This window comes from Kocuria kalidii, assembly GCF_044462225.1.
Taxonomy (GTDB): Bacteria; Actinomycetota; Actinomycetes; order Actinomycetales; family Micrococcaceae; genus Kocuria; species Kocuria kalidii.
Genome location: NZ_JBISWJ010000113.1, coordinates 1 through 87,582 on the forward strand (window position 1 = coordinate 1; position 87,582 = coordinate 87,582).

An 87,582-nucleotide genomic window follows, 5' to 3' on the forward strand; every position below is an offset into this window, starting at 1 on the left:
GCGGCCGTACTGGCAGCAGTGTTGGCCTGGGTTGGTCAGTATGCCGGCTCCGAATCTCGGCATGTCCTGCAACCGTTGGTGGCGAGGACGGATCTCGGCAAGAAGGACACCGCAGCCGTACTGGCAGCCGCTCACGCTTGGCTGGACCAGCACCGAGAGCCGGAGGCCAACTACCTCTTGCAGGCGTTGGTGGCGAGGACAGATCTGGGAGAGGAAGACACCGCGGCCGTACTGGCGGCCGCTCACGCTTGGCTGGACCAGCACCGCGGGCCGGAGGCCGGTTATGTCCTGGAAGCGTTGGTGGCGAGAACGGATCTGGGCAAGAAGGACACCGCAGCCGTACTGGCAGCAGTGTTGGCCTGGGTTGGTCAGTATGCCGGCTCCGAATCTCGGCATGTCCTGCAACCGTTGGTGGCGAGGACGGACCTGGGAGAGGAAGACACTGCGGCCGTGCTGGCGGCCGCTCACGCTTGGCTGGACCAGCACCGCGGGCCGGAGGCCGGCTATGTCCTGGAAGCGTTGGTGGCGAGATCGGATCTCGGAGAGAAGGACACCGCGGCCGTACTGGCAGCGGCTCAATCCTGGCAAGATCATCACCGTGCCCCCTAGCCTCCTTCAAACTACGAAGGCGTAGTCAGAAGGCGTAGTCAGCTTCTATTAACCGCACATTTTTCACCGGGGGAAGTATTTCGGAGCCTCGCAGCAGATCGGAGGCGTTAGATAGCACTCGGTTTCCGCTGTCGGGCAGGTCGGGAACGCTGCCACGAGCCGGCGACCAGTTTCGGGCCTGACGTGGTAGACGGCCCGCAGCTGCCGATAGCAGTGTCAAACGAGGGTGACCTCGTGGTGAAGGTTCCCGGCCGCCGGCTTCGTGTTCAGCTGGCGGAGCTGCTTCTCGGCGAGGTGCTCGGCCCCGATTTGCAGAGCGGGGGGATCCCGCAGAACGGGTCCCGGCACGTCCGCGGTGGCCCTGGGTTTCCTGCTGCACCCGGCGACGCACCGCGTCCACCATCTGACCATCAAGCTTGACCACATGGAAGGCGTCCAGGACCGATATCACCTCCGGGAGCTCGTCACGGATGGCGTTGACGTAGCCGTGGAACGGGTCCAGCCTTGCCGTACGAATGCCGCCGGTGAACGCCTCGCCCCCTCAGCCGGTCCGTCGGCGTAGGCAGCACCGGATCAACTCGAGACCAGCTTCAGCCGCCGGGCCCGCACCCGCCCGTGCTCGTCCAGGCTATGGTCTACGATCCCGGTGACCACCCCGATTCCTGATGGGCTTATGTGGCGCCAGATGTGCTCATCGACTCCCAGGGCGTCCACCTCAACCAGGCGCTCGGCACTGCTCATGGGGGCTCGAGCTGGATCGCTCGCCACGCGGTGCACCAGGAGACCCTGAGCTGGTGGGCCAAGGTCGAAACCGAGGTGTCGTGGTGGGCCAAGACGTCGTCGGTGGCCCCGCTACCGCCCGGCGGGTCAGCATAGTTCCTGGGGCGGCCAGCTCGCGAACCTCGCTGAAGGTCACCGCCGCACAGGCCGTCTTGTGGCAGCGCCAAAGACGCTTACGCCACCCCCGTCGCACCGGGCGGCGTGCCGAAGGCCGGCACGTCGTGCAGGCGGTATTCCCGGCGCCCCAGGGCGACCGCGACCACCTCGTAGCCAAGACAGCCCGCAGGCCCGAAAGTCGTTTCGATCGCCAGCGCCATCGCTGTCGGATTGTCCTCGATGGTGAGCACATGGACGTCGGGCAGGTTGAACAGCGCACACGCGGGCGCACTTCTAGCATGGGATATGTCGAGGCCTTACGGAGGAACGGCTGATTCAGCACCTCCCATCCTGGAGGCCCCGACGCCTCGCCACCGGCAGTGGCACGCTCACCTCGAAAGTGCTACACCAACGTGAAAGTACAAAGAGCTAATCTTCTAAACACTCTCGAATATGAAATCCATCATTGTGGGCGTCGGAGGGGCCCTTTATGAATTTTCTCGTCCTTCCGTGAAACTTGTGCTAATTGATCCGGCGGTTCCTCCAATTTGATTTACCCCGCCTCGGTCGGCGCGCTGTTCAATGTTCCCTTTAATTTGAACTGTACTTATATTGTCTTCTGTGGAATTTTTGGCCAATTCGAGTAAGTTTTCTGCAGCGAGCAGGATTTCTGGATTCGATGTGATTTCGTGGTCAACCAAATGAGGCCTTAGATAACCAGCAATAGTCTCATCGGGATTGCTTTCAAACATGGCCAATGTGGTTTCGGCTTGAGCATCTCCGCCAAATCGCCGCGAAATCATATTCTTGAGTCCTTGGTATGCATCATTAGTGGCATTTTTAGCTGCATCAGTCATGCCGACTCCAGCTCCTGTGGCCAATGCTGTTAGTATGAGTGATACTGGTTCCATTGATATTTCTCCTGTTCACATCTTTTTCATCTAAAGAATTTTAGTTAGTGAATTTTTTGAATGAGTTGATTTATTGGTTGGCTAGCCCTGATGTGGAAAAAGTAGGTCTGTGAGCTAGATTCTGTTTAAGCTGCTACTCTACGCAGGACACCTGCTTGTAGCATAGTAGCAAATTACACTATTACTACAGGTCCTTCGCCTATTGGTCAATAGCGCCACCGACAGCCAAACCTCGATTTGCAACTTGAATCCATCAGCCATCGCTGGCCCCAAATCTGCTAAATTGTCCAGCTGTCCCTTGAGGAGGGGGCTCGTTGGTGCATTTGTGGATGTTGCGATCTAAACGGATTCTCTAATGCCGGGGGTCATCCCGGGTGCGGGCCTCGTTTTTCTCGATGACTTCGAGGATGGCTTGGAGCCCTTCGGGGTCGATCTGGCCGAGGGCTCGGGCGGCGAAGTTGCGGACCTCGGCTCGCCGGAGGGCGCGCACCGTGTGGAGTTCTTGCTCGACCTGCTGAGGGAGGGGACCGTCTTCTTGCACGAGGTATCTCGAGTCCACTCCGAACACGTCCCCCAGCGCCCGGAGCAGTTTCTCGTCGGGGCGCACCCGGGTGTCTGCGGTCTTGAGGTAGTGCCATTTCGTGCGCGAAATGGCCACGCCGCGGTCTTTGAGGCCTTGCTGGATCGTGGTGAAGTCGTAGGGCTGGCCGGCTTCGGTGCGCAGGGTGTCCAACAGCAGGTTGATCTTGTCGGCCAAGATCTGGGCTGACCGTTCCCGGTTGGTGTCCCCCACGTCTTTTCCCCTCATGTCACGATCCAGGCATAAATGCTGCCCAGGAAGGCCAGCCCGTAGATGAAGCCTGAGATCACCTGCGGCCCGGTGTGGTCCTGGAGCCGGATGCGGCTCCAGCACACCGCAATCCCGACCGGGACGAATAGCAGACCGACGGCACCCCATGATGTTGTCAGGGCAACAATAGTTCCGCCCATCATCATGCCGTGACCGGAGATCTTCCACCACGGACTCACTACAGCGATCACCAGTCCGGCCAGGAATGTGGCCACGAGCAGCGCCACGATTTCGATTGGTCCCTGCAACAGGATTGCCGCCGCCAGGTAGCTGAGCACGAGCACCAGCACCCCGGCCATTACCGGGCGGCGGTGCTCCTTCACGCTCACGTGGTGGTCGGTGAGGACCCCGCGGCGCACCAGCATGAGGACCACGGCCAGCGGAACCCCGCACACGATCAGGGCCGCGCTGATTCCCCACCACAGCGAGGCCGCAGTTGGGTTCGCCCCCCAGGGTAGTGCGATGAGCAGTGCTGCCAGCAGCACCGGTGGCTGGAAGGCTTCGGTGGCGGTTCTCTCCCAGCGGGGGACGACGATCGAGGTGCTCATGATGTGAGTTCAAATCTCCTCTCGGCGGCGTGCAGGGCACACCGTTGCTGCTCCGACAGGCTCACGTTCTCTGTCCGCAGGGCGTCTTCGACGGCAATGACGGCACTGTAGAGAACTTTCTGAGGGTCGGCCGACAGGGCGCTGCGCCAGCCGGGAGGGCGTCCGCCAGGACTCCACCGGTCCGCGCCGAGTTGGACCCACACCGGGGCGATTCTCAGGATGTCCATGCGCAGACCCATTTTCAGGCGCCGGCCTTGGGCGTAGAGACCCAGCCACGCCACGGCTAAGCACACCAGCACGGCCCCGGGCAGGAAGACGGGGCCGAACGAGGCCCGCAAGGCCACAGCTACAGCATCCCACGTGCTCGAATACCCGAGGAGCGCGTAGCCGGCCTCGAGCGTGCAGCCGAGCACGAGCAGAGAACTTCCCACGCCCAGGCCGAGTAGGGCAGGCCGCAACAGGCGGTCGTGCCCACCCTGGCGCAGGGTGAGTTCCCGGAAGGCGACACGGGCGACATCGGCGGCGTTCCAGCCTCCCATCGCCATGATGAGCAGCGTGTAGACCAGTGTGCCGCCCTGGGAAAGGTGGTCCGGGATGAACGCACCCGAGGTCGGGCCCCGGTCGATCGAGAAGAAAGCAGCTGTCAGCCCGAGCAGCAAGGCACCGCCAAGGGCGGCCTCCCGTAATGTCCGAGAACGGCTCCAGTCCCTGCGCTGCAGGGACTGGACGAGGGCCGCCCGCAGACACCACACGGCGCTGAGCGCGAGCAGATTGCGCACCAGATGGAAGATGTTCTCCCCGCCCAGCCACGCATCCACGGTCCGTTCGGGAACCATGACCCCGTTGGCCGAGAAGGCCAGCGCTGCCAACGCCGTGCCCACCCAGACGAAGTCCACTCGGCGTCGCCGCGCCACTCGTGGCAGACGAACGAGCACTGCCACGGCGGCGAAGAGGCACGCCACAGCTTTGAGCAGACTCAACACCGCTCCGAGGCTCATCAGAAGGCCTCGAGCAGAGGATCCACCTGCTGGGTCAGCCTGGCGGCCAGCCGCGTAGCGGCGTTCTCTGCCGCGATCTCCTGGGCCGTCCAGGTCGAAGAACGCCCGAGAAGGGTCTTGATCCGCCGGGAGCCCCCGATGTGGGCGAAGGCATTCCCCAGCGTCAGCTCGCACCCACCGTGCATGAGGAGGATGTGTCCGTACTCGTGCAGGATCACGTGCCGGCGCAGCAGCTCGCTCTCGCCGGCAGCATGGAAAATCCAGGACCGCTCAGCCTTCTCCAACCACAGCCCCGTGACGTCCTGACCCAACCCCGCTGGCGCAGGCTTGATGTGGATGGGCTTGCCGTGCCGACGCTGTACCTCTAGATGAAGACCCTCCCAGGTGAGATGGTCCGGCAGTTCAGCCAGCACATCGGAGTCGGAACGGGAAACAGTTCCCCCTAGCCAAGACATGCCCTTCAGGCTACCTGGAACTTGAACATGTTTATGTTGAACATGTTCAAAAGACTGTATGGTTGATGCGATACACACAGGCGGGAGCCTTCAGCGCATCTTCACCACCTCAGATTTCAGAATCAAGGGGGCCAAGAAATCGTGGAGACACACCCCACACCGCTACCGGTTGCGGTTGCGGTGTGCAACGATGACTTCATGACCGAGTACCAGCAACCGAAGCTGCAAGGACACAAAGTGGCTTTGTCCACGCGTGTGTCTCCTGAGCAGCATCGCGCGGCCGTCGAAGCGTCTCATCGAACGGGACTCAGCATGGCCGAGTACATCGGTGCCTTGATCGACCGCGATGCGGGACGACCCAACAAGCTCGACAACAGGGAGGAGCCGCGCCTACCGCTGGCTAACTCTGCTTAAACGACTGACGGCCCGCCTTGGCAGGGCGGGCCGTCGAAGTCATCCGGCTGTCGCAAGTTTGGCGACCTAGACAGCCGTTTCAACAGCTAACTGAATCGGAACCTGTCATGAACCCAATACCAGGGGACTGTTGTGTCCCCTAGTGTACCTGAGGCGCGTCCGCAAATGGACCCCTCGTCACTCAACCGCGCCGATTTTCGGTCACACTCCTCCCCCGAGGCTGCCCTCGAGGCCCCCGCGGAGCTGCCGTCGCACCGTCGACGGGTGCGGGTGGCCTACGAACGCGCCAAGGCCGTGGTGCTGCGCGCCGTCCCCAAGGGCTGCCGGTTGGCCCGGCACGTGGTGGCGTGGAAGCGTGCCGTGCTGGAGCACCCGGCCCTGGAGTTGATGCGTGCCGATGGCCGGTCCAATATGGCCGCTCTGGTCGAGGTGATTGCCCTGCAGCAGGACCCGGCCTCACGGACCTGGCGCACCACTTGGGGATGGGTGGCTGAGCGCCTGGGTGTGCACGAGGACTCGGTGGGGCGGATGATCCGCCGGCTTAAGGACTGGGGGCTGCTGGCGGTGGTGGCCACCGGCCGCTCCGCGGCCTACACCCCGCGGGCCACGGGCAAGAAGCAGGGCGAGGCGCCCGTCTACGCCCTCACTGTCCCAGCACCTCCGGCTCCGGCGCCCACGCCGGCCGAGAACACCTCAGAGGAGGCAGCAACGGTTGTGGATATAAATGTCGGCCCGGTCCCCCCGAAGGGGGTATGTTCTCCCCCGCACGCGCGCGAAAGCCTTTCCCCAAAGGACGCGGCTGCGCCGCGGCCCTCTGCCAAGGCCGCCGCGCAGCGGCGGGAGGTTCAAGCCGCCCTTGCGAAGCGAACAGCTCCGCTGTGGCCAACTCATGCGACGGTTCAGCCTTCGAAGGTGGGGGCGGCCCGGTCGGATTGGAAGCAGGCTTATCGTTGGGCGGGGTTGGAACTCCAGCACCATGCGCTGGTGCTGCGGCGGATCACCACCGCCTACGCGGTGGCGGTCGCGAAGCCCTATTTCGAGGCCGGCTGGACGGTCGCTGATGTGCTCCACGCACTGGACTGGACTCCGGCCGGGGTGCGCTACACCCATGACGCTCTCACCGGCATCGAGCACCCTGGGGCCTGGTTCGCCGCCCGACTGCGGGCCTGGACCCACGCCGACGGGACCCCGCACCGCTCCCCCGACCAACGCGCCGCGGCGGAGGCCGAGCAGCGCCGGGCCGAAGCGGTGGCGGCCGCAGCCCGCTATGCGGCCCGGCAGGCAGCGGCCGAGGCCGCCGTCGAGGGTGGCGAGGTGGAGAGTGTGGCGGTTAGGTCGGCTGATGAGGTGTCGGTGGCGCGGCGTCCGCTCAGGGAGCGATTCGCGGCGGCCTACGCGGCCGGCCTGGCCGAGGCTACTCGGCGGACCGGGGCCGCCGGCGCGGAGTGATCTGGAGTGTCGTGGCCTGCTGGGGCTCGCGGTGAGCTCGGGGCCAGCTGTGGGTGGGACGGGTCCGTGGTGCGTCCGGGGCGCTGGAACCTACGGGAGAACGTGCGGGGGTGGGGGGAGGTCGGTGTGGCCGACTTCGTACTCGGTGACCTCGAGGATGCGCGAGCCGGAGGTCGCTGCGGCCCGCTCCCGGATCGCCTCCACGGTGGACCGGCTGGCGGCCAGGGCGTGTTCGTCGGCCCAGTAGGTGATCGACAGGCTCCGGCCGGTGGCCCGATCGACCAGACTCACCGCACCCCGGTATCCGGCCAGCCCGTGGAGTTCAGGAACGACCTCCGTGCGCAGGGCCTGCAGGCCGGCGTCGTAGTCCTGCGGATACCCACCCTCATAAGCACTCACCCGTGCGAACATGCCACGCTCCCCTCCCCCGTGCTACCGGTCCGGGCTAGGCATCCGCACCAAACACCACACCGTCCCCCGGGATCGGTCCTGCGCGATGGCCTGTCTGGCGGACGAGTCACGACACTGCAGGCACTCGACGGGGCGGCGGTCGGCGGGGGCTGCCGAGCGGGACACCGCCCTGTCCGGGATGACCAGAATCTGTCGGTGGTGGTGTCCGGGTGCGGGGGATGTGGGTGGAGGCGGTACCGGGCCCCCCGGCCCGGTACCGCCTCCACCATCGACCTTGAAGCGCACGCGCTGGTCGCATCCACCGGCAGGACTCCGTTGTCTCTTGCCGGCAGGGCGCACCTGGAGGTCTGAGGTAGAACCTGGGACTCGCCCCCCGGCGGGTCCCGCTCATCCTCTCCCCCACTGTGGACGATGCCGCTGACCAGGAGCAATACCCCGGGGAAATATTGCGCCGATCACACCGAATTAACCGCTACCGGGCTCGTGGCGGGGTGTCGTTCTTGGGGTGTCCGGGCCGAGGACCAGACTCCGGAGCACCAGCACCGGGCAGTACGTATATATATACCCATTCTCCGTGTTCTGTTGTTCATGTATCGAATATGTGTTCTATTGTGGCGGTATGAGACCCCCCGTGCCGCTGGCCATCGACGATCCCGTGCTGGTGAACGCGGTCCTGGTCCGGGTGCCGGCCGGGTTCCCCTCCCCGGCCCAGGACAGCTTCGAGGACGGGCGGATCGACCTCAACGAGGTCCTCATCCGGGACGTGACCTCCACCTACCTCTTCCGCGTCACCGGGGACTCGATGGAAGGCATCGGGATCTATTCTGGGGACGAAGTCTTGGTGGATCGCTCCCTGACCCCACGGCACGGCAGTGTGGTGATCGCGGTGCTGGATGGGGACTTCACCATCAAGACCCTGCACGTGTATCCGGATCGGGTGGTGCTGCACCCGGAGAACCCGGCTTATCCGGACGTGGAGGTCCCCTCCCTGTCGGAGCTGGTGGTCTGGGGTGTGGTGGTCTACGGGATCCGCCACGTCCACTGACCAAGACGGTGGTGGTGTGTGGTGATCGCCCTGGTGGACGTGAACAACTTCTACGCCTCGGCCGAGGCGCTCTTCGAGCCCTCCCTGGCGGGCAAGCCGCTGGTGGTGCTGTCCAACAACGACGGGTGCGTGGTCGCCCGCTCCCCCGAAGCCAAGGCCCTGGGCATCCGGATGGGTGACCCCTGGTTCCAGCTGCGCGCCGACGCCGCCCGGTGGGGGCTGATCAAGCGCTCCTCCAACTACCAGCTCTATGCGGATCTGTCGGAGCGGGTGATGCTGCTGCTGGCCCGCCACGCGCTGGGCCAGGAGGTGTACTCCATCGACGAGTGCTTCCTCCTCCCACCCGAGGGCACCCCGGGCGAGCAGGTGCGGTGGGCGCGCCGGCTCAAAGCCACCGTGGTCCGCAACGTCGGACTGCCGGTGAGCATTGGGATCGCCAGCACGAAAACGCGGGCCAAGATCGCCACCGAGGCCGCGAAGAAGATGCCCACCACCGGTGGGGTCGTCCACTGGGACCAGGCCCCGGAGGGGTACTGGGACCGGCTGATGGAGGCCCTGCCGGTCACCGAGGTCTGGGGGATCGCGGGGCGGCTGGCCAAGCGCCTGGAAGCAATGGGGATCCAGACCATCGCCCAGCTGCGCGATGCGGACCCGGTGGTCGTCCGGGACAAGTTCTCCGTGGTGCAGATGCGCACTGTGCTGGAGCTCAATGGCTTCCCTGCCATCCCCATCGAGGACGAGGTGGCCACCAAGCAGCAGATCCTCGTCTCCCGATCGTTCCCGGACCCGATCTGGGATCCAGAGATCGTCGGGGCCGCGGTCGCCGAGTTCGCCCAACGCGCCTCCCGCCGGCTCCGGAAGGAAGGCGAGGTCACCGGGCGCCTCACCGTCTTCGCCACCACCTCCCCGCACCGGCCCGGACCCACCCACAACGTCTCCACCCAGGTGCGCCTGGCCGTGCCCACCAACGAGCCCACTCCCCTGGTGGCCGCGGCCCGGGCAGCCCTGGTACCCAAGCTGATGCACGGCATGTCCTACATGCGCGCCGGCATTCTCTGCGTGGACCTCGCCCCTGAGGGGTCGGTGCCCGTCCTGCCCGGGGTGCTCGAGCAGCCCGCCCCGATCGGGGAGCTCATCGACGCGGTCAACCGCCGCTTTGGCACCGGCACCCTTGGCCTGGGCCACACCGGCGCCCACTCCCCTGCCCCCTGGGCCAACCACCAAGCAGACCTCTCCCCCAGGTACACCACCGACTGGAACGAACTACGCACCGTCAGCTGAGCGCAGTGCATTCCATAGTTCCTGTGCAGTCAAATAAGTCTATTCATTCCATTGAATCTAGTGGTGGCGTTACCAAAACCTTTGGGACGACTCGATCTGTGCTCCCGCTTCCAAGGTGCGCACCCTGTCCCGGGCGGTAGTCCGCTCGGTCCGTAGTTCCTGGGTTCCGTGTACGGCTTCCTCGCGCCAGCCCCGCAACCACTGGACATCATGCAATGTCTGATCCGGGGCCGACCCGGCCGCGGCGATCACAGCGGCCAGCTCGCCGACCACGACCTTAACTTGCCTCCCAGCCGTGCTACGCAGGGCGGACCTCAGCGCGAGGCGCCTACAAGTGTCATGGTCTATCTCGGCGGCCTCGGGTGCATGGAGAGGGACGCGCAGGGGGGTTCAGGCGAGAGACGAAGGCTGCCGCTCATTTCCTCGGCCCTGGCGGGCCTCCGAAATGATTGCCCACGAGGAGCAAGGGCGCCTCCGCACATGGGTTGATCAGCACGGCAAATGGAGTGCTGCACCGATCTCCCCACGCTTCCTTGGAGTCGGGAGGGGATCATTCAAGTACTACATTGTGTTTCCTATATTCAATATATTTGACGGTGCACTATTGGTGATTGGGGATGGCTTTGCCTTCCATGGTCCTGGTGCTCGCCTCGCAGGAGGTCCCTCTGAAAACGCCGTACCGGGGAGGCGGGTGATGGAGGGAGGGTCTGTCGCCTAGGGGCAGCCACTCCCCTCGGATGAGAGGCCGTATGGGATGCGTTAAACACAGAGCAATGCATGCATTGAATATAGACATGGCGTGGCATGGGCGACATCTTTTGCCTACACCACCGGGACATCGCTCTTCGGTCTGCGAGGGTTTAGGGCAGGGTGCTCCATTTTGGTTGCTTGAGTCAGTCCTTCCGGGACGAGTACTACTCTGAAGCGTATGGGTATTCTATTTACGTTAGAGACTTTATTCAATCTATTTTTATACATGGTTAGATTGAATAGACGCAGCAAAGGCTATGTAAACTGGCCGGTCGGAGCGTGAAGCCGCGACGGATGGCCTCTGAGGTTGGACCGTCGTCTTCGATGTGCGCGAACGCCTCGCGGCACATATAGTCAGACGGTCGCCGCGGGGTGGAGCAGTTCGGTAGCTCGCTGGGCTCATAACCCAGAGGTCGCAAGTTCAAATCTTGCCCCCGCAACCAGGTAAGGCCCCCAGAATAATCTGGGGGCCTTTGTTCTGTGCGGGCTAGGGTCTGGGCCACGCTTCCAGCGAGACTTTCGCTACCTTGCCTGCATCGGCGGTCGATGGGGAGGCCGGCAGGCCTATGTCGATAGAATCACTGCAATCACCAAAATCACTGGAGTGAATATACGCACTGCATCTCGTAGCAACAGTAACTCCATAGGTCGTCGTTCTCGAGGGGCGACGTCTGCCTACCTTGTGTGCAGCCCTCTCGCCCACTGCGGGCAGGCCCGGGGCGAGAGGGCTGCACACTCCGAGGCAACGAGATTGGACTCAGCTGGGATACGTGCATCGTCTTTTGTCTTCAATGCGTACCGGCATGCCTGTCGGGGGGGGGGAGGGACAGGGATTGGCGAGAATGCATCCACGACTCATACGCTCCCGACGCGAGGGTTAGGATTGACGACTCATAGTGGTCAGTTGCGCTAGATTGAATACACGCAACAGGTTGGACACTTCCAAACTGCCGGTACTACCGAAAGGGGCACCCACGCATGACCGTCTATACCGTCGCCTTGTCCAAGGGCGGCTCCACCAAGACCACCACAGCTGCAGAAATCGCAGCTGCTCTGGCTTCGGCTGGACGCCGGGTGTTGGCCATCGACCTGGACCAACAGGGAAACCTCACCACGCGACTCGGGCTCACCGATGACAGCGAAGTCACCGCGGTTGCTGCCGAGGTGCTGACCGGGGCAGCCACTGCCGCCGATGCCGCAGCACCGAGCCCGACTGTTCCGGGGGTGCATGTGCTGGCCGGCACCCATGATCTAGCTGACATGGACACCCACCAGGTCCCGGACCTGGTGACTGCCCTGCGCGATCACCTGCCCACCGTGGCGGACCGTTTCGATGACATCGTCATCGACACCCCGCCGGCACTGTCCGGGCTGACCCTCGCGGGGTTGGCTGCTGCTGACGTGGTGGTAGCGGCGGTGGCCTGTGAGGTCGAGGCACTGGATCAGCTCACCCGACTCACTGACGTCATTGAGGCCCGCCTGGCCCGCCGGATCCGCCCTGGGTTGGCCGTGTCCTGGGTGGTGCCCACCCGCTATGACGGGCGCCGGACCCTGGACAAGGAGGTGGTGGAGATGCTCGAGGAGATGCATCCGGGCAAGGTCACCGCACCGGTGCGTGAGGCAGTGTCCGTGCGTGACGCCTACACCGCCGGGATGCCGGTGTCCGTCTATGACCCATCCTCCAAGGTCACCGCCGACTACAAATCCGCCGTGGCCCCCATCATCGCCGTCAGCACGGGAGCTCGAGTCTGATGCCCGCGCGCAAGTCCCTCAAAGACCGCAACAAGGCCGCCATTACCGGGCCCCTCGAAGAGCCCACCATGGAATCCGTTTCTGAGGTGTCTTCCGAGCCTGCTGTTGCCCCTGTGGTGGAAACGCCGACACAGCCGGTGGGGGAGCGGCCCGTCTCAGAACCTGTCGTCGCGGAGTCGACCGGGGAGTCGATCGGGACCGTCAGGAATGGTGGCGCTGCGCGTCGGTCCCAGACGCTGCCGGCCGGTACCGCCCGCCTGGGTCTGTATCTGCGCCAAGGCACCTTGGAAGGGGCCAAGTCCGCCTACGTGGCTGATCTGGACATCCTCACCGACCCGCCCAGCAGCTTCGCCCGCTGGATTGCAGGAGCCTTGGATGCCCATATCGGACGGACCCCCGCCGACCGTGCCCAACTGGCTGAAGCTCATCCGGACCCGGAGGAAGGCAACCGCGGCGTCAATCGCGCCTTCATCTTGCCTGTGGACACTATCGCTGGGATGGAGGAGACCACCGGCATCGACCGACGGGCCGGGCGGATGCAGTCCGTGAGCCAACTGGCCGCCGAGGCCCTGCGCATCGCCATTTACGAAGCGAGAGAGCGCAACGGCGGCACCCTGCCGGTGGCCCCCAAGCGGTTGCCCAACAAGCCCACCCGTTAAGGAGGGAAACGGGCTTCATTAGCGCGTGTATTTTGTCGAGTCGATGTCTTACATCCAGCCTCTATATTCAATAAGTGGTTCCTTGTGAAATCCGAATTGGATTGCTTGCTAGGGCCGCGTCAGGCAATGTTTGCGACGTTCGTCGTTGCCCTGAGCCGACGGTAGGTGACGTGGCACCGTGCATCGAAGTCGAGCGTGATGGGCGCCGTCCCGTTGCGAACCTGAACACCTCGAGCGCCGAATCGGTCGCGCGCTCGGTCTGCGGTCTGGTTCGCATCACGACGGCGTTGAGGTAGGTGCGATCGGGGCGCCGGTGAAAAATGGCGCCGGCAGTCGTCTGAGTACGTCCCGGTGAACGCGGGGCGCGCATCAAGGGAGAACAACGAGATGAGACCACTTCGATACTCGATCAACGTCACGCTCGATGGCTGCTGCCATCACGAGGCAGGGCTCTCTCCGGACGAGGAGTCGATGCACTGCTGTTCGGCCGGGTGACCTACGAGATGATGGAGTCGGCGTGGCGGAAGTCGGCCACGGGCACGTGGCCGGACTGGATGGGTGAGTGGGAGATCCCGTTCGCCGAGGCCATCGACGGGGCGAAGAAGTACGTCGTGTCGAGCAGGCTGAGCGGGGTCGATTGGAATGCCGAGCTGGTGCGAGGCGACGTGGGGCAAGCGGTTCAGCGGCTCAAGCAGGAGTCGGGCGATGGCCTGTGGGTGGGGGGTGTGACGCTCCCGACGGCGTTGGCGGATCTGGGACTGATCGATGAGTACGAGTTCGTTGTGCAACCGGTTCTTGCCGGGCACGGGCCGACGTTGCTCGCCGGTCTGCGTGAGCACATCGAGCTCGAGCTCGTGGACCGCCATGAGTTCCGGTCGGGGGCGGTCGCCCTGCGATACCGGCCCTTACGAGTTACGGCTTGACGTGATTTGTCCTGGCACGTTGGCCGCTCCCTCGCGGCGGAACGACGGCTCGGGGTCGCGTTGCCCCGGGCTGGCCGTGCCCCGAACGCGCGGACATATCGACGGGGGACATCGCCCCGAGGTGCCGGTAGCGGACAGGGCAAACGTTGCCTGAGGTGGCACTAGACCGTCAGCGCTGGTCCACTCGCGAAGAGCTGCGGCTGGCGATCGTGACCTGGATCGAGAGGTCCTACCACCGCCGGCGCCGGCAACGCCGCCTCGGTCGCCTCAACCCGGTCGAGTTCGAGACCATCAATCACGGCCTCAAAGCCGCCTGAAACCTATCAACCCCGAGAGGCAACGGAAGTCGGGGCAGTCCCTTGCGTGCGCTGGGGGACTGGCTTCATAAAGCATGAAGATGCACGGATTTCTGTTCATGGGCCGGTTCGCCCCGGCACAGTGGTGCCATGACGTGGGGGGTGGCCTGTGAGGTGAGTGGGTGCGGTCAGGAGGCCGTGATCCTGCTTCCGGTGGTGGCCTGGACGGCGGCCACCGTCCCGGAGCTGACGGCAGCGCCCCTGCACCACTACTGCCCCGATCACGAGCCGGTGATCAGTGACCGCTATGCGGCCGCGGTGGACTGGACGGTGTGCCGGGACAGCGCCGAGGGTCACCGCCTGGACCCGCGGGCAGTCCAGCAGATTTGTGTCCACCTGCAGGCGATGAGGACGCCGAAGGCCCAGGCGGTGCACGCCGCCCTCCTCCAACTCACCGGCACACCTTGAGCCGGACAGCCCTCCCGGGGTAGCGCTGCACGCGGCGGACACCCTGGGCTACGCCGCCACCGCCACCAGCGATGGCATCGACGGGGTGGACGGGGCCCGGCGCACGGTGGCCCAGTTCCGCCGGCACCGCCAGCAGCTGGGTGCTCCGGACACCTTGACCGAGGCCGGCATCGTGGTCGGTGGGGTGAAAGGGACCATCATGAGTCGGGCGGCGGTGGCCAGCCTCGAGGAGCTGCGGGCCACGGGGTTGTTCCTGGAGCCGTTGATCCCGGACCGGGCCATCGTCCAGGAGATACGGATCTGAAGGGGAGTGGTACGGCCAATACCGCAAAGGCGCCCGCGTGCTGGACGCGTACACCGCGATCGCGAAGAAGGTGCTGCGATGACCGACAAGCCCGAGCGCCCCGCCTCACTCCAGCGTCGTCGGCCCCGCCCGGCACCGGATGAGCACATCGACCCGGTCGACTACACACCCCCACGCGCTACTTCACCCCAGCCCGCGACACCAGTGGTGTCGTCCCCGCCGGTGCAGGCGGCACCGGTGGCGGAACCAACGGCCGCTGCGCCCAAGCGCGGGCGTGGCCGGCCGCGCCGGGAACTCACGATCCAGCTCGGTGTGCGGGTGGCCCAAGACGTCTCCGATCTGATCGAGGAGCTCACCGAGCACGACGGCACCGCCCGTGCGGTGATCGAGAAGGCGGTGCGCGCCTACGCCCAACAGCTCGACCGATAACACCCCGGCCCCCGATAGGGGAGGGGGGCGGCCGCGGGCGGCTTTCCCATGGTCGGCGAGGAAGGAACCCGGCTCACCGTTGCTGGTGGGCCGGGTTCTCTCATTCTGGGGACAGGCGGCGGGGTGGGGTGGGTGGTTCCGTGGGTCTTCGATTGAGGCGGGTGCCCGCGCACCTTCCTGTCAGGAGCCAGGGTTGACCCCCAGCAGGAGTCATTATCGGGGGCCGAAGGGACGACCAGCGCTGTCCAGGCTGGACGCGGGGCGTCCCGGGGGCACCGTGGCCGGCAACGGGCCGTCAGCCCGTCACCGGCTGCTTACCGTCCGGAGGGACCACGGTGACGGATCCCCGTGCTCGAGCCCTGCCCCGAAACTTTCCCCGGTGATGCCGCGGACGTGGCCGCCGGCATCAGACCCTACTGTCGCGGAGCACCCGGACAGGCCCAAGGGGGTGTCCGGGTGGGGGAATGAGGGGTCTACTGGGCGGCGTAGTAGGCGTCCTTCACGGACTGGTGAATCCGGCCGCGGTCGGAAACCTCGTACCCGTTCTCCTTCGCCCACGCCCGGATCTTCGCCGTCTCCGGGTTACCACCAGCGGAGAAACGGGGCCCGGTGGCCCGGGCAGTCTTGCCCTGGGCTCGCCGGCCAGCGGCTGCGTAGGGGCGCAGGGCCTCCCGCAGCTTCTCCGCATTCGCGGTCGACAGGTCGATCTCGTACTGCCGGCCGTCCAGACCGAACTGGACGGTCTCATCCGCCGGACCACCCTCGAGGTCGTCCTCCAAAATGATCTGCACGCTCTGGGCCATCACAGCACCTTTCATTTGATCTCGTCATGTCTTACGCCGAAGTGCACCCACGCCTCGGAATGTCCGGGCTGATCTCCTCTCCCATGCTTCGGGGGAAGTAAGGGCGTTGAAAATGGCCGTGAGCGCACTTGCACACCGATTACCCTACCGGGAAATTTCTCGATCCCCATGGTCGCGGGACGGTGGCTTCCCGGCTGCATCGGCGATGATGGGCCAATACCCTGGATTCCGGCCCCTCGCTATGGCGGCGCAAGATCTACGTACTATCAATTGCAGACGAGACAGGGTTTATAGAACTTCAACGGTCTACCGCAGCTCGAGCACGGCGGTGGGGCGCATGGCCACTTGACGTTTCCCGCATTGATCCTTTTTGCAAGTTGGGGTGTGGGCATGGCCACCGCATTGTCTGGCACGATGGGGCAGTACAGGCGGTAGGCCGCGAGCCGCTCTTTGGCCGCAGCGGCTTCAAGCTCCTCTTCGTTGTCAATAGGGCCGCGGTTTTGTAGCTCCAACCAGAAGTTAAACCCGGGGCCAACCCTCCCGGATCCCTTCTGCACGACAAGAGCGGTGACCGCCGGCAGGTTGCGTTCCTTGCACTGTTCAAGCACCCGGTAGAGCGGGTGCCTGATCCACCGCGGAAGCAAACTTGTGGTGTGTACCTTGGTGGTCTCGAACAAATGGTCGCCAAGTTCCTGATAGGTGATGTAGCCGCCATACGTCGAAGCGACGGACTCGAGCTTAAGAAACGCCTGCTCGGCCCACAGTTCCTTCGCCTCCTCGAAAGGCACTTGTTCCTCCCGGTGCGGTTCCCGCCATGTGCCCGGCAGTTGGCTCGTCATGTTCGTGTCCCCTCGACGACGGCGATGTTCGCACTTACGAATCTACTCCGGATATTTGTGGGGGACCTTGTTGAGGGTGAGGACTGCCTCGTCCAGCTTCCGGGGGCCAGTTCATTTTGGATGTGGGAGACCAAGCTGTCGGGACTGCCCCGGGTTTGCTTTACTTCTTGACCTGCCCCACGGTTCGCTTACCCCGCGAGGTCTGAAAATCAGGCAGGGATAGATGGTGCTACGTAGCGTAGTTCGTGGGTGACCGGGGATTCGTAGTTCAGCTGTGAGTGACGGCGTTGACGGTTGTAGAAGATCTCGATGTACTCGAAGATCGCATTGGCCAGATCGATCCGGGTTCGCCATCTCCTCCGGTTGAGCAGCTCGATCTGCATGGACGACCAAAAGGATTCCATCATCGCGTTGTCGTAGCCATCGCCAATGGTCCCGAAGGAGGGCATCAGGCCCGCCTCCCGGATGCGGCGGGTGAAGGCCCAAGAGGTGAACTGCACGCCGTGGTCGGCGTGCACGATCCCGCCCGGTGCCGGCCGACGGTTCTTGATGGCCATGTCGAGGGCATTGACCACCAGGGAGGAGTCCTGATGGTTGTCGATGGACCAGCCGACGATCTGGCGGGAGAAGGCGTCCAGCACCGCGCAGCAGTAGATTTTGCCTTCCCCAGTGGGGTGTTCGGTGATGTCGGTGACCCACAGCTCGTTGGGCGCCAGGCGGTGGAACTTGCGGTGCACGAGGTCATCGGCGGTGGCGATCCCTTTGAGCTTCTTCACCTTGGCCGGGCCTGGGAGCCCGGCGATCCCGGCGAGACTCATCAAGACGGCCACCAGGTTCTCACTGACGACGACGTCCATGCCGCGGGTGAGTTCGGCGTGGACCCGGCGGGAGCCGTAGGTGCCCCGGGAGGCGGTGTGCACCTCCCGGATCAGCCCGGTCAGCCACTGCCGGCGCATCGCTGTGGGCGAGAGAGGCCGGTTCTTGTACTGGTAGTAGCCGGGACTGCTCACCCCGAGCAGCCGGCAGCAGACCTTGACGGGGTGCCCGGCGTCGACGAGCTGGTCGATCACCGGATGGATCCTTTTGGGTCGGGGCGGTCCTCCCCGAGCAGCTTCGCGGCGCGTTTGAGGATCTCGACCTCGGCCTCGAGGGCCCGGATGCGCTTCTTCGCCCTCACCAGCTCCGCCGACTCCTGGGTCGTGAGCCCGGGCCGTTCGCCGCGGTCGATCTGGTCCTGGCGGACCCAGTTGTGCAGCGCACCGGTGCTGATCCCGAGTTCGGCTGCGGTGGCGGTGATGGTCTTGCCGGCTCGCACGAGTGCGACAGCGCGCAGGCGGAACTCGGCGGGAAAGGGTCGTGGCATGGTCGGAGCCTCTCGATGAGATGCGCCGATCTTCACACCCACAGGGGTAAGCGGGCCATGGGGCAGGTCATCTTGATCTGCCCCACGCGCAAGACCGAACTTGGCCACGCGGCCTGTCCTGATCAAATTAAGACAGGCAAGGTGGCGTCTGACACGTTGAGGACTTCCGGGTGGGGGACGTAAAAGCCTACATCGGTAGAACTCGACCCATACTCGGCCAAAGCCGCGCCGCTCAATACACCTAAAACTGCGAAAAGACTACTTAGAGCAGCCTGCATAAAGCAGTTGGAGCATGAGAGTCTACAAATGCAGCATGATCAGATAAATCTTTTTCAACGGTTATGCCGTCACTCGGTGTAAGCCTCAAAGAGCCTGCACAACATAAACCACGCGCAGCACCAGCGGAGTATATTGGGATGTCATTTCTGGACACAACTTCTTCAGGGGCACATCGTCGAGAAAGCTGAGTGCAGGCAATCTGGACCGTCGGAAGTTCCTGTCTAATAGCCCCAACTACTCCTGGCTGAGGATTATCAAACCGGGTACGCCCATTAGAAACAAAAATTTGCTTTGGAGAAACGCTAGTACATAGTGCTTTTACCATTGTATCTGTGACAGAACGTGACCCCAACATACCCCCATGGTGGGGCAAAACTAAATAATCGGCCTGAATATCCACGCCACTATCTGATAAATGAGAAAATCCGACGTAATCTAAGTCGCCAGGCAACAAAAGAAGTGGTTTACCATCAACAAGAACCCTAATCACGACACTAACGGAATTGGTTGATATTGCGAGTCCTGCTTTATCAGTAGATCCCGCCCCCAACCTCGAAAGACGATATCGAGGTGCAATAACCTCGATTTCAACTTGCTCGAAGGGACTTTTAAAATCAGCCCCTTCCACGGCTTCAAAAAGTACGGCGGTAACGCCACGTCGTTGTAAATCATCAAGTGAATAAACGAGTGCCTTCCACATCTTTGAGGATTTTGCAGCATCGCCGTTGCAATATATATTGTGCACAGGAATACCTGAGTCTATGATAGCAATTAATCCACCGATATGGTCCTGATCAGCGTGAGAAATCACGGCTGTCTCAATTTCATAAATATTCTGTTCCCGCATATACTCAAGAATGGGAGAGCCAGGTCCGGCATCAACTAAAATTGTTGATGTACCGTTTGATATTACAACACAACTTCCGTGTCCGACATCAAGAATGTCGATCCAAAAATTTTGATCATTATCGGGTTCCGTTGGCGTTATCACGATTCCCACTCCGAAACGTATATATCATCGACATCTTCCGCTCCTAGATTAGATGTAGCAAAACATCTATACCCAGGGGCAACGTTCTCACGTATTCTTCCGGGAATGTCCTCGAGTCGAAAGCGAATAATCTCCGATCGTTGCCATGCCGGAAGCTCCAGAAAATAGAAACCATGAACGTCCGGGTCAGGTTCTATAAAATGAACTTGTGCCCGCCATGGGCGACGAGCAGGAATAAATTCATTGGATATCTCGCGAATGCACATATTCAACCCTGTTTGAAGAGAGTCAGGATTGAGATCATCCGGCGAAAGTAACGTAGGTATCCATCTACGATGGGGCCTAATGATATCGATCTGAGCTTTTTCAAATCTAGTGCATAATAAACTTGGAAAATTTTGCTTATACCAGCCCGCCACTAATTCCGCTCCATTAAACGGGGCGTATCCTTTAGGGGAAAGATGGAAATCGCTAATTGCCGCATCTGCACGTACGCCGCGCTGTAAATAACTACTAAGGTCTCCTAAATGTGGTCCCAATTCTTCCACTGGCGTCATATCAGCGAACTCCACTTGATATCTTAATCCTTGACGGACGCCCGGATCATCATCAACCAGCATCACGCTATGTACCTCTGCCACTGACTGTATCAAGCTTAATCCCCCAAAATGTCGAACTTTATAATGAAAGTAGCTCCCCCGAGATCGCCGTGGGCTATAGCCTTAATTTCTCCCCCCAGGTCAGATACCGCATCGCGGACGATTGTCAATCCTAGCCCCGTTCCTCCAGGCCTTCGCGTTTCACCAGGCAGCCAAATGTCCTTGAGGGATATATCTTTAATGCCAGGTCCATTGTCCGAAATCGTAAGTTCCCAAACTCCAGAACGCACAGAAGATTGCACATTTATTCGGCGAGACTCTGAGTTATGTCTATCAAAAGCCGATAAGCTGTTATTGATTAAGTTCGTTATAATTGCTTCTAATGCGGCGGCAGTACCTTGGAGATAGGGAGCTTTTTCGGAGAGTGAGGCCGTCAATTCGACGGCACGTCCGTCTAGAAAAGGTTTATAGGTTTCGATCACGTCCTTGACTACCGCGTCTAATTGGATACGTGCCAGCCGGCGTTTGTCATGATCAATAAGACGCAATGTTGCGGCTGCAAGAACATTGAGGGACTCCGTCGCATTAGCGATATCGTCAAGAGGTGGACGATATTTCTTTTTGTACAATTCAGGAAGTTCACGTTGCAGGCCGAAATCAATTGCATTTTTAGCCAGAATTATACGCTTTAAAGGATTTCCGTTTGACTCGTGTGCGAAGGTGGCGCTTGTAATGCCGGCAGTGCTCAGCGTCCGGTAGAGCTGAACTTCACGCTTGAGCGCTTCCGCTTCCTTGTTGCGCTCCGATTCGTAGCGGGCAAAAGCATCCTCGACTTCCTCCTTTTTATCAACATCCTTAATGGTTGATATCTTTTCTTGGACCGATTTCTTGCTTGATTGCGTAGCTGTCTGAGTAACTTTTGCAGCTTTGCGTCTACGAGCTTCGGCCGCTTCCAACCGTCGTCTGGCCATCCATTCCAAAGCGTCTATGGAAAATTCTCGGAGTTCATCAAATTCTGGGCTTTCAATGAATCCAGAGCGGTCTGTTTTTTGAATTAGAATTCCGTTTTGATCATCTATATATAGTCGACCAATTGAGTTGTTAGTTGAAGGGCGTTCCTCAGGACTGCGTACCCTGGCAAGGTTCATATCGAGCCAGTCGTTTCCAGGATTGCCGTATGGAGCAACTCGGAGATCATTCGAATAAACGTGTACCCCTCCGAACTGCTGAAGCCAACCTTTCACTTCCCCAAGTGTGGCTAAGCGAGTGCTAAACGTATTTTTTGATAGGTTAAATGCCCACAGATCAAAGCATGCGTCTGGTCCGCTATATTGTTTATTTGTGTTTTTTTGTCGCAGTTCTTCATGTGTCGCACTGTAAAGTACATTACCTTGCCAGTCTAATATTTGGGCTTTTGCCCAGCCATTGGCATTTGAAGCTACTAAATGGAAGTCCGCTTCACTGAAATACCGCTCACTTACGTATCGGGCTACGTCATCAAATTCTTCAGTGTGCAGAAATGGTTTGAAAGAATTGATTCCCACCGCGAAGGGATCGGCTAGGAGAATCATAGATCGTGCTAGGCGCTTAACTTCCATTCGACTGATGGGTTTCCTAAGATTCCTAATTTCAATCGTTGTACCATTTTGCGCCCCTTTTTCGCGGGGTGAATCAATAATTGAAATATCAATTTCGTCGATTGTATTGGCATGATCAAAATGGTCCCAGTCGAATCTGACCTTATATTCTTGTGAGTCATCGGTTGGGCGAGACGACATCGTCGCCACCCGACCTAGACGTAACGCGGCTAGCCTCCCCAGACCTTTATTCCCGGCTGGGCGCCTACCTCGGGAGGTCGTGATGTTGGTTTGTTTAGAGGATTTTCCCAATACAAGCCAACCGTCAATAATTTCACTTGGAGACATTCCTGCACCGTCATCTTGAATGCGAATTATGGGATGTCCGTGCTCGTCATTTTCCAGCCAGACATGACACTCGCTGGCGTCTGCATCGTAAGCGTTTTTTACTAACTCTATTATTCCTTGGTCTATGTTAGGATTAAGTTCTTCACCGAGGCGGCTTAGTATGCTTGTGGCGAAACGAATACGCCCTTCAGTCATTGTTTTCTCCTATAATGGAAAATTTTTGTGCCGTAGTTTTGTTAACAAACTTTTTTATCAAAGTATTTTTTCAGCTCGAGTTGCCGCTTCTTATTGCCGAGTCGCTTTCGAGTGCCTTATTTTTTCCCATTGAGTGTTTCAGCACTTGGTGGCCTCAAATTAACGTCATTATTAACTCACTGCGTCGATTGTAAAATTATGGCGTTGCCTCTGCAAACTGGTCCTCACGTTTTGCGTTATCCAGTACCACTGGCCATGGTTTCATACGATGCTGATGACCCAGCGCGTGCTGCCATGCTCTGAAATGGAGGCTATACATGATGGAAGGGGTCACTGGCTGGATGCATACCAATGGCCCCATGCTCCAGCTCCGGCTACTTTTGTCTTATGGCTTGGGTGTCTAAGTAGTACCACCTAGCTGGCCTTCATGGCCGTGACATGCGATGTCTGAGTTGGCAGCGGGCTGGGTTGTCAGGCGCCCATGCCGGTCGAGCTTGTGGTCTAGTGTCGTTGCGCGTTCGTAGACTGGCTGAGTGTCCCTTGATCTCACCCTTGTAGACCAGCGCCGGATCTCCATGGCCGGCAACTTTGCCCCGGAAGCGGGGCAGGTGTTCACCCCGAGGGAGGCTGCCTCCCTGGTGGCCTCGATGCTCGACTTGCCCAAGGTGGACCGCATCCGTGTTTTGGATCCCGGGGCCGGTACCGGCAGTCTGTCAGCGGCGCTGGTCAACAAAATCCGCCACCAGGTTCCCTCCACGACCGTGGACCTGGTGGCGGTGGAGCGGGACGGGAGGCTGGTCCCGGCACTGGAAGAGACCCTGCAGGAAATTGAGTCTTTGGGGCAGGTGAACACCTCGGCCATTGAGGCGGACTACCTTCTCGACGGGGTAGGTCTTACTGCGGAACTTGGGGCGTTGGAGGACCCGTTTGACCTCGTCATCATGAACCCGCCCTATGCCAAGCTGGCAGCTAATGCACCCGAGCGTTTGGCCTTGCGACCGCTCGGGGTCGAGGCGCCGAACCTCTACGCGGCGTTCATGGCCTTAGGACTGAGCCAGCTGCGGGCCAGCGGGCAGCTGGTGGCGATCGTTCCCCGCTCATTTATGAATGGAACGTACTTCGAACAATTCCGTGAGTTCCTACTCGCACGCTCCGTGATCCGTCGCATCCACACCTTCGAGTCGCGCAATACCGTCTTCGGTGACTCCGGGGTGCTCCAGGAGTCGGTGATCGTGACCTTTGAGTCAGGCGGAAAGCTGGGGCCTATCGAGATCAGTGTGTCCCGAGCTAACGACCCCGTCCCGCACCACTACACGGCCGACTACGACAAGGTGGTCCTGCCCACCGACCCACACCAGTTCATCCGGATTCCCGATGAGCACGGCGAGGATGTGCCGGCGGACAAGACGCTTGCCGACCTCGGCCTGACCGTGGCAACGGGCCGAGTCGTGGATTTCCGCGCGCGATCCTACTGCCTGAACGACCCCGGGGAGGAGACCGTTCCCCTGGTATACCCGGGTAACTTCGACGGGGGGGTCATTACTTGGCCGCGGATCATGAAGCGGCAAAAGCCTCAGCACTTCGACGCTCGGGACGACTTCGCCCGCAAGCAAATTCACGCTCCGGGACGCTATGTGGTCGTCAAGCGGTTCTCCGCCAAGGAGGAACCGCGCCGGGTCGTCGCTGCCATTTGGGACGCCGAGGGACCAGTCGCCTTCGAGAACAAGACCAACGTGATCGGCCCCATCACCGACCCCGCCGTCGCCGTCGGCCTGTCCCTATGGTTGAACAGCGGGCCGCTGGACCGACTGTTCCGCACCTTCTCCGGCCACACCCAGGTGAACGCCGGCGACCTGCGGACGCTGCCGATCCCGGACGAAGACACGCTGAGAAGTTGGGGTAACAACCGCAAACCCGCGCTACCGGGTCAGAATGCGATCGACCAGATAGTGACGGAGGAAGCATGACCAAGATTGAAGAGGCCCAGAAGATCCTGCGTGCCCTCGGATTTGACCATGAGCGGAGTAACGATCGGTCGGCTCTCACACTGCTCGCTTTGACGGCCGTTGGGCCAGATGGGGTATGGAGCGAGGCGACGAACGAGACCTACGGAACACGCGCACTGATGGACTTCATCCGTGACGAATATGACGTGAACTACGCGCCAAACAGCCGAGAGACATTCCGCCGCTTTACTCTCCATCAGTTCGCCGACGAGCTGCTGGTCGAGCAGAACCGGGACCAGCCGGACCGCCCGGTGAACAGCCCCAAGTGGAACTACGCCGTTCACCCGGCGGCACTGGCGGTCATCAAGACCTACGGAACCCCGCAGTTCGAAGGCATGATCAGGGAGTACCTGGTGGAGCGGCCAGGACAGATCGAGACCTACGCCGCAGCTCGGGAAATGCATCGCATCCCGATTACTCTCCCCGATGGTGAGGCGCTGGCCCTCAGCCCCGGTGGTCAGAACGTGCTGATCAAGCAAATGCTTGACGAGCTCTGCTCCCGCTACACCCCCGGTGGGGAACCGATCTACATCGGGGACGCCGATGCCAAGTGGGCCTACTTCAACAAGGAGTGCCTGCGTGACCTGGGCGTCGACGTGGACTCGCACGGCAAAATGCCCGATCTCGTGGTGTACATGCGGGACAAGAACTGGCTGGTCCTCATGGAGGCAGCATCATCCCACGGTCCCGTCGACGCCAAGCGATACCACGAGCTGGCCCAATTGTTCGCGGGCAGCACCGCCGGTCTGGTGTACATCTCCTGTTTCCCCGACCGGAAAACCATGCGGAAGTACCTCGCCGACATTGCCTGGGAGACCGAGGTCTGGTGCGCCGACGCGCCATCCCACATGGTTCACTTCAACGGCGAACGGTTTCTGGGTCCATACGACTGAACTCTCATTTAGACCTTGCCTTCGGCGCGGCACACAGGAGGGTAAGGGCGGGGCATAGCGACGAGCCTTCCATGAAGGCCTTCAGCTAGCGACGACGAGTGGAAATCAAACCGTAGGCCAGGTCAAACTGTCACCTATCGGTGCGGCAATCCCGGGTTCAGGGATGACGCTGAGTGAGGACGGTCAACAATTCGTCCCCTTTGGTCGTCGCATCTCTCTCGCCAAGGTCCGGCCGGCGCTGACGGGTTTCCAGCACGGCCGGTGCTTCTGCTGCCATGAGCCGCTCAGCACCGTGCCGGGGGGCGGTGCATGTGGATCACGTGTATGCCTTCTCCAACATGCCCCGCACCTCCAGGGCCGGCCCAGATCTCAACGGTGTGTGGAACCTCGTCGCGTCCTGCTCGGCGGGCAACCTTGCCAAGAGCGCCCGCCCACCGACTGGAGATGAGGTGGAACGCCTGCTAGCCCGCAACGATGCCATCGCAGGCTCCCCGCACCCCTTGCGGCCCACCCTGGAGCGCACCATGGTCACACCCTCTGCTCGGCCCGCGAAGACCTCCGCCGACCGCTACGAGTTCGTGCGCCGAGTACACCTTCTGGCAGGGGAGGGGCGGCTCGCGGATCGGCACGCTGCCGGTGGTGGGGTAGCAGCAGCCCCGCGCCCCTAAGGTCGTCTTCGCGGCGAACCGTACCTGGAGGCCACACGGCGGTGCCACGAATGAGCCAGTAATCGGAGCCCTAGCGCTGACCGAGCCCTAGAACGCGGCACCCAAAGAGCAGCGGGCTTAGGTCATCGGTGGCCACCGACGGTCAGCTGCTGCCCTATGTGGAGTGCTGAGATTGCCTGACTTGTAGTCGATGCAACCTGAAATTCCTCCAGGGCGAGGGCTTCTTGAGGAGAGGGAAAAGGCAGTGAGGCCACGCCGGTGGGGTACCACCTTCCCGATGCAGTGGGGGCGGATGTACGGGTCCAGGTGCATCCGGGGTCGCCAACGTGGATGAATAGTGTGGGGGCTTCTCGTTGGGTGGCGTAGGCGTACATCTGGTACTGGTCGGACATGGACATTTTCCCGGGCTCGAGAGCCCGGAGGGTTTTATATTTAGCGTCAATGACGACGAGGGCGCCTGTGGGATCGCGGAGCTCGATGTCTGGGCGCTTAGGCATGGGCGTGTCTTGGAAAATTCGCAGTTGCGGGGCGGCGGTCTCGACGCTGTATCCGGCGGACTGGAAACGACGTCGAAGAATTTCTTCCCACAGGTGGGAGGTGGTGATCTTGATGCTCAGTGCCGCCCCGTTGTGTCCGGAGGTAGTGCCGAATCCAGTGGCTTGAGTGAGTAGAGCTCGAGCGGCTCGGTAGGCCCGCTGAGGAACCCCGGAAGGGAGCTGCTCGTGGGTCAGGGGAGCTTCTTGGAGCACCCCATAGGGAGAGGTGGCCGTGACTGTAGACAGGTGAGCATCTGCCCTCAGAGCGCGTTCTCGGGCGGTGCGGCTGCGCGACGTGGTGTCAGGGAGTTCGGTGAGGCACTGCCGCAGGGCTGCCCGGATGGTTTGCCACAAGAGGGTGTCGGTGGTCAGTTCGGTGTACTCACAACTGATGGCCTGCTGTCTGCGAGCCTTGCGCTCCACTAGATCGTTCACCAGGATCCTGCCGCGCACGGCCATGAGCGGGCCGGCGTTGCGGCGAAATTCGGGCTGTTGGTACCGGATGGATTTTTCTGCCAGTTTGGTGAACTCCTCCAAGAACACCTGTCGCAGTCCCGGTTGCCGCGTGGCGATAGCTGATGCCAGCACGGCGGGGAGATCTGTGGAGTCTTGCAGGGTGAGCTGGTCCATAGCCCCGACCAGCTTCCACATGGCTTGGTCCTGGAGGTCTGTCTCCGGGCCATCCTGGTCAGGGATTCGTGGGGGCGCACCAGGTGACCGGGGAGGGGTCACTTCCGTGAGCAGCGGTGACGTCCCTTCGTCCCTATCGTTGGCAGGTCCCTCGGCCTCCCCCAAGGTGATCTCTTGGTGGGCGGTGAGGGTATCGGCGATGTGATCGGGCACCTCGACGGTGTCGAGCTCGTAGACAGTGACAACAGTCCGGTCATCTGTAGGCATGACTCGTACTACGGCGGGCGGGGAAGCATCTGGTGGCCGCCAGGGCTTGGGGTGGACGCGCAGGATTAACTCTTTGCCCGCGGCCGTTCGGATGACGGCTACGCCGATGCCATTCCCTGTACTGCTCACCTTGAAGTAGCGCACGGGCTCAACCCTGGACCGCCGACGGGGTCATTGTGCGTTCGAAGCTAGCGCTTTTCCCTTCCTCAACGAAGACCTGAGGGCGTCGACCAATGCCGCGGCCGACGTATCGCACGCCCATGACTCCACCAAGTCCCTCGCTGTCCCAGCGCGCCGGCCGGTCGATGGCCTGAATGTGTTCCAGATCTTCCTCCGTGATCATGAACGTTTGAGCGATCTCGCTGAGTTGCTCGAGAATAGCGGTGCAAATTTCGATCGGTTCGGCTTTGGTGAAAAAGTAGGAGTGGCCAATCAGCGCGTCCGGCCCCACCTGCTCCTCGAGATTCTGGTTGAGATTTGCCCACCACCGGATGAGGCTGACCGGTGTGCCGTGCTTTTTGGAATGCAGGCCTGCAGTGGAGAGTTCGCCGATGAGTTCTTCGGGATCCATCGGGTTGATGGTGTTCCACTGGAAGCGACGGCGGAGGGCGAGGTCGATTCGGCCCACGGATCGGTCGGTGCTGTTCATGGTCCCGAGGATGTGCAGGTTGTCCGGGACCACGAGAAAATCACGGTGGTCCTTGGATGGGGTCTGGAGTTGGGCTGAGTAGACGTAATCGACTCCGGCAAGTTCCGGATCCGAGGCCAGCTGGTCGTTCAGCTCACTGATCTCAACCTCGGTCAGTGTGGATGCCTCCCACGTGTGCCCCAATGCATGGAGCCTGCGGACGGGCAGACGCTTGGAGCTTTCCAGGACCATGAGGAGGTCACCGAGCACAGCGGCTGTGTTGGCCCGGTTGATCTCATCAATGACGAGCAGGTAATCGTGGTTGGGATCTTTGATGGCCTGGTTGCACATGTCGATGAAGAGGCCATCTCGAGGTTCGAAGGTGTCTCCGGACGGACGCAGCCCCCTAACGAACTCTTCATAGGACGTCGAGGGGTGGAACACCGTCGTTCTGATGCGACCTTCATAGCGGTCGTTCAACTGACTGACCATATGGGTCTTGCCCACGCCGGCGACACCCACGGTGATGATGTTCTTAGATGCCTTTAGTGCCTGCCGTGTCCGGGCCGCTGCGTCTTGGACCTCGACCGGGTCAACCTGGCCTGTGACCGGCGGGGCTTGGTCCTCGACGTTCTCCATGAGCTCCCAGTAGGTGAGGAGGCATTCGGCCAACTGATCCTGGAGTGAAGTACGCGAGGCGGGGCCAGCCCCGAAAAGCTTCTCTCGAGCGTTGTCGTAGACCTCGACGAGGTAGGAGAACCCATACCTCCTATAGCCAAGCGTGCTGCGGATAGTGCGGTACTTCTCGGTAATTTCAGCGGGCCAAGAAACAGAAGGTTCATTTGTCTCACTGAGGCCATAGGAAAGCACTAGCCGCTTATCCGCCCGATAGTAAAGCAGTACGATATAAATGCCATTCTGCACCTCTTGGTCACCAAGAGTAAATGTCATGTGCGCGCAGTCAGCAGGGGTTCCTTGACCGAAACTTGCCTTGACTCTAACTCCGGCGAGATTATTGACCTTGTAAGAAGCCCAAGCGAGGTTCGGTTTACTAGAATCCGCATTCTGCAAAAAGCCATCAAGCTTTTCACCCACAACGACTTCAGCGATACGCGCAATTTCGGCTGCCGCATCGTCTCTTGATGAACCATTGTCTGTGGAGGTTCCCGCACCCCACCCCTTCGCCGGGTCGTACTGCTGCTCCTCGGGCGACGTCCGGATCTTGTAACGACCACTGGTGACCTGCACGATCGGTGACGCATCCGGGTCTTCATAAATTACTTCGCGCATCACACGATTCACCGTCTGCCAGGGCGTCTTCCCCTGTGACTCAACGTAACCATGTTCTATGGCGTAGTCGGCGATGGCGCGACTTCCCATCGCTTCGGGTGCGTGTTCTTCCAATGTGTTGATTACCGCTTCGCGCCAAGAACTCAAAATGATGCCTTTCTCCATAGGTGCTGTGCAATCTCACTGCAGTCTAGGGATAGGGCGGCCCCAATCCGGGGATTCTGGCGTCTAGGAAAGCGTCGGTGGCCCTTAACATCCCAATTTAGGGCCACCGAGCTGTCGTCGGAGTCGAGACAGTGCTTGCCAGAAGCTGTTCTTCTAGTGAGGGCCTCTGGTCGCCTGCTAGGTGTCCCTGGTCAGACGAGATTAGTGGGCGGCGTAGTAGGTGTCCTTCACGGACTGGTGGATACGGCCGCGATCGGAGACCTGGTGGCCGTTCTCCTTGGCCCACGCCCTGATCCCGGCGGTCTCGCCCGCAGAGCTGGAGGAGCCAGCGCCGGTGGTGCGCTTGCGCCGCCCGTTAGTGCCGACGGGGGCCTTGCGGACGGCGGCCACGAACGGCTGCAACGCCTCTCGCAGCCTCTCGGCGTTGGCGTCGGAGAGGTCGATCTCGTAGTCCTTGCCGTCCAGGGCAAGGGAGACAGTGTTGTCCGCGGGGCCGCCGTCGAGGTCGTCCTCGAGGTGTACTTCGACTTTTTGGGCCATGGGTGAGGATTCCTTCCGGGTGAGCGGATCGTAGGACAGGGCTGTGCTGGCGTATGGGTGGTCAGGAATGGTTGGTGGTGTCATCGCCGGCCGGGTTTTCCTGGAAATCGACGGCGTCGATCTCCTCCGCCGGTTCTGCCGACTCGGTGAGTGTCGTGGGCTTAGTGCGGTTGCCAGTGATGACAGTGCCCGCCTCGGTGAGGTCCACGCAGAGCATGCCGTCCTCCACGAACGGTTTCCATCGCCTAGTAGCAGTGGTGTCGGTCCCGTAGTGCTGAGTGAACGCGGTGGCCGAGACAATGGCCTGACCGGGTCCGCGCTTGGAGCCGTTGCGGACCGCATAGGCGTGCGGGGAAGAGTCATCAGCAACGCGCAGGGCCATGACCTGACGGTCGCGGTCAAAGAGTAGTTCTATCGTTTCCGCGTTGCTCATGAGGTCATGGGCGGCCTTGTTCAGCGAGATCACGCCCCGCTTCTGAATCGTGACACTGGGTGCCTTGGCCAGTGGAGTCATCCTCTTGTCGAAGACCTCGAACGGCATGATTGCTCCCCCTGGTGTTGTGCAGCTATCACGGTATGCATCGCAATCATCGCACGCACAGCTCAGCCAATCGGGATGCTCGGGTGGGGCTGTCTTGGAAGGCAAGGGATGCGAGACGTCTCGTCCGGAAAATTTGCGCCCGCATGTTTCCGCGGATTCGGATGTCTCGCATCCTTGTGCTTTATCCATGCCCTTAGAATTGGATACTCAACGTCAGTTGCGAGACAGGTAGGGGTGGATGTGGGGAAGCTGATCGGGTACGCACGCGTGTCGACACGGCAGCAGGACGCTGACCGTCAAGTGGCTGACCTCTTGGCTGCAGGTCTGCGGCGCGATGACCTCTACGTGGACAGTGGAGTGTCTGGAGGCCGTGCGTCGCGTCCGCAGTTCGACCAGGCGGTGGCCGCACTCGAGGAGGGTGACACCTTGGTCATCACCACCCTGGACCGGTTAGGACGGTCGACGCAGAACATGCTGGCTTTCGCCGAGGCGCTGCGCGGGAGAGGTGCTGGGCTGCGGGTGCTGAACCTCGGTGGGGGAGATGTGGACACGGCCACTCCGATGGGATCGATGGTCTTCACCGTCATGGCCGCCCTCGCCCAGATGGAGCTGGAGATCAAACGAGAGCGGATCACCGACTCGGTGGCCAAACGCCGAGCCGCCGGGAAGGACCTCGGCGGGCGACGCCAGACCTTCACCGACTCCCAGATCCGCAACGCCCTGCGGCTCATCGACGGTGGGGAGCCAGCTACCCAGGTCGCCCGAGACCTCGGGATGTCCAGGGCCACCCTCTACCGGCGGATCCGGGAACTACCGACAACTCTCCCCAGCTGAGCCAGACCTGGGGTTCTCGCACGCTTCGAGGAGCGTCCATGGGTCCTTGATCCGGTCAGGATGAGGTGTGGGTCACCGGTGGGCAGTGCAGCCACGCCGGCCATTGCTGAAGAATCCTGGCGTGGAGCAAGGTGTCCGCCACCTATTGCCGATACTTCTTCATCTGGACGAGCGTTGGGGCGAGGCAGGCTGTTGGGCGTCTGGGCTGTGTCTGTTGCGGCACCAGGTGTCAGTCTTGGTCGTGGGTCACTGGATCTCGCGCAGCGAGCCGTCGGTGACGTCGTAGACGAATCCGCGCACGCTGTCCTGGTGCGCGATGAAGGGGTTGGCGGCGATCCGTGCCATCGACTGGCGGACGTCGTCGTCGGGATCGGCGAAGGACTCCGGTGACCACGGCGGGCGTATCCCGGTGTCGGCCTCGATCTGGGCTTTGAAGGCGTCGTCGGTGAAGGTGAGCATGCCGCAGTCGGTGTGGTGGATCAGGATGATCTCCCGGGTGCCCAGAAGCCGTTGGCTGATCACCAGGGATCGGATCTCGTCGTCGGTGATCACCCCACCGGCGTTGCGGATGACGTGGGCGTCGCCTTCGTTCAATCCGAGCAGTCCGTAGGGGTTGAGCCGGGCGTCCATGCAGGCCACCACCGCCACCGGCAAGGCCGGGGGCATGGGCAGATCCCCCTTGGTGAAGCCGGCGGCATAGGCCTCGGCGTGGTGCAGAAGGTCATCGGTGACGCTCATGGCAGGGGCCTTTCCTCGACGGCTGTGGCGGACTGAATGCCGGCGATGGGATTCGGTTCGAGTGTTCTTCGGCGCTGCGCTCGAACATTCCCGGATCCGCCTGGTCCGTTTTTCACCCTAGGACCGGTCGTCGCCCGTGAACACCCTTCCCGTCGTCCTGCGTCACCCTCCGTGTCTGGGAAGGCGGGAGCAGGTCACTCTGGTGGCACCTACCGATGCAGCACTCCCATCACAGCAGGTGAGGGCCTGGCTGGTCGACTACCCGCGGTCCCGATTCCACATCACACCCACCTAAGCTTCGTCGCTGAACGCCAGGCTCTGCGCCGGACTGATATCGACTCACTGCCCGAGTTAAACAAGCGGATTCGCGCCTTCATCACCGGCTGGAAAGACCGCTGTCACCCCTTCGTGTGAACCAAGCCCAGCAACGAATTCCTCAAAAAGACTAACCGCCCAACCACTTTAAGAACGGACCGCGAAGGAAGTGAAAATTATCGACACCCCACCGCTTAGTGGAAATAATTGCATATTTTTGCAAGATGAAATACTAGATAATGCCGGTGAAATCATTTTGAAAAATGTGTCAAGTTTCCCAGACTGTCTCCTATGGTCAATGTGCTGGTTCCTGCGTAACGACAAACTGCCAAATCACGGATGCTACTTCCTGTGGTTATAATTTGCTCCAGCGTGTCCGTGGTTAGGTCCCATATTCGGGCGGTTCCGTCTGAGCTGGCGGTGACGGCTCGGGTGCTGTCGGGGGTCACGGCGACTGCTACGACTGCATCAGTGTGGCCTTCTAAGCGATGGAGCGGGTGTCCGGTGCTGAGGTCCCATACTCGGGCGGTTCCGTCCGAGCTGGCGGTCACAGCGCGCGTGCCGTCCGGGGTCATCACCACCGCCAGCACCGCTTCGGTGTGGCCTCGCAGAACATGCACTTGCTCTCCGGTGTGCAGGTCCCAGATCCGGGCGGTTCCGTCTGAGCTGGCGGTGACGGCTCGGGTGCTGTCGGGGGTCACGGCGACTGCTACGACTGCATCAGTGTGGCCTTCTAAGCGATGGAGCGGGTGTCCGGTGCTGAGGTCCCATACTCGGGCGGTTCCGTCCGAGCTGGCGGTCACAGCGCGCGTGCCGTCCGAGGTCACCGCCACCGCCTCGACCTTCTTGAAGTGGCCCTTTATGCGGTAGAGCTGCTCTCCGATATTCATATCCCATACCCGGGCCCTCCTGTCCCAACTGGCAGTCATGGCCCAAGTTCCGTCGGAGGTTATTGCCACTGCCGAAATTGCGTCGGTGTGGCCTGCCAGGAGGTGGAGCTGTGTTCCGGTGCTGAGGTCCCATATTCGGGCGGTTCCGTCTGAGCTGGCGGTGACGGCTCGGGTGCTGTCAGGGGTCACTGCCACCGCCTTCAAAGGTTCGGTGTGGCCTTCTAAAAGGTGGAGCGAGTTTCCTGTGTTCAAATCCCATACGCGGGCGGTATGGTCCCTGCTGGCGGTCACGGCCCTGGTGCCATCAGGGGTTATTCCCACCGCCTCTACCGCATCGGTATGGCCTTCTAATGTATGTACCAGTGCTCCTGTGTTCAAATCCCATACGCGGGCGGTGTGGTCCCTGCTGGCGGTCACGGCCTTAGCGCAATTAGGGGTCACCGCCACCGCAATTGTCTCGTTCAAATGCCCAAACAAAATAGAAATCAACGCAGAGTTGGCCCGAGTCGTAGTCCACTGTGGAATAAATTGTTTACCGGGTAGGTGAAATAAGTGCTGTTGAGCTTGGTGAAGCATGTCCTGATGTCCTATGGCGAGGGACTGTAGGGCCAGCTGTTGCGCCGCATAACCGGGAATATTTAGAAAATGGCGACTCTGCAAGTGAGGAGCCTCAAAGGAGAAAAGGCGCATCAAGGAATTGAGGGCATCATTGATCCCGTTTGTTAATTCCTCGCGTGACACTAATGATCGCATCGTCCTCATGAGGTGGTCAATCCCTAGGGTGATGACCACGCGTTCCACGAAGGACATGTTGGAGTAAATTCTGGACAGTGCTTCTGCTATAGCGTCCGCAGCTTGTATGGGAAGCTGGTTCGTCCGGGCTGCGGCGTAGAGATGCTCGGGATAGTGGGACAGTACGTAATCCGGGGTGTCCTCGGGAAAGTTTCTGTCTCGGTAATCGTCGCACCAGCTGAGCAACGTGGCTTCAAACTTCGGCAGGTCCTTGGCCAGCCATTCCCTGGCAATCTGCTCCAGTACGGCATGCGCGAATACGTATACCGGTTGACCCGTCGGAGCGGGAGCGGAAATGAGGGTGCGGTGAAAGGACGTGTCGAGGGTGCTGCTGATCTCGATGTCGAATTTCGAGGAGTCCACTCTGTGGAGCAGTTCGGTGAGCTCGCTGGACGCTAAGCCACCAACGGAGGTCGCAACCAAACCTGCAATGGCATACTCCAAGCGATTCTTAGCAGCCAGTACTTGGTGCAGTTCCTCTTCGGCCAGTTCCCGCAGCTCCACAGCCACTTGCGTCGCGATCAGGGTCCGCACATGCGCCCGGAGCGGGTGGTAGGCCGGCAGTTCTACTTCGACACCGGTTCGGCTGGCGGCCAGCAGCATCGCGTTCTGGGGCAATTCGGTCTCGTCGATCAGCCATTTCTTCAAGGAGTTGCCGTGTGGTTCGTGCTCGTCGAGACCATCGATGATCACCACGAGCCGGCGTCCACGTTCCTGACAGGAGCGTGCAGCATTGGCTAACAGGGTGTGGAGCTGGATCTTCTGCTCCGAGAAGTACAGGGCTTCTTGGTGGTCGACACGGTTCGCCACCGCGGCCAGTTGCTCATTGAGTGTGCTCAGTGCATAACTGGCGGTGTTCTCGCCCGTCGTGCTACGCAAGAAGCAGGACACCACGGTAATTCCGGGTGGGGGATGAGTGGCCACCCAGGCCAAGAGCGCTGTCTTGCCCGCAAAGGTCTCGCCCTGGATCCAGCACCACCGCGCATCGGAAGTCAGCAAGAGATCAAGGGAGGCAAGTTCCTCGTCTCGCTCCAGCAACTGTTCGGGGGAGTAGCGTGCAGCGATCTCTCGGGCCTGCTGCACCTCGGCTTCTCCCGCGGTGGCCCGCCGGACCAGCCACAGATCACCGGGCCGCTTGGGTAGCACGGGGCCCAGGGCCGTACACCACTGATCCACCAATCCCGTTGAAGAAGTGAATAGCGTCTCCAGTGGTTTCACGGTGAGGACGTCGGTGCCCTCGTCTGGGTGGTGCTGGGCCACGACGCCGATGATCCGCTGGTCGGCCCAGACTGCAGCCCCGGACATGCTCTCCCAGGGAGAATGCTCCCCTTGCGGATCCTCGGGCGGCCGGGCATTGACGGCCAGCTCATAAGTGCCGGTTCTCGCGTTCGACGCAGGAGTGATCGTGCCATGGGCCACGTGCAACTCGCGAACAGTCGACTTCCCCGAAACGGCGTCCGCTCGTAGCTTGAAGCGTGGGCACCCGGCCGCGACGGCCGGCACGGGAGCTGCCGAGTCACGGTCCAGACGCCCGAACAACGCCGGCTCCACTTGACCTGCAATCCCTTTGGCGATCGGCAGCAGAGCCAGGTCGGTGTCCTCATCTACACGAGCGTGCTCAAGGTCGACGTCGCGTCGGCCGGCTGGGTCCAGGCGGGTCGGGGCACCTAACCACACTGCGACCTTGGTCGCCCCGGCCACCACGTGTTGGGCGGTCAACACCCACCCGTCGGCGATTAGGTATCCGGACCCACGCCAGGGTTTTCCGGTGGGGCCCTGGGCGACGACGTCGGCGACCTGGGCACGAATTGGATGGGCGCTCATCTCAAGTCCGGAAGGTCCTCATCGCCTGGAGGCACGTTCGGGCTTTCGGTGGATTGGTCCTCGCCCTGAGCGGACGAGGCCCCGTCTAGAGCGGACAGGCCCTCGTCGCCCGGGGGCACATGCGGACTTTTCGTGGACTGGTCCTCGCCCTTAGCGGTTGAGGCCTCGTTTAAAGCAGACAAGTCCTCGTTTGCGACGGCTTCGCCGCTGACGTTTAGAGTGCGCTTCACGACGGTCACCTGGCCGTTCTCATCACGGATGATTTCTTCCATGTACGGCTTCAAAGTCAACGTCAGGTGCTGGGTGGTCAGCCGTTCCGATGCTCGGACGCCCTTGACGCTGCCCTCGGCGGAGGCGAACACCCAGAACTTCGCCGAAGCCTTGGCCGAGGCCTCCCCGGTCGTGGTGACCGTGACCCCGATGTCCAACGACAGAGTCACCTCCTCCAACCCCAAATGCAACGACTTCCCCTTAGCCCGACGCTGCGCCTCGTCCAACTCCACCCGCAAGTCACTGAGGAAGTCCGCCAAGCCCAGCGCCCCCTCGGGCTCGCCAGAATCCGCCATGTCGCTCACCCCTCGATGCACGGCTATGTAGATAGAAATTTTCTCACCTAAAAAGCCAAGAATGATAGACGTACGTTCAAACAGTGGATATTTAACGATGTTTCCAGTCCTGCGTTTAGCGCAATGTTAGGGCGAAGGTTCCACACCTGACCCGGGGTGGACTGCAGATCGTGTTCTGCGATCTGGGCACACCGTCGGAGTCCTCGAACGTCTACGACGAACTGCGCGCCCAGTTGGCTAGGGCATGTCTCCCAATAGGACTTTGAGCCAGATGGTGATGGCGCGCAGCACGGCCCCATCGCGGTAGGTGATGGCGAGCTTGTCGTACCGTGTGGCGAGCCCGCGCCATTGCTTGAAGACGTTGAAGGACCGCTCGACGACGTTGCGGCCCTTGTAGTCCTCGGGATTGAAGGACGGCGGTCGACCACCTTTGGAACCGCGGCGTTTCCGATGACCTTGCTGGTCGGCCGGCTCCGGGATCACCGCGGTGATGCCCCGGGATCGCAGATGCGTGCGGATCGCTCTCGAGGAGTAGGCCTTGTCCGCCCGCAGCCGCCCGGGCCGGGTCCGGGGCCGCCCCGGTCCCTGTCGTGAGACCCGCAGATGGCGCATGAGGTGGGGGAACATCGGGGCGTCCCCGGCCTGGCCGGGCCCCACGAGCACCACCAACGGGCGCCCGGCCCCGTCGACCAGGCAGTGGATCTTCGTCGACAGCCCGCCACGGGAGCGGCCCACCGCGTGGTCAACCGGCTCAGCGGACAGATTCGTGTAGTTCGCTCCTGCCCCCTGTGTCGCGGGCGAAGTTCGTGGCGTGCTGATGGGCTCGGTTGATGGTGGAGTCCACCGACACCGCCCAGTCGATCAGTTCGATCTTCTGCGCGTCGGTCAGCAGCGCGGCCAGGACCCGGTCCCAGGTCCCGTCGGCGCTGTAGCGGCGGTGCCGTTTCCACACGGTCTGCCAGGGCCCGAACTGTTCGGGCATGTCGCGCCAGGCGATCCCGCACCGGTAACGGTAGAGAATGCCCTCCACTACCGGTCGGTCATCGCGGAACGGCCGGCCCCGCTTGCCCTCGGAGGACGGCAAGAGGGGCCGAATCCGCTCCCACTGGTCATCGGTCAGCACAGCTCGGGGCATGTTCCCAGCGTCGCAGAACCACCCACACGATTAAAGAGACATGCCCTAGCGGGGACTGCCGGGCACGTGGGGGACGCGCCGGCGCCGTTGGACGGTCCGAGTCGCGTTCGGCGGACTCACGCGGGATCACGGTTCATTGTATCGACGCGAGCCTGGCCGCCACGTGCACGCGAAGCCGGCCGTGGGGGCCGCGGTCGCTGCCCGTTCGGGCGCGCTTCCCGAAAAGATCAGCGACCACGGGAACGCGCGCACCCATGCGTCGAACCGGCCACCGCCCAGCACGGTCTCGTCCCCGGCCATGACCTCGATCGACACAGACCGCTTGTGCGGGTCGATCCCCGATGACCACGCGTTGTGTCTTTATCACACTGCCCTCCCTTGCTCGCATCAGTGGTTGTGGAGCTGGGAGGGCACCACTACTTTCGAGCTGAGCCGTAAATACTCGCTCTGCCTGGGTTGTTTAGATGGACAGTGCCCGCTCCCCATTGGGGGAGCGGGCACTGTTGCTGCGTGGTGACCACGTGTGCGGGAAGCCGTCCACAGTCGGCGGAAGCGGAAGCGGAAGTGTCACGGTTGCGCGTGAGGTGACCTGCCGGCTGTGGTCGGGTGGTCGGTGGGGGTCCCCGCTGTCCATCATGGGTGCGGGAAAAGCCGCGGAGCGAGGGAGCTTTTGCCGTGCCCATGTGGGCACGGGGCCAGGAATTCAGCCACGGTTGTCCAAGTCGCGTTCCGCGCGCTCCTGGTGTGCTTCGCGCCAGATGACGAGCAAGGACGCCACCAAGAGCAGGCCGGAGATTAGGCTCGATCTTCGAGCCTCGAGCCTCGGGTCACCAGGACGGTGGAGAGGATTAGGAGCACGCCGTAGCTGGCTGCGAGAACCCAGCGACTGGCCGTCAGTCACTGCTCCGGCTCGGTACCGCCACTGTTCCGCGCGGACGAGTCGGGGGTGTCCGGGGTGGGCTGAGTGGCCTTCCGTCGGCGCTGCACCCTTTGCACCTTCTCGGGTGCGGAGAGTCCGATCTTGCGCAGCTCGTCCTCGGTCCAGCCGCCGTTGTTGACGGCGGCCTGGAACGCCTGGACGTCGTTCTTCTCGGCCTCTTTGAGGGCCTCGCGGGCCTCGTCAAGAGCGCCACGAGTAGCAATCGCCCGGCGGACGTAGTCCATCCGGTCGTTGAGCAGCCGCTGGGCGGCTTCTTCTGCTTGCTGGGGGTCAGTGAGCTTCACCATGCCTCCACCTTAACGGATGCACATCGTCCGTTCCAGAGGAAGCACCTGCTGAGCTGGCGTTTTGCACCCGTGGTGCTCCACCGGAGCAAAGCTATGTTTTATGTGCCATAAAACGGGCGCACCGCTGGCCCTGCCGGTTTCGCGGTGGCACACTGATCGTGTGGGGCCCACCGAAGTGGGGGCGCTGCGCTGGGCCGAGAAGAGAGGAGGTGCTGTGGTGGAGCAGGAGAATCCGCGTCATGTGTGGAAGTCGCGACGGAAGCGGATCGAGGGCAAGACCCAGTACGTCCGGGTGTCCATGTCGGAGTCGGAGCGTGCCCAGTTGATGGTGCTGGAGCAGCAGACCGGGCTGTCGCCGTCGGCGCTGATGGTGCAGGCGGTGTTCGGTTCGGCGGATCCGATGGCGGTGCAGCTGCGGAGGAACCAGCTGGCCGAGCTGATCCAGATGCGGCAGCTGATGGCCACGATCGCCAACAACGTTAACCAGATTGCCCGGCATGCCAACAGCACCGGTGAAGTGCTGCCCGAGACGGTCGAGACCTTGCAGGAAGCTCGCCGCTTTGGAACGGACGTGCTGGCCAAGATCGAAGAGTTGATCCCGTGATTCCGAACATCACCAAGGGTGACAAGCCGGTCGGGCTGATGAAGTATCTCGTGGGTCCGGGTCGGGCCAACGAGCACACCGATCCGCACCTGATCAACGGCTCTCCGCTCATCATGGCGTGGCACGACGACGTGCAGCTCAACGAGGAAGCCGCGGTGTCCATCGCCCGCGAGATCGATCTGAACCGACGAGCGTTCGGTGTAGACGCTGACGCCAAGCACATCTGGCACTGTTCGTTGTCGATCCCGTACCAGGACCGGGAGGTCACCGATCAGGAATGGTCGGACATCGCCCAGCGGTTCATGGACGAGATGGACTTCACCGAGGCTGGGGCCAAGGCCCCGTGCCAGTGGGTTGCGGTGCATCACGGGCGCTCCACCAAGGGCAACGACCACATCCACATCATGGCCTCCACGATCCGTGGGGACGGGACGAAGTGGGCCGATGGCAACGACTTCTCCCGCGCGCAGAAGGTCGCCCGGGGCATCGAGAAGGACTTCCGCCTCATCCAGCTCGGCAATCACTCCGAACGGTGGTTGCAGCAGGGCGAGATCGCCCGGGACAGCACCAGGGAGCCGGCCCGGTTCGCGCTGGAGCGCACCGTGCGGGCGTGCGCGGTGGCCGCCGACACCGAGGCGCAGTTCGTGCGGCAGATGCGCCGGGCGAACCTGCTCGTGCACCCCCGCTTCGCCGCTGGCACCGACTCGGTGGTGACCGGGTACTCCGTGGCGGAGCGTCCGCCAAAGGGAATGCGGCCGCTGTGGTTCGGTGGCGGCAAACTCGCCCAGGACCTCACCCTGCCCTCACTGCGCACACGCTGGCCGGACACCCCCGAGGCCGCCCAAGAGGCGTCGGATGAATGGATGGCAGCCAAGCGGCACCGTCGCATCGTCCACCCCGACGACCCCGGTGTGGCCCTGGATGAGGAGACCGCCCGGCGGTTGGCCGGGGAGCTGAAGGAGGTCCGCCGGCGCCTGGTGAACATCGCACCGGATGATCACCAATCGTGGGCGCACGCGGCCCGTGAAGCCTCTGGGGTGTTCGCCGCGTGGTCCCATGCGACCGAGGACGGCCAAGGGCCGCTGGGGCGCACGGCTCGAGTGCTGGCCCGGTCCGCGCATCGGTCCGGGGTGAAGATCACCACCCCGCTGGAGGCGCCGTTGCGTACTAGTGGCACCACGGCCTTCTTGTTGGCGGCCACCCGGGCGCCGTCCCCGATGGCGCAGGCGCTGATCATGAACCAGATGCTGCGGATGACCCAGGCGTTCTACGAGATGCACCAGGCCAACAAGGACCTGCGCGAGACCCAGCTGATCAACGACGCCTTCGAACACCACCTGGCCGACGTGGCCGAACCCTTACCGGAGGTGGAGACCTCCGCGCCGGCGCGCTCGGCTTCCCACGCCGGCCCCACCCGTGACCGCGGGGCGCTGCGGGAAACCCAGGGACTCACCGCCACCGTGCGCCCCTACGTGGAACACACCCGAGACGAGCACGGAATGGAGCTGTAACGACATGAGCACACAACCCGACGGCGTGAACGACCTGCTCTCCCGGGACCTCCAAGCGGCGATGGCCGTGGCCGGGCGCTGGGGCGAGATAATGGCCCGTCAACGCGCCGAGCAACTCCGCCAACGGGTCATGGAACAGCAGCACCGGCGGCGCGAGCTCGAGGAGCGCTTCGAGGCCGAACGCGCCGTGATGCGCACCGAGCTCGCCCCCGTGGACCAGGACCGGTTCTGGGAAACCGCGAAAACTGAGGACATCGCCGGCCACTACGGTCTGGCCTGGCAGTGGGAGCACCACGACGGTGTCGCCAAGGCCGCCCGAGGGCGGATCGAGTTGGAGGTGAAGGAACGCCACGGATTGAGCGTGGAGGACTACCTGACCGACCATGCCCCGCACCAGCAGCGCACCGAATCTGTTGAGCAAGAGATCGTCGCCCGCGAGACTCTCGATGCGCAACGGGACCACGCCGAGGCCGCACGCAACGCTGCGGTGGCCTCACAAGGTGACCTCCAGAACGACACGGACACCCATCACGCGGCCGCCGAAGCCGAAGAGCTCTGGGACTCCGGAGACCGCCGAGCCAGCCTGGCAGACAGTCTCATGGCAGCCCTTGGTGGCACCGAGGCAGGCCGCGACGGCGTCCAAGCCCGCCTGGCCGCCGAACGGGACCAGGGCACGCCGCCCATCGACGTGGTGCGCTCCACCAAACGGGGCCCAAAGGTTCGCAAGAACACCGGGCGCGGGCAGGGACACGAGAGAGGCCTGGAGTTGAACTGAGCGTAACAACGATAGGTGTGCAATCCGTGGCGGGGTGCCGACGGTCCTGTCCTACTCGGCATTCCCGCTTCCCGATTACATCAACGCCGCTCCTTTCGGCGTTCGCCGGTAGGGGCATGATGAGGACCCATCCAGTCTGCAACAAGTCTCATGAAACTCGGTGAGCTCATCTCTCGCCATGTCTCAGAGCCATGGAGAATAACTCACACCGAAGTCTGATCTCTTCGTAGGAACACCACGGAGCGTCGGATCCGTACCGTTGCACTAATTTGTCGCGGGCTAGGTCGATCACCCTTCGAGGAGGATCGGTGCTCGCACGACGGGATAGATTCCGAGCACGGAGACATTCCAGGACTTCTTGACCGCCGGCAATGGCTTCAGAAAGACGTTCAGCCGAGGGGGGTGGACCTATCGTGATTACACGCACGGCGCGCGCCCTGTCGTCGCGCGGATTCCACGGTGGCCATAGGCGCTGTCGAACTATGATCATGCCGCTGGAGATTGCCAGCTCTACCAGTCTGCTGGAGTCCGTGGACGCCTGGCTCCTTGCCGCGTCGCACTGTACCGTTCTAACGAAATCTTTTACCGAAGGCGTTTTGCCAACCCTTTCCCGAAAAAGAAATCCTGCCCTTTCTTCGCGCGGGACCTTCTGGTTGCCGATTATTTTGAGCCCAATCCATATCTTTGCGCCTCCATGTTTTTTGGGACCAGCAGCCCCTGTTCCATGCACTTCGGGGATTAAGTCGACCAGTGTGTAAATTATTGCGGCTTCTCTCCCCATTCCGCGCTGACGCACGACTTCGATCCCTACTGCTAATCCTGTGACGCTCGCGACGACGGCCTTCACAATTAGTCCGTACCGAGCATCGGAGGTGTTAAACCATCCCACGAAATCCTCCGTGCCCGTAAGGACCGTCCACATCCACAGCGCAATCACTGTGCCATAAACGATGGAGAGCGCCCGGTCGTGCCACGCAGTAAAATACCTAAAAAGGCGTACCCCTTCTCCGCGCTCAGCGAACATGCCACGCGGTGACCTGCCGGCATACGACGGCGTGCATCCCAGAAGTCTTTCAAGGTGCTTGATCCGGTGGATGGCACGGTCATGGATTTGGGAGTTGCGTACTTCGTAGACGACGATCGCCAACGACACGAGCAGTCCGCCAACTCCCACGAGCAGCGTGGTCCCGTTCTCGACGGTGTTTCGTTGCTTGTCCGAGGAAAGTATCCCTACAGCGATGGTCGTGACCGTGGGCACGAAGGTGAGCAACTTGAACCGGACATCTACCAGCATCTTGTAGAGGTCCGTTGTCGCCGCATGGTCTCTTAGCATTACTTCGCGGTCACCAAAAACCGGAGGCTCCATGATCCAAAGCACCCCTCTCAGATAACGCGGCAGGAATCGGTTCGGCTGCCGGGGAGTCCCACATCATCCGGAGAGCGGCTTCCTGTCCTACGACATCTTCATGGTGGTCTTTGCCTGTCATGGCTGCAACAGTGGTGGCGCAGGAAAGCCCGCCGTGTCGGATGAGGGGTCTGCTGGACGCTGTCATTGCACGGAAGGGTGAGAGCCCTCGGGTTCGGAGGCGGCGTGGTGTGGGCCGGCTTATTCGAACAATCCGTCTGGTGGGGGATCGAGCGGAAGCGGTATCCCCTTAGACCTGGTCTCAAAACCTGATTTGTCGTTGCCCTCCCGCCCGCCCGCCCGGGAGTGGTCCACAGTGCCTGCATGACGACGAGGACGCAGTCGTGGATGGTCGATGACCGTCTGTGGGAGCTGATCGCCCCGCTGATCCCGCCCCAGCCACCGCCTCGAGGCCCCGGGGGCCATCCCCGGATCGAGGACCGTGCCGCCCTGGAAGGCATCCTATTCGTGCTCCACACCGGGGGCCGGTGGCGGGACCTGCCCCCGGTACTGGGGTGCGGATCCGGGCACACCGCCTGGCGCCGGCTCAGGCACTGGCAAGAGGCCGGGGTTTGGGAGCAGCTGCACCGGGGTCGTGCTCGAGGAGCTCTCCGAGCAGGAGATCCTCGACTGGTCCCGAGCCAGTATCGACGCGGTGTCCGTAAGGGCGAAAAGGGGGGGGTGGGGGGAGCTGGCCGGCCCGAATTCCACCGACCGAGGGAAATTGGGCACGGAGTACCACCTGCTCACCGACCGGAACGGGTTGCCCCTGCACGTGCTGGTCTCGGCGGCGAACACGCATGACAGCATGCTCATCGAGCCGCTGCCGGAGTGTCAACGCCGAGCGAATAATGATCCCTTATCGAATCCGCCCGGAGCCCGAGGGTCAGTATTCAGACGGCAATGACATGGAGACCAGCCCGGCAGTACGCGGCCGACGAGGGCGTCCGGGGCGTCCCCGCCGCCGGCCGGAGAAGTTGCACGCGGACAAGGGTTACGACTACCCGAGGCGCCGCCGCTACCTGCACCGGCGGGGCATCAAAGTCCGGATCGCCCGTCGTGGGATCGAGGCCAAGACGCACCTGGGCCGGCACCGCTGGGTGGTGGAGCGCACCATCTCCTGGGTCCTGCGCCTCAAGCGCCTCAGGCTGTGCTACGACCGCACCGAAGCCACGCTGCTGCCTTTGCTGATGCTCGCCGTCACGCTCATCAACATCCGCCGACTGCGCCAGGCAACGGAGTTATGAGACCAGGTCTAAGAGCCCTATTCATAATGCGGTGCGGTGTCGGTGGCAGATCAGCACGTAAGCCAGTTGCAGCAGTCCGAGGTGGAGGTTGGCGCGGCGATCCTACCGGGTGCGCAGTCGCTTGTAGGCGTGGAGCCAAACGAAGCCGCATTCAATGGCCCCCCGGTGGCTGCCGCGGCCGGAACCGTGGGGAGTCCTGCAGCGGGCGATGCGCGGGGTGATGCCCCCGGGGGCGCAGCTCCCGTCGATACTTGTCATGGTCGTAGCACGATCGGCGAAAGATCCCCAGGCTTCCTCCGAGGCTGGCCTCGGAGCCCTCAAATTTGTGGAGGGGAGTCCACCAGGGGCAGCAGTTGCGTGACGTCGTTGTGGTTGCCGGCGGTGAGGGTGAATTCCCCACGTCGGAGAGTTCGTGGACCGGTCTTCGGTGTGCCCTACGCCAGATTCGAGACTCTCTTCAGTCCGTGCTGAACGAGAGACTGCTGTGACGTGTCCGTGCCTTTCTGCGCGGCGCCCGTGGTTCAGGGAGCGGCGAGCTCCGTCGGGTTTGCCGTTCGGCATTCCGACGCTCACCCAGCGTTAGTCACCACAGTGTCGAACCGCAACCCGCTCGAACCCTCGCCGGCACCGGTGGAGCGGTGCCGGCCGGACCAGAGGTGGTAGCGGCCGTCGCTCCAGCGGGTGAGCTGGAAGGTGCGGACGACGTCGGTTCCGTCCTTGGCGACCTCGTCCTCTTCCAGGCGCAGCGGTGACTGGGCGGTGAGAATGCGGCCCTTGGGTGGGATCGCGACCGAGGTCCCGTCGGGGAGCACCCGCACCAGGGGTCGGCGCTCGAGTTGGATCACGCCAGAGGTCGGCGCGACGCCCGCGGCGTTGACGGGGACGAAGGGGTGCCAGTGGTCAGGCACCTCGCTGTTCAGCCGGTAAAGCAACTGAGCGTCCCCGAAGTCGACGTCGATCTGCTGCCGCGTCGCCAGCCGCTTTTGGTGCTCCTCGTAGCGGTCCACCGGCGTCCCAGCCCCGCCCTGGTAGGTCCGCTCCACCCCCCACACCAGGTTCGCCATCTCGTCGCGGAAGAACGCCACCTCTTCGGTTGGCGGCGACTCGTTCAGCTCCGCGATCGCCGGGGCCAGGAAGAACAGCTGCTTCACCCGTGTTGGCCCAGCGGGGGCGTTCAGCTCGAAGAGACGGAAACCGCGGCCCGTCCCCGACGTCGTCGAGCGTTTTACGTCGGTCACCACGCCGAACGAGTCGGTGACCGCGAAACCGTCCACCCGGCACACCGAGCCCACAGCCAGATCGATTGGTACGACGAACCAGTCGTTGCCGAACGTCAGGGCGAACTCGGCTAGCAGCAGCCGCGCCTGGTCGGTCCGTCCGGTATCCAGCGCGCCGAACCGGACGGTGCCGTCCTCCATCTCCCAGAACCGATCGGCCGGCATCCCGCCGTAGTAGACCGGGGTGGGGAGTACCGTCCGGGTCACCGAATCCGCCGGCCGCGGCGTGGTCGGGTCGCCCAGCGACGGCGTGTCTGTCGCGGTGAAGGAGTGCCAGTCCAACCGGCCGCCGCGGTACTCCTCCGAGCGCAACATCACCCGCCCGTCGGGCAGGTCAGCCTGGACGGCGAACGTGTGCTCCAGCCGGTTCGGCACCCAAGCTTCCGGGTCCCCGGCGGCCGGCTCGCTGAGCTGTGTCGCCCACGCGGCCAGGAAGGCGTTGGCCGCAGCCATCACCTTCGCCTGATTGGCCGAGGCGATCGGTGGTGTCGTCGGCAGCGAGGTCAGGGCCGCGTTCCCGCCGCGGTGGCCCAGCAGATCGGCGGCGAGTTGGCGGGCGTCCAGCACCCGCCCCACTGCCCGACGTCGCAGCCGCGCGGTGTCGCGGTCCTCGCCGGGGAGGTCGGCGGCGGTCAAGGCGTAGGCAGCGAGGTAGTCCGGGATTACCTGCGCCACTCCCTGCGCCCGGAGCAACCGCACGAAGTGCAGGCCAGCGCTGACCACGAGGCCGCCGTCGGCGCCGGTGCCGATGATGCGCTCGCGCTCGACTAGCGACTCTAGCGGCGCCGCGGCGTCGTCGTGATCCAGCGCGTCGGTGGCCGCGCCCGAGCCCGGAGCGCCAAGGTGCAACCGGGAGATCCGCCCACTGCTCGCGGTCAGCGTGGCGTTCACCGGCGACCCGGCGTCCTCACCGCGCAGTTCGCCGAACTGCCGCTGCCGCGCCAGGAACCACAACGGGTCGGCCGTCTCGGCACGCAGCCCGATCCGCAGGTCGTCGGTGCGCGGCAACGGCTCAAGTCGCTGCCAGGTAGTTATCGAGGGCATCAGTCCACCTCCAGGAAGGCCACGTTGTTGATCTCGATCGCCTGGGCGATGATCGCGGTCAGGTTGATCGACGGCACCTTGGACTCCAGATTGAACGGCAGGTAGGTGGCCGGGAGGAAACGCGCGGCCACGTCGACGTCGTCGATGTCCAGCGGCCGGATCCGTGCCAGCGCCATCGTGTCGCGCACGCAGCCGAGCAGGGTCGCGACGTCCCAGCTCGCGGCGTTGCGGTCGGCCGGGGTTGCGATCAGCACGCTCTGCGGCGCCCGGGCCCCCGGAGCGTCGAAATGGAAGGAGACGCCGGTGGTCTCCATCGTGCTTGGCACCGCCTCGGTCCACTGGTCGACCACTATCGCGGCAAGTGGCTGGGCGAAGTCGATCGGGTTCAGCGCGTGCAGCACCAGCGACGTGGTCGGCGGGGGTGGCACGTCGAACGGCAACCCCACCCACTTTTCACCCGGACGCCGCGGCAGCTGCGCGACCATCAGGTCGGCCAGCCCCGCGCGGCCCAGCAGCATCTCCGAGCCCTCCAGCACCGACGTCAGTCGGGCGATCGCCGGCCGTACGGTCGCGTGCATGGTCAGCCAATCGGCCGCGGCCAGGGACGTGCCCGCGAGCAGGGCCGGGTCGCCGACGCTGGCCTCCAGCGAAGCCCGGAAGTCCTCGGCCCCGGCCTCGACCGGCCCGGGGAGGCGGAATCGCGGCAGCACAGTGAACCCCTCGCCGAACACCCCACGGATACGGGCCAGGTCGTGCTGGACAATCTCGGGGTCGAAGGTGCCCGCCCGGACGAAGTCGGCTTCGTCCTGCACTAGCCGGTCCAGCGCCGACCGTCCCGCGGCCGCGATCCGCGCGGCCTGCTCGTGCGGGTCCTCGTCGCCCGGTACAGCGCTGGGGACGCCCGCGTCCGCCGCGGCAAGCAGCCTAGTCACCACGGTGGCAGGGGCAGCGGTGGGGGCGAGGTCCTCAAGGGCGGTGACCGCCGCGTTCAGATTGGCCACGGCCGCATCGGCACGCCCGCGCAGCTCAGCAATCACGAACCCGGCGTTGGGGCGCTCGGTGTCCGGCAGCAGCGACCGGGAGTCGGCCGGTCGCCCGCTGGCCAGCAGGTCGGAGGCCTGGTTAGCCAGGTCGAGCAGGTCCCGTAGCCCCAGCACGTCCATCCCCGCGGTCGGCGGCTTCTCGTCCAGCAGCACCAGCTCGGCGGCACCGGCCGCGGTGACCTTCGCGCCGAACGCGACCGCCAGCCGCTGCTCGAGCTCGCTAGCCGCGTCGGCGCTGCTCGCCGTGCCGGCGGCGACCACGCTCGCGGCGGAGAGCCCCAGCTCCGGGAGCCGTACGACGAGGCGCTGGACGACCGCGCCGTCCGCGTCATGTACCTCGGCGGCGAACTGGAACCGCCCTGGTGCTCCCAGGACTTGGCCGCACCAGGTGTCGATCCGTGGGTCGGCCGCGCGCCGGGCGTCGGTCAGCGCCGTCCAACCTGGGGCCGGGCCCTCGTCGACGAAAACCAGCAGCACCCGGTGCTGGTGACCGATTGCCGTCCGCGGCGTCCGAATCACCGCCGGGTCCGGCAACGTCTGCTGCCGGTCAAGGGCGTCCAGCGCCGCCGCCGAACGCTCGGCGTTGCCGAGCACCGCCTGATGCACGCTCTCGGCTACGAAGATGTCGGAGACCGCGTCCAGCGCGTCGTCGAGCAGGGTGAGCAGCACATCGACCTTGGCTCGGTCAGCGTTCGCCACTGGCACGCTGGCGTAGTACGCCGCCCGGTCGGCCTTCCATGCGTCCAGCATCGCCACCCCGTCGACCACATCGCGGGCCGCGATTGTCTCCACGGTGACGTCGAGGTCGGGTCCTGTGCTGACCTGTGCCAGCGGGGTGCGCTGACGCATCGGCAGGATGTACTTGGCCAGGGTCAGGTCCTTTTGCCGCAGGCTGCGCTCGAACCGGTAGCCCAGGAGCGCGCCGATCGGCTGCCCGCGGCGGACACCGTCAATGAGGTCAATCGCGTGCGAGACCCGACTCGAGCTGAGGTCGACCGCCAGGGTACCTTCGAGCTTCTCTCCACGTGCCAGGTGGGCCGAGCGCAGGATTGCGGCCGTGGTCGCGTGCGGGATCGACGGCGCGTGCAGGTAGCCGCGGCTGACCGGCGAGCCGCTGGGGTGCAGGTTCTCGACGTACCCGAAGCCGCCGATGTGGGTGCCGGTCACGTTCGCGGTGCGGATCTCGTCCAGCCGACGGGTGGCGACCGAGGTGGCCCACGCGTCCAGCCGGTGGGAGACGCAGTCGATGGTGTCCGCGGCCAGCCGGTCGAGCTCCGCGGTGGGCAGCGCGGCGAGACGCCCCAGGCTGGCCCGGAACTCCGAGAAACGCCGGGTCGGGATCCACCGCCGCAGGTCCTTGTTGGGAGTGACCGCGAGGAAGTCGACCAGGCTCCGACCGCCGGAGACGGCCTGGATCCTGGTTTCCGCCAGCTCCACCGGGCTCTGCGCCGAGACGATCTTGGAGACCGGCTCGTCGGGGGTGAGCCGGTCCATGTCGGCCTCCAGTCCGATCACCTCCCGCTCGCGCACCCGCATGTGGTCCGGCGCCTTGGTGATCACCTGCGTGGTCAGCTCGTGGTCGAGTACTAGCAGTGTGGAGCCGATCACGTACTCCGCCGCGGCGGCGTGCCGCAGCAAGGCCTCCAGCAGCGTGTTTGCCTTCGCTGGGTCGTTGAGCAGCCGACGGAATCCGCCGGAGACCGACGTCGAGGACAGCACGTCCTTGATGTAGTCCGGATCGAGCAGGTCGCTCTCGGAGAGGTCGCCGTACTTGACCAGCGGCACCGGGACCGCGCGGTGGTGCGGGTCGACGGTGACCCCGGTGATCCGCGGCCGGCCGGAGATGCCGGCCAGCGCCAGCGTCAGGTTCGCGACCAGCTCCTGGAATACAGAGGCGGAGAAGAATCCCGTCGCGCTCGAGCTGACGCTGCCGTCCAGCACCTCACGGAAGCGGAAGCTGCTGCATCGCGGGGTGCGCCGGAGCAGTTCGACCACGTCGAGGTCCGGCCGGTCGGAGTCGCCGAGCCGCGGCACCTCGCCGGAGGCGTTGTCCCAGAACGGCCGCAGTCCCGCGACCCGAACCGACATCGCGTCTAGGAACGCGTTGCCGGTGTCGGTCCTGCCCGCGGTCACCGGCAGGAGCCCGTAAGGCTGGCGGCCGACCCGTAAGGCGGCGTACGGGCCGCGGCCGCGGACGTAGCGACGGAAGTGGTCGCGGACCTCGTCGGCGGTGCGGCTGGACACGATCGGCTCCATGAATTGGTCGAGATAGCTGCCGAACGTCGCAGCCCACAACGCGTTGTTCATGTCGGCCGAGGCACCGTCGGCTAGCGACCCGACCGCCGGGATGGCGTCGAAGGCGGTTTCCGACCGGATGCCCAGCGCGGTGCCGATCCGGGCGGCCGCGGACGGCGCGGCGGCCACGGTGGCAGGGTCGAGGGCGGCCCGATCCAGGTGGGGGTCGGTGCCTGCCCCGGCACGCTCCTCGTCGGTGTTGTTCGTCGGCACACCGGCGCCGAGCAACGCGAGGCCGTCGGAGTAGGAGTGGCTGGCCAGGTGCGCCTCGATCGAGGTCGCGGCCACCTCGGGGGTGGCACCCCAGTCGACGCCGAGCACCACCAGCTCGTCGACGCCCGCAGCCAGGTTGCCCCGCTGCACGTCGGCGTCGGTGACGGTGATTGCCATCCCGGCTGCCAGCGCGGCCTCGTAGTCGAACAGCCAGGTGATGCTGTCGTCGATCGGCAGAGTGTCCTGGGTGTCCGGGACGTCCGTCGTCGTTTCCGTGGGGGCCGTGGGGTCGGGGGCCAGCGAGACCGCGAGCCCCTCCCGCACCGGGGAGCCCCAGACGCGGAACACCTCGGCACCGCCGCGCAGGCCGACAGCGACCCACTGCTCCGGGAGCAGCTTGGCGGTGGGCTGTCGGGTGAACGGCCCGGCGCGCAGGGCCACCTCACCGAAGACGGGGTTGCCGGTACCAAGCTTCGCCACGTTAGTGGGTTCGCTGACCTTCGCGATCCAGCGTGCGCGGTTGGGACGCAGGCTGCGGGTCAGCTCGGTCCAGGCAGCCGCAGTGTCCTCCGGCGTGGTAGCAACCCAGCGGGCCTTCCAGTAGGTTTGGCCGAGGTCACGCTCGCTCGCGGTTAGCTCGGGCTCATGAGTGTTGATGTGGATTTGCTCGGGGTAGACCCGGATCTTCAACTCGGTGTTGCGGTTGCCGAAGCGGGTCTCCAGTCGCACCGGGAAAAGCGCCACCGGGACATGACCGTCGAGCTGCTGCACCGACCGCTCCGGGGTGCGGAGCCGGACCTGCTTGCGCAGCGCCTCGATCGCCTCGCGCAGCTCTTGCTCGTGTTTGGTGGCGGCCTCTATCTGGGCCGCTACCTTCTTCTGAGCGTCGACGGCGGCCCGGACCTTCGGCGCACCGACCCCCTGGCCCTGGATCAGAGTCACCTTCTCCTGGGCGAGCCGGTGCTCCACCAGGACGGCCTGTGTGGACTCGACCGCCGCGGCGAGGTTCCGGCGCGCCTTGGCCAGCGCGATCAGTGGATCGGTCGGCATCTCAGCCACCTCCGTCGGGGAGCGTGATCGGACGCAGGATGGTGGCGCGGGCAAGGATCGGACGCAGTGCCGCGAGCCCGTGGCCATCCTGGCCGTCGAGCACCTCGCTGCTGTGCACCACCGCCCGGAACGGCCGCTGGAAGGTGATCGCCGCCATGTCAGCGGAGTTGCGTCCGAAGGTCGACCGCACGCTGCCGCCGCTGATCAGCGGCACATTGCGGCCGTTCAGCCCGCTGCCGGTGATGGAAAGGTGGTCACCCGGGTCGGCGCCGACGTGGCCCCAGTGCAGGTCGCTCCAGTTGCCCGGCAGGGCGGAGGCTCCGCTGACGTCGAGCCCGAACCGCGGGGCGGTCGGTTGCTCGGCCAGCACGAAATACCACCCAGGGTCGGGCTCGACCTCCTCACGGTTGAGGTCGAATCCGACGAAGGTGACGTCGGGCGCGATGCGCCCCCAGAAGATCGGATCCTCGATCACCGACGGGGTCGGGTCGAAGCTCTTGTCCGGCCGCGCGGGGGCGGCGTACATCACGGTCTCGGGGTAGCGCCGGAGCAGCTGCCCGCGTACCAACAGGACCAGCGAACCGCGCAGGTCGGCACCGGAGTTGGTACCTAGGAGCGCGTTCGGCCGGAACTCGTTGATCGGGCCGAGGTCCTCCTTGCCGTCCACGCGGTCCCAAAACCGCCGGAAGGGCGTCCCGCGCCGGTCGGTGGGGTAGCCGCGCCAAAGCAGCTCGCGGTTCATCTCGTGGTTTGCGCCGACCATGAACGCCTCGACGAAGCGCGGATTGGTCTCTAGCAGGGTGATCGTGTCGTCGGGGATCTCGCCGATGCCGGGCAGGAACCGGTCGGGGTCGGCCTCTGCGAGCGGGCGGTAGAGCGCTTCGGGCAGCAGCGGGGACGCCATGACGGGGTCCAGTGGTGCGCGCTGGCGCAGCGTGCCGGCTAGGCCGTCGCGCAGCGCCGCAGCATTGACGCGTACGGCAAGCCGAGCCCGCGCTTCGATCACGAGGTGCGGATTGATCGCCTCGCGCAGCAGCACGCCGGTCGAGGCCAGGCTGATCGTCTTCGCGGCCGGGATGATCGAGGTCGCGGAAACCTCCAGCGCCGCCCGCTGGAGGTCGAAGGCGGTCACGTAGGCGCGCACCACCTTCTCGATCTTGATCGGAGGGTCTATCGCCGGACCGGGTGGCTTCTGTGTCTGAGCTAGCTGCCGGAGGGTGGGGGTCGGGGTGGTCAGCAGCTTCATTGGAGGCACGTTGATCGGTGGGCGGGGCCGACCCGGCGTGCCGGGGATGGTGACGACCGATGCGGCCCCCCGTCCGGTTGCCGGGGTGGTGAAGGTGCCGGGGACGCTGGCAGCGACGATGTCGCGCAAGGCCGCGGTGTTCACCACGCCCGCGGTGCCTACCGACTCGAGCCGGGCCACCTCCTCGACACGTGCCGAGCCGCCCGAGGAGGTCAGGGCGCGGGAGGTGACCGTCGCCGTGACCGGCTCCAGCTCAAGCACCCGCACCTCCACCCCGCTGCGGACCACTGACAGGGCGAAGCCGAGCGCCTCGGGGTGGTCGCGGCTGCCGGTGAGGATCGACTCGGAGAGCCCGGCCACGGTGCTTGTGGCGCCACCCGAAGTCGCGGTCCCGGTGACCGAGGGGTGGTGAGTGATCTTGGTGATCGAGGCCAGCTGGCGGGGCAGCAGGACGCCGGTTTTGGCCAGGTCGGGTCGCAGCTTGACCTGGCTGACCACCGGCTTGCCCGCCAAGTCGGCGGCGACCGTCTTGAGCTGGCGAACCAGGGCGGCCGGGGCCGTGCCGATCGCGCCGATCTCGCCGCCTACCTCGCCGGTGGGAGAGCCACCGAACCGGCCGATCAGCCGTGAGGAGACCAGACCGTCGGGGGTGGTGGCAAGCAGATTGAAGCGGCGCTCACCGGCGGCGAGCTCCTCGACCACCTTCACCTGGACGCCGGTGCCGAGGTTAGACGAGCCCTGCCGCAGCGCCCGGGTCAACACCGTCGAGCGGGGCGCAACCATCCGCCGGAACGTCGGGCCGAGCGTGCCCGCCGGCAGCGTGCTAAACGAGATCTCCTTGGCCAGCGAGTGCCCGGCTCGTGGAATCCGCACGTGCACGACGCTGGTCAACGAGAGCAGCGCCGCGTCGGGCAGCGGGACCAAGTGCCGGGCGTGGATCCGATCGGCGATCCGCTGGAGGAAGCGGGCGCGGTCCAGCAGCGCGTTCGCGGCCAGCACGTCACCGACCTGCTGCCAGGCCGCGTCGACGAATCTCTCCTGGTTCAGCCGGACCACTTCGGTGCCGAGCCCACCGGCCGCCCGATGCTGGGGGTCGGTGTTCAGCTCGCGCAGCCATAGGTGCGGGCTGCTGGTGACGGCGTCCTGCTTGACGTGGCGTCCGCCGTAGATCGGTGGGGCGACGCTCTCCGCGTCGGGCGAGGCCCCCTCGAGCACGTGATGGCCAGGCCCGTCCACGATCTGGCTCAGCTTGGCGATGTAGTCGTCGTGTTCAGGCCCGAGGGTCGGTCCGCTGCCCGCCTCCGGCGCCCGCAACGCTCCCTCGAGGTCGATCACCCCACCGGCGTCGGCGGCCAGGGACGGCAGTGCGGGATGGGCAGCCCCGATGTACATCTTGCGCCGTCCCACGGTGTCGGGGACCGGGCGCGAGACCAGCTGGCGAGCCAGCGACTCGAAGTCTCCGGCGGGGCCGGTGTGGAAGTCCCAGTGGTAATAGGTCGGCAGCGTCACCGAGGCTCCGACCGAACCGGAGGCACCCCACGCGGGTCCTGTGGTGGTGCCCGCGGGGACGGTCTGCCCGAGCCCGGCGAGCCGCCCGACCTCGAAGGCCGGCACCAGCGCAGCGACGTAGTCGCGACCCGACTTCAACCGTCGCGGACACAGCAGCCGCGAGACGTTCAGCGCCGCTTTGTCCCGCAGGTGGATGGGCACCGAGGCGGGCGCGCCGTCCTCGACGACGTGGGCGTGCGCCCACGCCCACGACTCGGAGAGGTCGGGCAGCTCGTCACCCGGGACGGCCGGGGCCTCGATCGTCAGCTGCGGCAGCGGCCGGTCACGGCGTACGACGATCGCGACGCCGGGCTGCCGCTCCACGACCACCAGCACCAGCCACGGCCGCAACCGGTCGTTCGAGCCGCCGGCGGCCGGGGTGAACATCCAGGCGAAGTCGGGGGCGTCGAACTCGATCGCCGCGAACTGGTCGGGAGCGACGTTGCGGGCCGATCGCGGCGGGTCGATGCGAACGATCCCGCGGGGGTCGACGCCGATGACGTCACCGGGTCCGTGCAGCCGCAGGTCGACCTGCGCCGCATCGCCGGTGTTCAGGGTGACCCGCACGCCGAACGTCCCGTGCGCCGCGATCGTGGTCCCGAGCGTGTCGACCGTCGGGATCTTGTCCGCAAGCCCGCGACGGACGTAGGGCAGGAAGCGGTAGCTCATAGATGCGTCACCACCTCGGCGAGACCGACCACGAACGTGGTGCCGGTGGTGGCGCTGGACATCTGCTCGGCCTCGCTGAAGGTGAGCAGACCGCTGGCTACAGTCTGGCCCGGCGTGCTCGCGGCTGCGACGCCGAAGCTGTCCGCGAGCACTGAGACCAGACCGGTGATGCCGCTGTTGAGCACACGGTCGACGTGGACGTGAGCGTTGGCGACGGCACCGAGCTGGGCGTGCTTGACCAGCGAGGCGGCCAGGACGAGGTGGCGCTCGGAGGGCCGCTCCTGGCGCAGGTAGAAGGTCTCCCACTCCGGCTCGAAGACGACGGCCGAGGCCGGCACCGCGAAGTCTTCGGTGGAGACCGCGATCCCGGAGGGGAACTTCTCGAACGACGGCTTGGAGAGCTTGTCCTCCTCGGAGAGATCCACGTATTCGACTCGGGCGAAGTTCTCGCTGCGCACCATCGGGTTGCGTACGTCGTTGCCGATCCTGACCTCGGCGATGTCAAAGCGGCGCCCGTCGGAAGGGACCGAGCGGCCCACCCGGTCGAGGTCGAGCCCCAGGGGGGCCACCTTTTGCACGCCCACAACCGAGCCCAGGGGGTGCGCCAGGATCTCGCCGTCAACGGCCACGGTGCGCAGGCTGACCAGAGGGTCGTTGCCAGGCAACTCGGCGTGCCAGCTCTGAGGCGCCGAGAGCGCCTGAGCGATTTGGGGACCCACGGCCACGCTGGGTAACGCCGGGGCCGGGGCCGAGCCCCAGCCGACCTCGAAGTCGATATCGACGTCGAAGAATAGCAACGAGATCGAGGCGTGCCCGTTAACCTCCCAGCGCCCCGGCCCGGTCAGCACGCCGCGCACCTTCAGCGAGGTCAGGCTGATGCTCTTGTACTTGACCGAGGCGCCGACCCGGAACTCGATCTCGAAGTGGAAGCGTGGCTCGAGGAGGAACAGCGCGTCGAACCCGAGGTAGGCCTCGATCCGGAAGCCGCCTCCGGCCGCGACCAGGCTCGCCTCGGCGCCGGTCTGGAAGCTATTGGAGGTGATCGCGACGTAGCCGACAATGCGCAACGTGACGATGTCGTAGGCGAGCTGGATGCCGACCCGGTCCTGCGGCGGGATCCCCGGGGGCAGGTCGGTGAAACGAGGGTGGAAGCCGCCGACGGCCATCAGGAACGTCGCGTTGTCGCCGAACCGGGCGCGCACCACGAGCGAGCCGGTGAGCGGGAGCCCGGCGACGTGGGAGTCGCGCAGAACCGCATCGATCGAGAGCGCCTTCTCGTTGGCGTCGTACGCCCCTACGATGTCGACCTGGAGCAGGATCAGCGCGAGCCCGTCGACCGGAGGGATCTGGAGCTTGAGCTGACCGACTAGCACCACCCGGCTGAACGATGGCTTGCCTGCGCCGTTGCCGAGCACGTCGTCGAACTGCAAGATGATGCCGAGGCTGATCGTGACGATCGCTGGTGTGCTCCAGCCGAGCTTCAGTGCCGGGCCAACCGTCAGCGCTCGAGGCACGATCGGGAAGACTACTCGCAGCTGGGCCAGCAAGGTGTTGGCGTTGGCGACCGGGTCGCGCGGAAAGAGTACCGAGTCGAGCACGCCTGTGCGCAGGCCCGACTGGATCGCGTCGATGGAGACGCCATGCTGGAGACCGATGATGCCGCCGACGCCGTTGAGGGTGAATCCGTAGCCGAGCTGGATCGGGGTGAACTCGCCGAACACCAGCAGCAACAGTGCCCACCCGTCGGCGCCGCTGGGCAGCTTGGTGGTGAGGATGCCGATCGCCTTGATCGAGATCGCGCCGAAGCTGAGCTCGAGGATGCCGGCGTATTCGCCCGCCTCGGGCTCAAAGGCGAGGAACCCTCCGCCCTTGACCACACCGGCGTCGATGACCAGGCCGATCCGGGTGGGCGGCTTGAAGGAGAAGCCCAGGTTCGCCGGTCCGAGGTTGCCGCCGCCGTGGGGGAAATCGAGCAGGGCCCGGGTGCCCATGCGGTCGACCGACATCGCGAACGGTCCCAGGTTGGCAGCGATCCCGCCCGAGGCCTCCAGGACTAGGCCGTCGGCGTTGACGACGAAGCCAAGGTGCATCATCTGGATCTTTACCGGCCCGAGGTCGAAGTCGACTGGGATGTCGATGGAGAGCCCGGCACCGCCCTCGAAGTAGACCCCCGTTGCGCTGGACCACCCGGCGAGGACGTCGAAGGGGAGCCGGATGCCCCCGTCGGGAAGGATCGTGGCGAGAAACCCGTCGGCGCCGGCGAGGTCAATCACCACCTCGCCGTCCTCGATCGCGGCCTCGATCAGGAACGCGCCGTCCGCCCGGCCGGCCGCGATGTCCCATGTCAAGTCGGCGCCGGCGGACGCCCGTAGCCGGGCGGCTAAGATCCCGGAGCCGCCCGTGAGGCCAAGCAGGCTGAGCGGGCCGGAGTCGGGGTTGCTGAACACCACGCCGAGGCGTGCCCGCCCGGAGACCTCGGCAGAGGGGGGGTCGGCACGCAATTGTCCGGGCGGGACCACGTCGATGTTGGCGCCGGTGTCGAGCCGGGCGCTCAGCCCGGTCTCGATGCCGAGACCCGGCCGGATCTCGGTGACCGTGTCCACGCGCTCGGTCAGGTCGGCCCGCACGGTGGCGCGCAGCCCCGGAATTGCATCAGGTGTGCGGCCGATGTCGACCGTGCCGATCCGCAGCACCGGCGGCTCTCCGGCCGCTCCCGGCTGGAGAAAGGCGAAGCCGGAGATCCGGCTGGCGAAGGTTGCCATCCGCCGCAGCAGCACGTCGAACTTAAAGTCGGGGGTACCCCAGCGGTAGGTCTCGTCCAGCGAGGCCAGCGGGTCCTCGAGCAGCGCGGATACCACGTCGAAGCGAAGCAGCCGCTGCACGTGCGCGGGTGCATGCGTGGTCCCCGCGACTGAGGTGACCTCTAGGATGCCGAGCAGCCCGGCGGCGCCACTGATCACCGGGTGCTCGCGCTCGAGGTATGTCGCGACCAGGTAGCCCACCAACCGGCTCGGCAGCTCTTCGGCGAAGGCCTCGATCTCCGAGCGCGCCGCCGCCGCGGCGGCGCCGGCTGCCGCGTCCACCGCGTCGGCGATCGCGTCGATCGCGGTGATCACGGCCTGGACGACCGGGACCAGGTCCCTGATCCCGCTCACGATGCCGGAGACGTCCTCGGCCTCGATGGCGGTACTCAGCGCGGTCACCTTGGGCCCGAGGTTCCCGGCCTGCGTGGCGGCAGCGCTGATCGCCGAGCTCACCTCGGAGACTCCCAGAACCGTGTCGGGGGCCGGCAGTCCCAGTTCGGCGAAGAGTTCGGTCACCTCACCGGCCGCAAGCCGGTCGGTCAGCGGCTCGAGGGCCTGCGCGATCTCCAGCGCCACAGATTCAACGGTCAGCCCCATCACGACTCGCCCCTCTGGCTCGCGTCTACGCGGCGCGCCAACCTGCTCAGCACCCGCTCGCGGAGCAAGGCGCGCAGCCGCGGGAAGCGGGCGACGATCCGTGCGGCCGGTGGTCCGAGCACGGCGTAGCTTGCGCCGAGCGCGTGCATCGCTGCTGCGCGCGCGCCACCCCCTCGCAGCCCCCGGTTGCGCCAAGCCCGGAGCGCGTCGACGTCCGGGTGGTCGGGGTCGCCGTATACCGTGGAGGCGACGAAGCAGTCGGACTTCGTGGTCGCGTTCGCGATCACGGCGTACCCCTGGCCGCCGCCGGGTGCGGTGGTGGCGATCCGGAAGGCGCGGACGTTGATGCGCCAGTCACCGGCCTCCGGGTTGGCCACGAGGACGACCTCGATGTTATTGAGCAGGTCGCCGATCTGGCCCGTGTCCGGCGGCGTGAAGCCGCCGACGAAGTCGTTGCCCGTGTAGGACGCGCCACTGGGTGAGGTAGCGGTGAGATCGAGGTCGTTGATCACCGGGTCGGCCGCCAGAGATGTCCCGGGCGGCTCCGCCCAGACGAGCACTATCCTGAGCTCCTCGGTGTCTTTCTCAACCTTCACCGTGTGCGTGCGGTTGTCGCCCTGGGTCGGCCCAGCGGCGTGCCGCACGTCCCAGACTAGGTTCTTGCGGCGGCCACCGTCGAAGTAGAGCGCCCGGTCGAGCCGGATCAGCCCCCAGCCCTCGGTGCTGTTGGGGAAACCGGGGACGCCGGTCAGGTCGACCGCGGAGTTCACCAGGGTGGCCTTGACGAGGGATCCGGTCGGAGAGAAGGCGTTCGCTGCGGTCTTGATCCCGGTGGGGTACCAGCCCTCCAGGAAGTATTGCCGCACCAGTGTGGCCGCCCCGGCCGCGAGTGGCGTCGCGTAACTCGTCGCGCAGGGCGACCGCGGTCCGACGCCACAGGGGGTGCTGACGGTGGCCGAGCTTATGCCGCACCCCACAGATACGATGTCCGGCTTTCGCCGGCCGTCGAGCGTCGGACCACTGTTGCCGTCACCAATCGCCGTCGGATTAGAGCCGGACTGCGCCGCCGAGACCATCATCACGTTCTTGGCGCTTCCCGGCGGGCCCTGCTCCTCGCCGGCGTTGCCCGAGGAACCGAGGACAATGGCGTCCTCGTTGGTGAAGGTGAAGGTGTCGGCGTCCACGCAGGCCTGGGTGTAGGGGGAGGGGTTGCCGGCACCGTGGGTCCCGTCGTGCCAGGAGTTGGTGAACACCCGGGCCCCGGCCGCGAAGCCAGCGTTCAGCTCGGCCAAGAACGACGGCTCGTTGTAGTTGGTGCAGTAGAGTCTCGCCGCCCAGGCGCTCCCCCGGTTGGCGTGGGCCCCGGAGTTGACGCGCTCATCGCCGGCGGCACAGCCTGCAACGAAGGTGCCGTGGGCACTGAGCGCGGAAGCGGAGGTGTTGGTGATCGCGATGATTTTACGGTGCCCAGGTCCGGGCATGTTGGGCGAGGCATCGGCGAAAAAGCAGTGCGCGATGTCAACCGGGCCGCCGTCCATCACCCAGATGATTTGACCCTCTCCATGAAGGCCCTTGTCCCAGATCGGGTGGGAGGTCTCCGACCCCGACTGGTTCACCGAGGCAGCCGCCAAGGTGTCCAGCTTCGGACGCGGAGTCGGCTCGATTCCGCGGACGTCGTCGAGATCGGCTACGCGCTCAATCACCGCCATGTCCGGGACCACGAACCGCACCCGAGCCAGGCCGCCAAGAGGGCGGTCGTCAACGACTCGCACCTCTTTCGCACCTTCGGCGACGACGAGGTCCTCCACAACCCGGGTCGAACCGCCGTCGAACAGCGACGCGGTGACGTCGAGGAGGCCGTCGCCCGGTCGGCGAGAGCGCACGTCGAGGTCGGGTGAGAGTTTGTAACGCGGGAAGTAGTGGCACACAGCGCGCACCAGCGGGTCGTTGCGCAACCGGCGCACCGAGGTGTCGTCGAGCCGCTCGACGTAGGCCAGCTCGGGGATATACGCCGTCAGCGCGAGACCGTGCTCGACTCGAATCCGCTCCACGTCGCTGGCCGGCAAGATCCGGTGGAACTGCACGATCCGGGTGTCGGCGGGATCCGGCGTGCCGTCGGTGCGCGCCGGCTTCTGCACCCGGCGGGTGCGCCGTTCAGACTCTGTGTCGAGGGGGTCGAACACGTGAGTGCCGAGCGCTACCAGGTAGCGACCGGGGCCCTCGTCGATGCCCGCGCCTGTGGTCATCGCAGGGCCAGATCCGGTCGACGCACAGCCACCCGCCCGTACGCTACTACTCCACGCGGAGTGGACGTCTCGATCGAAGCAGTCATCGGTGCAGAAGTCATCGATCCGCCCTTTCGATCGAGGGTTAGAGCAATCTCAGAAGCCGTCTTCAGCAGTTTCACAAGTAAATTTCCGTTTACGTGTGAATATGGACGCAGCAGGGTGCATGCAAGAAATTGCTACGGAGATGCGGTGATGTCCATCAAAGAATTTCAGCGAGTGTCCTCTGTTTTTCAGGTTCTTGCCTCTCCCGTTGAACTAGATGGTTGACCCCAGCGTCCCTGCTAGTCAACCCACAAGTTATTACTGTTGGGTGTGTTACACCGATTATTCGTCGCTTGTTCGCGACAAATAGGTTGAGCCCTGTTTGTGCACCGCGTGGTTGTCCATCATCGGGTGCAGCTGCTGATCCGGGTAGGTCTGGGAGACCTGCTGGAGGAACTCCAGGGGCTCCTGGCGCCGATGCCTGGGCTTGCACCCGGTCAGGACCTAGCCGTGACCTGGTCGGTGTCGATCTCCAGGGCCACGAACAGGTTCGAGGCCCCGTGGCGGATACAGTTGTGGGTCAAGGTGCGCAGGCTTGCCGGGCGGCATCGGCGACCCCGGTGCTGTACGCATCAGGGCCTGCGGCTGGGACTGCTCGTCCACACGACCCCACGCGTTTTCCGGTCGTGCGATGCAAAGTTCGACAACGTCGACGACCTTGTCCACCAGCTCTGGGTTGATGGAGAGGGAGAAGGCCACCTCACACCAGCGATGCATCCGTACTTCTGCCAGGCCTTCGCCACGGTGGTGTGATCGACGCCCGGGCATGTTGCCCGCAACCTCGAGGACCAATGTGTGACCTCGAGCTTCTTCGGTGGTAGGGCCAGGGTTGCAACCACAGTTACCCGAGTATCGAACCGCCGCAGACGCCTCAACCGGTCGGGTCGGCCAGCCTCTCGCCGCCGACCCCGGCGTGGCCGGCCCGTCAGGCGACCACCGTCGTGCGGGTGGCCCCACCCCCCCCGCTGGAATGTCGCTGTCAGAGGCCCCTACTGCAACGCCGCCAACGTGAGATATGGCCAGTGCCGGTCTCGCGCGAGCGGTAGCATCTCGGCTGATGCGGTGAACCGGTGGGAGCGGATGTTGAGGAGGCGGGCGTTGGCTACGCCGTCGGAGTTCCCGACGCCATCTACCCGTCGAGCATCTTCTGGAGCACCCGCTCGTCGGCGCGAAACAACCCCACGTCGCCGTCGGTCAGGACAGCAGGAACCTGGCCCGGTACAGCGTCCATCCGAATCCCACCTCACCGTGGAATCGTGCATCTGATGCAGGAAATCTACGCTGGCCAGTGTCGCGACAACACCCCGGTGAAATATCCGACCTCCGGCGCAGTCCCGCTGTCCGCGGTACGCCGCGGACAGCGGGCAGAAATCGGCCGAACGGGAGTTGCACCAGATGCGAGAACTCCCGTGGGTCGTAACGCCGATAATCGAGATTATGTAAAGTAATAGAAATAAGCGGCCTCGGGATCCGGCATTCACGGGTCAACCAGCATCGACGCTGCCACCTCTGGAGGGCTAAAGGTGGCAGTGGAACTTCTGCCGCAACGCGCTGGGCCGCTGCCGCTGGGCCACTCGTCAGTAGCTACCAGGACACCGGTGTGAATCGAATGCACCGACCGCCAGCGGCGCCGGTGAGCAGTCCTCGTGAGATCGGCCCCTGTCGAGTGCGAAGCCACGATGACCACACCAGCCCTCCAGATGGCTTGACCCGACCTGTCATCACTTCGCGCACAGACCCATTACTTATTGCGCGTCGTCGACGCTGTGGAGTCTCATCCTGCAAAAAATCGAAAGTGCGAGCTTGTTGGCAGCCCCGGGGTGAACTTTAATTCATGTCTTTCCACTCACGGCCGGACCACTCATACATGGGAAGATCGGAAGTCCCCGCGGTGCGGAAGGGGCTTCCATCATCATCGACGGTAATGCTTTCTGTATCGCCATCCGCAACAATATCAAAAACGATTCTCCATTCTACGTATTCGTCAGCGCTCGTGCGTCCGATCACATAGAACGTTTCTGTTTCACCTTTATCCAAAGTCAAACGTTCCAAGGAAACAACCTGCCCCTTTTCTTTAAACTCCAACCTGGGTGGGGAACCGTTACTGCCAAGATCGGCAACTACCCCTCTGACTTCACCCGTGGCTCCCCCTACGGGGCAGGCGGCAACGACTCCTGCTCCAGTGGGCGTTCGATCAATTATTTCTACTCTCGCATTCTGCACCGAGATCTCTTCGTCGCGGTTCCCAATCATCGTAATCAGTACCCGCGACTCATCTGCATCGGCCCCCCGTTGATCATAGGCCCATTCTCGGCGAGCCCGACAGTCTTCTGGTGGTGCGGTCATATTCTCCGCAAGCACTGGAACAAAGTAATAGAAAGGCGTCCACTTTGGCTCTCCCGCTTCAAAAATGGAGGGATCCGCTTCAACCACAATGTCGACGGGTTGGGACGAAACTCTAGCGAGATAGCCATAAATATCCGAGCCGATGGCTCCAACAAGAGCACCACCGAGTCCTACTGCCACCCATTTCACAGCTTTACTTAGGGAGGAGCGATTTTTGGAATTCGGACTCTCCTCACTTGAACGGGTTTTGTTCTGCGGCATGGCGTGCTCCAAGATGGTAAAAATGAATTACTCGCACCAGACTGGAATCAATATTGAAGCATCCGAGAAGTAGTATGGATTGAACGATATCCAGGCCAATATCAATGACATGTACTACGCCGCCACGAGTTCGTCCTGAGACGCCGGGCTTCACCAGTCCTACACGGGCGGCTCGATGGGACTCAGTGGGGACGCGGGCTTTGCCTGATCCTCTCTCCCTACCGAAACCAACGACGCCGTTTTGGTTCCCAAACCACCGATATGTCTGCAATCCACCGTGACCACAGTGACCGCATGGCCCAGGGCACCGTTCCTTGTTCGCGCTGCCGGTCCTGTCCATCCATGCGGAGGATGCCCCACATCCCCTGACTAGCTGCCCAGCGGAAGGAACCGCTGCGGTAGGCGTGGTCCCCTGGATCCCAGCGTCCGTCGGATTCCATGACGAGGTCTTGGGTGAATCCAGCCGAGATGGCGGTGACCGATCCGGCTTCGGGACTGGTGTCCTTTACCTTCCGCACCCAGGGAGCAACGTCCCAGGCGAAGTTGTGCACGGTGAAGGTGTGGTTGCGTGGCTTGTCGCCAGCGCACACCAACCGCCACCAGATGGGCAGGTCCCTGCTCGCGTACCAGATTGGAGCGGTGAGGTTGGGCAGCGCCATGGGATTCTGGTGTGGAGTCAGCGGTGACCGGTAGCTGATGGCCTTTTGCCCGACATCCACGGGCGGGTCGCTCGGAGAGATGTCAGGAAGCGGCTGATCGATATCGCCGTGCAGGAAATGACGCAGCCCGTCCTGGAGGAAGAAAACAAATTCTTGGGCGATGACTTCGTCACCTTTTTCCAGATGCACATGGGCGCCTGTCCACTTCGGCTTGTCCTCGTTCTGGGGGTCGACCGGGGTGATGTCTCTGGGTTCGATCACGACAGCTCCGATCAAGCCGTGGTGTCGGTGATTGCGGATGTCGCCCATATCGAACAGGTAGCAGGTTTGGCCTCGTTCGCGACCATCCTGATATGTGTCGAAAGCCAGGGCCGGATCTGCGTACCACCAATACTCCCGCCAGTTCGCGTCCCGGTGCCCGATCCCGTGGTCGGTGCGGTGCACCACAGCGTTGACGGCGTCGTGCCCGCCGTGCACGACATGGGCAGCATCGTCCACGTTCAGGGCGGCGGCGGTGCCGTCCTGGTTCAGCCCCACGTACGCGCCGTCGTCGCTGTGCACGTCGTACAGCAGCAGGCTGGGGTGCAGGGAGACTCGGGGGCTGACCGTTCGACGGTCCGGGTAGCCCAGGTGGTCACGGTGCTCTACGGGAAGTCGCGGCGGGCTCACTTCCGGTCCGAAGTCCGGTAGCCGGGGGTCTTTCGTCGCGAAATCCTGGTCGGGGAGGTTCTCCTGCGGTAGGAGGAGCTCATTGATGAGGATGATCTTGATCCATTCCCCGGGATGTGCCCGCAGGACGAGGGGTTGGTCGGAAGTGTCCACGTCCACCGCCCGGAGGTTGCCGGTGTCGCTTCCGTCGGCCCGGGTTTCGGATACAGCCTCTTCGGCTGTGCGGTAGATCAGGCCCCACGGGTCGGTCAGCGCTTGGCCGGCGTACTGGTGCTCGTGGCGCTGGGCGACCACCACGTACTCCCTGACCTTTCCAGTCGACCACGTTCCTCCGGGCATCCGAAGGGGACGTGTGGGTAGGAATCCGTTGGACTGGGAGAGGCGGAACTGGTCCAATGCCTCCTGCAGTTCTTGCTCGGTCGGAGGTGCCCCTCGTCCCCTTTCGTCCTCTGTTTCGGGCACGATCTTGGTGATGGACCGCAACGGCGGGAGCTCACGGAAGTTTTCCGAGCTGGGCTGGAGCGAACGGATCAGTCCCCAGCATCCCAGCCATAGGTCGTCCATGACGGTGAACTGCCACAAGTGGTCACCGACCCCGTACGGGCTCGTCGCCACGGGTTTTCCGTCGGCTCCGATTTCCGGCGGGTTGATGTCCATGGTGAAGGCCTCGGAAATGCCCAGCGTCTGCTGGTTCACCCACGGCGACTGACGGTTCTGCCAGTCCTTGCGCCATCGCATGCCGTTGAGCATGAAACTGTGCTGTTCCTCGTGGGAGCCCTGGAAGATCCGGATGCGCAGTCGTTCCCCCGGGTAGGTATAGATCACCGGTGTGTCAGGGTCGCCCTTGTGCTTCGGCGGCACAGGCAGGGGCGGAGACATATGCGGGGCCTGGACGTCGAGGACCTCCCGCTGTTCCTCGTCCTCGTTCTCCAACGAGGAGCGGCTGGAGCTGAACCACTCGGAGGGGTCCTTGCCGCGGTACCGCATGGGGGTGCATCGGTAGTTGACGCCCATAACACCCGGGTCGTCATCACCGCCCAGCAGGTTCGGCTCATTCAGCGGATCGTCATTTTGCCGAGGTCGAGGAGGGATCGGGAGTGGAGGGCGGTCGTCCTTCGGACGGTTCAGCGGAACGAAGTCTCCAAGGGCCAATCCGGCCTCCCGGAAGGGTTCCTTCAAAGCGACGTCCCCCTCCCCGTTTGAAGTTCGCGGCACGATCACGGCTTGGGAGCCGACCCATGCGGGGGTCTGCTGGTCGGGCAGGTACCAGCGGGTGCCGTTGGGTTCGGCGATCAGTGCTGCGAACAGGCCCCGCTTCTGCCGGAAGTTCGCCAAGAGGTGGTCGTGGAAGAAGCATGGGCCGAACTCCTCGTCCACCACCCATCGGTGCAAAGAAACGTTCGCGGGGGGATCGCCGATCCTGTTGTCCGGAACGGACTCGGGGGAACTGGCGCCCGAGAGGTAGTTCCAGCCACTGGCTGAGCCGTCAGCAGCGAGCACATCGAACTTCACCAGGTGGACGTGCAGACCACATTCCACCGGGTGACCAGGGAAATCGAAGTGGTCGCCCTCGACGGTTCCCACCGTGTTGTACAGGCGCAGTTCCACGATGTCGCCGTGATTGGCTCGCGGAAAGAACGCGTCAACCCCGCCCTCCTCTTCGGTGACCGGGTAATCGAAGGGTATGGGGTCACCGTCGGGAGATCCGTTCTCATGGAGGCGGGTAACCGAGATGCCCTTGAGTTGGTAGTGGTGTCCGTGGGGGTCGTACCAGCCGGCGGAGTTGTAGAGCATCCCCCGTTCCGCCATGGCGATGTCGTAGTGGATGATCCGTCTCTCGGGCACCTCCGCCTTGGTGTTCCAGTCCTGGGCAAGGCCATCGAGATCGACGAAGAGGGCACCGGGCTGATCACCTGACCGGCAGTTGGGTGCAAAGGCCGCCCGTTCCTTCTGAGAGCAGTTGCCCATTTGCAGCAGCTGACGTCGCCCGTCGACCGGGGCCCTCCTCCCCGGGTCTCGCTCCTCAACGTCTTCCTGGTTGGGTGAGGGCGGCGGCGGGGACTTGCGGGGGTAGGTGGCGTCGATGAACCACGGAAACCCAGGTTGTTGGTCGGTCGAGGGGTCGGGGTTGCGGCCGGGCAATGGTTTCAGCGCGGGACAGGGCGTGCCGTCGGGGTAGGCCCGCTTCCCTGTCACCTCGCGGTCGAAGCTGCGCCACAGTCCCCACATGCCGTGATGGAAGTGGGGGTAGAGGTGGCAGTGCCAGATGATGTCGCCCACCGCGTGCTGGCGGCTGCCCGAACCGTAGAGCGGATCGATGGTCATGGCGGTCTGCGGGCCGATCGACACCGAATCCAGCAGCTGGGAACCGTGATGTTCGCCGGTCCGCCACACGGAAGGCTCGGCGGTGTCCTGAGCGACGGCCCGCCACTGGTGGACGTGCAGGTGGTAGACGTGGGTCTCCTTGACCCCAGCGTGCACCAGCCGCACCCGACTGGGGTCCCCCCGGTAGGCGCGATGAACTTCGGTTTCAGGTTCCCCGAAGAGCCATGAGCTGTGGTGCTGCTCCTCGCCGGAGACACGCTCGAGGAACTCGCCGTCCCTGTTTCGGGCCACCCAGAATTCCTCGCCCAGGGTCTCCTCGTCGATCCTGATCTGCACCGCCGAATGGTCGATCCCGTTCGCGTCGAGTTCTGCCTTTGGCACTCCTTTGCGCAGGCGCTGGTGCAATCGGTAGGGAAGGCGGTTGTGCATAGGTTCGGCGCGGTAGGACAGGGGCATCGCCGAGTGGGGCAGGGGGTGCGGGATGCCGCTGTGCGTCTCAGGTTCGTCGTGGAAGAAGACGGTGAACTCCCGGAAGCTGCAGTTGCCAGCAAATCGCTCAGGATCATCCTTGGCGTGGTAGAAATCGACGAAGTTTTCCATCCGCCACTTCTGGCAGCGGTTGCCGACCGGGCAGTCGTGATGGTGTTCGTCGCGGCAGTTTTCAGAGGCCGCGACCTTACCTACTTTGAGTCCGTGTTCCTCCCTGGGCACGATGTCGACTGAGAGACCGTCCGCGTGATCCGTGCCGTCGAGCCGTTGCCCCGTCTCGGGGTCGTACCACCTCGCGCCCTCGGGTTCGACCACTAGAGCGGCGAACAATCCGTGGTTGTTGGTGCCACGGTCGGTTCCGCGGATGTCGCCCAGATCGTTGATCGGCCACACGCCCTCCCGGGCGCACGTCCAGCGGTACGTCATCCTCGATTGATAGGGGACAGTGGTGGGGTCGTTGTCGCCCACGCACGCCCCATCCCCGTACTGGACCCCGGTGCCGGTGCCGCGTCCCGGGACGGTGCCCCCGAGCCCGTCTCCTTGCACGTGCATCCCCACTTCGCGGCCGCGGATGCTGTTCTCGAACCGCACCTTCAGCTGCTCTCCCCGGCACGCCCGCAGCACCAGCGGACGCACCAAGGGGATGGGCTTGAGCGGATTGCACCGGTTGTACGCCGGCGCCCTTTCCCCTTGGCCGAGCAGTCCAGGGCTGTGATCGTTGAACATCAGCCGTTCGATGTCCTTATCCCTCAGCTGGGACCCGGGACGCTGCCTCCGGTACCAAGCCAACAACTCCGGCCACCCTTGGCGGATCTCCTCCAGTTGTCCCTCGACGGCGCCCTCGGCCTCCTCCAGCTGGCCGAGCCACGAAGTGCGACAGTCCCCCAGGATTTGCTTCAGGATCTGCTCATCAACGTCATGCGCTTCCCGGGCCTGTTGCTCCTCTAGGCGCTCCGGATCCTGCAGGGCCTTTGGGTGGAGGCTGGAGATCCGCCCGCCGGTCAGTTCCCGCAGGGCGGAGACCAGCTCGTCGACCGTGGCCCGGTAGTTTTGGCGTATCGCACGGTCCTGCGGTTCCAACCGTGGGCTGTGGGCGTCCCGGTCCTCTCGGTCGAGAACTTCGGACTCGCCGCCGAATTCTTTCAAAAGATAGCGATTCTTCTCCGGTCCTTCGGAGAGGATCCGGCGCATCTCGAGGAACCGGGGCACTGCGTAGACCACTGTCTCCATGAGCTGGGTCTTACGGTGCATCCGGGTCAGGTATTCGCCGTTCTTCTCTCGCTGTTGCCTCACCCACTCCAGGAGGGGCTGGTACACGCGCAAGGTGTAGAGCAGACCATTGGGATCGTGATCGCCCTCGAGCGAGTAGACGATCGGGAAGGACATGGCCACAACGTGGTAGGTGCGGAATCGGGTGGGCGACATGGTGAGCTCCGTGATCGAGCCGCTCAGCGGCAGAGAAGGTCTACAACAGATGTGACTGTGAAATGACGGGAATCAGCGCCGTAGCCGCTCCCAGAGCGATGAGGGCGAACCCTGCCGGCCGTACCAGGCGCCGGCCCCACGAGACGAGGCGTTCTGCGGCCATGACTACGCTTAATGCGACCATCGCAGGTAGGGCCGCGGTGCCGACGGTGAAGCAGATGAGCATCAGCGCCCAACAGCATCCGATGCATGACAGCGCGTAAGCACCGGACAGGGCGAAGGTCTCCGCGCCGGAGGAGCGTCGACCCTGCCAGTGCGCCAGCACGAAGCTGCGTGGGCTCCGGCAGCCACGCAGGCACAGATCCTTCAGTGGCGTGAACTGATAGACGCCGGCGCCGATCAGCACGGCCCCTGTCACCCAGCGGGGATCGAGCGTCAGCCATCCGCTGGACGCCAACTCCCGGACACCCAGATCGCCTGCGACCAAAACCGCCCCGACGACCATCCAAGCCCCCACGAAGGTTGTGGCGCTCAAAATGGTCAGACGCCATGGATCCGGTTGGTGGGAGACCAGCCGTCGCACCGTCTGCAGCAGCGGGAGTGCTGGCGGAAGCATCATGGCGACCACCATGAAACCCCAGGCGCCCAGGGCAACCGCACCACCGACCAGAGCAGGAGGAATCACGAACGCGGCCGTACCACCATGCTGAGCGTGTGCTTCCCCGACCCCGCCCGGGGCGAGCACCTCAGAGGTCACTGTGTGGCCTTCCAGCCCGTGGCCCCCGGGCCCGTGGGTCAACAACAGGACTCCCCAGGCCATCGCCGCCATCACAAGCGTGCCCAGAACAAGGAGGTTCATGTCGAGGCGGTGGCGCGCCACGGACCGGTGAGGCGTCGTCGGGGAGGTGGTAGTCATGCCGGTGCTTCCTAGGCTGCGGGGTGGTGGTAGCGAAAGGTGCCGCGCATGCCCGAGCGGTCCTTGACGTGGATGTTGCCTCCGGGCAGGGCCCCGACGTTGATGATTAACTTCTCCCCCGCCTGGGCAGTCACCGGGTTCTGGGCCTGCAGCTCGTAGGAAAGCGCGGTGTTGGACAGCTCCAGCGGCTGCCTCTTAGCGTCCTCGGCCACGTCGAACCGCTCCGGCTGCCCGGTGGCATGGATCAGCCGGTCTTCAGTGGGTTTCGCTTCCGGTTCCTCCGGGTTCGTTCGGGTGCGGGTGACGGTGGCCGTCCAGGAGCCTTCGTTCTTGTCCGCGTGATCGTTCTTGTCGAGCTCGAAGGAGATCCTGGCTGACTCGGCCCCGACCACAGTTCCACTCATCTCGGCCAGCTCAGCCAGCGGCCCTATGCCCCCTCCTTTCTTAGTGGGGTGCTCGGCGAAAGCACCCCGCAAGGCCTGAATGAGCTGGTCCTCGGTGGCTTCTTGATTGGTGCGCTCCGAGACGTCGATGTAGATCATCGAAGTGGCCGGTGCCGCGCTGTCGCGGCGGTTGCCCGAGTGGATCGCGACACTGACGACCTTGCACCCGGTGACGACGAGGTCATCGATCCTCGACTCGGTGCCCTGGCCGTCCTGGGTGAACTCCCACAGGACGAACCCGGTGCAGTGTCCCTCCACGGGGTCGTCGTCCACCCAGCAGGGACAGATGACGGTGCAGTCGCAGGCCTCGAGAAAGTCGCCTGTCAGCGTGTATTCCATGACGGTCCCCTGATCTCTGAATGATGGGCGGAAAACGACCGGCAGGATCCGGTCAGGCCACGACCCTGACAGTCGCTGTGCTGGTGCCGCCGGCGGCGGAGATGACCGTGACCGTGGCCGGCGGTGCATCGAGGGCAAAGGCCCCAACCGGGCCGGACAGCCCGCCACGCCCGGTGACCGTCAGTGCCGGGGCGCCGCTCTGGTCACTGGAAGTGGCGCTGACGGTGAGCGTCTGGTTGGTGCTGTCGTAGTCGGCCTGGGTGATCTCCACGGCATCGGTGACCACCGCGGTCACAGGCAGAGCAATGGGATCGGTCAAATTGGTCACGGTGACCTGCGTCGGAACCGTGTTGCCCGCGGACATACGGAAGAGGTAGTTGGGGGTGTTCCCGCCCTGCAGCAGCGTCTCGGGCCCACCGTCGAGGGATGCCTCGAGTTGTTGCCCGGGGACGGATCGGGCGAACACCTCCACCGTCACCGTCCCCGCCGCCGCTCGGCGGTAGATCGCACGGGTGATCTCCACCCCGTGGATCGTGGCGATACGGCCCTGCAACACAAACTGGTCCGTGTAGACCTTGTCCGGGTTCCCAGGATCATTCGGATCCGAGGCACCCCCAGCTGTACTCGCGCCGGGGCCATCCACCAGGGCGAAGTTGGTGTTGAACGGGCTACCCGTGATCGTGTGCTCGGTGGCGCCGTCACCGATGTAGCCCTGGGGCAGAGCGGGGTCGGGGGTCCATCGCAGGAAAGGGGCAATCTGTCCGCCCAGAGCTCCGGTGAAATCCAACGGGGTTAGGCCGATGTCTTCCGTGGCAGTCACCCGGCCTCTGTCATCGGTGGTGGCCCGGACCGTGCCGTACGGGTGCGTGAGCGTGTACGTCGTCTCGGGTCGGCCGTCGCGGACCCGGAACCGGATGCGTCCGAAGACGATTTGTTGGCCATCCGCCACGTCCTCGGTGGCGAAGGTCGCCTCCAGGGCCAGGACCACCCTTACTTCCCCGTCCTGCCCCCCTCCACCCAGGGGCAGCTCCGCCTCCGCGGTCATGTAGAACGACTCGCCTGGGAAATTGGGGATGCCCCGCAGCGTCCCGCTCTCATCCAGGCCAGCGATGACCGGGGTATTCGGGTCATCGCGTTGCCACGCCAGATCCAGACGCGTGCCCGTGGCGTCTTCGTACCAGAGTGGATAACCCGTCCGGGGATCCGTAGGTCCTACTTCACTTAAACGCTCCATATTTCCTGGCACCGCACACCCCACGATCGCGCAAGCATTCACAGAAGGTAGATGCAAATCAAAATAGAGGGGAAATAGCCCGTGACCTGCTGTTACGTAGTCACAGTGGTATAAACACCGAGCAGTAATCTCTCTCTTGGAGAGAGCTTTGATTACTTGTCGGTTTATTAATAGCAGATGACAACAAATCAGTTTCAATCTGTATGCATCGGCGCCCTCCAGTCGACCAACGTCCATCTGTGATCGAGCTTCTCACCTACCCCCTTCAGCCCCCGCTCCAGCTCTGTGGACTTCTCCCGTGCAGAAACCCCTGACCGAGTTGGGGGGAGCAGGCACGGGCCGCTTACTCGAAAAGCCCGGCGGGGGGAGGGTCCAGTGGAAGTGGTATCCCCTTCGGGGCGTGTGCTCTGGGGGTGCATCCGTGGAAGGGGCCTTTTTCGTCGAAGAGCACCCGCATGGTGGGGTCGGCGTAGTCTCGCCACCACACTGCCAGCCCGGTGGTGGGGTCGGTGCGTAGGTTTTCCCAGGCCCGCCAGAGGCCGGTGAGGCGGCTGACGGCTTCTTCGTGGCGCCACCATTGGGCGCACCAGGTGAAGGTGGTGGCCCGGCCGGCGAGGTCGATGTCGCGCCGATACTGGTAGGCCAGGTGTTCGGTGACGAACTCGGCGACGTTCGCATAGACGAGTTCCCGCTCCCCCTCCCCCGGTTCGGCTTCCTCGAGGAGTTCCTCGTCGATGTCGTCGTGGCTGTTGGTGCGGCGGGCACCGATGTCCATGGCCTACTCCTTCACCAGCGCCGCCCACCGGTTGCCCATGGGCTCGGTCGGGCTCGGCTCAGCAACCTGGAGCTCGGGCACGGACTGCTCTGTAGCGCGGGTATCGGTGGGTGTGTTGTGCGCGGCTTCGGAGGCCGCGGCCGCGTCGGCGTAGGGGCGGGCGCTGACCGGGACAGTGCGCAGCAGCACGGCCCGTGCCCCGGAGCCAAGCATCACGGCCCTGCCCTTGGGCAGAGCGGCCAGGTCGGCGACAGAGAGGATGTCGTCGGTGGCGTCCTGGCGGGAGGTGGACCCACTGTCCTTCTGCCTCGAGGAGGAGACCGAGGTGTAGGTGTACTTGCCGATCAGCTCCGAGAGCATCTTGAGGAAGCCCTCTTCTTTGACGTTGCCGCCGTAGGTGACGACGTTGGCGGTGGAGAACAGCTTGCGCATCCCGGATTCGCCCCACACGTCCACGCCCTGGGACCAGGACTGCAAGAACGTGGAGACCACGATGCCGCGGGAGCCGTAGTGGCTGTAGAGGTCGGGCAGATTCGCCCACCGGCACACGTTGGCGGCCTCATCGAGCACGCAGACCATGGGGGTGGACAGCCGCCCTCCGCGTTGGGTGACGGCGTGCTCCTCGGCGGCGGTCACGGTGGCCACGGTCAGGGCGGTCACCAGGGGCCCTGCGGTGCCGGCGCCTTCCTTGGACAGGGCGTAGAGGGTGTGCTTGCCGGCCACGAATGCCTGGGGGTCGAACTGCGGGCGGTCATCGTCCGGCCCGGTGGGGTTGACCCAGGCGGCGATCTTCTCGTTCTTCAGGCACGCGGCCATCTGCAGGGCGGTGGAGTAGACACTGCCCCGGTACTTCTCGGGCTGGCGGATGGTGCTGGCCACCGCGTCGGCTTCCTTGGTCCACCCTGCCGCGTCAAGGATTTTGGCGGGGGTGTCGTCGGTGAAGCGGGTCAGCCAGTAGTGCACCCGTTCGATCGGCTCCCCACCACAGGCGGCGGCGAGCAGGAGCCCGGCGAGCAGGTCCTTGCCGGCCGAATCGAAGTGGGCGTCCCCCATCTTCGCCCCGGCCGGGCGGGAGCCGGCGGCGAAGTTGTTCGCCATCTCCGCTGCCCGCTCACTGTCGGTGACGTAGGTCAGCGGGTTCCACCACCAGGTCGGTTTCTCCCCGGCGACTGACTGGGGGTCGAAGACCCACACGTCGCCGCCTTCGGCGCGGAGGTCGCGGGTCAGATCGGAGAGGTCGCGTTTGTTGGAGGTGGCGATCACCGGGCCCGGGGCCTCGATGATCGACGGGGCCGCCTGGGAGGTGGTCTTGCCGGTACGGGTGCCCCAAATGTGCAGGAGGGTGTCCTCCCAGGAGGCGTAGAGGGTGTGACCGCCGCGGACCATTTTGCCGAGCATCACCCCCGGGGTCTCGACGCCGAAGCGATCCGCCTTGGCACGGGCTTGTTTCTCGGTGAAGGGGGCGACGTCGCGGACGGTGGCCATGCGCGGTGCGGCGCGGTCGTGCTTGACGACCTTCTTCGCCTTCTGATGGCGCTTGAAGCCCCACAGCACGAACAGTGCTGCCGCCACCAGCCCGAGGGCGGCCGCCAGGACAATCTCCGTGGTGCGCCACGGGAGGTCTCCGGTGACCACACCCAGGGACCGTTCCCAGTACCCGGTGGGCAGCGGATCGGTGCGCGGGGTCAGGGCATGGCCGGCGCTGGCAACGACGTAGAGGATGGCCGGGATGCCGACCAGCGCAAAGAGCAGGGTCAACAGCAGGGCGACCTCCCCGCCGCCGGTCCTGTACTTGCGGTCCAGGGAGCTCATCGTTCGCCTCTCTCCTGGGCGGCGCGGGACTTGGCCTCGTGCCACTTCTTTTCGGTGTCGTGCACCTGGGACCGGCGCTCGGTGGGGGTGAACTCCATCGAGAACGGAATCCCGGCCCTCGCGCCGACCTTGATGAAGAACTTTCCCTGTCCTGGGGGTGGGGTGGTGGTGCGGTCATCGATGTACCAGGCGGCGTTCTCGTCATCGGCCAGCCACTGAGTGAGCTCCTCATCGGTGAACGCCTGGTCGGTGGGGGCGTAGACGTCGTCGTTGGTGTACTCCAGGGCCTCGTCCCCGCGGCGGTTCCAGGCGGGTGGGTCCTGCCAGTTCGCCAGCTGCTCCTGCTCGCGCATGCTCAAGGGCACGGACTCGGTGAGCAGCGGCATCTCGGATTTGGCGAGGCCGCCGAGGATCTTGATGCCGCAGCGGTCCATGATGCCCTTGGCCTTGGCGCGGTCTTCTTCACCGCGGACGGCCAGAAGATCGGAGGGGGTGTGGGAGGCCATGATCTGCCCCACCCCCCATTCCCGGTTCAGGCGGGTGAGGGCGTTGACCTGGTCCACGATGCCGGGCCCGGCCGCCAGGGTGTTCCACAGCTCATCGAGGATCACCAGGAACCGCTGACGCTCGATCACCCCGTCATCAGCGAGCATGTTCGAGGTGGTCACGGTGCCGAAGCCGGCCGACCAGCAGGCCATCAGGGTCGCCGCGCGCAGGTCGGATTCGGTCTGGGAGATCCGGGAGAGGTCGAAGACCATCGGTCGGGAGGCGTCGATCCGGTTGGTGGAGGGGTGGGCGAACATCTGCCCGAAGGCCCCGGAGCCGCACAGGGAGTTCAGCGAGGACTCCAACCCCTCGGTGATGTCCTGGTACCGGGCGTCGTCGCCGCGATCCAGGGCTACCTCGCGCACCTCGACCGGCTTGTCCTTCAGGACCTGACGCAGATCCGCCATCACCGGCACCGTGCCGCTCTCGGCGTGGCGGGCCTCGAGGACGGCGAGGCACCGGTCCAGGATCGACTCCTCCCGCTCATCCAACGGCTTCTTGCGCAAGATCGCGATCAACGACGCGATCAGCGAGCGGCGCCGCGAATGCAGCTCATCCAGCAACTCCTCCGCCCGCGCGGGAGATAGCAGCTTCGCGGCGGCGACCGCCCCGCAGTCATCTAGCGGGTTGATGTGTCCGACCCCGCGCCCCAGGGGCAGAACGGCCCCGCCCAGGTGCTCGATCATGGCCACGTGCTCACCCTTGATGTCCCCGAGGATCAGCGGCCACACCCCGAAGGCGGCCAACCCGATCGCCATCCGGCGCAACAGCGAAGATTTGCCCAGCCCAGGGTTGGCCATCACGAAGGCCGAGGGGTTGGAAATCACCCGCAGCTTCAAGAACCAGGAGATCGGATCACAGCACACCGGCTCCCCCGAGAGCAGGTTCCGCCCCAACGGCACCCCCTCCAGCGGGGAACCGCCACCCATGGGGAAGGGGAAGAGTCCGCAGACCTGGTAGTTGGTGCCGCGCATTTCCCGGATCGGGTGCAGCAGCTGCGCCTCGCCCAGCCCCCGGCCCTTGTGACCCCGCGGGCCCGGACGGCGCGCGGAGGAGGCAGTGACGGAGGTGCTGCCCGTGCGCTTCGGCTTGGCGAAGACCTTGCCGCCCTTCACTCGGGCGAAGGCGCGGTCCAGGACGGTGGTCGAGGCGTTGCCCCGGGAGGCGGGAAGGATGATCTGATCTCGCTGCTTCTGCTTCATCACAGGGCGTTCCTCACGGTCGAGGGCAGGGCGAGATGGTCCGGGATCACGACACCCAGGGGGAGGCCGGCGGCGAAGGTGGAATCCTGGGCGCCGTAGGTCTCCTCCAAGCGGATCCTCGCCGAGGTGCCGAGGTTCTCGATGATGGCTTCGGCCTCATCCAGCTCACCCCGTGAGCGCACGGTAGCGGTGACGACGAGCCCGAAGTTCAACAGCCCGGCCCCGTCGGCTTCCTCGGCGGCGGTGGCCTGGGCTGCGCGGGTTTCGCGGGTGTCCCGGGCGGTGGCCCGGTTGCGGGAGGAGGCGTTGAAGGTGGCGGTGTTGATGTCGTTCTCCACCATCTGCGCCGCCCTCGCGGGGTCGATGGGGCGGTAGAGCAGCGTGACGCGCTTGCGCACCAGCTCCGGGTTCGGGGCGATCAGCGCCTGGAGCACGTTGGCCTGGACGGTGGAGCGCGGGGGCACCGACATCGCCCAGGACTTCGACCAGGAGTTGTTGTGGTGGTAGCAGTCCCAGAACGTGTCGGCGGCCTGGGGGCCGACCTCGCTCCAGTTCAGTTCCGGGGCCACCCCCTGGGCGTGGGCCCGGTCGAAGAGGATGGCCTCGGCCGGGTCGTAGGCCACCCGGATGACCTCGCACAGCTGCTGCGCGGTCAATGGTGCGGCCACCCCGGCCCCGGTGTCGTTCAGGGACAGAGTGAGGTTGGGCAGGCGCGCCGCCAGATCATCGGCGACCTCGGCAGCGTTGCGGATGCGCCCGCCGGCCCGCACGGAGGCCTTGAAGGTCACCGCGATGTAGGCCCGGGTGACGGTGGCGCCGGTGGGAAGCATCTGCACGGTCTCGTTGATGACGTCGCGGGCGAACTGGGGTGCGTTGTCGGCCATGCGGGCCTCGATCTTCCGAGCCAGCCGGTACCCGGAGTCCGGGGCGGTCTCGATCGTCACCGAAGCGGCGGTCAGGCCGGGCTCGTCGGTGAGCATGCCCAGCCAGTGCGCCCAGCGGTCCACCCACCGGTTGATGTGCTCCTGGTCGACCATGCCCCCGCCGTCGGGCTCGGAGGAGAACACCACGGTGTAGTGGTGCTTCTGCGGGACCTCGACCAAGGCGAAGGTGCGGCCGTAGCCGTCGACGTGCTCAGTGATCGCCGACCGTGCCGAGACCCCGGGCAGCTTCGTGGTGCCCTCCGGCACCCGGCTGATCGGGCCGGCCCGGTAGACGTTGGCGCCGGCGTAGACGGCGTTGGCCCACCCGGCCCGGCGCACGATGCGCTCGATGAGGGTGCGTCCGTGCTTGTTCTTCTGCATCGACAGCGCGATCAAGGTCAAGATCACCGCCTCAAACCCCAGGGCCACCAGCCACATGTTGAGCATCATCAGTAGGATCCCGCCGACCACGCCACCGATCAGCAGCACGGTGCCGGCGGTGGAGAGCCCGGCCAGGCCCTTGGAGGTGGGGATGCGGAAGTTGCCGTACACCCGCGGGCGGTTCTCGGTTTTAGCTTCGGTCTGCGCCATCAGGGCGGGCCTCGTTTCCGGTCTCGTTGGCGATCTGCGCCTTGAACGCACGTACCTGCTGTTGTGCGGCCTTTCCGATCTGTCCGGTGCCGGCGGGGCCGGTCGGCCGCACACCGGTACGTGATCCCGTGGGACCGGTGCCGGCACCACTGCTGGGGATGGGTCGGGCCCCGGTGCCGTTACCCGGGGTGGGCAGTGCTCCTGCGCTGCTGCCCGGAGACGGGTCGGCGCCTGTGCGGGAGGTGGTCGCTCCACGGCCGCTTGAACCAGTCGCAGGTTGGGCACCTGCCCCGGCTGATCCGCCACTCGAGGAGGTTTTGGAGGGGCTGCCTCCGGCGCTGGACTGAGTGGCCTCGGTGACTGCTTCGCCGGTCTTCTGCGCGGCGTTGGCTGCGGCCATGCCCAGGGCCACCGGAGCTGCGGCCGCGCCGGCGGCCGCTGTACTTGCCGTGCCAGCGGTGCTCGCTGTGCTGGCTCCGGTGGTGCCACTGGGGCTAGAGGTCGGTCCAGGGGTCGGGGATCTCGGTCCGCCCTTGGAAGGGGCGGAGGACTGGGACGGTGGTGTGGAGGAGGAGTCGGAGCCGAAGCCACGGCCCGACCGAGCCAGATGAGAGGCGCCCTGCGGGATCGCCGCGCCCATCGCTGCGATGCCCAGCGCCCCGCCGCTGCTGCCGCCGGAGGAGGACATCGAGCCCAGCACGGGGCTGAGGAACCCGATGAGCACGGGCAGGGCGAACACGGAGGCGACGATCATCATCAGCCCGGCGGCGAACTGGATCAGCCCGCTGCCGGAGTCCTCCCACACCCCGGTGGTGGACATCTTGATCGCCAACCCGTAGATCAGCGCCGCGGCCGGCTTGTAGAAGGCGAAGGCCAGGGTCCAGGCAATGACCTTCTGGAAGAAGTTCTTCCCCGTCTCGGTGTTCAGGAAGGCGGCTGAGAGCGGCAGGATCCCGGCCATCAAAAACAGCATCCCGGTGCGCAGCACCATCAGCATCAGCTGGATGATGTTCACGATGATCGCCACCACCCCACCGACGATGATCAGGATGACGTTGCCGCCCAACCACACCGGATCCGCCGCCCCGGCGCTGGTGGCGTTGTCCAGGGCCAACAGCTGGAGCACATCGGTCTGGAAGTCCTCCCCGATGGCGGAGTCGATGATCTGCACGGCCAGGGCGTCGGTGCCGGCCACCAGGACGTTGAGGATCGTCACCCCGGTAGCGGTCACCACGGCCAGGGTGAGCAGATTCTTCAGCAGGTCCCGGGCCGGTTCGGCGCGCTGGGTCCAGGCCATCTGGGCCCCGGCGATCATCACGCTCAGTGCGGCCACCGCGAGGGTGAGGTAGAAGGTCTGGTCCTGGATGAAGCCCACCGACCCGGACAGGTTTCCCGCCCGGGCCGGGACGAGGAAGCCGATCAGGCTGGTGGCCCCACCGATCAGTGCCGCCCCGGAGGCCAGCACGGTGGCGGTGTTGACCAGGCCGGCTCCGTCGCCGCGGCGTGCGTTGGTGGCCAGCACGATGCCCAGGAACAGCACCCCGAACATGCACACCCCCAGCCCGATCCAGCTCGCGTAGCTCAGCAGCAGGTCGATGTAGGCGTTGAACTCCCCACGCGCCGGAGCCTGGGAGGCGGGTGCACTGTTGCTGGTGAGGTTGGCGCTGCCGATTCGAGTCCACATCGACCCGAGGGAGGCGATCGTGTCGACCACGGCAGCGGTTACACCGTCGGCGATCTGATCCAGCGCATCACCGGCCGCTCCGGTGAGTGCGTCGCTGACTCCTTCCTTGACCTTGCAGAAGCCATCGAGTGCGAAGCACTTCTCTTCCTCAGCCATCGTGGGGTCCCCACTCGATGTACCTGTTTAGGTCTGACACCTGGCCGGAGACGGGGCCTGTGTCGCCGTTGTCCTGCAGGGCGAAGCGCCAATCGCCGTCTTGCCACATGAGGTCTGCGCTACTGGTGATGTATGTCTTCTCGGTCCCGTCGTCTCCTGCTAGTACGACCTCGACCGTGGCTCGCTCGCCCGTGTACGAAAGCAGTCGGAAGCCGGCAACCTCGACCGGGACCGTGGAAGCATCCCCTGCGGAGACCCGCTGCTGGACTTGTCCCACGGCGATGTCCTTACCGGGGCCCTCAACGGCAAGCTCCTTGAGGGTGTCCAGCAGAAGCTGGGGATTGTTGCTCGAGGCCAGCATGTTCGCCGTCGTCAGCAACGCCCCTTCAGGAGTGTGGGAGTAGCAGGAGCGCACACCCGTCGACTCGTCCACGGTGCCCGGTCCGTGCTCCTCAGAGGACGGTGCGTAGATCGCCCCGAGAGCGGTCCACTCGACGTCTTCCGGCGCTTTCGTGAGAGTGGTGCCGCTGGTGGCGTCCAAACCACACTCCGACTCTCCGCCCGTCACCGGTTCGGCGGTGGTGGCTGGCGCCGGGGCGGCTTGGGTGGGCTCTTCTCCGTCGGGCCACAGCCACAGGACCACGCCCAGTACGATCAGCATCGCGACGAGAACGGCTGAGATGAGGAAGCGGGGGGTCTTCCACCATGTGCTGTTGTCGTCGGTCTCGATGTGGTCTGTCACGTGTTGCTCCTCGTGTGTGGGGGGCTGCGTCTGGTGGTGGTTATGCCCCGGCGATGAAGGTCAGGATCGAGGCTCCACCGGAGATCAGAGCCACGGCCAGGACGATCTTGATGATCCCGGATACTTCTTCGGTGGTCTCTCCACGGCGGGCGTCGAAGGCCATCTTTCCGCCGACCACCAGCAGGCCCAGCACAGCAATGCCCAGGGCGATCCATTTGCCGACACCGACCATGCGGTTCCAGGTGTCGCCAATGCCAGGAGGGGCCAGGGGGCTGGAGTCGGGCAGGTTGGCCGGCAGCGCCAGCACGGTGTCCTGGGCGGCAAGTACGAGGTCGATCATTGGGGGGTCCTCTCGGAGATGAGTTCATCGACTGCCTCACCGAGAGCGGTGAGGACTTTCCTCGGCTCACGGGCCATGGACTCCCAGTCCGCGGCTCCGGTGAGTCGGAGTTCTTCGATCCACGGCACCACCCAGGTGGAGGGGACACCACCGGAAATTACGCGGGTCGCTGTTGCCAAGGGTTTCGGGGTCTTGCCTGGGGTGTCGGCCACGATCGCCAACCCCGCGAGCACTACCTCCGGGTGTTGCCCGGACGCCCAGTCCTGGGCGGCACGTCGAGCTGTTTCCAACCCCCGATGCGTCTGTCGGGCGAGGAGGACAACGACAGGGGACGGTGCCTCTGGGGTCGGAGAAGGCCAACGGTGATGGCATTCGACACCGCCCAGCAGCTCCCGGAATGTGGTCTCTCCCGCCCCGCCATGGGCGCCTAACCAGTACGGACCAGCAGAGGACGTGGGGAACCATTCGAGCCGTCTGTCGCCGTCCGGTGCGGAAATACCCCGCTGGGGCGCCTGCGCCCCCCGAAGCACCGGGGGCGACTCAGGAGGGAGCTCCTCCAGGAGCGAAACCGTCTGAGCCCCCGTGCCGGGTGCGACGAACCCCGTCCACCGATTGCCCATCTAGGCTCCTAAGTTGAATCCAATGCACGGAGGTGCATCCCCGTGGGTCACCCACGGAAACGAATTGAACATGTTCAACTATAGGCAGTTTCGAGCTATGGTGTGCAACCGTAAGCAACTTTTTCCCACTCTGATCTACCGGAGCCGCCGTGATTGCTGGAGCGCTCTCCATGACTGAGTCGCTGGACAGACTCTTCAACGGGCTGCCCGAGCGACTCACCGTGGCCCAGCTGACCGAGGTTCTGGGGCTGTCCAGCACCACGGTGACCTACCGCTGGCTAAGGGATGGGCGGGTGCCAGCCATACAGCTGGGCTCGCACTGGATCATCCTCCGGGACGACGTGAAAGAGCACCTGCGTGCTCACTACAACGTCTCTCAGCAGCCCAACCTCGGAGTGGGGGATACCGACTGATACGAAAGGCATCCCCATGGCGCAGGCGCTCGACCGTCCGCGATGCACCGCAACGATCACCGACGACGACACCGTTGAAGTCTCCATCGACGGTGTGGTGACCCCCCTGAACTCGATGGACGATGCCATTGCCCAGCTAACCGAGACCGCGCGTATCTTGGGTCGGCCCGTCAAAGTCGTAGCCGTCGACCCGTCTTCGGACAGCGAACTCGAGACCTACCTGGTCGTTGGGCCTGACGGGGAGGTCTCCACCGACGGGACGGCCACCCGCCCCTCTCGGACCGGGCGTCGAGGCAGCCGTGCGGTCAGCCTCGATGAGCTCGTGCCCGCCGAGTCGGCCCCGGAGCCACTGCTGACCGAGCCCGAAAGTTCCTCTTTTGAGGAAGCCGAGCCGATGCCTTCCACCATCGTCACGCCGACTCTCGAGAACGCGTCGCAGCCCCGTCCCATGCAGGCAAAGTCAACGCCCTCCAGCGCCCCGGCGCTGCAACCATCGGACACGACAGTCTGGGACATCGACTCCGCCCCCAGTTTCATCGCCACCGACAGCTCCCTGGCCGACGCGCCAGCCACCCACGGCTGGCGCGGAATGCTCAACCGCATCGGGATGCACCTGACCCCTGGGCCTGGGGAAGTAAGCGAACGAGAAGACCTGGCCGCGGTCTCACGGCACTGGATCGGCTCCCGCACCATCGCGGTCGTCAACCAGAAGGGCGGTGCCAACAAGACCCCCACCGTTGCCCTGCTCGCCGCCCAGTTCGCCCGCCACGGCGGGGCCGGCGTGCTCGCCTGGGATAACAACGAAGCCATGGGCTCCCTAGGCTGGCGCACCGACGGCGCCGGCCACGACTCCACCGCACTGGACCTTCTCCACCACGCCAATCACTTCCTCACCGCCGAAGCCAAAGCGGCCGAGCTGGCCGCCTTCGTCCACCACCAGGCGCATGACGCCTACGACGTCCTGCGCTCCGACGAATCGCCGTCCAACACCCACGAAATCACCGGGGCCGAGGTGGACGCCCTGCACCGGGTCGCCGAGAAGTACTACCGGCTCGTCATCATGGACAGCGGCAACTCCACCCGGGGCGAGAACTGGGCGCACATGATCGCCCACACTGACCAGGTCGTCATCGCCACCACCACCGAGTCCGACAAGGCCCAGGGCGGGGTCAACGCCCTCAAAGCTCTGCACGCCGGAGGCCCCCATGCCGGGGAACTGGCCCGCAATGCCGTGGTGGTCATCTCCGAGCTAATGCCCTCGCACAGCACCAAGGCCCACGCCATTGCCCAGGAGTACGCCCCATTCGTGCGTGAGGTAGCCATCGTTCCCTTCGACCCGCACCTGGTGCAGGGCCGCATCCACCACCGACAACTACGCCCCGCCACCCAACGGGCCTGGCTGCACGCCGCGGCCCTGGTCTCCCAAGGTTTCTGATGACAGGGCCCCGCCCCCGAACCCTCGGTGTGGCGGCGCTGCTCGTCCTCGGACTGCTGGTGGGCCTGATCATGGCCGTGACCATGCTCGTGGCCACCCTGGCCGAGGATGAAGACGCCGCGGGCCTGTCCACCAGCTGCACGGCCACCGCCGTCGGCACCAACGAGAAGGCTAATGTGGTGTCCGTGCCCAACGGCTGGGGGCCGCTTGTGGACGCGGCCGCCAGCCAGGCCGGACTGCCGGCCAGTCTGGTCGCCGCGCAACTGGCGCAGGAATCCGGGTGGAACCCGGACACCACCAGTCCCGTCGGCGCCCAGGGCCTGGCCCAATTCATGCCCGTGACCTGGGCCACCTACGGCCGCGGCGGCAACCCCTTCGACCCCGAAGATGCCATCGCCGCCATGGGCCGCTACATGGCAGCCCTGAAAAGCCAAGTTCAGCCCATCGCCGGGGACAATCCGGACGAGCTCGTGCGCCTGACCCTGGCCGCCTACAACGCCGGACCCGGTGCGGTGCAGGAGCACCACGGCGTCCCGCCCTACCCGGAGACCCAGCAGTACATCGAGAAAATCCTCGACGGCGCCCAGGGCAATTTCTCCGCCGGCTGCAAGGCTCCTACAGGCGCCAGGGCCTGGGACGGGAACCTCGGTGACGGGCACTGGACGACCCCGCTGCCCGGCGGTGTCTTCACCTCCGGTTACGGCGGCCGCGCCCTGGCCGGTGTCCCGTCCTGGGCCAACCAGCACGTAGGCGTGGACATCGCCACTTATGGGGCCAGCAACGGCAGCGGCGGAGTCGTCGTTGCCCCCACCAGCCTGCGAATCACCGGGTTCAACGCCACCGATGGCTGCGTTATCGCCAAAGAGAACGGGTCCGACCCCGACTTCGGCTTCGCGTTCTGCCACCTGCACTCCTGGGACGTGACCAAGGGCCAAAAGCTCAAACGCGGGGACATCATCGGCGTCGAGGGCAACCACGGACGCTTCGGCATGGCCACCCACCTGCACTTCGAGATCTACAAGCCCGGCGCCCCCGACCTCGTCTTCCCCTACCAAGGGCACAACCTCGACCCCGAGCCCATCCTCAAAGAGAAAGGTGCGTGGCCGAGATGATGCGCCATCCACTCAGCCTCGCCGCAACCCTGCTGCTGTGCGCGTTGCCGCTTGCCGCCTGCGACTTGCCCAGTGAGGCCCAGCAAAGTCCCCCAGAAGCCACCGTCTCTACCGCGCCGCCACAGCTGGGCGAGGGAACTTTCGCCACCCCGGACGACGCTGAGCGCACCGACGTGGATTCCACTGCCGAGGTCGCCGCCCTGATGCTCCACTTCTGGGACACCGCCACCGATCGCACCGAAACCGCTGCCGCGGTCCGGGCCAAGCCGCTGATGTCCGCCGACTGGGCCGCGCATCAGGTCGAGCCCGAACGCAACGCAGCAGGCGCCCCGTGGCTCGCGGCCGCTGAGCACCAGGGGTACAGCGCACCCACCATCGTCCCCCTCCACGGCGACGTCAATCAGGACGTCGCTCCGGACAAGGCCATCCGCGCCTACACCGTGGAATGGACCTGGAATACCCGCGACGGGGCCACCGTCCACGAAATGGGTCGTCGGCAGGTCACCCTCTACCTCGAGGAGCACGACGGCCAGTGGGAAGTCGTCGGCCATCAGTCCCGCGACATGAAGACAAGAAAATAGCCATTCGGTGGGTAATTGGGGCTCCTAAAGTAGAGGTTGGCTCCTTGAGCCCTGGGGGAATGAGCGTTCCTGGTGCGCAAATTGGCACCATGTCCAAGTCCCACACCGCCGTTCTGTGCGCGAACCTCAAGACTTTACAAGCTTGTCCCGTAGCATCGATCATAGTAATGCTATGACAGGACCTGGGAGGACGCATGACGGATTCAACTGATGACCCGCGTGAGATTCACAGGGCTTCGACACCTCCTCATCGGGTAAAAAATAAAAACACAGAGTCAAATTCTGAGAAATCTTCCGACTCAAATGAAGTAAAAGCCGGTGTCGATCAAGTGCGATCGCAGGCGCCCAAACCTGGTCCCGCGCTCTGGCGGGTAGCATCCAAATCAAATACCTGGGTGCCACCAAAGCCGAGTGTTTCTGCCGCCTCCAAAAAAAGCGACCTATCAGACGGTGCCTCTAGCTCGGAACTTTCGCAACCAATAGGAATTCCCGCGGAGCTGAATATGTCAGGTGATCGTGGAGCGGTATTGATTGGACCAGGAGGTAGAGTCGAAGGGGGTGTGAAGGTTGATATCAAATACGCTTCTCGAATCCCGGCATGTCTGCAGTCCCATGCAGCGGTGGTAGCAACGTTGCGGGACCACCGCTCAGCTTTGATTGAGTCAGTGCTTCCGTACTACCCGCCGCGTTTGGAGGCGCCCTGGCACCCCGAATCACTGTGGAGCATGCTGACGGATCCCACTGCAGTTGGAAGTATTCTGTTGACTGGTCACGGGGGGATTGGAAAGACGCGCGCTTTGTTCCAGGTCGCCGAATTGGCGATCAGTAGAGACTGGGAAGTACTTCACATGCGCGGCTCAAATGCCGCTGGCGTCATGGATTACTTAATGGAACGGAGTGAGATCAATTCCAAACCTATTCTTCTTGTCGTCGACTATCTAAACCGATACCATGACACTTTCGATCCCGAATTGTTGCAGGACATAGTGGCTGCAGCAAGGGACTCCACCCCACGACTGGCTGTTTTGGCTAGTGCCCGTACTGGATGGTGGAGCAACCACCAAGAAAATGCGGGACTCAAGTGGATGCAGCATGTGCAGTTGACGCCTACTTCAGATGACTTGAGCGCGGTGTGTTCGGCTATAGCATCTACAACTGCTCCTACTGCAGTTGAACGGCGTGGACTGAGGTACGTTTTGGATCGCACCGGCTCAAATCGCCCAGTGTTAGTTCGGTTGATCGCTACAATTGTGGAAAACCATACTGTTGGCGAGGTTACAACCGATACCCTTATTTCTGAAGACCTTAGCGATTATTTGCGTGACCGTTTATTGGAAGATCGCCTATTACCCCAATCTAACCCTGAGACAGTTTTATTGCCCGCAACGGTGGATGAAACTGTCCATGCAACTGCAGTAATTTTAGCCACAACACCTGCTAATTTTACGCAAACAGTAAATGCAGCCACCACCATGTTGACAAATCTGGGACAGCGGGCAGATTCTCGTTGGTGGGCGGAGCATATTGTGACGATGCTGTCTCTAATGGGCTGGCTTACATCTGATGAAAACACGCTGGTCGCCGTCCATGACGTGGTTGTTGATCACGTTGTCGAAAGCGTTATATTTCTGAATGGAACCGTGACGCATTCCGGTAATTTAAATTTACTCCTTGATGCATCAATAGCCAATCCCCGCATGTTGGGTAACGCTTTAGTCACTCTTGAACGCATATATGACGAGCGTGCTGCCCGAGATCATATAAACACATCTTTACGGGATAGTGTGGAATTGTGGCTCAGTGAGCGTTCTACTGTGATCCTAAACATGGTTGCTTCGGATCCCGCCGACGGGGCCGCCACTTTGTCTTCACTTATGACTACGCCTCTATTGTCTGGCCCCGAAATTCCATGGGTTACTCTTGTGAAACCGTTCCTAAGCGAAGTCGATTTGCATCCAGCAGTCGGAGAAATGCTTATAGTTGCCGCGAGGAATCTGCCTGATAATTTTAGTCGCGAAATTGTTCAACCCTCTTTGAGCTGGCTTTCCTGCAATGACACAGATACTGCTGAACGGCTGTTGCGGCATCTGCTCGACCGAGAGGTATTTTCTCCCGAAGAAAAAGCAGAGTTAGTTGAACGTGCTTACTTCTGGACAGTCAATCATCTTGACTACACTGGGGTAGATTTTCTTCTAACTCGTCTTCTTAAATCACCCTATCTTGATGATCTTCAGGCGTTGGATACCGTTAATCGTGCCCTCGCCTGGCTTGAGCGACACGGAACGCGAGCATATGCATCTCATTTGTTAACTGCTCTATTGCGCCGCACCGACCTTGATATTAAACAAGCAATTAGTGCAGTCCGCATAAGTGAAGTTTGGATCAAACGCAATGCTACGCACGCCGCCTGTTCGTATGTTGTTCCTGCTTTTCTGAGAAGACGTGAATTATCGCCTGTCCAGCTTGGTATGGCAGCCGACTTGGCCATTAAAATGTTAGTCGGAAACTCTGGTTCGGAGAGCAATTATCTTCTGGAGGCGTTACTGAGTCGGGAGGATCTGGAAAAAAAGACTACCGCGGCCGCACTAACAGAATCTTTCGTTTGGTTGGACCGCTACAGTGGTTTAGAGGCTATATACCTTTTGCAGGTATTGGTGGGGAGGACGGATCTAGGAGAGAGGGACACTGCGGCCGTGCTGGCGGCCGCTCACGCTTGGCTGGACCAGCACCGCGGGCCGGAGGCCAACTACCTCTTGCAGGCGTTGGTGGCGAGGACGGATCTGGGAGAGAGGGACACTGCGGCCGTGCTGGCGGCTGCTCACGCTTGGCTGGACCAGCACCGCGGGCCGGAGGCCAACTACCTCTTGCGGGCGTTGGTGGCGAGGACAGATCTGGGCAAGAAGGACACTGCGGCCGTGCTGGCGGCTGCTCACGCTTGGCTGGACCAGCACCGCGGGCCGGAGGCCAACTACCTCTTGC

General features: G+C 64.0%; 63 protein-coding genes, 1 tRNA gene and 5 pseudogenes. 26 read left to right on the top strand and 43 right to left on the bottom strand.

What is annotated here, in order from left to right; translation table 11 throughout:
- Positions 1-609, top strand: a 609-nt coding sequence (locus ACH9D3_RS16630; RefSeq protein WP_396411774.1) for a hypothetical protein, incomplete at its 5' end; no start/stop codon positions are given.
- A gap of 25 nt (positions 610-634) precedes the next feature.
- On the opposite strand, the gene ACH9D3_RS16635 is transcribed toward ACH9D3_RS16630, so the two are convergent.
- The 7 genes from ACH9D3_RS16635 to ACH9D3_RS16665 all read right to left on the bottom strand — a co-directional run bounded on the left by ACH9D3_RS16635 (position 635) and on the right by ACH9D3_RS16665 (position 5,205).
- On the bottom strand, positions 635-1,126 hold the full coding sequence (locus tag ACH9D3_RS16635; RefSeq protein ID WP_396411830.1) for a transposase: 492 nt from the start codon (positions 1,124-1,126) through the stop codon (positions 635-637).
- 436 nt (positions 1,127-1,562) lie between these two features.
- A complete protein-coding gene (locus ACH9D3_RS16640) occupies positions 1,563-1,736 on the bottom strand; it encodes a hypothetical protein (RefSeq protein WP_396411775.1) in 174 nt (57 codons plus the stop codon).
- 237 nt (positions 1,737-1,973) lie between these two features.
- Positions 1,974-2,396, bottom strand: coding sequence for a hypothetical protein (locus tag ACH9D3_RS16645; RefSeq protein WP_396411776.1), 423 nt, complete (start codon positions 2,394-2,396; stop codon positions 1,974-1,976).
- 352 nt (positions 2,397-2,748) lie between these two features.
- Complete coding sequence (locus tag ACH9D3_RS16650) at positions 2,749-3,153, bottom strand: hypothetical protein (RefSeq protein WP_396411777.1); 405 nt, start codon at positions 3,151-3,153, stop codon at positions 2,749-2,751.
- 47 nt (positions 3,154-3,200) lie between these two features.
- Positions 3,201-3,794: a hypothetical protein gene (locus ACH9D3_RS16655; RefSeq protein ID WP_396411778.1), complete on the bottom strand. Its 594-nt coding sequence runs from the start codon at positions 3,792-3,794 to the stop codon at positions 3,201-3,203.
- The gene (locus ACH9D3_RS16660) at positions 3,791-4,792 is read right to left on the bottom strand and encodes a hypothetical protein (RefSeq protein WP_396411779.1); all 1,002 of its coding nucleotides are present in this window, start codon (positions 4,790-4,792) and stop codon (positions 3,791-3,793) included. Before ACH9D3_RS16660 ends, ACH9D3_RS16655 begins: the two co-directional genes overlap by 4 nt.
- A complete protein-coding gene (locus ACH9D3_RS16665) occupies positions 4,792-5,205 on the bottom strand; it encodes a hypothetical protein (RefSeq protein ID WP_396411780.1) in 414 nt (137 codons plus the stop codon). Before ACH9D3_RS16665 ends, ACH9D3_RS16660 begins: the two co-directional genes overlap by 1 nt.
- 240 nt (positions 5,206-5,445) lie before the next feature.
- Here ACH9D3_RS16665 and ACH9D3_RS16670 point away from each other — a divergent pair, with 240 nt between their 5' ends.
- Together ACH9D3_RS16670 and ACH9D3_RS16675 are read left to right on the top strand one after the other, a co-directional pair.
- Positions 5,446-5,661 carry a hypothetical protein gene (locus ACH9D3_RS16670; protein WP_075872786.1) on the top strand — a complete coding sequence of 72 codons (216 nt, stop codon included), beginning with the start codon at positions 5,446-5,448 and terminating at the stop codon, positions 5,659-5,661.
- Positions 5,662-5,931: 270 nt separating this feature from the next.
- Positions 5,932-7,110, top strand: coding sequence for a hypothetical protein (locus ACH9D3_RS16675; RefSeq protein ID WP_396411781.1), 1,179 nt, complete (start codon positions 5,932-5,934; stop codon positions 7,108-7,110).
- A gap of 90 nt (positions 7,111-7,200) precedes the next feature.
- Here the strand turns inward: ACH9D3_RS16675 and ACH9D3_RS16680 are convergent, their stop codons facing one another.
- Entirely contained in the window at positions 7,201-7,509 is a 309-nt protein-coding gene (locus ACH9D3_RS16680) for a hypothetical protein (RefSeq protein WP_396411782.1), read from the bottom strand.
- Positions 7,510-8,140: 631 nt separating this feature from the next.
- Here ACH9D3_RS16680 and ACH9D3_RS16685 point away from each other — a divergent pair.
- The 10 genes and pseudogenes from ACH9D3_RS16685 to ACH9D3_RS16730 all read left to right on the top strand — a co-directional run bounded on the left by ACH9D3_RS16685 (position 8,141) and on the right by ACH9D3_RS16730 (position 15,428).
- Complete coding sequence (locus ACH9D3_RS16685; protein WP_396411783.1) at positions 8,141-8,566, top strand: translesion error-prone DNA polymerase V autoproteolytic subunit; 426 nt, start codon at positions 8,141-8,143, stop codon at positions 8,564-8,566.
- A gap of 18 nt (positions 8,567-8,584) precedes the next feature.
- Positions 8,585-9,847, top strand: coding sequence for a Y-family DNA polymerase (locus ACH9D3_RS16690; protein WP_396411784.1), 1,263 nt, complete (start codon positions 8,585-8,587; stop codon positions 9,845-9,847).
- 1,116 nt (positions 9,848-10,963) lie between these two features.
- Positions 10,964-11,040 (top strand) — tRNA-Met (locus tag ACH9D3_RS16695).
- A gap of 535 nt (positions 11,041-11,575) precedes the next feature.
- On the top strand, positions 11,576-12,349 hold the full coding sequence (locus tag ACH9D3_RS16700) for an AAA family ATPase (RefSeq protein WP_396411785.1): 774 nt from the start codon (positions 11,576-11,578) through the stop codon (positions 12,347-12,349).
- Positions 12,349-13,008, top strand: coding sequence for a hypothetical protein (locus ACH9D3_RS16705; RefSeq protein ID WP_396411786.1), 660 nt, complete (start codon positions 12,349-12,351; stop codon positions 13,006-13,008). The genes ACH9D3_RS16700 and ACH9D3_RS16705 overlap by 1 nt, the downstream gene beginning before the upstream one ends.
- 387 nt (positions 13,009-13,395) lie before the next feature.
- Positions 13,396-13,931 (top strand): annotated as a pseudogene (locus tag ACH9D3_RS16710) (dihydrofolate reductase family protein).
- A gap of 161 nt (positions 13,932-14,092) precedes the next feature.
- Positions 14,093-14,248 (top strand): annotated as a pseudogene (locus tag ACH9D3_RS16715) (IS3 family transposase); the annotation flags it as partial.
- 177 nt (positions 14,249-14,425) lie between these two features.
- Positions 14,426-14,695, top strand: a complete 270-nt coding sequence (locus tag ACH9D3_RS16720; protein ID WP_396411787.1) for a hypothetical protein — start codon at positions 14,426-14,428, stop codon at positions 14,693-14,695.
- Between the two features lie 85 nt (positions 14,696-14,780).
- Positions 14,781-14,999 carry a hypothetical protein gene (locus ACH9D3_RS16725; RefSeq protein WP_396411788.1) on the top strand — a complete coding sequence of 73 codons (219 nt, stop codon included), beginning with the start codon at positions 14,781-14,783 and terminating at the stop codon, positions 14,997-14,999.
- Between the two features lie 78 nt (positions 15,000-15,077).
- Positions 15,078-15,428 (top strand): hypothetical protein, encoded by a 351-nt coding sequence (locus ACH9D3_RS16730; protein WP_396411789.1) that lies wholly within the window; start codon positions 15,078-15,080, stop codon positions 15,426-15,428.
- Positions 15,429-15,901: 473 nt separating this feature from the next.
- On the opposite strand, the gene ACH9D3_RS16735 is transcribed toward ACH9D3_RS16730, so the two are convergent.
- The 6 genes and pseudogenes from ACH9D3_RS16735 to ACH9D3_RS16760 all read right to left on the bottom strand — a co-directional run bounded on the left by ACH9D3_RS16735 (position 15,902) and on the right by ACH9D3_RS16760 (position 22,422).
- Positions 15,902-16,231: an Lsr2 dimerization domain-containing protein gene (locus ACH9D3_RS16735; protein ID WP_396411790.1), complete on the bottom strand. Its 330-nt coding sequence runs from the start codon at positions 16,229-16,231 to the stop codon at positions 15,902-15,904.
- A gap of 266 nt (positions 16,232-16,497) precedes the next feature.
- Positions 16,498-17,070 (bottom strand): hypothetical protein, encoded by a 573-nt coding sequence (locus tag ACH9D3_RS16740; protein WP_396411791.1) that lies wholly within the window; start codon positions 17,068-17,070, stop codon positions 16,498-16,500.
- Positions 17,071-17,279: 209 nt separating this feature from the next.
- A pseudogene (locus ACH9D3_RS16745) lies at positions 17,280-18,433 on the bottom strand (IS3 family transposase).
- Positions 18,434-18,695: 262 nt separating this feature from the next.
- Positions 18,696-19,712 carry an MBL fold metallo-hydrolase gene (locus ACH9D3_RS16750; protein ID WP_396411792.1) on the bottom strand — a complete coding sequence of 339 codons (1,017 nt, stop codon included), beginning with the start codon at positions 19,710-19,712 and terminating at the stop codon, positions 18,696-18,698.
- Positions 19,700-20,326, bottom strand: a complete 627-nt coding sequence (locus ACH9D3_RS16755) for a hypothetical protein (protein WP_396411793.1) — start codon at positions 20,324-20,326, stop codon at positions 19,700-19,702. Before ACH9D3_RS16755 ends, ACH9D3_RS16750 begins: the two co-directional genes overlap by 13 nt.
- 32 nt (positions 20,327-20,358) lie before the next feature.
- The gene (locus ACH9D3_RS16760; protein WP_396411794.1) at positions 20,359-22,422 is read right to left on the bottom strand and encodes an ATP-binding protein; all 2,064 of its coding nucleotides are present in this window, start codon (positions 22,420-22,422) and stop codon (positions 20,359-20,361) included.
- A 533-nt stretch (positions 22,423-22,955) separates the two neighbouring features.
- Between ACH9D3_RS16760 and ACH9D3_RS16765 the strand changes: the two genes are divergently transcribed.
- Entirely contained in the window at positions 22,956-24,389 is a 1,434-nt protein-coding gene (locus ACH9D3_RS16765) for an Eco57I restriction-modification methylase domain-containing protein (protein ID WP_396411795.1), read from the top strand.
- Positions 24,386-25,321 carry a BsuBI/PstI family type II restriction endonuclease gene (locus ACH9D3_RS16770; protein ID WP_396411796.1) on the top strand — a complete coding sequence of 312 codons (936 nt, stop codon included), beginning with the start codon at positions 24,386-24,388 and terminating at the stop codon, positions 25,319-25,321. The genes ACH9D3_RS16765 and ACH9D3_RS16770 overlap by 4 nt, the downstream gene beginning before the upstream one ends.
- A 790-nt stretch (positions 25,322-26,111) precedes the next feature.
- Here the strand turns inward: ACH9D3_RS16770 and ACH9D3_RS16775 are convergent.
- From ACH9D3_RS16775 to ACH9D3_RS16790, 4 genes are all read right to left on the bottom strand, one after another.
- Entirely contained in the window at positions 26,112-27,566 is a 1,455-nt protein-coding gene (locus ACH9D3_RS16775) for a 5-methylcytosine restriction system specificity protein McrC (protein ID WP_396411797.1), read from the bottom strand.
- Between the two features lie 4 nt (positions 27,567-27,570).
- Positions 27,571-29,505 carry an McrB family protein gene (locus ACH9D3_RS16780; RefSeq protein ID WP_396411798.1) on the bottom strand — a complete coding sequence of 645 codons (1,935 nt, stop codon included), beginning with the start codon at positions 29,503-29,505 and terminating at the stop codon, positions 27,571-27,573.
- Positions 29,506-29,706: 201 nt separating this feature from the next.
- Positions 29,707-30,045 carry an Lsr2 dimerization domain-containing protein gene (locus ACH9D3_RS16785; protein WP_396411799.1) on the bottom strand — a complete coding sequence of 113 codons (339 nt, stop codon included), beginning with the start codon at positions 30,043-30,045 and terminating at the stop codon, positions 29,707-29,709.
- Positions 30,046-30,106: 61 nt separating this feature from the next.
- Positions 30,107-30,586, bottom strand: coding sequence for a hypothetical protein (locus tag ACH9D3_RS16790; RefSeq protein ID WP_396411800.1), 480 nt, complete (start codon positions 30,584-30,586; stop codon positions 30,107-30,109).
- Between the two features lie 240 nt (positions 30,587-30,826).
- Here ACH9D3_RS16790 and ACH9D3_RS16795 point away from each other — a divergent pair, with 240 nt between their 5' ends.
- A complete protein-coding gene (locus ACH9D3_RS16795) occupies positions 30,827-31,420 on the top strand; it encodes a recombinase family protein (RefSeq protein WP_396411801.1) in 594 nt (197 codons plus the stop codon).
- A gap of 246 nt (positions 31,421-31,666) precedes the next feature.
- Here ACH9D3_RS16795 and ACH9D3_RS16800 read toward each other — a convergent pair whose 3' ends face one another.
- The 5 genes from ACH9D3_RS16800 to ACH9D3_RS16820 form a co-directional block, all read right to left on the bottom strand.
- Entirely contained in the window at positions 31,667-32,158 is a 492-nt protein-coding gene (locus ACH9D3_RS16800; protein ID WP_396411802.1) for a carbonic anhydrase, read from the bottom strand.
- 566 nt (positions 32,159-32,724) lie between these two features.
- Positions 32,725-35,979 (bottom strand): trypsin-like serine protease, encoded by a 3,255-nt coding sequence (locus ACH9D3_RS16805; RefSeq protein WP_396411803.1) that lies wholly within the window; start codon positions 35,977-35,979, stop codon positions 32,725-32,727.
- Positions 35,976-36,545, bottom strand: a complete 570-nt coding sequence (locus ACH9D3_RS16810; RefSeq protein ID WP_396411831.1) for a trypco2 family protein — start codon at positions 36,543-36,545, stop codon at positions 35,976-35,978. The genes ACH9D3_RS16805 and ACH9D3_RS16810 overlap by 4 nt, the downstream gene beginning before the upstream one ends.
- 237 nt (positions 36,546-36,782) lie before the next feature.
- Positions 36,783-37,680 (bottom strand): IS5 family transposase gene (locus ACH9D3_RS16815; protein WP_396411804.1). Its coding sequence is split into 2 segments (ribosomal slippage): positions 36,783-37,331 and positions 37,333-37,680, totalling 897 coding nucleotides; the frame shifts between segments, so codons are not numbered across the junction.
- An 897-nt stretch (positions 37,681-38,577) separates the two neighbouring features.
- Positions 38,578-38,907 (bottom strand): hypothetical protein, encoded by a 330-nt coding sequence (locus ACH9D3_RS16820; RefSeq protein ID WP_396411805.1) that lies wholly within the window; start codon positions 38,905-38,907, stop codon positions 38,578-38,580.
- A 214-nt stretch (positions 38,908-39,121) separates the two neighbouring features.
- Here ACH9D3_RS16820 and mobC point away from each other — a divergent pair, with 214 nt between their 5' ends.
- The 3 genes from mobC to ACH9D3_RS16835 are packed head-to-tail and all read left to right on the top strand — an operon-like array spanning position 39,122 to position 41,797.
- Positions 39,122-39,511, top strand: coding sequence for a plasmid mobilization relaxosome protein MobC (gene mobC / locus ACH9D3_RS16825; RefSeq protein ID WP_396411806.1), 390 nt, complete (start codon positions 39,122-39,124; stop codon positions 39,509-39,511).
- The gene (locus ACH9D3_RS16830; protein ID WP_396411807.1) at positions 39,508-41,022 is read left to right on the top strand and encodes a relaxase/mobilization nuclease domain-containing protein; all 1,515 of its coding nucleotides are present in this window, start codon (positions 39,508-39,510) and stop codon (positions 41,020-41,022) included. Before mobC ends, ACH9D3_RS16830 begins: the two co-directional genes overlap by 4 nt.
- Before the next feature lie 4 nt (positions 41,023-41,026).
- On the top strand, positions 41,027-41,797 hold the full coding sequence (locus ACH9D3_RS16835; protein ID WP_396411808.1) for a hypothetical protein: 771 nt from the start codon (positions 41,027-41,029) through the stop codon (positions 41,795-41,797).
- 166 nt (positions 41,798-41,963) lie between these two features.
- Here the strand turns inward: ACH9D3_RS16835 and ACH9D3_RS16840 are convergent, their stop codons facing one another.
- Entirely contained in the window at positions 41,964-43,163 is a 1,200-nt protein-coding gene (locus ACH9D3_RS16840) for a hypothetical protein (RefSeq protein ID WP_396411809.1), read from the bottom strand.
- 363 nt (positions 43,164-43,526) lie between these two features.
- Here ACH9D3_RS16840 and ACH9D3_RS16845 point away from each other — a divergent pair.
- Positions 43,527-44,449, top strand: a pseudogene (locus tag ACH9D3_RS16845) (IS5 family transposase).
- Between the two features lie 21 nt (positions 44,450-44,470).
- Here ACH9D3_RS16845 and ACH9D3_RS16850 read toward each other — a convergent pair.
- The 6 genes and pseudogenes from ACH9D3_RS16850 to ACH9D3_RS16875 all read right to left on the bottom strand — a co-directional run.
- Positions 44,471-44,838, bottom strand: a pseudogene (locus tag ACH9D3_RS16850) (IS5/IS1182 family transposase); the annotation flags it as partial.
- Between the two features lie 180 nt (positions 44,839-45,018).
- Complete coding sequence (locus tag ACH9D3_RS16855) at positions 45,019-46,770, bottom strand: hypothetical protein (RefSeq protein ID WP_396411810.1); 1,752 nt, start codon at positions 46,768-46,770, stop codon at positions 45,019-45,021.
- Entirely contained in the window at positions 46,770-51,371 is a 4,602-nt protein-coding gene (locus tag ACH9D3_RS16860; protein WP_396411811.1) for a hypothetical protein, read from the bottom strand. The genes ACH9D3_RS16855 and ACH9D3_RS16860 overlap by 1 nt, the downstream gene beginning before the upstream one ends.
- A 1-nt stretch (position 51,372) precedes the next feature.
- The gene (locus ACH9D3_RS16865) at positions 51,373-54,834 is read right to left on the bottom strand and encodes a hypothetical protein (protein ID WP_396411812.1); all 3,462 of its coding nucleotides are present in this window, start codon (positions 54,832-54,834) and stop codon (positions 51,373-51,375) included.
- On the bottom strand, positions 54,831-58,235 hold the full coding sequence (locus ACH9D3_RS16870; RefSeq protein WP_396411832.1) for a DUF6603 domain-containing protein: 3,405 nt from the start codon (positions 58,233-58,235) through the stop codon (positions 54,831-54,833). The genes ACH9D3_RS16865 and ACH9D3_RS16870 overlap by 4 nt, the downstream gene beginning before the upstream one ends.
- Positions 58,235-60,481, bottom strand: coding sequence for a S8 family serine peptidase (locus ACH9D3_RS16875; protein ID WP_396411813.1), 2,247 nt, complete (start codon positions 60,479-60,481; stop codon positions 58,235-58,237). Before ACH9D3_RS16875 ends, ACH9D3_RS16870 begins: the two co-directional genes overlap by 1 nt.
- A 435-nt stretch (positions 60,482-60,916) precedes the next feature.
- Between ACH9D3_RS16875 and ACH9D3_RS16880 the strand changes: the two genes are divergently transcribed.
- Positions 60,917-61,318 carry a hypothetical protein gene (locus ACH9D3_RS16880; RefSeq protein ID WP_396411814.1) on the top strand — a complete coding sequence of 134 codons (402 nt, stop codon included), beginning with the start codon at positions 60,917-60,919 and terminating at the stop codon, positions 61,316-61,318.
- Between the two features lie 1,074 nt (positions 61,319-62,392).
- On the opposite strand, the gene ACH9D3_RS16885 is transcribed toward ACH9D3_RS16880, so the two are convergent.
- The 13 genes from ACH9D3_RS16885 to ACH9D3_RS16945 form a co-directional block, all read right to left on the bottom strand.
- A complete protein-coding gene (locus ACH9D3_RS16885) occupies positions 62,393-63,172 on the bottom strand; it encodes a hypothetical protein (RefSeq protein WP_396411815.1) in 780 nt (259 codons plus the stop codon).
- Between the two features lie 218 nt (positions 63,173-63,390).
- A complete protein-coding gene (locus ACH9D3_RS16890) occupies positions 63,391-68,739 on the bottom strand; it encodes a multicopper oxidase domain-containing protein (RefSeq protein WP_396411816.1) in 5,349 nt (1,782 codons plus the stop codon).
- A gap of 40 nt (positions 68,740-68,779) precedes the next feature.
- Positions 68,780-69,655, bottom strand: coding sequence for a DUF2182 domain-containing protein (locus tag ACH9D3_RS16895; protein WP_396411817.1), 876 nt, complete (start codon positions 69,653-69,655; stop codon positions 68,780-68,782).
- Between the two features lie 11 nt (positions 69,656-69,666).
- Positions 69,667-70,437 carry a DUF1326 domain-containing protein gene (locus tag ACH9D3_RS16900; RefSeq protein WP_396411818.1) on the bottom strand — a complete coding sequence of 257 codons (771 nt, stop codon included), beginning with the start codon at positions 70,435-70,437 and terminating at the stop codon, positions 69,667-69,669.
- Between the two features lie 52 nt (positions 70,438-70,489).
- Positions 70,490-71,425 carry a hypothetical protein gene (locus tag ACH9D3_RS16905; protein ID WP_396411819.1) on the bottom strand — a complete coding sequence of 312 codons (936 nt, stop codon included), beginning with the start codon at positions 71,423-71,425 and terminating at the stop codon, positions 70,490-70,492.
- 589 nt (positions 71,426-72,014) lie between these two features.
- Positions 72,015-72,446, bottom strand: coding sequence for a DUF4913 domain-containing protein (locus ACH9D3_RS16910; protein WP_396411820.1), 432 nt, complete (start codon positions 72,444-72,446; stop codon positions 72,015-72,017).
- A gap of 3 nt (positions 72,447-72,449) precedes the next feature.
- Complete coding sequence (locus ACH9D3_RS16915; RefSeq protein WP_396411821.1) at positions 72,450-74,258, bottom strand: TraM recognition domain-containing protein; 1,809 nt, start codon at positions 74,256-74,258, stop codon at positions 72,450-72,452.
- Complete coding sequence (locus ACH9D3_RS16920; protein WP_396411822.1) at positions 74,255-76,006, bottom strand: ATP/GTP-binding protein; 1,752 nt, start codon at positions 76,004-76,006, stop codon at positions 74,255-74,257. Before ACH9D3_RS16920 ends, ACH9D3_RS16915 begins: the two co-directional genes overlap by 4 nt.
- The gene (locus ACH9D3_RS16925) at positions 76,006-77,520 is read right to left on the bottom strand and encodes an SCO6880 family protein (RefSeq protein ID WP_396411823.1); all 1,515 of its coding nucleotides are present in this window, start codon (positions 77,518-77,520) and stop codon (positions 76,006-76,008) included. The genes ACH9D3_RS16920 and ACH9D3_RS16925 overlap by 1 nt, the downstream gene beginning before the upstream one ends.
- On the bottom strand, positions 77,501-79,360 hold the full coding sequence (locus tag ACH9D3_RS16930) for a type IV secretion system protein (protein WP_396411824.1): 1,860 nt from the start codon (positions 79,358-79,360) through the stop codon (positions 77,501-77,503). The genes ACH9D3_RS16925 and ACH9D3_RS16930 overlap by 20 nt, the downstream gene beginning before the upstream one ends.
- The gene (locus ACH9D3_RS16935) at positions 79,353-80,102 is read right to left on the bottom strand and encodes a hypothetical protein (protein WP_396411825.1); all 750 of its coding nucleotides are present in this window, start codon (positions 80,100-80,102) and stop codon (positions 79,353-79,355) included. Before ACH9D3_RS16935 ends, ACH9D3_RS16930 begins: the two co-directional genes overlap by 8 nt.
- 40 nt (positions 80,103-80,142) lie before the next feature.
- Positions 80,143-80,442, bottom strand: coding sequence for a hypothetical protein (locus ACH9D3_RS16940; protein ID WP_368801013.1), 300 nt, complete (start codon positions 80,440-80,442; stop codon positions 80,143-80,145).
- The gene (locus ACH9D3_RS16945; protein WP_396411826.1) at positions 80,439-81,062 is read right to left on the bottom strand and encodes a DUF6668 family protein; all 624 of its coding nucleotides are present in this window, start codon (positions 81,060-81,062) and stop codon (positions 80,439-80,441) included. Before ACH9D3_RS16945 ends, ACH9D3_RS16940 begins: the two co-directional genes overlap by 4 nt.
- A 170-nt stretch (positions 81,063-81,232) precedes the next feature.
- Between ACH9D3_RS16945 and ACH9D3_RS16950 the strand changes: the two genes are divergently transcribed.
- From ACH9D3_RS16950 to ACH9D3_RS16970, 5 genes are all read left to right on the top strand, one after another.
- Positions 81,233-81,475 (top strand): helix-turn-helix domain-containing protein, encoded by a 243-nt coding sequence (locus ACH9D3_RS16950; RefSeq protein WP_251356605.1) that lies wholly within the window; start codon positions 81,233-81,235, stop codon positions 81,473-81,475.
- A gap of 16 nt (positions 81,476-81,491) precedes the next feature.
- Positions 81,492-82,910, top strand: coding sequence for a MinD/ParA family ATP-binding protein (locus tag ACH9D3_RS16955; protein WP_396411827.1), 1,419 nt, complete (start codon positions 81,492-81,494; stop codon positions 82,908-82,910).
- The gene (locus ACH9D3_RS16960; protein ID WP_396411828.1) at positions 82,910-84,022 is read left to right on the top strand and encodes a transglycosylase SLT domain-containing protein; all 1,113 of its coding nucleotides are present in this window, start codon (positions 82,910-82,912) and stop codon (positions 84,020-84,022) included. Before ACH9D3_RS16955 ends, ACH9D3_RS16960 begins: the two co-directional genes overlap by 1 nt.
- Positions 84,019-84,603: a hypothetical protein gene (locus ACH9D3_RS16965; protein WP_396411833.1), complete on the top strand. Its 585-nt coding sequence runs from the start codon at positions 84,019-84,021 to the stop codon at positions 84,601-84,603. The genes ACH9D3_RS16960 and ACH9D3_RS16965 overlap by 4 nt, the downstream gene beginning before the upstream one ends.
- Before the next feature lie 725 nt (positions 84,604-85,328).
- Positions 85,329-87,582 (top strand): P-loop NTPase (locus ACH9D3_RS16970; RefSeq protein ID WP_396411829.1); only part of this gene is annotated, 2,254 nt, incomplete at its 3' end.

Excerpts from the sequence above, each read along its gene's own strand:
- ACH9D3_RS16955 (WP_396411827.1), top strand. The coding sequence starts at position 81,492 with ATGGCGCAGGCGCTCGACCGTCCGCGATGCACCGCAACGATCACCGAC.
- ACH9D3_RS16900 (WP_396411818.1), bottom strand. The coding sequence starts at position 70,437 with ATGGAATACACGCTGACAGGCGACTTTCTCGAGGCCTGCGACTGCACC.
- ACH9D3_RS16940 (WP_368801013.1), bottom strand. The coding sequence starts at position 80,442 with ATGATCGACCTCGTACTTGCCGCCCAGGACACCGTGCTGGCGCTGCCG.
- ACH9D3_RS16920 (WP_396411822.1), bottom strand. The coding sequence starts at position 76,006 with ATGAAGCAGAAGCAGCGAGATCAGATCATCCTTCCCGCCTCCCGGGGC.
- ACH9D3_RS16860 (WP_396411811.1), bottom strand. The coding sequence starts at position 51,371 with ATGCCGACCGATCCACTGATCGCGCTGGCCAAGGCGCGCCGGAACCTC.
- ACH9D3_RS16685 (WP_396411783.1), top strand. The coding sequence starts at position 8,141 with ATGAGACCCCCCGTGCCGCTGGCCATCGACGATCCCGTGCTGGTGAAC.
- ACH9D3_RS16780 (WP_396411798.1), bottom strand. The coding sequence starts at position 29,505 with ATGGAGAAAGGCATCATTTTGAGTTCTTGGCGCGAAGCGGTAATCAAC.
- ACH9D3_RS16700 (WP_396411785.1), top strand. The coding sequence starts at position 11,576 with ATGACCGTCTATACCGTCGCCTTGTCCAAGGGCGGCTCCACCAAGACC.
- ACH9D3_RS16760 (WP_396411794.1), bottom strand. The coding sequence starts at position 22,422 with ATGACTGAAGGGCGTATTCGTTTCGCCACAAGCATACTAAGCCGCCTC.
- ACH9D3_RS16660 (WP_396411779.1), bottom strand. The coding sequence starts at position 4,792 with ATGAGCCTCGGAGCGGTGTTGAGTCTGCTCAAAGCTGTGGCGTGCCTC.
- ACH9D3_RS16890 (WP_396411816.1), bottom strand. The coding sequence starts at position 68,739 with ATGTCGCCCACCCGATTCCGCACCTACCACGTTGTGGCCATGTCCTTC.
- ACH9D3_RS16925 (WP_396411823.1), bottom strand. The coding sequence starts at position 77,520 with ATGGCGCAGACCGAAGCTAAAACCGAGAACCGCCCGCGGGTGTACGGC.
- ACH9D3_RS16960 (WP_396411828.1), top strand. The coding sequence starts at position 82,910 with ATGACAGGGCCCCGCCCCCGAACCCTCGGTGTGGCGGCGCTGCTCGTC.
- ACH9D3_RS16790 (WP_396411800.1), bottom strand. The coding sequence starts at position 30,586 with ATGCCGTTCGAGGTCTTCGACAAGAGGATGACTCCACTGGCCAAGGCA.
- ACH9D3_RS16865 (WP_396411812.1), bottom strand. The coding sequence starts at position 54,834 with ATGAGCTACCGCTTCCTGCCCTACGTCCGTCGCGGGCTTGCGGACAAG.
- ACH9D3_RS16840 (WP_396411809.1), bottom strand. The coding sequence starts at position 43,163 with ATGGAGCCTCCGGTTTTTGGTGACCGCGAAGTAATGCTAAGAGACCAT.
- ACH9D3_RS16805 (WP_396411803.1), bottom strand. The coding sequence starts at position 35,979 with ATGAGCGCCCATCCAATTCGTGCCCAGGTCGCCGACGTCGTCGCCCAG.
- ACH9D3_RS16915 (WP_396411821.1), bottom strand. The coding sequence starts at position 74,258 with ATGAGCTCCCTGGACCGCAAGTACAGGACCGGCGGCGGGGAGGTCGCC.
- ACH9D3_RS16810 (WP_396411831.1), bottom strand. The coding sequence starts at position 36,545 with ATGGCGGATTCTGGCGAGCCCGAGGGGGCGCTGGGCTTGGCGGACTTC.
- ACH9D3_RS16735 (WP_396411790.1), bottom strand. The coding sequence starts at position 16,231 with ATGGCCCAGAGCGTGCAGATCATTTTGGAGGACGACCTCGAGGGTGGT.
- ACH9D3_RS16910 (WP_396411820.1), bottom strand. The coding sequence starts at position 72,446 with ATGGACATCGGTGCCCGCCGCACCAACAGCCACGACGACATCGACGAG.
- ACH9D3_RS16740 (WP_396411791.1), bottom strand. The coding sequence starts at position 17,070 with ATGACGAGCCAACTGCCGGGCACATGGCGGGAACCGCACCGGGAGGAA.
- ACH9D3_RS16800 (WP_396411802.1), bottom strand. The coding sequence starts at position 32,158 with ATGAGCGTCACCGATGACCTTCTGCACCACGCCGAGGCCTATGCCGCC.
- ACH9D3_RS16885 (WP_396411815.1), bottom strand. The coding sequence starts at position 63,172 with ATGCCGCAGAACAAAACCCGTTCAAGTGAGGAGAGTCCGAATTCCAAA.
- ACH9D3_RS16950 (WP_251356605.1), top strand. The coding sequence starts at position 81,233 with ATGACTGAGTCGCTGGACAGACTCTTCAACGGGCTGCCCGAGCGACTC.
- ACH9D3_RS16670 (WP_075872786.1), top strand. The coding sequence starts at position 5,446 with ATGACCGAGTACCAGCAACCGAAGCTGCAAGGACACAAAGTGGCTTTG.
- ACH9D3_RS16965 (WP_396411833.1), top strand. The coding sequence starts at position 84,019 with ATGATGCGCCATCCACTCAGCCTCGCCGCAACCCTGCTGCTGTGCGCG.
- ACH9D3_RS16820 (WP_396411805.1), bottom strand. The coding sequence starts at position 38,907 with ATGGTGAAGCTCACTGACCCCCAGCAAGCAGAAGAAGCCGCCCAGCGG.
- ACH9D3_RS16770 (WP_396411796.1), top strand. The coding sequence starts at position 24,386 with ATGACCAAGATTGAAGAGGCCCAGAAGATCCTGCGTGCCCTCGGATTT.
- ACH9D3_RS16785 (WP_396411799.1), bottom strand. The coding sequence starts at position 30,045 with ATGGCCCAAAAAGTCGAAGTACACCTCGAGGACGACCTCGACGGCGGC.
- ACH9D3_RS16855 (WP_396411810.1), bottom strand. The coding sequence starts at position 46,770 with ATGCCCTCGATAACTACCTGGCAGCGACTTGAGCCGTTGCCGCGCACC.
- ACH9D3_RS16875 (WP_396411813.1), bottom strand. The coding sequence starts at position 60,481 with ATGACCACAGGCGCGGGCATCGACGAGGGCCCCGGTCGCTACCTGGTA.
- ACH9D3_RS16835 (WP_396411808.1), top strand. The coding sequence starts at position 41,027 with ATGAGCACACAACCCGACGGCGTGAACGACCTGCTCTCCCGGGACCTC.
- ACH9D3_RS16870 (WP_396411832.1), bottom strand. The coding sequence starts at position 58,235 with ATGGGGCTGACCGTTGAATCTGTGGCGCTGGAGATCGCGCAGGCCCTC.
- ACH9D3_RS16895 (WP_396411817.1), bottom strand. The coding sequence starts at position 69,655 with ATGACTACCACCTCCCCGACGACGCCTCACCGGTCCGTGGCGCGCCAC.
- ACH9D3_RS16930 (WP_396411824.1), bottom strand. The coding sequence starts at position 79,360 with ATGGCTGAGGAAGAGAAGTGCTTCGCACTCGATGGCTTCTGCAAGGTC.
- ACH9D3_RS16705 (WP_396411786.1), top strand. The coding sequence starts at position 12,349 with ATGCCCGCGCGCAAGTCCCTCAAAGACCGCAACAAGGCCGCCATTACC.
- ACH9D3_RS16655 (WP_396411778.1), bottom strand. The coding sequence starts at position 3,794 with ATGAGCACCTCGATCGTCGTCCCCCGCTGGGAGAGAACCGCCACCGAA.
- ACH9D3_RS16945 (WP_396411826.1), bottom strand. The coding sequence starts at position 81,062 with ATGGGCAATCGGTGGACGGGGTTCGTCGCACCCGGCACGGGGGCTCAG.
- ACH9D3_RS16730 (WP_396411789.1), top strand. The coding sequence starts at position 15,078 with ATGACCGACAAGCCCGAGCGCCCCGCCTCACTCCAGCGTCGTCGGCCC.
- ACH9D3_RS16645 (WP_396411776.1), bottom strand. The coding sequence starts at position 2,396 with ATGGAACCAGTATCACTCATACTAACAGCATTGGCCACAGGAGCTGGA.